This is a genomic window from Streptococcus sp. Marseille-Q8145, assembly GCF_965112035.1.
Window position 1 is genome coordinate 230,685 of the sequence record NZ_CBCOPQ010000003.1, and the last position, 115,343, is coordinate 346,027.

106 protein-coding genes, 2 tRNA genes and 3 pseudogenes (2 of these 111 cut by a window edge) are annotated in these 115,343 nt (G+C 41.7%); 95 read left to right on the plus strand and 16 right to left on the minus strand.

From position 1 onward, the window contains the following. The 6 genes from pheT to ACWPVL_RS07465 all read left to right on the plus strand — a co-directional run. Positions 1-392, plus strand: partial view of a phenylalanine--tRNA ligase subunit beta gene (gene pheT, locus ACWPVL_RS07440; RefSeq protein ID WP_454387969.1) — the 3' end only. The gene continues 2,056 nt to the left of window position 1, outside the view; 392 of the gene's 2,448 nt are visible here — the last part of the coding sequence; its start codon lies off the left edge, out of view; its stop codon occupies positions 390-392. 113 nt (positions 393-505) lie between these two features. After that, a complete protein-coding gene (locus tag ACWPVL_RS07445; protein ID WP_414295580.1) occupies positions 506-1,228 on the plus strand; it encodes a hypothetical protein in 723 nt (240 codons plus the stop codon). Between the two features lie 26 nt (positions 1,229-1,254). Further along, positions 1,255-1,671, plus strand: coding sequence for a YbgA family protein (locus ACWPVL_RS07450; protein ID WP_414295581.1), 417 nt, complete (start codon positions 1,255-1,257; stop codon positions 1,669-1,671). 160 nt (positions 1,672-1,831) lie between these two features. After that, a complete protein-coding gene (locus ACWPVL_RS07455; protein WP_454387971.1) occupies positions 1,832-2,263 on the plus strand; it encodes an SP_0198 family lipoprotein in 432 nt (143 codons plus the stop codon). A gap of 255 nt (positions 2,264-2,518) precedes the next feature. Further along, positions 2,519-3,580, plus strand: a complete 1,062-nt coding sequence (locus ACWPVL_RS07460) for an ABC transporter permease (protein ID WP_454387973.1) — start codon at positions 2,519-2,521, stop codon at positions 3,578-3,580. Next, positions 3,581-4,246, plus strand: coding sequence for an ABC transporter ATP-binding protein (locus ACWPVL_RS07465; RefSeq protein ID WP_454387975.1), 666 nt, complete (start codon positions 3,581-3,583; stop codon positions 4,244-4,246). It begins immediately after the preceding gene. A 289-nt stretch (positions 4,247-4,535) separates the two neighbouring features. On the opposite strand, the gene mnmE is transcribed toward ACWPVL_RS07465, so the two are convergent. Both mnmE and ACWPVL_RS07475 read right to left on the minus strand, forming a co-directional pair. Next, positions 4,536-5,909 carry a tRNA uridine-5-carboxymethylaminomethyl(34) synthesis GTPase MnmE gene (gene mnmE, locus ACWPVL_RS07470; RefSeq protein ID WP_454387977.1) on the minus strand — a complete coding sequence of 458 codons (1,374 nt, stop codon included), beginning with the start codon at positions 5,907-5,909 and terminating at the stop codon, positions 4,536-4,538. Between the two features lie 230 nt (positions 5,910-6,139). Next, entirely contained in the window at positions 6,140-6,757 is a 618-nt protein-coding gene (locus ACWPVL_RS07475; protein ID WP_454387979.1) for a CD20-like domain-containing protein, read from the minus strand. 226 nt (positions 6,758-6,983) lie between these two features. On the opposite strand from ACWPVL_RS07475, the gene rpiA reads away from it, so the two are divergent. The 8 genes and pseudogenes from rpiA to cas6 all read left to right on the plus strand — a co-directional run bounded on the left by rpiA (position 6,984) and on the right by cas6 (position 14,911). Beyond that, a complete protein-coding gene (gene rpiA, locus ACWPVL_RS07480; RefSeq protein ID WP_454387981.1) occupies positions 6,984-7,661 on the plus strand; it encodes a ribose-5-phosphate isomerase RpiA in 678 nt (225 codons plus the stop codon). 13 nt (positions 7,662-7,674) lie between these two features. Beyond that, complete coding sequence (locus ACWPVL_RS07485) at positions 7,675-8,886, plus strand: phosphopentomutase (RefSeq protein ID WP_149555725.1); 1,212 nt, start codon at positions 7,675-7,677, stop codon at positions 8,884-8,886. A gap of 26 nt (positions 8,887-8,912) precedes the next feature. Continuing rightward, complete coding sequence (locus ACWPVL_RS07490) at positions 8,913-9,725, plus strand: purine-nucleoside phosphorylase (RefSeq protein ID WP_454387983.1); 813 nt, start codon at positions 8,913-8,915, stop codon at positions 9,723-9,725. 224 nt (positions 9,726-9,949) lie between these two features. Continuing rightward, on the plus strand, positions 9,950-10,657 hold the full coding sequence (deoD, locus tag ACWPVL_RS07495) for a purine-nucleoside phosphorylase (RefSeq protein WP_454387985.1): 708 nt from the start codon (positions 9,950-9,952) through the stop codon (positions 10,655-10,657). Between the two features lie 2 nt (positions 10,658-10,659). Next, entirely contained in the window at positions 10,660-11,436 is a 777-nt protein-coding gene (locus tag ACWPVL_RS07500; protein WP_454387987.1) for a hypothetical protein, read from the plus strand. Beyond that, positions 11,429-12,160 (plus strand): NAD-dependent protein deacylase, encoded by a 732-nt coding sequence (locus tag ACWPVL_RS07505; RefSeq protein ID WP_454387989.1) that lies wholly within the window; start codon positions 11,429-11,431, stop codon positions 12,158-12,160. Before ACWPVL_RS07500 ends, ACWPVL_RS07505 begins: the two co-directional genes overlap by 8 nt. Positions 12,161-12,196: 36 nt before the next feature. Beyond that, positions 12,197-12,481: pseudogene (gene cas2 / locus ACWPVL_RS07510) on the plus strand (CRISPR-associated endonuclease Cas2); the annotation flags it as partial. Positions 12,482-14,176: 1,695 nt separating this feature from the next. Further along, a complete protein-coding gene (gene cas6, locus ACWPVL_RS07515; RefSeq protein WP_454387991.1) occupies positions 14,177-14,911 on the plus strand; it encodes a CRISPR-associated endoribonuclease Cas6 in 735 nt (244 codons plus the stop codon). Positions 14,912-15,020: 109 nt separating this feature from the next. Here the strand turns inward: cas6 and ACWPVL_RS07520 are convergent, their stop codons facing one another. Then, complete coding sequence (locus ACWPVL_RS07520) at positions 15,021-15,929, minus strand: LysR family transcriptional regulator (RefSeq protein ID WP_005589634.1); 909 nt, start codon at positions 15,927-15,929, stop codon at positions 15,021-15,023. Positions 15,930-16,039: 110 nt separating this feature from the next. Here ACWPVL_RS07520 and ACWPVL_RS07525 point away from each other — a divergent pair, with 110 nt between their 5' ends. The 12 genes from ACWPVL_RS07525 to nt5e all read left to right on the plus strand — a co-directional run bounded on the left by ACWPVL_RS07525 (position 16,040) and on the right by nt5e (position 29,065). Further along, the gene (locus tag ACWPVL_RS07525; protein ID WP_454387993.1) at positions 16,040-16,855 is read left to right on the plus strand and encodes a hypothetical protein; all 816 of its coding nucleotides are present in this window, start codon (positions 16,040-16,042) and stop codon (positions 16,853-16,855) included. A gap of 145 nt (positions 16,856-17,000) precedes the next feature. Continuing rightward, complete coding sequence (locus tag ACWPVL_RS07530; RefSeq protein ID WP_454387995.1) at positions 17,001-17,846, plus strand: hypothetical protein; 846 nt, start codon at positions 17,001-17,003, stop codon at positions 17,844-17,846. Positions 17,847-17,873: 27 nt separating this feature from the next. Continuing rightward, the gene (locus ACWPVL_RS07535; protein ID WP_454387997.1) at positions 17,874-18,845 is read left to right on the plus strand and encodes a hypothetical protein; all 972 of its coding nucleotides are present in this window, start codon (positions 17,874-17,876) and stop codon (positions 18,843-18,845) included. A 213-nt stretch (positions 18,846-19,058) separates the two neighbouring features. Further along, positions 19,059-19,865, plus strand: a complete 807-nt coding sequence (locus tag ACWPVL_RS07540) for a dihydroorotate dehydrogenase electron transfer subunit (protein ID WP_454387999.1) — start codon at positions 19,059-19,061, stop codon at positions 19,863-19,865. 12 nt (positions 19,866-19,877) lie between these two features. Beyond that, positions 19,878-20,816, plus strand: coding sequence for a dihydroorotate dehydrogenase (locus ACWPVL_RS07545; RefSeq protein WP_454388001.1), 939 nt, complete (start codon positions 19,878-19,880; stop codon positions 20,814-20,816). A 203-nt stretch (positions 20,817-21,019) separates the two neighbouring features. Continuing rightward, positions 21,020-21,712 (plus strand): orotidine-5'-phosphate decarboxylase, encoded by a 693-nt coding sequence (pyrF, locus tag ACWPVL_RS07550; protein WP_015604612.1) that lies wholly within the window; start codon positions 21,020-21,022, stop codon positions 21,710-21,712. A gap of 68 nt (positions 21,713-21,780) precedes the next feature. Then, positions 21,781-22,410: an orotate phosphoribosyltransferase gene (gene pyrE / locus ACWPVL_RS07555; protein WP_454388003.1), complete on the plus strand. Its 630-nt coding sequence runs from the start codon at positions 21,781-21,783 to the stop codon at positions 22,408-22,410. Between the two features lie 112 nt (positions 22,411-22,522). Next, positions 22,523-24,049, plus strand: a complete 1,527-nt coding sequence (locus ACWPVL_RS07560) for a glycosyltransferase family 39 protein (protein ID WP_454388005.1) — start codon at positions 22,523-22,525, stop codon at positions 24,047-24,049. Positions 24,050-24,106: 57 nt separating this feature from the next. Next, positions 24,107-24,760 (plus strand): uracil-DNA glycosylase, encoded by a 654-nt coding sequence (locus ACWPVL_RS07565; RefSeq protein WP_454388007.1) that lies wholly within the window; start codon positions 24,107-24,109, stop codon positions 24,758-24,760. A gap of 8 nt (positions 24,761-24,768) precedes the next feature. After that, the gene (locus ACWPVL_RS07570; protein ID WP_005589656.1) at positions 24,769-25,233 is read left to right on the plus strand and encodes an NUDIX hydrolase; all 465 of its coding nucleotides are present in this window, start codon (positions 24,769-24,771) and stop codon (positions 25,231-25,233) included. A gap of 12 nt (positions 25,234-25,245) precedes the next feature. Further along, the gene (locus tag ACWPVL_RS07575; RefSeq protein WP_454388009.1) at positions 25,246-26,514 is read left to right on the plus strand and encodes a dihydroorotase; all 1,269 of its coding nucleotides are present in this window, start codon (positions 25,246-25,248) and stop codon (positions 26,512-26,514) included. Between the two features lie 292 nt (positions 26,515-26,806). Continuing rightward, positions 26,807-29,065 carry a cell surface ecto-5'-nucleotidase Nt5e gene (gene nt5e / locus ACWPVL_RS07580; protein WP_454388011.1) on the plus strand — a complete coding sequence of 753 codons (2,259 nt, stop codon included), beginning with the start codon at positions 26,807-26,809 and terminating at the stop codon, positions 29,063-29,065. Positions 29,066-29,245: 180 nt separating this feature from the next. Here nt5e and plsY read toward each other — a convergent pair whose 3' ends face one another. Continuing rightward, positions 29,246-29,890, minus strand: coding sequence for a glycerol-3-phosphate 1-O-acyltransferase PlsY (gene plsY / locus ACWPVL_RS07585; RefSeq protein WP_454388013.1), 645 nt, complete (start codon positions 29,888-29,890; stop codon positions 29,246-29,248). Between the two features lie 382 nt (positions 29,891-30,272). Here plsY and parE point away from each other — a divergent pair, with 382 nt between their 5' ends. The 60 genes and pseudogenes from parE to ACWPVL_RS07885 all read left to right on the plus strand — a co-directional run bounded on the left by parE (position 30,273) and on the right by ACWPVL_RS07885 (position 93,915). Further along, on the plus strand, positions 30,273-32,216 hold the full coding sequence (gene parE / locus ACWPVL_RS07590) for a DNA topoisomerase IV subunit B (RefSeq protein WP_454388015.1): 1,944 nt from the start codon (positions 30,273-30,275) through the stop codon (positions 32,214-32,216). Between the two features lie 293 nt (positions 32,217-32,509). Next, a complete protein-coding gene (locus tag ACWPVL_RS07595) occupies positions 32,510-33,322 on the plus strand; it encodes an aminoglycoside 6-adenylyltransferase (protein ID WP_454388017.1) in 813 nt (270 codons plus the stop codon). 785 nt (positions 33,323-34,107) lie between these two features. Further along, positions 34,108-36,558, plus strand: a complete 2,451-nt coding sequence (parC, locus tag ACWPVL_RS07600) for a DNA topoisomerase IV subunit A (protein ID WP_454388019.1) — start codon at positions 34,108-34,110, stop codon at positions 36,556-36,558. A gap of 62 nt (positions 36,559-36,620) precedes the next feature. Continuing rightward, positions 36,621-37,724 carry a branched-chain amino acid aminotransferase gene (locus ACWPVL_RS07605; protein ID WP_454388021.1) on the plus strand — a complete coding sequence of 368 codons (1,104 nt, stop codon included), beginning with the start codon at positions 36,621-36,623 and terminating at the stop codon, positions 37,722-37,724. A 93-nt stretch (positions 37,725-37,817) separates the two neighbouring features. Next, positions 37,818-38,048 (plus strand): DUF2969 domain-containing protein, encoded by a 231-nt coding sequence (locus ACWPVL_RS07610; RefSeq protein ID WP_125371053.1) that lies wholly within the window; start codon positions 37,818-37,820, stop codon positions 38,046-38,048. 50 nt (positions 38,049-38,098) lie between these two features. Then, a tRNA-Tyr gene (locus tag ACWPVL_RS07615) sits at positions 38,099-38,179 on the plus strand. 9 nt (positions 38,180-38,188) lie between these two features. After that, positions 38,189-38,260 (plus strand) — tRNA-Gln (locus ACWPVL_RS07620). A gap of 162 nt (positions 38,261-38,422) precedes the next feature. Then, the gene (rpsA, locus tag ACWPVL_RS07625; RefSeq protein ID WP_454388023.1) at positions 38,423-39,625 is read left to right on the plus strand and encodes a 30S ribosomal protein S1; all 1,203 of its coding nucleotides are present in this window, start codon (positions 38,423-38,425) and stop codon (positions 39,623-39,625) included. Between the two features lie 151 nt (positions 39,626-39,776). Continuing rightward, the gene (locus ACWPVL_RS07630) at positions 39,777-40,514 is read left to right on the plus strand and encodes a matrixin family metalloprotease (protein WP_454388025.1); all 738 of its coding nucleotides are present in this window, start codon (positions 39,777-39,779) and stop codon (positions 40,512-40,514) included. A 4-nt stretch (positions 40,515-40,518) separates the two neighbouring features. Further along, the gene (locus ACWPVL_RS07635) at positions 40,519-40,884 is read left to right on the plus strand and encodes a hypothetical protein (RefSeq protein ID WP_454388027.1); all 366 of its coding nucleotides are present in this window, start codon (positions 40,519-40,521) and stop codon (positions 40,882-40,884) included. A gap of 345 nt (positions 40,885-41,229) precedes the next feature. Continuing rightward, positions 41,230-41,598 carry a hypothetical protein gene (locus ACWPVL_RS07640; protein WP_454388029.1) on the plus strand — a complete coding sequence of 123 codons (369 nt, stop codon included), beginning with the start codon at positions 41,230-41,232 and terminating at the stop codon, positions 41,596-41,598. Positions 41,599-41,611: 13 nt separating this feature from the next. Next, entirely contained in the window at positions 41,612-42,073 is a 462-nt protein-coding gene (locus tag ACWPVL_RS07645; RefSeq protein ID WP_454388031.1) for a hypothetical protein, read from the plus strand. A gap of 1 nt (position 42,074) precedes the next feature. Next, on the plus strand, positions 42,075-42,740 hold the full coding sequence (locus ACWPVL_RS07650) for a DUF2786 domain-containing protein (RefSeq protein ID WP_454388033.1): 666 nt from the start codon (positions 42,075-42,077) through the stop codon (positions 42,738-42,740). Between the two features lie 38 nt (positions 42,741-42,778). Then, positions 42,779-42,961 (plus strand): hypothetical protein, encoded by a 183-nt coding sequence (locus ACWPVL_RS07655; protein ID WP_454388035.1) that lies wholly within the window; start codon positions 42,779-42,781, stop codon positions 42,959-42,961. Then, a pseudogene (locus ACWPVL_RS07660) lies at positions 42,961-44,086 on the plus strand (replication initiator protein A). Before ACWPVL_RS07655 ends, ACWPVL_RS07660 begins: the two are co-directional and overlap by 1 nt. Before the next feature lie 407 nt (positions 44,087-44,493). Further along, positions 44,494-44,661 carry a hypothetical protein gene (locus ACWPVL_RS07665; protein WP_303408354.1) on the plus strand — a complete coding sequence of 56 codons (168 nt, stop codon included), beginning with the start codon at positions 44,494-44,496 and terminating at the stop codon, positions 44,659-44,661. A 122-nt stretch (positions 44,662-44,783) separates the two neighbouring features. After that, on the plus strand, positions 44,784-44,918 hold the full coding sequence (locus ACWPVL_RS07670; RefSeq protein ID WP_020901883.1) for a hypothetical protein: 135 nt from the start codon (positions 44,784-44,786) through the stop codon (positions 44,916-44,918). Positions 44,919-44,920: 2 nt separating this feature from the next. Beyond that, positions 44,921-45,136, plus strand: coding sequence for a helix-turn-helix transcriptional regulator (locus ACWPVL_RS07675; RefSeq protein WP_454388037.1), 216 nt, complete (start codon positions 44,921-44,923; stop codon positions 45,134-45,136). Positions 45,137-45,425: 289 nt separating this feature from the next. Further along, positions 45,426-45,734, plus strand: coding sequence for a hypothetical protein (locus ACWPVL_RS07680; RefSeq protein ID WP_454388039.1), 309 nt, complete (start codon positions 45,426-45,428; stop codon positions 45,732-45,734). A 14-nt stretch (positions 45,735-45,748) separates the two neighbouring features. Next, positions 45,749-46,555 (plus strand): LPXTG cell wall anchor domain-containing protein, encoded by an 807-nt coding sequence (locus ACWPVL_RS07685; RefSeq protein ID WP_454388041.1) that lies wholly within the window; start codon positions 45,749-45,751, stop codon positions 46,553-46,555. A 70-nt stretch (positions 46,556-46,625) separates the two neighbouring features. Continuing rightward, entirely contained in the window at positions 46,626-49,211 is a 2,586-nt protein-coding gene (locus ACWPVL_RS07690; RefSeq protein WP_454388043.1) for an LPXTG cell wall anchor domain-containing protein, read from the plus strand. A gap of 54 nt (positions 49,212-49,265) precedes the next feature. Next, entirely contained in the window at positions 49,266-49,766 is a 501-nt protein-coding gene (locus ACWPVL_RS07695) for a hypothetical protein (protein WP_454388045.1), read from the plus strand. Between the two features lie 73 nt (positions 49,767-49,839). Beyond that, positions 49,840-50,064, plus strand: a complete 225-nt coding sequence (locus ACWPVL_RS07700; RefSeq protein ID WP_061909479.1) for a hypothetical protein — start codon at positions 49,840-49,842, stop codon at positions 50,062-50,064. Positions 50,065-50,091: 27 nt separating this feature from the next. Next, positions 50,092-50,841: a hypothetical protein gene (locus tag ACWPVL_RS07705; protein ID WP_454388047.1), complete on the plus strand. Its 750-nt coding sequence runs from the start codon at positions 50,092-50,094 to the stop codon at positions 50,839-50,841. A gap of 41 nt (positions 50,842-50,882) precedes the next feature. Continuing rightward, entirely contained in the window at positions 50,883-51,974 is a 1,092-nt protein-coding gene (locus ACWPVL_RS07710; protein WP_061909477.1) for a hypothetical protein, read from the plus strand. 57 nt (positions 51,975-52,031) lie between these two features. Next, the gene (locus ACWPVL_RS07715; RefSeq protein ID WP_061909476.1) at positions 52,032-52,265 is read left to right on the plus strand and encodes a hypothetical protein; all 234 of its coding nucleotides are present in this window, start codon (positions 52,032-52,034) and stop codon (positions 52,263-52,265) included. Then, entirely contained in the window at positions 52,262-52,609 is a 348-nt protein-coding gene (locus tag ACWPVL_RS07720; protein WP_454388049.1) for a PrgI family protein, read from the plus strand. Before ACWPVL_RS07715 ends, ACWPVL_RS07720 begins: the two co-directional genes overlap by 4 nt. Next, on the plus strand, positions 52,569-54,923 hold the full coding sequence (locus tag ACWPVL_RS07725; RefSeq protein ID WP_454388051.1) for a VirB4-like conjugal transfer ATPase, CD1110 family: 2,355 nt from the start codon (positions 52,569-52,571) through the stop codon (positions 54,921-54,923). Before ACWPVL_RS07720 ends, ACWPVL_RS07725 begins: the two co-directional genes overlap by 41 nt. Before the next feature lie 25 nt (positions 54,924-54,948). Beyond that, complete coding sequence (locus ACWPVL_RS07730) at positions 54,949-57,585, plus strand: phage tail tip lysozyme (protein WP_454388053.1); 2,637 nt, start codon at positions 54,949-54,951, stop codon at positions 57,583-57,585. Between the two features lie 19 nt (positions 57,586-57,604). Next, the gene (locus ACWPVL_RS07735; protein ID WP_454388055.1) at positions 57,605-58,249 is read left to right on the plus strand and encodes a hypothetical protein; all 645 of its coding nucleotides are present in this window, start codon (positions 57,605-57,607) and stop codon (positions 58,247-58,249) included. Continuing rightward, positions 58,246-58,518 (plus strand): type III restriction endonuclease, encoded by a 273-nt coding sequence (locus ACWPVL_RS07740; protein ID WP_454388057.1) that lies wholly within the window; start codon positions 58,246-58,248, stop codon positions 58,516-58,518. The genes ACWPVL_RS07735 and ACWPVL_RS07740 overlap by 4 nt, the downstream gene beginning before the upstream one ends. Further along, entirely contained in the window at positions 58,472-59,311 is an 840-nt protein-coding gene (locus ACWPVL_RS07745; protein WP_454388059.1) for a hypothetical protein, read from the plus strand. Before ACWPVL_RS07740 ends, ACWPVL_RS07745 begins: the two co-directional genes overlap by 47 nt. 12 nt (positions 59,312-59,323) lie before the next feature. After that, the gene (locus ACWPVL_RS07750; protein ID WP_454388061.1) at positions 59,324-59,842 is read left to right on the plus strand and encodes a hypothetical protein; all 519 of its coding nucleotides are present in this window, start codon (positions 59,324-59,326) and stop codon (positions 59,840-59,842) included. Beyond that, positions 59,839-61,638: a VirD4-like conjugal transfer protein, CD1115 family gene (locus tag ACWPVL_RS07755; RefSeq protein ID WP_454388063.1), complete on the plus strand. Its 1,800-nt coding sequence runs from the start codon at positions 59,839-59,841 to the stop codon at positions 61,636-61,638. Before ACWPVL_RS07750 ends, ACWPVL_RS07755 begins: the two co-directional genes overlap by 4 nt. Positions 61,639-61,658: 20 nt before the next feature. Further along, positions 61,659-61,922 carry a hypothetical protein gene (locus tag ACWPVL_RS07760; RefSeq protein ID WP_454388065.1) on the plus strand — a complete coding sequence of 88 codons (264 nt, stop codon included), beginning with the start codon at positions 61,659-61,661 and terminating at the stop codon, positions 61,920-61,922. Beyond that, complete coding sequence (locus ACWPVL_RS07765) at positions 61,913-66,481, plus strand: PBECR4 domain-containing protein (protein ID WP_454388067.1); 4,569 nt, start codon at positions 61,913-61,915, stop codon at positions 66,479-66,481. The genes ACWPVL_RS07760 and ACWPVL_RS07765 overlap by 10 nt, the downstream gene beginning before the upstream one ends. A 70-nt stretch (positions 66,482-66,551) precedes the next feature. Continuing rightward, positions 66,552-66,995, plus strand: coding sequence for a hypothetical protein (locus tag ACWPVL_RS07770; protein WP_454388069.1), 444 nt, complete (start codon positions 66,552-66,554; stop codon positions 66,993-66,995). 224 nt (positions 66,996-67,219) lie between these two features. Beyond that, entirely contained in the window at positions 67,220-67,612 is a 393-nt protein-coding gene (locus ACWPVL_RS07775) for a plasmid mobilization protein (RefSeq protein WP_454388071.1), read from the plus strand. Continuing rightward, positions 67,606-69,240 (plus strand): relaxase/mobilization nuclease domain-containing protein, encoded by a 1,635-nt coding sequence (locus ACWPVL_RS07780; protein WP_454388073.1) that lies wholly within the window; start codon positions 67,606-67,608, stop codon positions 69,238-69,240. Before ACWPVL_RS07775 ends, ACWPVL_RS07780 begins: the two co-directional genes overlap by 7 nt. A gap of 49 nt (positions 69,241-69,289) precedes the next feature. After that, complete coding sequence (locus ACWPVL_RS07785) at positions 69,290-70,588, plus strand: ISLre2 family transposase (protein ID WP_454388075.1); 1,299 nt, start codon at positions 69,290-69,292, stop codon at positions 70,586-70,588. A 529-nt stretch (positions 70,589-71,117) separates the two neighbouring features. Then, entirely contained in the window at positions 71,118-71,951 is an 834-nt protein-coding gene (locus ACWPVL_RS07790) for a PRD domain-containing protein (protein ID WP_454388077.1), read from the plus strand. 24 nt (positions 71,952-71,975) lie between these two features. After that, positions 71,976-72,293 carry a PTS lactose transporter subunit IIA gene (gene lacF, locus ACWPVL_RS07795; protein WP_125371058.1) on the plus strand — a complete coding sequence of 106 codons (318 nt, stop codon included), beginning with the start codon at positions 71,976-71,978 and terminating at the stop codon, positions 72,291-72,293. Continuing rightward, on the plus strand, positions 72,293-73,999 hold the full coding sequence (locus tag ACWPVL_RS07800; RefSeq protein ID WP_454388079.1) for a lactose-specific PTS transporter subunit EIIC: 1,707 nt from the start codon (positions 72,293-72,295) through the stop codon (positions 73,997-73,999). Before lacF ends, ACWPVL_RS07800 begins: the two co-directional genes overlap by 1 nt. Positions 74,000-74,097: 98 nt before the next feature. Further along, the gene (gene lacG, locus ACWPVL_RS07805; RefSeq protein WP_454388081.1) at positions 74,098-75,504 is read left to right on the plus strand and encodes a 6-phospho-beta-galactosidase; all 1,407 of its coding nucleotides are present in this window, start codon (positions 74,098-74,100) and stop codon (positions 75,502-75,504) included. Positions 75,505-75,741: 237 nt separating this feature from the next. Then, the gene (locus tag ACWPVL_RS07810) at positions 75,742-77,637 is read left to right on the plus strand and encodes an ABC-F family ATP-binding cassette domain-containing protein (protein ID WP_454388214.1); all 1,896 of its coding nucleotides are present in this window, start codon (positions 75,742-75,744) and stop codon (positions 77,635-77,637) included. Positions 77,638-77,773: 136 nt separating this feature from the next. Beyond that, a pseudogene (locus ACWPVL_RS07815) lies at positions 77,774-78,330 on the plus strand (hypothetical protein). Positions 78,331-78,414: 84 nt separating this feature from the next. After that, the gene (locus ACWPVL_RS07820; RefSeq protein ID WP_454388083.1) at positions 78,415-79,035 is read left to right on the plus strand and encodes a hypothetical protein; all 621 of its coding nucleotides are present in this window, start codon (positions 78,415-78,417) and stop codon (positions 79,033-79,035) included. 233 nt (positions 79,036-79,268) lie between these two features. Then, positions 79,269-79,940: a hypothetical protein gene (locus ACWPVL_RS07825; protein WP_454388085.1), complete on the plus strand. Its 672-nt coding sequence runs from the start codon at positions 79,269-79,271 to the stop codon at positions 79,938-79,940. 178 nt (positions 79,941-80,118) lie between these two features. Next, entirely contained in the window at positions 80,119-81,024 is a 906-nt protein-coding gene (locus ACWPVL_RS07830; protein ID WP_454388216.1) for a beta-carotene 15,15'-monooxygenase, read from the plus strand. Positions 81,025-81,093: 69 nt separating this feature from the next. Then, a complete protein-coding gene (locus ACWPVL_RS07835; RefSeq protein ID WP_454388087.1) occupies positions 81,094-81,801 on the plus strand; it encodes a hypothetical protein in 708 nt (235 codons plus the stop codon). Positions 81,802-81,900: 99 nt separating this feature from the next. Further along, complete coding sequence (locus ACWPVL_RS07840) at positions 81,901-82,560, plus strand: hypothetical protein (RefSeq protein WP_454388089.1); 660 nt, start codon at positions 81,901-81,903, stop codon at positions 82,558-82,560. Positions 82,561-82,703: 143 nt separating this feature from the next. Beyond that, positions 82,704-83,615: a hypothetical protein gene (locus tag ACWPVL_RS07845; protein ID WP_454388091.1), complete on the plus strand. Its 912-nt coding sequence runs from the start codon at positions 82,704-82,706 to the stop codon at positions 83,613-83,615. Next, positions 83,608-84,516 carry a hypothetical protein gene (locus tag ACWPVL_RS07850; RefSeq protein WP_454388093.1) on the plus strand — a complete coding sequence of 303 codons (909 nt, stop codon included), beginning with the start codon at positions 83,608-83,610 and terminating at the stop codon, positions 84,514-84,516. Before ACWPVL_RS07845 ends, ACWPVL_RS07850 begins: the two co-directional genes overlap by 8 nt. Continuing rightward, positions 84,509-85,396, plus strand: a complete 888-nt coding sequence (locus ACWPVL_RS07855; protein ID WP_454388095.1) for a hypothetical protein — start codon at positions 84,509-84,511, stop codon at positions 85,394-85,396. Before ACWPVL_RS07850 ends, ACWPVL_RS07855 begins: the two co-directional genes overlap by 8 nt. 200 nt (positions 85,397-85,596) lie before the next feature. Then, positions 85,597-86,460, plus strand: coding sequence for an Rgg family transcriptional regulator (locus ACWPVL_RS07860; RefSeq protein ID WP_454388097.1), 864 nt, complete (start codon positions 85,597-85,599; stop codon positions 86,458-86,460). Between the two features lie 78 nt (positions 86,461-86,538). After that, on the plus strand, positions 86,539-87,720 hold the full coding sequence (locus tag ACWPVL_RS07865) for an MFS transporter (RefSeq protein WP_454388099.1): 1,182 nt from the start codon (positions 86,539-86,541) through the stop codon (positions 87,718-87,720). A 251-nt stretch (positions 87,721-87,971) separates the two neighbouring features. After that, positions 87,972-88,376 carry a PaaI family thioesterase gene (locus tag ACWPVL_RS07870; protein WP_285875081.1) on the plus strand — a complete coding sequence of 135 codons (405 nt, stop codon included), beginning with the start codon at positions 87,972-87,974 and terminating at the stop codon, positions 88,374-88,376. Then, on the plus strand, positions 88,357-89,118 hold the full coding sequence (locus ACWPVL_RS07875) for an HAD family hydrolase (RefSeq protein ID WP_454388102.1): 762 nt from the start codon (positions 88,357-88,359) through the stop codon (positions 89,116-89,118). The genes ACWPVL_RS07870 and ACWPVL_RS07875 overlap by 20 nt, the downstream gene beginning before the upstream one ends. Before the next feature lie 158 nt (positions 89,119-89,276). Then, positions 89,277-90,035, plus strand: coding sequence for a triose-phosphate isomerase (gene tpiA / locus ACWPVL_RS07880; RefSeq protein ID WP_454388104.1), 759 nt, complete (start codon positions 89,277-89,279; stop codon positions 90,033-90,035). Positions 90,036-90,099: 64 nt separating this feature from the next. Further along, positions 90,100-93,915 carry a GBS Bsp-like repeat-containing protein gene (locus tag ACWPVL_RS07885; protein ID WP_454388106.1) on the plus strand — a complete coding sequence of 1,272 codons (3,816 nt, stop codon included), beginning with the start codon at positions 90,100-90,102 and terminating at the stop codon, positions 93,913-93,915. Between the two features lie 61 nt (positions 93,916-93,976). Here ACWPVL_RS07885 and ACWPVL_RS07890 read toward each other — a convergent pair whose 3' ends face one another. The 6 genes from ACWPVL_RS07890 to ACWPVL_RS07915 all read right to left on the minus strand — a co-directional run bounded on the left by ACWPVL_RS07890 (position 93,977) and on the right by ACWPVL_RS07915 (position 99,800). Beyond that, positions 93,977-95,680, minus strand: a complete 1,704-nt coding sequence (locus ACWPVL_RS07890; protein WP_454388108.1) for a DUF4368 domain-containing protein — start codon at positions 95,678-95,680, stop codon at positions 93,977-93,979. A 212-nt stretch (positions 95,681-95,892) separates the two neighbouring features. Continuing rightward, positions 95,893-96,690, minus strand: coding sequence for a replication-relaxation family protein (locus ACWPVL_RS07895; RefSeq protein ID WP_454388110.1), 798 nt, complete (start codon positions 96,688-96,690; stop codon positions 95,893-95,895). Positions 96,691-96,782: 92 nt separating this feature from the next. Continuing rightward, positions 96,783-99,002 carry a type IV secretory system conjugative DNA transfer family protein gene (locus ACWPVL_RS07900; RefSeq protein ID WP_454388112.1) on the minus strand — a complete coding sequence of 740 codons (2,220 nt, stop codon included), beginning with the start codon at positions 99,000-99,002 and terminating at the stop codon, positions 96,783-96,785. 2 nt (positions 99,003-99,004) lie between these two features. Further along, a complete protein-coding gene (locus tag ACWPVL_RS07905) occupies positions 99,005-99,172 on the minus strand; it encodes a hypothetical protein (RefSeq protein WP_454388114.1) in 168 nt (55 codons plus the stop codon). Between the two features lie 157 nt (positions 99,173-99,329). Then, a complete protein-coding gene (locus ACWPVL_RS07910; RefSeq protein ID WP_454388116.1) occupies positions 99,330-99,530 on the minus strand; it encodes a hypothetical protein in 201 nt (66 codons plus the stop codon). Between the two features lie 9 nt (positions 99,531-99,539). Beyond that, positions 99,540-99,800: a hypothetical protein gene (locus ACWPVL_RS07915; protein ID WP_454388118.1), complete on the minus strand. Its 261-nt coding sequence runs from the start codon at positions 99,798-99,800 to the stop codon at positions 99,540-99,542. Positions 99,801-99,928: 128 nt separating this feature from the next. Here ACWPVL_RS07915 and ACWPVL_RS07920 point away from each other — a divergent pair, with 128 nt between their 5' ends. Further along, on the plus strand, positions 99,929-101,014 hold the full coding sequence (locus ACWPVL_RS07920) for a hypothetical protein (protein ID WP_454388120.1): 1,086 nt from the start codon (positions 99,929-99,931) through the stop codon (positions 101,012-101,014). A 242-nt stretch (positions 101,015-101,256) separates the two neighbouring features. Here ACWPVL_RS07920 and ACWPVL_RS07925 read toward each other — a convergent pair whose 3' ends face one another. Continuing rightward, complete coding sequence (locus tag ACWPVL_RS07925) at positions 101,257-101,700, minus strand: hypothetical protein (protein ID WP_454388122.1); 444 nt, start codon at positions 101,698-101,700, stop codon at positions 101,257-101,259. Between the two features lie 472 nt (positions 101,701-102,172). Between ACWPVL_RS07925 and ACWPVL_RS07930 the strand changes: the two genes are divergently transcribed. From ACWPVL_RS07930 to ACWPVL_RS07940, 3 genes are all read left to right on the plus strand, one after another. Beyond that, positions 102,173-102,817, plus strand: coding sequence for a recombinase family protein (locus ACWPVL_RS07930; RefSeq protein WP_454388124.1), 645 nt, complete (start codon positions 102,173-102,175; stop codon positions 102,815-102,817). A 312-nt stretch (positions 102,818-103,129) separates the two neighbouring features. Further along, positions 103,130-103,531 (plus strand): hypothetical protein, encoded by a 402-nt coding sequence (locus ACWPVL_RS07935; RefSeq protein ID WP_454388126.1) that lies wholly within the window; start codon positions 103,130-103,132, stop codon positions 103,529-103,531. Positions 103,532-103,557: 26 nt separating this feature from the next. Next, entirely contained in the window at positions 103,558-103,728 is a 171-nt protein-coding gene (locus ACWPVL_RS07940) for a hypothetical protein (RefSeq protein WP_454388128.1), read from the plus strand. A gap of 181 nt (positions 103,729-103,909) precedes the next feature. Here ACWPVL_RS07940 and ACWPVL_RS07945 read toward each other — a convergent pair whose 3' ends face one another. The 4 genes from ACWPVL_RS07945 to ACWPVL_RS07960 are packed head-to-tail and all read right to left on the minus strand — an operon-like array spanning position 103,910 to position 108,486. After that, positions 103,910-105,145 carry an aminoacyltransferase gene (locus ACWPVL_RS07945; RefSeq protein WP_454388130.1) on the minus strand — a complete coding sequence of 412 codons (1,236 nt, stop codon included), beginning with the start codon at positions 105,143-105,145 and terminating at the stop codon, positions 103,910-103,912. Between the two features lie 14 nt (positions 105,146-105,159). Further along, entirely contained in the window at positions 105,160-106,374 is a 1,215-nt protein-coding gene (locus ACWPVL_RS07950) for an aminoacyltransferase (RefSeq protein ID WP_454388132.1), read from the minus strand. Then, positions 106,374-107,183, minus strand: a complete 810-nt coding sequence (yidA, locus tag ACWPVL_RS07955) for a sugar-phosphatase (RefSeq protein WP_148876334.1) — start codon at positions 107,181-107,183, stop codon at positions 106,374-106,376. Before yidA ends, ACWPVL_RS07950 begins: the two co-directional genes overlap by 1 nt. Before the next feature lies 1 nt (position 107,184). Next, complete coding sequence (locus tag ACWPVL_RS07960; protein ID WP_454388135.1) at positions 107,185-108,486, minus strand: HD domain-containing protein; 1,302 nt, start codon at positions 108,484-108,486, stop codon at positions 107,185-107,187. 117 nt (positions 108,487-108,603) lie between these two features. Here ACWPVL_RS07960 and ACWPVL_RS07965 point away from each other — a divergent pair, with 117 nt between their 5' ends. The 3 genes from ACWPVL_RS07965 to ACWPVL_RS07975 all read left to right on the plus strand — a co-directional run bounded on the left by ACWPVL_RS07965 (position 108,604) and on the right by ACWPVL_RS07975 (position 112,776). Further along, the gene (locus tag ACWPVL_RS07965) at positions 108,604-109,008 is read left to right on the plus strand and encodes a DUF1934 domain-containing protein (RefSeq protein ID WP_454388137.1); all 405 of its coding nucleotides are present in this window, start codon (positions 108,604-108,606) and stop codon (positions 109,006-109,008) included. A gap of 191 nt (positions 109,009-109,199) precedes the next feature. After that, positions 109,200-111,896 carry a cation-translocating P-type ATPase gene (locus ACWPVL_RS07970; RefSeq protein WP_454388139.1) on the plus strand — a complete coding sequence of 899 codons (2,697 nt, stop codon included), beginning with the start codon at positions 109,200-109,202 and terminating at the stop codon, positions 111,894-111,896. Between the two features lie 88 nt (positions 111,897-111,984). Beyond that, positions 111,985-112,776 (plus strand): DUF2785 domain-containing protein, encoded by a 792-nt coding sequence (locus ACWPVL_RS07975; protein WP_454388141.1) that lies wholly within the window; start codon positions 111,985-111,987, stop codon positions 112,774-112,776. Here the strand turns inward: ACWPVL_RS07975 and ACWPVL_RS07980 are convergent. Then, on the minus strand, positions 112,770-113,630 hold the full coding sequence (locus tag ACWPVL_RS07980; RefSeq protein WP_454388143.1) for a metallophosphoesterase: 861 nt from the start codon (positions 113,628-113,630) through the stop codon (positions 112,770-112,772). The two genes, ACWPVL_RS07975 and ACWPVL_RS07980, sit on opposite strands and share 7 nt — an antisense overlap. 280 nt (positions 113,631-113,910) lie before the next feature. Between ACWPVL_RS07980 and prfB the strand changes: the two genes are divergently transcribed. Together prfB and ftsE are read left to right on the plus strand one after the other, a co-directional pair. Then, positions 113,911-115,006, plus strand: a protein-coding gene (gene prfB / locus ACWPVL_RS07985) for a peptide chain release factor 2 (RefSeq protein WP_454388145.1) whose coding sequence is annotated in 2 segments (ribosomal slippage) — positions 113,911-113,982 and positions 113,984-115,006 — 1,095 coding nt in all. Because the reading frame shifts where the segments join, the coding sequence is not laid out codon by codon here. A gap of 54 nt (positions 115,007-115,060) precedes the next feature. Next, a protein-coding gene (gene ftsE, locus ACWPVL_RS07990; RefSeq protein WP_125371075.1) for a cell division ATP-binding protein FtsE crosses the window boundary here: on the plus strand, positions 115,061-115,343 show its 5' end (the start). Its footprint extends 410 nt past the window's final position; 283 of the gene's 693 nt are visible here — the first part of the coding sequence; its start codon is at positions 115,061-115,063; the stop codon falls past the right edge of the window.

The following is a 115,343-nucleotide window of genomic DNA, read 5'->3' on the forward strand; positions in this document are numbered from 1 at the left end:
ATCCAGTGACAGCTAAGGCTTATGACATCCCAGAAACCTATGTGGCAGAGCTCAATCTGACAGCTATTGAGGCGAGTCTTGAGCCAGAACAGCCTTTTGTAGAAATCACCAAATTCCCAGCTGTTACTCGCGATGTGGCCTTGTTGCTCAAAGCAGAAATCAGCCACAGACAGGTGGTTGAAGCGATTCAAGCTGCCGGAGTGAAACGTTTGACGGATATCAAGCTCTTCGATATCTACTCTGGTGAAAAATTAGGTGTTGGCCTCAAATCTATGGCCTACACTCTGACTTTCCAAAATCCAGAAGACAGCCTAACCGATGATGAAGTCGCTAAATACATGGAAAAAATCCAAAAATCCTTGGAAGAAAATGTTGGAGCAGAAGTGCGCTAGTATATACAAAGAGAAGCAGTCCTTTGGGCTGCTTTTGACTATAAAAGAGCTTTATAAAAGTCTTGATTTATGGTATTCTAGTCCCATAAAGATTTTACAGAAAGAATATTTTAATGGAATATAAAAGAAGTTATGCAGCTGAAATTGTAGCTATTATTATTGTTATTATTGGAGCCTTCATATTCATTGGGGCAATGCAATCACCAAATAGTAGTGGTGGGAACCACAGCGATCGCTTAGAACAGCTAGAGTCTGAACGAAAAGATGCAAAGTTGAATGAAAGCCCGATGACTATTGAAAAAGCCAAAACCTTGGTTAATTCGGATTTTGCACCTGAGAATGAAACACCAGAAGAAGAGCAAAAAAGACTGCAAGCTTTTGTAGAGACCTATAATAAACAATTAGAGTCCGAACAGGCTTCTATCCGAAGAGAAAAGGAATCTGAGCAAGAAATTCTCAATCAAAATAATGAATATGTGGGTCCAATTCTAATTGGTGCAGGTATTATAGTTACTATTTTAGGTGTTTCGGCTTATAAGAAAGCTCATGAGCCTGCAGCTTTTGCTATTTCTGATAATAAGATTGATGTTAAACCCTCTGTTTTCCAAGATATAAATCACATTAATTTAACAAATATTAAGCAAATCGAGTATGAAATTAGACGTGCTTATTCTAAAAATTCGAGATCAACTTATCGCATACTTTATTTTAAAGACGAAGAAGGAAAAACACTGGAAGAGATTGACTTGAATGATCTTGTTGATGCTGATTTCAATACTATTTATAAAGAAATCAGTAAGCGAGCTCCACATATTGAATGGATTTTTCCGGAATAAAAGGAAAGATTGTAGGAAAAGTAATTATGGAAAATGTAAGCCAAATATCCCAATGTCAGACTCTTTGGGCTAGAAATAAATATCTGGTTCTCAGTCATTCCAGTAAGATTTATCTGGAAATCCGCCAATATCTAAAAAGCGACTCAGTGGAAGCAGCACATGTCCAAGATTTAATTGATCAGGCGATAGCCCTACCAGAAAACCGAGGTCAGGTCTATAATGCTTTTCAGCATGTTTGGGGCTATTTTAAGAAAAAAGCTAGCCCAGCTGAAAAAGAAAATTTTATGCTGCTTTTAGAGCGATACCAAGTAGGTCAGGTGAAGCAGGAGATTTTGGTAGAAGCTGTGAAAGATTTGCTTAGAAAGTACCCCAATCCCTATCTGCAACAGTCGACCTTGATATTTGGGGATGATGCAGAAGGCTCGTCCATCAAGGATGACTAACTTTGATCCTCTAGAAGAAGCAAGAAATTCTACATCTCCAGTCAAGTTAGGCTGGAGAATTTTCTATTTTTAGATAAAAAAATGCTATACGATTGACAAACAAAACAGACAATTGTAGAATATAATTATAAACTACAAATGTAGAAAAGGAGAAAGCAATATGACTGTTTCAAAAAAGTCCTTTATCGGTATTCTATCTCTGACAGTAGCAGTTTCACTGGCTGCTTGCTCAAGCAATGCTAATCAGGGAGGAAATGCTAACTCATCACAGAATACCCAAAGCCAAACATCACAGCCTGCGCAAGAACAGACTTCTTCATCCAATGCAGGCCAGACCAGCAATCTAAACGGACGCTACCAAGCAAGCGACCATGATGGTGACCAGCATGTCCTAGAAATCAATGGTTCGACTGGTACTTGGACTGAGACCGAGGTCGATGGCAGTAAGGAAATCAAACAGGTACAAGTAGATGCAGCGAAGCAGAGACTAATTGTCGGTGACGATGTCAAAAGCTATCGTCAAAATGGCAACCAGCTGATTGTGAACGAATTGGATGATGATCCAGACACTCTGATCTTTACTAAGCAGTGAAGCGTTTCTCAATCTGCTCAGAAAAAGAGTGTGCGAAGCGTAAAGAAAAAGAAACAAGAACGGTTTCAGTATATGAACTGAAGCCCTTGTTTCTTTTTTATTTTATGAATTTCTTTCAAGGAATGTTTCTTACTTAGGGAATCGCTATACGACTTAGTGATTTTCGTGTGAATCTGGTTACCATTAGTCTCATATGTTTTTCTAGCTTGCTTCTTTATGATATAATGATCTTTAATAACTCAAAGGAGGACAGCTTTGTTTTTAGCTTTTAAAGAGATTGTCTACAGTCGCGGACGCTATCGTTTAGTGGTTGCTGTGGTCTTTCTCATTACCTATATGGTTTTCTTTTTGTCTAGTCTTTCTGTCGGTTTGGCTAGGCTCAATCGCTTGGCTCTGGACCAATGGCAGGCTGATTCAATTGTCTTGTCGGAGTACGCCAATAAGAATCTAATAGCTTCGACTCTAAAGGAAGAGGAGTATAGTAGCCTGCTTCAAGGGGACTCAATTGCGGCTTTGGGACAGACGGCAGCAGTGGCCAATTATGAAGATGGGACTGATAAACTCAATGCTCAGGTTTTTGGTCTCTCTTGGGATAGTTTTCTAGCGCCTGACATTATTGAGGGACGTCCTGCTGAGAATGCTTATGAAGTTATTGCGGATAAACGCCTCCAGCAAAAAGGTGTCAAACTAGGCGACCAGCTTCAGCTCAATGGCAGTGAGCGCCTCTATCAGGTTGTTGGCTTCACAGAAGATAATAGCTTCTTTACGCAACCTGTAATTTTTATGGATCTAGATGATTTCAGGGAATTAAAGTACGGCTCTAGTCAGGTTAAGAATATCAGCGCACTTGTGGTCAAAGATAGTCAAAAGATTGAAGAAACTGGGCTTAGTCAGCTTTCTATGAGTGATTTTATAGAAAATATCCCTGGTTATCAGCCTCAGGTACTGACTTTTTCCTTTATGATTGGGGCCATGGTTCTGATTACTTTTTTAGTATTGGGAATTTTCATGTACATCATTACTATTCAGAAGACTCAACTTTACGGTATTATGCGGGCCCAAGGGATTGCCAGCGGGAAGATTATTGCTTCTATTTTCTGGCAGATTTTCATCCTATCCACTCTGGGAATCAGCTTAGCTGTCTTGGCTCTTTTGGGAACCCAGCTAGTCTTGCCAGCCTCTATGCCGTTTTACAGTGATTGGCGAGCTTATGCTGGATTGATTGTCCTGATTGTTTTCATGTCGCTGGCCGGCGGGCTCTTGTCCATTCACCGGGTTCTGAAAATTGACCCTATCACAGCGATCGGAGGTGAGTAAATGCCAATCATAGAACTAAAAGGGGTTACAAAAGAATATGGTCAGGGACATACGCTGGTTCAAGCCCTGAAACCAACTGATTTCCAACTGGAAGCGGGGCAGTTTGTAGCTATTATTGGGCCGTCAGGATCAGGGAAAACAACTTTTCTGACCTTGCTAGGGCATTTACAAACTCCTTCAAAAGGACAGATTCTCCTGCATGGGAAAGATACTTCCCAGCTCAAGGAAAAGGAACGGGCTGCTCTACGCTTCAATGATTTTGGCTTTATTTTGCAGGCTTCCAATCTCATTCCTTTTTTGAAAATCGAAGACCAGTTTCAGCTGATTGACCGCTTATCTAAAAAGGAAAGTACGGATCTAGACAGTCTGATTGAGTTGCTGGATCTACAAGGAACACTCAAGCAGTATCCCAAAGAATTGTCCGGTGGGGAACGGCAGCGAGCTGCTATCGCCAGAGCGCTTTACAATAGCCCAGATATTATCTTGGCTGATGAGCCGACAGCTAGTCTGGATACGGAGCGGGCGAAGCGCGTGGTCCATCTGCTCAAAGAAGTGACTCAAAAATTCAACAAGAGCGTAGTCATGATTACCCATGATACCCGTCTGCTGGACGAGGTTGACAAGGTTTATGAGATGCAAGACGGAGTGCTGACTCAAGTCCGATAAAGATGTAGCCAAAAAAATAGTTTGGGACAAGGAGAATGCCGCAATTCATGATCAGGCAAAGCATCAGCTTGATTGAACAGACAAACAAACACGGTTCCATGTTCAGGAACCGTGTTTCGTTTTCTTCATTTTCTGGTGATTTTCAGGATTTATTTTGGTAGTACGGGCTTTGTGGAGGAGGACCTCCAACCAGCTGCGTTTTTGGATGCGCTCTCTGACTTGCCCATTCTTTCGACTTTCTAGGTATTCGCCTAGATTTTTTGCTTTGATAAACTCTGTGATTCCCATATTATTTTCCTAGGCAGAATTGGCTGAAGAGTTGAGTGATGAGTTCGTCTGGTGCGGCGTCACCAGTGATTTCTCCTAGGATTTCCCAAGTGCGGGTCAGATCGACTTGGAGAAGATCCACTGGCATGCCTAGTTCCAGTCCCTGATTGACGGCTTGCAGGCTTTCGACAGCCTTTTCGATGAGAGAGATGTGGCGGGTATTGGACAGGTAGGTGGCGTCTTGTTCGACAATGCCAGCATTTTCAAAGAAGAGCTGATTGATACGATCCTCGATTTTATCAATATTTTGGTTGTGGAGGACGGAAATCTTGATAGCATCTGCTGGTAGCTGGTCTAGTTCAATCTTCTCTTCAAGGTCAGTCTTGTTCAGCAGGACGATGCGATTGCTGTCTTGACTGATTTCAAGCAACTGGCGGTCTTGCTCGGTCAGAGGCTCGCTGGCGTTTAAAACTAATAGAACCAAGTCAGCTTCCTGCAGGGCTTTTTTAGAGCGCTCAACGCCAATCTGCTCCACAAGATCATCCGTTTCCCGAATGCCTGCGGTGTCAATAAGCTTGAGAGGGACGCCGTTGATATTGACGTACTCCTCGATCACATCACGAGTCGTCCCCTCGATATCGGTCACAATGGCCTTGTCCTCACGCAGAAGATTGTTGAGGAGGCTGGATTTACCAACATTAGGTCGACCGATGATAGCAGTAGAAATACCTTCGCGCAGAATCTTGCCTCGTCGTGCAGTTTTGAGAAGATGGGTCAGAAGTTGCTCAAATTCTAGCGTTTTTCCACGAATGATTTCCGTCGTTGCTTCCTCAACATCGTCGTACTCAGGATAGTCGATGTTGACCTCGACCTGAGCCAGTGTGTTGAGGATTTCCTGACGGGTGCTGTTGATAAGGTCGGAAAGAGAGCCATCCAACTGCTTGACAGCATTGTTCATGGCTTTATCGGTCTTGGCGCGGATGATGTCCATGACAGCCTCAGCCTGAGTCAAGTCCACGCGCCCATTGAGAAAGGCCCGCTTGGTAAATTCGCCAGGATCTGCCATTCTAGCTCCTTCGCGGATAGCAAGCTGTAGGATTTCATTGGTCACCGCAATCCCACCGTGGGTGTTGATCTCGATGATATCCTCACGGGTGAAAGTCTTGGGAGAGCGCATAGCGCCGACCATGACCTCATCCAGAATCTCCTGATTTTGAGGGTCGATGATATGACCGTAGTTGAGTGTGTGGCTGGCCACTTTGCTTAAATCCTTGCCTTTAAAGATTTTTTGTGCAATAGCAAAGCTGTCCGTCCCGCTTAGTCTGACGATACCGATGGCTCCTTCCCCAAGAGGGGTCGAAATGGCAGCGATGGTATCAAATTCTCGTGTTATCATATATATCCTTCCTGGAAATCTATTTTGCAAGTATCTGCCCAAAATTCACCCAAAAAGTTTTTGAGACTTTTGCATCATTTTGTCCTTGTTTTGCATTAATTAATAGGTATAGTGAGAAAGTGGTAGTTAAATCCTTGTGCCTTAGTAAAATGCGATCGATGTCTAGAGCTTCTTCCTTGATTTTACCAATATTCATAAAAGAAAAACAGCTGTTGGGTAGGAAATTTATTTTACTCTAAACCTGTTCCTATCTTGCTAGTCAGTAGGAAAGAACCATCTTCATTTTTTGAAAAAGTTAGGATGACGGCTTGATATTTGCTTCCTCCTGGTAAGTAGGTGATGGTTTTTAATTCAGAGCCGCTGACAGTGGAAGTGGTTTCGTCAGTTGGTTTGCCGTGGTCGCGAATGACGTCGTCGTATTTTGTTCCGCCTGCACCTCTTTTCAAAATATCACCCTCTTTGAGTGCATCAAATTCTGCTTTTGTCCATGTAAACTTCGCGCTTTCTTCTTTTTCCTTTTCTTCTTCTCTTTCTGACGAATCAATATAGGAACGATAAGAGCTCGAAAGAGTATCAAATCTTTTTCCCATTTCATTGAACATACGGGAATAGAATGATAGAGTGACCAGTGCGATGATTAAGGAAAAAAAGGAAATGACAGAGCCGATTATAGCCAAAGTTTTCGGTTTCTTTTGGTTAATAATGAGGCCGATAATAGCCAGGATAAGAGCAATAGTGCCGATAAAAAAAGATAGATAATTGATGATTGGTATCCAGGAGCCAAGTAAAGCGATTGCTCCAAAGACAATGGCTAAAATACCTAAAACTTTATTTTCTTGCTGCATCATAACAACCTCCTCAGATTTTCTATGGTTTACTACTTGAAATATGTATTTCTTTTAGTAATTTGCCTATCTTCATTGTAGCGTAAAATAGAACTAGGAGCAAGATTTTAAGGAGATTTTCGTGAAATGGAGCACTGTTAAAATGCGATAAACCGTTTAAAGAGCTGAAAACACTTTCAAATTTCAAAGAATTGTGATATACTAAACATAGTTGATTTGAGGAGGTGCTATGGAAACTCTAAAGAAACTAGCAGGCATCAAGGCTGCTGAATTTGTCGAAGACGGGATGGTGGTCGGTCTGGGAACAGGTTCGACTGCTTACTATTTTGTCGAGGAAATTGGTCGACGTATCAAAGAGGAAGGCTTGCAGATTACTGCAGTCACTACCTCTAGCGTGACTAGCAAGCAAGCAGAAGGCTTGGGCATTCCGCTGAAATCCATCGATGAAGTGGATCAGGTCGATGTGACCGTTGATGGAGCTGATGAAGTGGATCCTCAGTTCAACGGCATCAAAGGCGGAGGCGGAGCCCTGTTGATGGAGAAAGTTGTCGCGACACCTTCCAAGGACTACATCTGGGTGGTCGATGAAAGCAAATTGGTCCAAAAGCTAGGTGCTTTCAAGCTGCCAGTCGAAGTAGTGCAATATGGTGCAGAGCAAGTTTTCCGTCGCTTTGTAGAGGCAGGCTACAAGCCAAGTTTCCGTGAAAAAAATGGCCAACGTTTTATCACGGATATGCAGAACTTCATTATTGATCTAGATTTGGGTGTAATCGAAAATCCAGTCGAATTTGGCCGAGAATTAGATCATATTGTGGGCGTTGTTGAGCACGGACTTTTCACCAAAATGGTCAACAAGGTGATCGTCGCTGGTCAAGGTGGCGTAAACATTTTAGAAGCAAATAACTAGAAAAGAGGTTTTCATGTCAAAATTTAATCGTATTCACTTAGTCGTTATGGACTCAGTCGGCATTGGGGCAGCACCAGATGCTAACAATTTTGTTAATGCAGGGGTGCCAGATGGAGCTTCCGATACGCTGGGACATATTTCTAAAGCAGTCGGTCTAGATGTGCCAAATATGGCTAAGCTAGGTCTGGGAAATATCGAGCGTGAGCAAGCCTTGAAAACTGTACCAGCTGAGGAAAATCCAAGTGGTTACTATACTAAATTAGAAGAAGTTTCTTTAGGAAAAGACACGATGACAGGACACTGGGAAATCATGGGCCTGAACATTACCGAACCTTTTGATACTTTCTGGAATGGCTTCCCAGAGGAAATCTTGACTAAAATTGAAGAATTTTCTGGACGTAAAGTTATTCGTGAGGCTAACAAACCTTATTCTGGCACGGCAGTTATTGATGACTTTGGCCCTCGTCAGATGGAAACAGGCGAGCTGATTATCTACACCTCAGCTGACCCAGTATTGCAAATTGCGGCACACGAAGAAGTGATTCCTTTGGACGAGCTCTATCGGATTTGTGAATACGCTCGCTCAATTACCTTGGAACGACCTGCGCTTCTGGGACGGATCATCGCTCGCCCTTATGTGGGTGAGCCAGGTAACTTCACTCGTACAGCCAATCGCCATGACTATGCAGTTTCTCCATTTGAGCCAACTGTTTTGGACAAGCTCAATGAAGCTGGTATTGATACTTATTCAGTTGGTAAGATTAACGATATTTTCAACGGTGCTGGGATCAACCACGACATGGGGCATAACCAGTCTAATAATCATGGCGTAGACAATTTGGTTAAGGCTATCCAGTCTGAGGACTTCAAGTATGGCTTCTCATTTACCAACTTGGTAGACTTCGATGCTCTTTATGGTCACCGTCGTGATCCGCATGGCTATCGTGATTGTCTGCAGGAGTTTGACGCTCGCTTGCCGGAAATCATTGAAAACATGCGGGAAGATGACTTACTCATGATTACTGCTGACCACGGTAATGACCCGACCTATGCTGGAACAGACCACACTCGTGAGTACATTCCGCTCTTGGTTTTTGGTAAATCACTCAAGGGGAATGGACACTTGCCTGTCGGACACTTTGCGGACATTTCAGCAACCATCGCTGACAACTTCGGTGTGGACAAGGCTATGATCGGTGAAAGCTTCTTGGACAAATTGGTATAAGCATAAGAGAGTGAGGAAAATATTTAATGACAACATTATCTGAGAAAATCAAAGCAACGGCAGCCTTTCTGAAAGAAAAAGGCATGGCAGAACCTGATTTTGGGCTGATTTTGGGCTCTGGTTTGGGAGAATTGGCTTCTGAAATCGAAAATGCCGTTAGTCTTGACTATGCGGATATTCCAAACTGGGGTCGCTCAACTGTCGTTGGCCACGCTGGAAAATTAGTCTATGGAGACTTGGCAGGACGTAAAGTCTTGGCGCTGCAAGGCCGTTTCCATTTCTATGAAGGAAATCCTTTAGAAATCGTTACTTTCCCAGTGCGTGTGATGAAAGCTCTTGGTGCGACAGGTGTTATTGTTACCAATGCTGCCGGAGGTATCGGTTATGGTCCTGGTACGCTTATGGCGATTACTGACCACATCAATATGACGGGTCAAAATCCTTTGATTGGTGAAAACTTGGATGAATTTGGTCCACGTTTCCCTGACATGTCTAAATCTTATACACCAGAATACCGTGCAACTGCTCATCAAGTCGCTGATAAGCTTGGCATTAAGCTGGATGAGGGTGTCTATATCGGTGTCACCGGTCCAACTTACGAAACGCCAGCAGAAATCCGTGCTTATAAGACGCTCGGAGCAGATGCAGTTGGCATGTCTACTGTTCCCGAAGTGATCGTGGCTGCCCACTCAGGATTGAAAGTCCTCGGTATTTCATGCATTACCAATCATGCTGCTGGATTCCAAGAAGAGCTTAATCACGAGGAAGTGGTTGAAGTGACAGAGCGTGTCAAAGGTGATTTCAAACGATTACTTAAAGCCATTCTTGCTGAATTGTAAGAAAATAAAATATTAAACGAAGGAAAGGTAGAGCGAGGCGTTCAGATGTGAACACAAGCGGAAAACTATCTTTCAAATAAACACAGAAAGGAAGGGCGTCTGAGTTTGAATTGAACTCGGGCTAGAGGCGGTGCAAAAAAGATAAATCTACCTAGATGCAGTCGCATCTTCGTTCGATTTCCTATTTTTGCCTTGCCTCTTTTAAGCCCTTAGTATCTTATATTATGTCTATCCATATTGCTGCTAAGCAGGGTGAAATTGCTGATAAAATTCTCTTGCCGGGTGATCCGCTTCGTGCTAAGTTTATTGCGGAAAATTTTCTAGAAGATGCCGTTTGCTTTAACGAAGTGCGGAACATGTTTGGCTACACTGGTATTTACAAGGGTCAGCGGGTTTCTGTCATGGGAACTGGGATGGGAATGCCGTCTATTTCCATCTATGCGCGTGAGTTGATTGTTGACTACGGTGTGAAAAAGCTGATTCGTGTGGGAACGGCTGGTTCGCTCAATGCAGATGTTCACGTTCGTGAATTGGTTTTAGCTCAAGCGGCTGCGACCAACTCAAACATTATCCGCAATGACTGGCCTCAGTATGATTTTCCGCAGATTGCCAGCTTTGACTTGCTGGACAAGGCTTATCATATCGCTAAAGATCTGGGTATGACGACCCATGTCGGAAATGTTTTGTCGTCAGATGTTTTCTATTCGAACTATTTTGAGAAAAATATCGAGCTGGGCAAATGGGGCGTAAAAGCTGTTGAAATGGAAGCGGCAGCCCTTTACTATCTGGCTGCTCAGCACCAGGTAGATGCTCTGGCTATCATGACCATTTCTGATAGTTTGGTCAATCCTGACGAAGATACGACAGCAGAGGAACGCCAAAATACCTTCACCGATATGATGAAGGTTGGTTTGGAAACCTTGATTGATTAAGCATGAATCTAGATTTAAAAGAGGAAATTCTCTTTGCGATTTCCCGTTATGACTATGCTTATGCCTATAAACTGGCGCAGCAGTTGATGGGAAATTCCTCGATTGTAACCAGCCTATTGGCTATTCTGGCAGAGCGAAGAGAGCTCAATATTCTGCCAGCCATGGATGAAGAGTTGAAGACTGCCTTGCAGACGCAAAGCGGTTTTCAGCTTTTTTGTCATACCGATTTGGCTGACGAGCAGCTGGCCAACTATCTCTATGATTTAGAAGCCAAGCTGCGCAATGAGCAGATTATTGACTTCGTTCGGGCGGTCAGCCCAGCGATTTATCGGATTTTCATGCGCTTGATCAAGCTGGAAATCCCTGATATTGAGCACTTTATCCATAATTCTCGTGAAGCCAGCTATGACCGCTGGAAGTTTGAACGGATGCGGGAGTCGGATTATGCTGCCTTACAGGTCTTTCATGCGGAAAGCACGGTCAATTCATCCAGTCTGACAGAGTTGATTTTGCATTTGGATCTGCCAGAGTCTGTTAAGGAAGAGGTCAGGCAGCTGCGAGAATTGGAGAAGTCAGTCCGAAATCCGCTGGCTCATCTGATTAAGCCCTTTGATGAGGCAGAATTATATCGGACAACTGGTTTTTCCTCCCAGCATTTTATGGAGATTTTGGTGGACTTGGCACGATTTACAGGGATTGTCTACGATCGGGAACATTTTTATTTTGATGAGGCAAACCGCTTGGTTAGAGCTTTATTGACAGGAGAGGAAAATGGATAAAATACAGCAGTTGCAAGACATGATTGACCAAAGTCAGAATATCGTCTTTTTCGGTGGGGCAGGCGTCTCGACCGAGTCTAATATCCCTGACTTTCGCAGTTCGGATGGGATTTATAGTGTCAAGTTGGGTCGGCATTTTACGGCAGAGCAGCTGGTTTCACATACTATGTTTGAGCGCTATCCGCAGGAGTTTTTTGACTTTTACAAGAAGTATCTGCTTTATCCGGATGCTAAGCCCAATGCGGCTCATGTCTACTTGGCGGATTTGGAGAAAGCAGGCAAGCTCAAGGCTGTGGTGACGCAAAATATTGATAGCCTGCACGAAATGGCTGGCTCAAAAAATGTCCTCAAGCTGCACGGCAGTGCGGATAGAAATTTTTGTTTAGGCTGTCAGCGCTTTTATGATTTGGAGGCTTTTCTTGCTCTGCCTGGAACGGTGCCTTACTGTTCTGACTGCGGTGGCGTGATTAAGCCTGATGTGACCCTCTATGAAGAGCCCTTGGATATGGAGACCTTCCAGCAAGCCGCGCAGGCCATTCATCAAGCCGACCTGCTGATCATCGGGGGCACCTCCTTGGTGGTCTATCCCGCAGCCAGTCTCATCCAGTACTTTGCTGGCAAGCATCTGGTCGTTATCAATAAGACCAGCATTCCACAGGATAAGCAAGCTGACCTCGTCATCGAAGGCAAGATTGGGGAAGTGTTTACGCAGTTGAGGCAGTAAAACTAAAAACATTTTTTGCTAGGAATGTTTGGTTAGAAAACAAAATTTTGTCTAGTCATTTATGATATCGTGAGCCATAAGCGGCGCTTGAAGCTGGCAAAGCTTTTGGAAGGCTATGGCGTGAGGGTTCAGCGCTCCTGCTTTGAGCTGGCCCTTGAGAAGCTGGACTTTGACTGTCTGGTGAGAGAGCTGAGAGCTTTTTATCAGGCAGAAGAAGGGGACAATATCATTATCTATCTGGGGCATAAGGAAGAGGAGGCTGGGACAAAAGTCCTAGCCTCTCAATTGTCTTTGGATTGTCGAGCAAGACGCAGTGGTTGAGTGGGCTCTACTAGGCTGATTTCATCAGCTTTTACAGCCCTATTCAACTGTGCGGAGGTGGGACGACGAAATCGAATTCTAACGAATTACCGATTTCTGTTCCACTCTCTATGATGGCGCGGAGTTGCTTGAGGATATTTTGTTCTTTTAAGCTGTTATTTCTGAGCGAGACGTGGTATAATGGAGTTAGGTTTTAGCTAGTTTCTAAGAGGTACAAGATGTTGTGGGGCTCTTCTGAGGCTTTATACAAGATATGCGGTTAGAACCCTCCATATCCTCGCGAGGGGACGGAAACAAAGAGGCGACACCCGTTGAGAGGGCGATGGCTGCGTTAGAACCCTCCATATCCTCGCGAGGGGACGGAAACTTAGTGTCATTACCAGCATAATATCATACTTGCTTTCGTTAGAACCCTCCATATCCTCGCGAGGGGACGGAAACATATTAACCAGCTCTTCAAAAAAATCACTAGCAGCTAGTTAGATCCCCACTAGCAGCTAGTTAGATCCCCCCTAATCCTCGAGAGGGGACGGAAACTCATTAGTCAGAGCCATGCGAGAGACCTTGTCTGTTAGCCCCCCCAATCCTCGAGAGGGTACGGAAACTTGAAAATATAAGTACTTATTAGCCTCAGTGCGTTAGTTAGAACCCCCACAATCCTCGAGAGGGTACGGAAACCATTGCGTTCCATAGTGTTAAAAAGTTCTACAATCGTTAGCCCCCCATAATCCTCGCGAGGGGACGGAAACATACCAATTTCGTATGCTTCGTATGTTTGTTTTGGTTAGAACCTCCCCAATCCTCGAGAGGGTACGGAAACTCATCTCTGGCCAACAGTTCTTTTTGCTGCGGAGTCAGTTAGAACCCCCTAATCCTCGCGAGGGGACGGAAACTTATCATCGATATCCGCAGTCATTGTCTTAACGACCGGTTAGACCCCCCTAAACCTCGAGAGGGTACGGAAACTGAGGATCGTCTTCTCGGTTAGCTGATCTAGCTTTCGGTTAGAATCCCCTAATCCTCGAGAGGGTACGGAAACGCCATGCCAGCATCTTTAATAAAATCAATCATTGTTAGAACCCTCCATATCCTCGAGAGGGTACGGAAACTTACTCTCCTAAATAATCAGCAAGTGCTTTTTTCGTTAGAACCCTCCATATCCTCGCGAGGGGACGGAAACTTTTCTTCTTCTGAAAGACTAGCCCAAGCTTCTTTAGGTTAGCCCCCCCAAATCCTCGAGAGGGTACGGAAACTCATAGGTTACAGCAGGATAGCAATTCTTTTTCAGGTGAGACCCACACTAATCCTCGCAAGGGTACGGAAACGCACAAGCCCAGTGCGCAAGCAAAGCGCTATCCATCGTTGGAACCCCCATATCCTCGCGAGGGGACGGAAACTTACGACCATTTACACCATAATCAACATACAACAATGGTTAGACCCCCCAAAATCCTCGAGAGGGGACAGAGTGGACGGGGGCTTTTTTACTTTTCCTCAGCTTCTTGCTTTGCCAAGAAAGAAGGATCTTGACTGTTAAATATCGTTTTTTCAAATGCTTCAAAAAACATTGACAACGCTTTCATAACTTGATATAATAAGCTGAGTAAATAATAATCGTTCTAAAGGGCGCCATGAAATCGGTGAAAGATTCTTTTGCCTTTTTCGGGCGCTTTTGCAGTATAGAGAGGAGACCGTGTGAAGAAAGTAGAGTTACATTTATCAAAGACAAGACTAAAAGATGAAGAATTGATCAGTAAGCTTCAGGGCTTTTTGATGGCAAGCATTTCGCCAGACTTTGCGACCTTTCTCCATGAGCAGGAGACCAATCCCTACTCGATGAATCTGAGTTCCACGCGCGATGAGTCGGTGTGGGTTGTCAATTTGCTTTCAGAAGAGGCGGAACGGCAAATGCTAGCTCCTTTATTAAACTTGGAAACCATTAAGCTAGAGAGCTATGCTGAGGAAATCCTTGTCAAAAAGGTGGAAATCCACTCCCTATCCCAGAAGGCTTTGCTGGATATTTACCAAGATGATGATGCTTCCCACCTGATACGGGTGCATTTTTATACGCCAACGACCTTTAAGCGACAGGGGCAGTTTGTGCTATTTCCAGACACGCGTCTGATCTTTCAAAGTTTGATGCAAAAATACAGTCGACTGGTGGAAGGAAGAGCGGAAATCGAAGAGGAGACCCTACAGTTTTTAGCAGACCATAGCCAAATCACCAGCTATCATCTAAAAAGTCATTATTTTCCAATTCATGGACGAAAATACCCCGCCTTTGAAGGCAGGGTGACGATTCAGATAAAGGGAGCATCCACACTAAAAGCTTATGCGCAGATGCTCCTAAAATTCGGTGAGTATGCCGGAGTCGGCACAAAGTGTAGCCTAGGAATGGGAGGGATGAGAATTGAAGAAAGAAAAGGTTGAGTGACTATCAACCTTTCCTCATCTGATAGACCTGAAGGGAAACCAAGTTTCAAAAATAGAAAAAACACCTAGATCCTGCAGTAAGCTGCCTGCTTCTAGGTGTTTTACTTTATTTATCAAACTGTACTTCCTCGATCAGATACTCGATAAAGCGCTCGCCCATCTTGGACAGGCTAGCCTTTTCGTGCTGGATATAGACCAGCTCGATTGGGTCATCGATATCCAGAGGGATGGAGACGATATTGTCGCCATTGAGGTTGCTGTTGAGAATACCGGTTGCAATCGTGTAGCCATCCAGACCGATCAAAAGGTTAAAGAGGGTCGCGCGGTCGCTGACTACGATAGATTTTTTATGGTGCTCCTGAGAGAGAATTTCCTCAGAAAAGTAGAAGGAGTTGTGAGTACCTTGGTCATAGCTGAGATAGGGGAAATCCTCCAAGTCCGACAGTTGCACCAGCTTTTTCTTGGCCAGCGGGTTGGACTTGCTGACAAAGATATGGGGCTGTGCTGTGAAGAGATGAGTCGCAATCAGATGGCTATCATCCAGCATTTTAGAGAGGACATCACGGTTGTAGCTGTTGAGGAAGAGGACACCGATCTCGCTGCGGAAGTTCTTCACGTCATCAATGATTTCCCAAGTCCGAGTTTCCCGCAGAAAGAGCTCGTATTTCTCCATGTCGCTTTTTTTGAGCAATGAAACAAAGGCATTGACTACAAAGGCATAGTGCTGGGCAGAGACGCTAAAAAGCTCGCGGTGGGCGACAGGATTTTTGTATCGCTCTTCTAAAAGCTGAGTCTGCTCCACCACTTGGCGGGCATAGGAAAGAAACTCCATGCCGTCCTTGGTCAAGGTAATTCCTTTGGGATTGCGAATGAAAATCTCGATGCCCATTTCATTTTCCAAATCCCGCACAGCGTTGGACAAGCTAGGCTGGGTGATAAAAAGTTGCTTGGCAGCCTCGTTCATGCTACCTGTCTCGACGATTTTGATAATGTAGTGTAATTGTTGAATTCTCATAGGTCTATTTTATCACAAACTGGGGATTTTTTCCTGATAAATCAGAAGTTTAGAGAATGTTTGCCTGCTAAAGTTTCCTATGCTAAAATGAAGGAAATAAGGAGGGCGATATGGCCAAAGATGATGACTATAAAAATCGTTTGGTAGGACTACCCATTACTATTTTTATAGTATTTCTGACAATTTGCTTAATGATTCCACTTGGAAAGGTGATGATCATGTGGGGGCTTAAATCTGCTTATGAGGGACTTGGGCGAAGCAGCATGTCTTCATCTGTTCGTCAAAAGTCATCAGAGGAGCTTCTGTTAGAAGAGAAAGTTTTAGAGAGAGGAAACCATCGTTTTACATGGACAACTGATGACATCGTTAATCTGCAAATTAAGGATACCGCTGCTGGTCAAAACGGAGCTTCTCTGGATCAAATCCTTGAAAAGCATGGCAAGGCTTCAAGCTTTTTTTATACTGAGAGCAATGGGAATATTGAATTAGACTATACAAGTGAGATTATTCAAGGCCGTCATAGTCATCTAAGTTTAACATTTGAAAAAGATGGAGCAGGATATCATCTAATTAGAAAGAGCGCGAATATTCTTGATGAGGCTTATCCAACTTTGCCTCAGGGAAATAGTCCCCATCTCTGGACAAAGGATGAGATTGCTGGTTTACAAGTTCGTGACGAGAGCACAGGCAATCCTGGCATGTCCTACGAAGAAATCATTCAATTATTTGGTCTACCTAGAGAATCAGAAGTTTTTATTTCGCACTTGGATGCGGCTGATAGGCAGCATATTGGCTTGGAACTCCAATACTTAACTTCAGATGAAAGATATAATAATGAATGGGTTCATTTAATCTTTCATCGTCAAGAAGATGGCGTCTTTCGGTTGACGACAGTTACTAGTCATATCGATAGAAGAGAAAGATAGGGAGATTGATGGTCTCCTTAGGTGGCCAAAGTAAGCAGAAAAGACGGGGAATTTGGACTTTCTTCTGAATAAACAGACTGAAGTACATTTTGCAATCTCGATCTATTCGTGATATGATGAGTTTTTAGACTGATAAGGAGTTGTTATGAAGAGACGAGAAGATTCGTTTGAAGATCTTGCTTTCGAGCTAGAAAAGCAAACCTATAAATCCAAGTTTTTGCCATTGATGGTAGTAGCTATTGTTGTATTTTCTATCATTGGAACAGTTTTTTTAACACTTTCTCTATCAGGAAAAAGCAAAGCCAAGCAGACGCCAACTCCGTCTAGCCAGATTAGTTCATCAACAAATAGTTTGGAAGATGAGAAAGCTGAAGCAGAACAATTCGCTAAAAGTCTTATCGTTTCTCCAGAAAAAAGCGGTCCCTTTCTTTGGACAGTTGAAAAGGCAGTCGCGCTTCCCATAAACAAATACAAGGGCGGAGCCGTCTTGGAAGATGTTTTACAGGAATTTGGGAAACCAGTTCAAGGTGGGGCCTGGATTGATTTTTTGCCAAATCATAAAGTTCAAAAACATATTCGCCTTATCTGGGAATCGAAAGATGGTAGTATGGGCTATGTATCTTTAACCTTTGCTGAATTTGATGGTGTCTATAAGCTCATTTCAAAATACCATTTTAGCCTTTCAAGTGATAAAATTCAGGTGGATAACAATCCTAAAAGATCCTTTTTATGGACGCAAGCATACATCGATAGTCTTGTTATTGGTGCTAGAGAAGGAACAGCTAAAGGTACACCATATGATGAGATTGTTTTAAAAGTCGGCTTACCTCTATATCAGACGATTTCTGGAGACGACAATCAACTGAAGATGCGGGTTGATTATGTTAATCCAGATTCTTGGCAAAATCCAGAACAATTGAAAAGAGTTCATTTAGAATTCTACAAGCAAGGAGATGGAAGATGGCGTTTAGTGTCTAAAGAAAGTGAGTAAACTAAATCGATAAGAAAGAGGAGGAAAATGAGGAGAAGTAGCAAGAAAAAACGTGATCTTCATTCGTTTAGAGAGATCAAAAGAGACCTTTATCGTCAACAAAAGCTAAAACGAGAAGAGCTCAGAATGATGACGATGAAGGAGGAGAAAAAAAGAATTAGCTTGGCTTTTACCCTTCTTTGTTTGGCAATCTCTTTTGCTTTGTTCTTTGGCTTCTATTATTTATCGCAACAGGTTCCTAACAAAGCCGAACTGAAGTACAAATATGACGATAAATCCTCGTCAGTTAGTGGAGACAGCTCGGCTAGTCAGCAAAATGATGATGAATCAAAATTGACCCAAGAACAAAAGGAACTGAAAAAGAAAATTGTTGAGGAAGATGAAGAGAAATTTGCTTTTAATTGGACATTGGATAATTTTGTAGAGCTCAAGGTGGAAAATGGGGGGACTAATAGTCCAACTTTAGAAGAAGTTATTGCGAAATATGGTAAGGGTTCAGATGTGAGTTTTGCTAAAAAAGAAGTGACACTGACTTATAAGACAAGAATTATAGATGTTCCGAGATATGGCGCGTCGGGACATCCTCAGGAAATCAGTTTGAGCTTTTATGACCCTGATTCAAATGGGAAGACCTACTATTTGATAAATAAAAGTGCAGTATATTTAGATGACAGTAGATATCTTCCAGCGACAAAAGATAAATTTGTCTTTAAGTGGAAATCAGAAGATATGGATACATTAAAAATAGGTGATTGGCGGTATGGCAAAGGCGGGATGACTTATCAAGAGGTTGTTGAGCGTTTTGGATTGCCTTCACATACAAATATTTCGGGAAGTGATACAGATTATAGTCCGTTAACATTGCAAGTGAATTATATTAATATTCGTCGTTCAAATACAGAACGGAAAAGTGACAGGGTGTCCTTGAATTTTAGAAGACAGGAGGATGGCAGTTTTTGTTTGGCAGATGTAACAAGCGAATTTGACAAGAGCTGGTAAGACTGTAATTCCTTGGAGAAAATTTGAAAGTTCTAATGTTTTTTCTATCTTGACAATCCTTATCGCTAACGATATAATGTTTACAATTTAACCTTTAATCAAGTCCAGTGAGGCTGCAAGGTAGGAAAAACGGTATAAGAGGCAATTTGACTGCCTTGTTTTTTGCGAAACCTTGCTGCGGCGAGGTTTTTTCTTGTAGAAAGTGAGGTTGTCATGGTTAGTGACAGTTGTAAAAAGAGATTTGGCAAGATTATGCTGGAGCAAATGGAGCTCTTGGAGCAGGTAGAAATTGCGCCTCAGATTTTTTCGATGCGCCTGAGAGGAAAGATGGTGAGCCAGATGCAGGTTGGGCAATTCCTGCATATCCGAGTACCAGATGATAGCAAGTTGCTGCGGCGTCCGATTTCCATATCGGAGATTGATCGGGAGAAAAATATCTGCCGGATTATTTATCGGGTCGAAGGTGGTGGGACGGCCCTATTCTCTCAGCTTACTGTTGGTAGTTACCTCGATGTCATGGGGCCTCAGGGAAATGGTTTTGATTTGTCTCCAGTAGAAAAGGGTGACAAGGTCTTGATCATTGGTGGTGGTATCGGTGTGCCTCCTCTCTTACAAACGGCCAAAGAACTGCATGCTAAGGGGGCCCAGGTTACAGCAGTATTAGGCTTTGCCAATCAATCTGCTGTTATTTTGGAAAAAGAATTTCGTGAGTGCAGTCAGTTGTTTATCACTACAGATGATGGGACTTATGGTCAAAAAGGCTATGTATCAACCATTGTCGATGAGCTGACAGAAGAGTTTGCCGCGGTCTATTCTTGTGGGGCGCCCGGTATGCTCCAGTATGTGGATCGGAAATTTCACGATCATCCCCATGCCTATCTATCGATGGAGTCTCGCATGGCTTGTGGCATGGGCGCCTGCTATGCCTGCGTCGTTCATGTAGCAGGTCAGGATGAGGCGGTCAATAAGCGAGTTTGCGAAGACGGTCCAGTTTTTGAGACTGGGACTATCGTGCTTTAGGAGGATAAGGAAATGACTGAAAATCGTTTGAAAATTTCTCTGCCAGGCTTAGAGCTGAGAAATCCAATCATTCCAGCTTCAGGTTGTTTTGGCTTCGGTCAAGAGTATGCCAAATACTATGACTTGGATCTACTGGGCTCTATCATGATCAAGGCGACGACGCAAGATCCTCGCTTTGGCAATCCAACGCCCCGTGTGGCCGAAACGCCGGCTGGCATGCTCAATGCTATCGGCCTCCAAAATCCAGGGGTCGATGCCGTTTTGGCTGAAAAACTTCCTTGGCTGGCTCAGCACTATCCAGACTTGCCGATTATTGCCAATGTGGCTGGTTTTTCCAACGAAGAATATGCTTATGTATCTGGAAAAATCTCTCAAGCTCCCAATGTCAAGGCCATTGAGCTCAATATTTCCTGCCCCAATGTGGATCATGGCAATGCGGGTCTTCTAATCGGACAAGTCCCTGAGCTAGCCTATGAAGCAGTAAAAGCAGCAGTTGCTGCCTCTCAAGTTCCAGTCTATGTCAAATTGACCCCCAGCGTAGCAGATATTACCCAAGTGGCCAAGGCGGCAGAAGATGCGGGCGCGAGCGGCCTGACCATGATCAATACCTTGGTGGGAATGCGTTTCGACTTGAAAATGAAGCGGGCGATCATTGCCAATGGAACAGGAGGCATGTCTGGTCCAGCTGTCTTTCCTGTGGCCCTCAAGCTGATTCGTCAGGTCGCGCAATTCACCAAACTGCCAATCATTGGCATGGGGGGAGTTGACTCAGCAGAGGCGGCGCTGGAGATGTTTATCGCTGGTGCATCGGCCATCGGCGTCGGAACAGCGAATTTTACCGACCCGTATGCCTGCCCTAACATTATAGAAAACTTGCCGCAAGTCATGGATAAATACGGCATTGAAAGCTTAGAAAGCTTGAGAAAAGAAGTCAGAGAAAATTTACTTTAAGCTTGATTTTCTCTTGACAAACTTCCCAGTAAATTATAGAATGTTTAAGACAAAACTTTTAAAGAAGTCCAGAGAGGCTCTAAGGCGCATACGTTTAAAATGGCAGATTTTGCCACATTTTCGTGTAACCTTGCTCTCGGGCAAGGTTTTTTCTATGATTGTAATCATCTTTATAGTAAGTACAAAGCAAGGAGAAGAACCGTATGCGTGAAGAACGTCCTATTATTGCCCTAGACTTTCCATCTTTTGATGATGTCAAAAACTTTCTGGAGCATTTTCCTGAAGATGAAAAGCTGTACGTCAAAATCGGCATGGAATTCTTTTATGCCATTGGTCCAGAAATTGTGCATTATCTGAAAGGCTTGGGACATAGTATTTTCCTCGATTTGAAATTGCACGACATTCCTAATACCGTGCGTTCAGCTATGTCTGTTTTGGGAACATTTGGCATTGATATGGTGACAGTTCATGCGGCTGGTGGCGTTGAGATGATGAGGGAGGCAAAAAAAGTTCTCGGTGACAATGCGAAGCTAGTAGCGGTGACCCAGTTGACTTCGACCAGTGAAGAAGACATGCGCGACTGCCAAAATATCCAAACAACCGTGCAAGAATCCGTTGTCAATTATGCCCGCAAGGCCAAGGAAGCTGGGCTGGATGGAGTTGTTTGTTCAGCCTTGGAAGTTGAGCTGATCAAGGAAGCTACGGCGGACGATTTTCTTTGCGTGACGCCGGGTATTCGGCCAGCAGGTGCTGAAATTGGTGACCAAAAGCGGGTCATGACGCCACAGGAAGCCCACCAGATTGGCAGCAATTATATTGTGGTTGGTCGTCCGATCATTCAGGCTGAAAATCCTTGGGATGCCTATCACGAGATTAAGAAACAGTGGAACAGCTAAGTAAGGATTTCAAATGAAACCGTCAAACAAAACTAATAGCTTAAAAACAGATTTATAAGGAGTAAAAAATGACTTTAGCCAACGATATTGCACGCGACTTGTTGAAAATCAAAGCGGTTTACTTGAAACCAGAGGAGCCTTTCACTTGGGCTTCTGGGATTAAATCACCGATTTACACAGATAACCGAGTGACTTTGGCCTACCCAGAAACTCGGACCTTGATCGAAAATGGCTTTGTTGAAAAAATCCGTGCTGAATTTCCAGATGTGGAAGTGATTGCGGGCACGGCAACAGCGGGCATTCCTCACGGAGCTATCATTGCCGACAAGATGAATCTGCCTTTTGCATATATCCGCAGCAAACCAAAAGATCACGGAGCGGGCAATCAGATTGAAGGCCGAGTGGCTACTGGTCAAAAGATGGTTGTGATTGAAGATTTGATTTCCACTGGCGGCTCTGTTTTGGATGCTATTGCGGCAGCCAAGCGTGAAGGAGCAGATGTGATCGGTGCTGCAGCTATCTTCACCTACGAATTGCCAAAGGCGGACAAGAACTTTGCGGATGCAGGCGTGAAGTTGGTGACCTTGTCAAACTACACAGAGCTTATCCACTTGGCTGAGCAAGAAGGCTACATCAATGCAGAAGGATTGACTTTGCTGAAGAAGTTTAAAGACGATCAAGAAAACTGGCAAAATTAAGAAGGTACGAGGAGGCGGAACTAGCATGTTCCTGTCTCCTTTTTAGGATTTACTTAGCCTCTGCTCACTTTTTAAAATAGCAAAAAGTGCCTGATTTTGTTATAATAAAGCCATGTCTAAGATTTATCATATCACTTTTTTGATTCTACAAAAAATCATGCTGGTATTGAGTCTTCATTGGCTGTTTACAGCTATTTTTCATGTGTCGCAGTTGAGTAGCTTGGCTTTGATTTTGTTTGGAGTCTTGGCGATCTTAGCGGATCGTTATCGGTTTCAGCTTAAAAAGTCTTATCATTTTCTGATGAGGCACAAGCTTGCCATTGCTTTAGCAGCTCTCCTTTTTCAGCTCATCATGCTCTTATCGGCTGAGCTTTTGATTCGACGGGATGCAGCGGTGGTTTTCACAGGGGCTTTCAAGTACCTGAAAGAGTCCTCTATTTCCAGCTACCTGACGCGCAATCCTAATAATCTGCCCCTCTTTCTCTATGAGCGTTTCTTCTTTAATCTCTTTGGTGAAGCAGCTCTCTGGATTATGCAGGGACTCAATCTTTTTTACGTCAATATTGCGTCTTGGATCCTCTACAAAGGCTGTCAGCGATACTTTTCGCAGGCTACAGCCGATGCGGTTTTTAGCCTTTATATGGCCTTGGTCGGATTTTCGCCTTACTACATGTCCATGTACACAGACATTCCTCCCTTGCCTTTGATTAGTCTACAGATTTTTCTGGCTCTCAGTCTGTTGGAAAATAAGGGGAATAGTCGCCAAATCATTGCTAGAAGCCTTTTATTAGGAATTCTAACCAGTCTTGCCTTTTTGATTCGTCCGACAGTGATGATTCTGTTGATTGCTGTTTTTGGAGTTTTGTTTTTGAGACAAAACTGGAACAAGTTTTTCTTGACTGCTGCGGTCTTTGCTCTAAGCTTTTCAGCAGGCTACCTTCCACTTCATTATAGTCTGGCTCACCAGACAGAAGTGCCGATCATCCAAGGCGAAGGGCTGGCCAAAGGGCCATTGCTTTTCATCAATCTGGGCCTAACCAATATCGGTCACGATCAGGAAGACATGAAGGAAGGGCTCTTGCAATACGTGGAACCTGGTAAGCGGTCTGACTACAATAATGGCATGTTTGCCAGGGAAAATGTCATCAGAGAAATCAAGCGCCGTCTGAAAGAATACACTCCGCTGACCTTTCTACAACACCTGTATTATAAACACTCTTTGACAGTTGCTGAAGGAAACTTGGGTTGGCTCTATCGCAGTGTTGAAAATGAAAAGACACCTTATATTTCACCACTTTATGAGTTCACAAAAGACAATGCATTCGCCCAGTTTATCCGTGACTTTTTCCTTAATTCTGATAAGGATAGTTTTCGATTCTATTCGCTGATCAAGCAGGTAGTTTGGATTGTCATGGCTTTGGGGCTGGTCTTTGCCCTTTGGAAATACCGACCAAATGATTCCTTGAATTTCTTAAGCTTGGCAGTCTTTGGCGGTCTACTCTTTCTGCAGATTTTCGAAGGAGGCAAGACGCGATATCTGATTCAGTTTTTGCCACAGATTTTGATTCTGTCAGCTGTGGGATTGACTCAATATCCGCTCGACTTGACTCGCATGAAATTTTGGGAAAAGAAGGTCTAACTAGACTTGTCAGCTTAGTTGCCCGTAAGTATGGAATGTAAAAAAAAGGAGACAGATATGCAGCATTCAGCTTGGCACGCTTTGATTAAGGAGCAGCTGCCAGAAGGTTATTTTGCAAAAATCAATCATTTTTTGGACGAAGTGTATGCTTCGGGGATCATTTATCCACCTCGGGAAAAGGTGTTTAATGCGATTCAGACGACAGATTTAGCGGATGTTAAGGTGGTTATTTTGGGGCAGGATCCCTACCATGGACCGAGACAGGCACAGGGATTGAGTTTTTCTGTACCAGATGACATTCCAGCTCCGCCTTCTTTGCAGAATATTCTCAAAGAACTGGCTGATGATATCGGCGTGAAAGAGTCGCACGATTTGACGTCTTGGGCTGAGCAAGGTGTTCTCTTGCTCAATGCTGGTCTGACAGTGCCTGCTGGCCAGGCCAATGCCCATGCCGGCTTAATCTGGGAGCCTTTTACAGATGCGATTATCAAGGTCGTCAATGCAAAGTCGGATCCAGTTGTCTTTATACTCTGGGGATCTTACGCCCGCAAGAAAAAAGCCTTAATTAGAAATTCCCAACATTTGATTATCGAGTCAGCTCACCCAAGTCCGCTGTCTGCCTACCGTGGCTTCTTTGGCAGCAAACCTTTTTCTCGTACCAATGATTTTTTAGTGGCTAAGGGCTTGGAGCCAATCGATTGGTTAGCATAGGAGGTAGTATGGTTCAGTTAGCAACGATTTGTTATATTGATAATGGGCGTGAGTTTCTCATGCTGCACCGCAACAAAAAGCCCAATGATGTTCATGCTGGGAAGTGGATTGGTGTCGGTGGTAAGTTAGAGCGAGGAGAAACCCCGCAGGAATGCGCGGCACGAGAGATTCTAGAGGAAACAGGACTAAAGGCCAAGCCGGTCCTAAAAGGTATTATTACTTTTCCAGAATTCACTCCCGACTTGGACTGGTACACCTATGTCTTTAAGGTGACTGAGTTTGAAGGAGAGTTGATTGATTGCAATGAAGGGACGCTGGAATGGGTGCCTTACGATCAGGTTTTATCTAAACCAACTTGGGAAGGGGATCATACCTTTGTTGAGTGGCTACTGGAGGATAAGCCCTTCTTTTCAGCTAAATTTGTTTATGATGGTGATAAACTGCTCGACACGCAGGTCGATTTTTACGAATAAAGGAGATAGAAGATGCTACTAATCAAGAATGGCCGTGTAATGGATCCTAAGTCTGGTCTGGATCAAGTGTGCGATGTGCTGGTGGAGGGCAAGAAAATTGTCAAAATTGGCCAAAATCTGGAAGCGGCCGATGCCCAAGTCCTAGATGCTAGTGGTTTGGTCGTTGCCCCCGGTCTGGTCGACATTCACGTTCACTTCCGGGAGCCGGGCCAGACTCATAAAGAAGACATTCACACGGGAGCCTTGGCAGCAGCAGCGGGCGGCTTCACAACGGTTGTTATGATGGCCAATACCAATCCGACCATCTCTACGGTTGAAACCCTGCAGGAAGTGCTGGAGTCAGCCAGTCGTGAAAATATCCATATCAAGTCGGTTGCAACAATTACAGAGAATTTTGATGGACAGCATCTGACAGATTTTCAAGGTCTCTTGGCAGCCGGTGCAGTAGGTTTTTCTGATGATGGTATTCCGCTGACCAATGCTGGCATTGTCCGCCAAGCCCTGATCGAAGCACGTAAAAACGATACTTTTATCAGCTTGCACGAGGAAGATCCCAATCTCAACGGCATACTCGGTTTCAATGAGCATATCGCCAAAGAGCATTTTCATATCTGCGGCGCGACAGGTGTGGCAGAATACAGTATGATTGCCCGCGATATCATGATTGCTTATGATGCCAAGGCTCATGTGCATATCCAGCATTTGTCCAAGGCAGAAAGTGTTAAGGTTGTCGAGTTTGCTCAGAAGCTAGGTGCTCAAGTCACCGCTGAAGCAGCACCTCAGCACTTCTCTAAGACAGAAGCATTGCTATTGACCAAGGGCAGCAATGCTAAGATGAATCCGCCTCTGCGCTTAGAATCGGACCGTCTGGCCGTTATCGAAGGGCTGAAATCTGGTGTCATTTCTGTCATTGCGACGGACCATGCACCTCACCATGCCGACGAGAAAAATGTGGCGGATATTACCAAGGCGCCGTCTGGTATGACTGGTCTTGAGACCTCGCTTTCTCTGGGGCTGACCTACTTGGTTGAGGCTGGTCATCTGAGCTTGATGGAACTTTTGGAGAAAATGACAGTCAATCCAGCTAGTCTCTATGATTTTAATGCTGGTTTTCTAGCCGAAGAAGGCCCAGCTGACATCACTATTTTTGATCCTAAAGCTGACCGTCTGGTCTCCGATCATTTTGCCTCCAAGGCAGTCAATTCACCTTTTGTTGGCGAAGAGCTGAAAGGCCAAGTCAAATATACCATCTGCGATGGAGAAATTGTCTTCCAAGCATAAGCAGACATTCATATAAAATCAGAGAGTGGGACAGAAATTGGTAATTCGTTAGAATTCGATTTCGTCGTCCCACCTTCGCACAGTTGAGTAGGGCTGTAAAAGCTGATGAAATCAGCGTAGTAGAGCCCACTCAACCACTGCGTCTTGCTCGACAATCCAAAGACAATTGAGAGGCTAGGACTTTTGTCCCAGCCTCTTTTTTATCAGAAGTAAGATTAACCTGAAATAGCATTCCCTTTTTACAATAAAAACAGTATAATAGTAGAAAAAACATAGACTGGAGCTTTTATTTATGAAAAAGAAGCATCTTATTTTACCTGTTTTGTCCACGGTTCTGTTGGCACCTGCCTTTTTGGACCATCAAGTTGCTGCGGATGAGGTTCAGCCAGCAACTGCTGTAGCAAATGTGAGTGACTCAGCTCCAAAACCAGCTGACACGGATTTGGCACAAGCAGGTGGAGTTTCTGCCGATGAAGCTAGCGTAAATGCGGCCATCGCAGCTAATGCTCAAGATGTATCAGGAGCGTCTGACGCAAGCTTGCCTGAAGCTACCATTCTTCATACAAACGATGTGCACGGTCGTATCGTCGAAGAAAAAGGTGTTATCGGAGATGCCAAACTTGCAACGGTTATCAAGGAAGAACGTGCGAAAAATCCTCAAACACTGGTTGTAGATGCAGGAGATGCTTTTCAAGGTCTGCCAATTTCTAACAGCTCCAAAGGGGAAGAACGCGCGAAGATCCTCAATGAAATCGGCTATGATGCTATGGCGGTCGGAAACCATGAATTTGACTTTGGCTTGGATGAGGCTAAAAAATACAAAGAAATCCTCAATTTCCCACTTCTCAGTGCTAATACCTATGCTAACAATGCCCGTGTGTTCCAAGCATCAACTATTGTGGACAAGGATAAGAATGTAGAAGGTGATGAATTTGTCGTGATCGGGGTGACCACTCCTGAGACAGCTACAAAAACGCACCCGAAAAATATTCAAGGTGTGACTTTTGCGGATCCAATCACAGAGGTTAATCGGGTGATTGACGAAGTTGAAGCACGTGCAGCAGCTGAAGGTAAGACTTACAAAAACTATGTCGTTCTGGCTCACTTGGGTGTGGATACTACGACACCAGTTGAATGGCGCGGTTCTACCTTGGCTGAAGCCCTTTCTAAAAATGCTAAGCTAAAGGGCAAGCGTGTTACAGTGATTGACGGCCATTCTCACACAGTAGAGTCCACTACTTACGGTGAAAATGTGACCTATAACCAGACTGGTAGCTATTTGCACAATATCGGTAAAGTTACTTTCAAGGCCAACCAACTTCTGGGCAATCCTCAGCAAATTCCAGCTGCAACAGCTAAAAAAGCTAGTCCAGATCCAGTTGTAGCAGAAATGGTCAAGAAGATCAAGGAAAAATACGATGCAGAAAATGCCAAGGTAATCGTGGCCAATAGCCCTGTTGAGCTTAACGGTGACCGTGAAAATGTCCGCGTTCGAGAAACCAATCTGGGGAATGTGGTAGCCGATGCCCTTTACAAATACGGCCAAACAGGCTTTGCCAACAAAACAGACTTGGCTGTGACCAACGGTGGCGGCCTACGGGAAACCATTGCCAAAGACAAGCCAATCACAAAGGGAAGTGTCATCGCTGTATTGCCTTTTGGAAATACCATTTCTCAAATTAAGGTAACAGGTCAGAATATCGCAGATATGTTTGCCAAATCTTTAGGCTCAATCCTGCAAGAAAAAGATGGAAAACCTGTCTTGGATGAAAACGGCCAACCATTGCTAGAGCCAAGCGGCGGTTTCTTGCAAGTTTCTGGTGCTAAAGTTTACTATGACACAACTCTGCCAGCAGAGAAACGGATCCTTCGCATTGAAATCAAAAACAAAGAAACAGGTGCTTATGAAGCTCTTGACTTGGCTAAGACCTATTACCTGACAACCAATGACTTCCTAGCAGCTGGTGGTGATGGTTATACCATGCTGGGTGGTGCGCGTGAGGAAGGTCCATCTATGGACGTGGCCTTTGCAGAATATCTGGAAAGTGCAGATTTGACAGCCTATGCAGCAATCAATCCAAATTCTCGCACGATTTCTATATCTGCTAGCAAGGATACAGATGGAGATGGTTACACAGATATCGAGGAAATCCAGCAGGGTACTGATCCAAAAGATGCTGCTTCTAAGCCTGGACAAAGCAATCCAGCAAACCCAACCAATTCGACTAACCCAGCAAATCCTACCACCCCAACTAATCCAACAGTTCCAACAACACCAAGCAATCCAGTAGTTCCTAGCCAACCTAATCATCCAGTTGTGCCAGAGACAAAACCACAAGAACAACCTTCTGTTGAGAAGCCAAATACAGCTCAGCCGGCAGCAAATAAGGCAACTTATCAAGCTCCAGCACAGGTTCTTCCGACAGAAGTAGCAAGCAAACAAGGAACTCTTCCGAAAACAGGAAGCAAGAATCCTATCCTTCTTTCTCTCTTCGGACTGGTTCTGGGAACCCTAGGCGTAACAGGCCTGAAAAAAACTCAAAAAGATTAAAAAAAATGAGGCTGGGACAAAAGTCCTAGCCTCTCAATTGTCTTTGGATTGTCGAGCAAGACGCAGTGGTTGAGTGGGCTCTACTAGGCTGATTTTATCAGCTTTTTCAGCCCTACTCAACTGTGCGGAGGTGGGACGACAAAATCGAATTCTAACGAATGACCGATTTCTGTCCCACTCTCATTTTTTTGGATTTTGTTTGGTTAGGTTAATGCCCCAAGGGATTAAGTTTTCAGTTTTATTTCGAATCCGCTGGATATTGTCCCGATGACGAAGGATGATAATAGCTGCTAAGAGAATGATAATCAGGGTAAAAAGGAAATCATAGCTAGGTAAAAGAAAGCCTAAAGCAGGGAAAATTAGGGCGGACAGGATGGCCACGATTGCAGAAACCACGCTGGCTAGAGAAATCATACTTCCCAGATAGAGAGTCGTCACAAAGACAACTATCAGGTAGACAAAGAAAGCGGGTGAGAAGCCTAGAACAGCTCCAGCACTGGTCGCAACAGCTTTGCCTCCCTTAAATCCTGCAAAGATTGGATAGGTATGACCAATCACAGCCAAGAGGCCAAAAATCAGTGGTGAAATCCCTTCAATATGCAGGAAAAGCGGCAGCAGGGTTGCCAGTGTCCCTTTGAAAAAGTCAATGACAAAAGTGGCGCTGCCGGCCGTCTTTCCCAAGATTCGGAAAGTATTGGTCGTGCCAGTATTGCCACTGCCGTATTCTCGGAGGTTCTTTTTAAAGAAAATCTGTCCAATCCACAAACCTGTTGGAATGGAGCCCAGTAAATATGCTAGTAATAATCCAAGTATCGTGTTCATCATGATTTTATTATACCATGATTTGGAACTTGGACAAAGAACTATGATAAGAATATTTTTAGAGAATTGTCTAGTCTGACGCTTGTGGCTAGCTTGCCTTTCTCCAAAATCATTTGAAATCCAGATTCTATCGAGGCTGGGACAAAGGTCCTAGCCTCTCAATTGTCTTTGGATTGTCGAGCAAGACGCAGTGGTTGAGTGGGCTCTACTACGCTGATTTCATCAGCTTTTACAGTCCTACTCAACTGTGCGGAGGTGGGACGACGCAATCGAATTCTAACGAATGACCGATTTCTGTCTCACTCTCATTTTTTAGAAAAAACTTTGCAAAATTTACCAAAAAACTGTAAGATAATGAGGATGACTATCATGCAGGAGGTTCCTTGTGGCAAAAAAGGAAATCAATATTAACAATTATAATGACGATGCCATTCAGGTATTAGAAGGGTTGGATGCGGTCCGTAAACGTCCAGGGATGTATATCGGATCGACCGACGGAGCGGGACTCCACCATCTGGTCTGGGAGATTGTGGACAATGCTGTTGATGAAGCCCTGTCAGGCTTCGGTGACCGAATCGAGGTCACGATAAACAAGGACGGCAGTTTGACTGTCGCAGACCACGGACGCGGGATGCCGACTGGGATGCACGCTATGGGCATTCCCACGGTTGAGGTCATCTTCACCGTTCTTCACGCTGGTGGTAAGTTCGGTCAAGGGGGATATAAGACCTCGGGCGGTCTCCACGGTGTAGGGTCCTCTGTTGTCAATGCCCTATCTAGCTGGCTGGAAGTGGAAATCACACGCGATGGGACTGTCTACAAGCAGCGCTTTGAAAATGGCGGAAAACCAGTCACTACGCTCAAGAAAATCGGCACTACACTCAAGTCCAAGTCTGGGACCAAAGTGACCTTCATGCCGGACGATGCGATTTTTTCAACGACGGACTTTAAGTACAACACCATTGCGGAGCGGCTTAAGGAATCTGCCTTCCTGCTCAAGAATGTCCGTCTGTCGCTGACTGATGCGCGGACTGGCGAAGAAGTAGAGTTCCACTATGAGAACGGGGTTGAAGACTTTGTCAGCTATCTCAATGAAGACAAGGAAACCCTGACTCCTGTCCTCTATTTCGAGGGCGAGGAGAGTGGCTTCCAAGTTCAGGTGGCCCTCCAGTACAACGACGGCTACTCAGACAATATCCTGTCCTTTGTCAATAATGTCCGCACCAAGGATGGTGGGACCCACGAGACGGGGCTCAAGACCGCTATTACCAAGGCTATGAACGACTATGCCAGAAAGACAGGCCTGCTCAAGGAAAAGGACAAGAATCTGGAAGGCTCGGACTATCGCGAAGGGTTGGCAGCAGTTCTGTCCATCCTCGTACCAGAAGAACACCTCCAGTTTGAAGGCCAGACCAAGGATAAGCTGGGCAGCCCTTTGGCTCGTCCTGCCGTGGACTCTATCGTCTCTGACAAGCTGACTTTCTTCCTCTTGGAAAATGGCGAGCTGGCGTCCAACCTCATCCGCAAGGCTATCAAGGCTAGAGATGCCAGAGAAGCAGCCCGCAAGGCGCGTGACGAAAGCCGCAATGGCAAGAAAAATAAAAAAGACAAGGGCTCGCTCTCTGGTAAGCTAACCCCAGCCCAGTCCAAGAACCCAGCCAAGAACGAACTCTATCTGGTCGAGGGAGACTCTGCCGGTGGCTCTGCCAAGCAAGGCCGTGACCGTAAGTTCCAAGCCATCCTGCCCCTACGCGGTAAGGTTATCAATACTGCCAAGGCTAAGATGGCCGACATTCTCAAGAACGAAGAAATCAACACCATGATCTACACGATTGGAGCGGGTGTTGGGTCAGACTTTACCCTTGAGGATGCCAACTATGACAAGATCATCATCATGACCGATGCGGACACCGATGGTGCCCATATTCAGACCTTGCTGCTGACCTTTTTCTATCGCTATATGCGCCCGCTGGTCGAGGCTGGTCGCGTTTATATCGCCCTGCCGCCTCTCTACAAGATGTCCAAGGGCAAGGGCAAGAGCGAAGTTGTCGAGTATGCCTGGACCGATGGTGAGCTGGACGACCTGCGTCGCAAGTTTGGCAAGGGTGCCATGCTTCAGCGCTACAAGGGGCTCGGTGAAATGAACGCCGATCAGCTCTGGGAGACCACCATGAATCCCGAAACCCGCACCCTCATCCGTGTTACCATCGAAGACCTGGCCCGCGCCGAACGCCGCGTCAACGTCCTCATGGGCGACAAGGTCGAACCACGCCGCAAGTGGATTGAGGATAATGTCAAGTTTACGCTTGAGGAGAGTGGAGTGTTTTGATACCTAGTTATTGAGATTTGCTAGATTATAAGCCTATCAGATTTGGAAAGGGTAGAAAATGATGATCAGACCTGCAAATATGAAAGATTGTCCAGTTATTTACGCCCTTTATCAAAGTGAAAAATTGTTTTCTTTTACATCCTTACTCAATCTCCCTTCGCAAAAAAGTCATGCAGAAGCTAGGCATGGAATTTGTCAAAGAATTTGATAATGAAAAAGTTCTAGCTGACAGTCCCCTTTGTAGACATGTCCTCTACAGAATCAAGAGTTTCAACTAAAAGGCAGGTATTCCCATGAGAACTGAAACCGAAATGTTTGATGTGATTTTGCAAACCGCAAAAGTGCTACAGGTTGACGCTGTCGCTATGTCCGGTTCGCGAACAAATCCAAATGCTCCCAAGGACGAGTTCCAAGACTATGATGTAGTCTACATTGTGGAGGATTTGGATGGCCTGTTGGCTGACCTTGCTTGGTTGGAAGAATTTGGCAAGCGCATCATCGAGCAGCATAATATACTAGACCATCGCCACCTCTATCTCATGCTCTTTGAAGATGGCAATCGGATCGATTTGACCCTCTGCCCCAAAGAGCACATCAAAGAGTGGGTAGATAGCGAAGCGGATTTCACGGTGCTGGATGACCCGCAGGGGCTCTTTGCCCCTTATGCACCGACCCCCAAGCGCTATTGGACGGCACCAGCCAGTGCGATTGACTTTGACAAATCCTGCAATGAATTCTGGTGGGTCTCAGCTTATGTAGTTAAGGGCATTTGTCGCAAGCAACTCATCTATGCGACGGATCATCTCTATGGCATCTGCCAGCAGGAATTGCTCAAGCTGTTAGCTTGGCAAGTAGCAGTAGATAAGGGAACGGTCGATGTTGGTAAGAACTACAAATACCTCTTTCAGTATTTTCCTTCTGAGAAAGAAAAGGAATTTACAGCCTTGCTTGACTTTTCTGACCAGAAAAAAATTACTAAGTCTCTCTTTGCTACCATGGACTTTTTCCACAAAGAAGCCCAAGCCTTCTCTCTCAAAACCGGCTTCCACTATGACAAAGAAACTGCAGAGAAGATGATGGAGTATGCTGAGGAGAGGTTGAAATAGTTTCAGATACACTTACAAGATGAACAAATGCTTTAGTTTATAATAGCTATTGAGGTGAAATAGTATGTTGGATTTTATGTTTGGAATATTTTCTATGTTATTCCCATTTCTTCAGATTGTGTCCATAATCTTATCAATATATATTGCCTTACAAAATAACAAACTTGGCAAAAGATTTTATGGTTTATTTTTTCCTGTAATTATCACTATATGGAATATTTGGTTATTTTCCATAGATCGGACAGATATGTTTGATGATGCTTTAAGGTTTTATTTTTTTCTAATTGATTTTGGTTTACCTATGCTTATTTCTTCCACGCTTTATCACTCAATACGCATATATTATTTATACAAATCAATCAAGTGGCGAGTCTTCCCTATAAGTATCTGTTATTTATTCGGTTTAATTTTTCATTATCTTAATACAATGCATTGGGAGGAGCTATTTCGAGGGCAAAAGTTTGTATTTGATATCTTGCTGATATCGACTGCTATAATTTCTTATTTACCTTGTCTATATTTGTACATGCTTCAAAGAAGAAAGAACAATCCATAGGGAATAGTTGCTTTTGGTTAATCTAAATAAGTGTTTGTAAATGACTTAAATAGTATCTAAAAATATTTTTCTTAAGTACCAATTTTAATATAAAAATCTACTCTACATTCTTTGAAAGGAGTTGAACAAGCCCTAAATACTGTGTGAAAAAGATACATTCTCTTGTGAGCATTGCTCACTGCAAGAATTTCCTATTTTCACTTTGTATTTTACGGGCTCTGTATCCTATATGAGTAACATTCAAAACATGTCCCTTGAGGACATCATGGGAGAACGCTTTGGTCGCTACTCCAAATACATCATTCAAGAGCGGGCTCTGCCAGACATTCGAGATGGCTTGAAGCCTGTTCAGCGCCGTATTCTTTATTCCATGAATAAGGACGGCAACACCTTTGACAAGGGCTACCGCAAGTCAGCCAAGTCAGTCGGGAACATCATGGGTAATTTCCACCCTCATGGTGACAGCTCCATCTATGATGCCATGGTCCGCATGTCTCAGGACTGGAAAAACCGCGAGATTCTCGTCGAGATGCACGGGAACAATGGTTCCATGGACGGTGATCCACCGGCGGCTATGCGTTATACTGAGGCGCGGCTGTCTGAGATGGCTGGCTATCTTTTGCAGGATATCGAGAAAGATACTGTTCCTTTTGCTTGGAACTTTGACGATACCGAGAAGGAGCCGACTGTTTTGCCGGCAGCCTTTCCTAACCTCTTGGTCAATGGAGCAACTGGGATTTCCGCTGGTTATGCGACTGATATTCCGCCTCATAATCTAGCCGAAGTCATTGATGCGGTTATTTATATGATTGACCATCCGTCTGCCAAGGTGGACAAACTCATGGAGTTTCTGCCTGGCCCAGATTTTCCGACAGGAGCTATTGTTCAAGGCCGTGACGAGATCAAGAAAGCCTATGAGACTGGCAAAGGTCGCGTCGTGGTGCGCTCCAGAACGGAGATTGAAAAACTAAAGGGCGGAAAAGAGCAAATCGTTATCACTGAGATTCCTTACGAGATTAATAAGGCGGTCTTGGTCAAGAAGATTGACGATGTGCGGGTCAACAACAAGGTTGCTGGCATTGCGGAGGTGCGGGATGAGTCTGACCGGGACGGTCTTCGCATTGCCATCGAGCTCAAGAAAGACGCCAATACCGAGCTGATTCTCAACTACCTTTTCAAGTACACTGATTTGCAAGTCAATTACAACTTCAACATGGTGGCGATTGACAATTTCACGCCACGTTTGGTGGGGATTGTACCAATCCTGACAAGTTATATTGCCCACCGCAAGGAGATTATTCTGGCTCGCAGCCGTTTTGACAAGGCTAAGGCTGAGAAACGACTGCATATCGTGGAAGGACTGATTCGGGTGCTTTCCATCTTGGACGAGGTGATTGCCCTGATTCGTGCTTCTGAAAACAAAGCAGACGCCAAGGAAAATCTTAAAGTTAGCTATGATTTCACTGAGGAGCAAGCTGAGGCTATCGTCACTCTCCAACTCTACCGTTTGACCAATACAGACGTTGTGGTTTTGGAAGAGGAAGAAGCAGAGCTGCGCGAGAAGATTGCCATGCTGGCTGCCATTATCGGTGATGAGCGCACCATGTATAATCTTATGAAGCGAGAGCTCCGCGATGTCAAGAAGAAGTTTGGCAATCCGCGCCTCAGTGAGCTGCAGGATACGGCAAATGCCATTGAGATTGATATAGCTAGTCTCATTGTGGAGGAAGAGACCTATGTCAGCGTGACTCGTGCTGGTTATATCAAGCGGACCAGTCCGCGTTCTTTCTCTGCTTCAACCCTAGAGGAGATGGGCAAGCGTGACGATGACCGACTGATTTTTGTTAGCCAGGCCAAGACGACCCAGCACTTGCTGATCTTTACAAGTCTTGGAAATGTTATTTACCGGCCTGTTCATGAGCTGTCAGACATCCGCTGGAAAGAAATCGGAGAACACCTTAGCCAGACCATCAGCAACTTTGATACCAAAGAAGAGGTTATCTATGCAGAGTTGCTGGATAACTTTGAGGAGGGGACCTACTTTGCAGCGACCAAGCTGGGCCAAATCAAGCGTGTAGAGCGCAAGGAGTTCAGTCCTTGGCGGACCTACAAGTCCAAGTCGCTTAAGTTTGCCAAGCTGAAAAATGAAGACGACCAGGTCATTGCTCTGGCGCCGATTAAGCTGGATGATGTTATGCTCGTGACTAGGAATGGCTACGCCCTTCGATTCAATATTGAGGAAGTTCCTGTAATCGGAGCTAAGGCGGCTGGGGTTAAAGCCATCAACCTCAAGAAAGACGATGTCCTAGCGGCAGCCTTTATCGCCAACACAGACTCGCTTTACATCCTGACTCAGCGCGGTTCGCTCAAGCGTATGGCAGTCGCAGATATTCCTGTTACCAGTCGGGCAAATCGCGGTCTTCAAGTTCTGAGAGAGCTTAAGACCAAGCCACATCGTGTCTTCATAGCTGGTCCAGTCTATGACGAAGCAGTGGACTTTGACCTCTTTACAACAGAAGCTGAAGCCAGTGAAGAGCAGATTTTGCAAGTCCTTTCTAATAAGGGAACGGTCTATGAAATCAATCTGGCCGATCTTAGCCTGTCTGAGCGAACCAGTAATGGCAGCTTCATCTCTGATACTATTTCAGACGAAGAAGTCTTCTCAGCTTATATCAAGTAATCAACAAGCCAGTTCACACGAACTGGTTTTTTAAAAAATAAATTTTCAGAAAATTGAAAATAATGATTGAATTTTTCAGAAAAAGGTGTACAATAGGGAGTATCTATAAATTGAAAGATAAGGAAAAGAGGAAAAAGACTATGACAGTGAATCTTGATTGGGAAAATCTTGGCTTTTCATATATGAAATTGCCCTATCGCTATATCGCTTATTATCGGAATGGCCAGTGGGAGGAAGGACAGCTGACAGAAGATGCGACCCTGCATATTTCTGAGTCTTCACCAAGCCTTCACTATGGTCAGCAGGCTTTCGAAGGTCTAAAGGCTTATCGTACCAAGGACGGCAGTGTTCAGCTTTTCCGTCCAGATGAGAATGCTAAGCGCCTGCAACGCACATGCGATCGTCTATTGATGCCACAAGTTTCAACTGAAATGTTTGTGGAAGCGTGTAAGGCTGTTGTCCGCGCCAATGAAGACTATGTACCGCCATATGGAACAGGGGGAACTCTTTACCTTCGTCCCCTTTTGATTGGTATCGGAGATATCATCGGTGTAAAACCAGCAGAGGAGTATATTTTTACGATTTTTGCTATGCCAGTTGGAAACTACTTCAAGGGTGGTTTGGTTCCAACCAACTTCTTGATCCAAGACGAATATGACCGTGCAGCTCCACATGGTACAGGTGCGGCCAAGGTGGGTGGTAACTACGCAGCTAGTCTTCTACCAGGTAAGATAGCTAAGTCTCGCAACTTCTCTGACGTTATCTACCTAGATCCGTCAACTCATACCAAGATTGAAGAAGTCGGATCAGCCAACTTCTTTGGAATTACAGCAAATAATGAATTTGTGACTCCGCTTAGCCCGTCCATTCTGCCGTCCATTACCAAATATTCTTTGCTTTACTTGGCAGAACACCGCTTGGGCTTGACGCCAATTGAAGGTGATGTTCCGATTGACAACTTAGATCGCTTTGTCGAAGCAGGAGCTTGTGGTACGGCAGCAGTTATCTCACCAATTGGAGGTATCCAGCATGGCGATGATTTCCATGTATTCTATAGCGAGACAGAAGTTGGGCCAGTGACTCGCAGACTCTACGATGAGCTGACTGGTATCCAATTTGGTGATGTGGAAGCCCCAGAAGGTTGGATTGTAAAAGTAGATGAATAACTTAAAGAGCCTTTTGAGGCTCTTTTTATTGAGGAAATCACTTGCCAGCTTTACTATTTTTGTGTAAAATAGAGACTTGAAAGAGGTAAAAGAATGAGTAAAAAAGATAAAAAAATTGAGATTCAGATTGCGGATAGTAAGGTGACACTTGGCGCTGATCAATTTGATGGCTACACCCTTTCTATTGGGAAAAAAGTCATTGGCGAGATTGCCGAGTTTGACGGTCAATTTGCTATTGTCAAGAATGGAAATGTTGAAAGTTTATATAAAAAGCTTGAAAAAGCGGTGGAAACTTTGATTGAAACCTACAATTTAGGAAAATAAGGGCTTGCGCTTTTATTAGATTAATGATATAATTGATATCGTTGATTGTCGGAGAGATAGCGAAGAGGCTAAACGCGGCGGACTGTAAATCCGCTCCTTCGGGTTCGGGGGTTCGAATCCCTCTCTCTCCATTTCATCATTGGGGTATAGCCAAGCGGTAAGGCAAGGGACTTTGACTCCCTCATGCGTTGGTTCGAATCCAGCTACCCCAGTTCTTAGGTAATATATCAGATAAAGGATAAAATATCGTCGGATATTTTATTTCTTTATAGGGTGGAAAACGGTAAAGATAAATCAATGTCGTTTGCGGGTGCTTAGGAAAATAATTATAAGTATGTCAAGTAGTACACTTGATTGTTGGAGGATTTTTTTAGATGAATGAATTTGAAGATTTGCTAAACAGTGTTAGCCAAGTCGAGCCAGGTGATGTCGTTACTGCTGAAGTATTGACAGTGGATGCTAACCAAGCTAATGTTGCCATTGCTGGTACTGGTGTTGAAGGGGTTTTGACTCTGCGTGAGTTGACAAATGATCGTGATGCTGACATCAATGACTTTGTGAAACCAGGTGACACACTTGAATTGCTTGTTCTTCGTCAAGTAGTAGGTAAAGATACAGACACAGTTACTTACCTAGTATCTAAAAAACGTTTAGAAGCTCGCAAAGCATGGGACAAATTGGTTGGTCGTGAAGAAGAAGTTGTTACTGTTAAGGGCACTCGTGCTGTTAAAGGTGGACTTTCTGTTGAGTTTGAAGGACTTCGTGGATTTATTCCAGCTTCAATGCTCGATGCTCGTTTCGTTCGCAACACTGAACGTTTTGTAGGCCAAGAATTTGATGCTAAGATCAAAGAAGTAGATCCAAAAGAAAACCGCTTCATCCTTTCACGTCGTGAAGTTGTAGAAGCAGAAGCTGCAGCAGCGCGTGCAGAAGTATTTGGTAAATTAAATGTTGGTGATGTTGTGACGGGTAAAGTTGCGCGCATCACAAGCTTCGGTGCTTTCATTGACCTTGGTGGTGTTGATGGTTTGGTTCACTTGACTGAACTTTCTCACGAACGCAACGTTTCACCAAAATCTGTTGTTTCAGTTGGTGAAGAAATCGAAGTGAAAGTTCTTGATTTGAACGAAGAAGAAGGCCGCGTGTCACTTTCACTTAAAGCTACAACTCCTGGACCATGGGACGGTGTTGAACAAAAACTTGCTGCTGGCGATGTAGTTGAAGGTACAGTAAAACGTTTAACTGACTTCGGTGCTTTCGTTGAAGTATTGCCAGGTATCGACGGACTTGTTCACATCTCACAAATTTCACACAAACGTGTTGAAAATCCAAAAGATGCTCTTAAAGTTGGTCAAGAAGTAACTGTTAAAGTTCTTGAAGTGAATGCAGCTGCTGAGCGTGTATCACTTTCTATCAAGGCTCTCGAAGAGCGTCCAGCTCAAGAAGAAGGTCAAAAAGAAGAAAAACGTCAATCTCGTCCGCGTCGTCCGCGTCGTCAAGAAAAACGTGACTTCGAGCTTCCAGAAACTCAAACTGGTTTCTCAATGGCTGATCTTTTCGGTGACATCGAATTGTAATTTACTTAAGAAGAGGCTGAGTTTCTCAGCTTCTTTTTTGGTCTTTTCAAGTGGGAGTTTGCATTCGAGTCATTTATTACGATACTTGCTCTTTATGCACATTCAGTTTTATTTAAGCGAAAGATGCTAGACTAAATCTCTCGTGCATTCTATGAGAAAGGAGGCTGCCGTGAAGTTTATTTTCAATTCTATTAGATTCATAGTTCGCTTGGTTTGGCGGCTCATCTGGGGGCTTATTTGGTCTGTGGCACTCAGTTTCCTTGTTCTTGTAGGTGTTTTTTATTTTACTACTTCGACAGAGACGGGGGCAGAGGGATTATCGCAGGCTCTTCGAACTACTGTTACTCGAGTGGATCAATTCTTAACGCATCAAGGACTTTCCACTGGCCTTCAGACTAGTGAGGGAATGCAGTCCCATCAGCTGACAGATGAGCATACAGGGACGGGAGCTCGTTGGGCGCAAGCTAGTGCTACTGTGTATATCGATACCGCTAATGAAACTTTTCGTTCAGCCTATCAGGAGGCCATTAATTCCTGGAACCAGACAGGAGCTTTCACCTTTCAAATAATTAGTGACAAAGACAAGGCGGATATTGTTGCGACGGAGATGAATGACGGCAATGTCAGTGCAGCTGGTGAGGCAGAGTCGCAAACCAATCTCCTCACCAAACGATTTACCCATATGACTGTTCGTCTTAATAGTTACTACTTGCTGGACAGACGCTATGGTTATTCTCATGAGCGGATTGTCAATACAGCAGAGCACGAATTGGGCCATGCTATCGGATTAGACCATAATGAAGAGGAATCAGTGATGCAGTCGGCAGGCTCATTTTATAGTATTCAGCCGATAGATATCCAGGCTGTAAAAGACTTGTATCAATCATAAAGGTATGCTAAAATCGATTTTTAATATTATTAGACGCCTCCCAGAGCAAGTTTTCCTTTTTCTTTTTAACTCAGGCATTTTTGCTTGGCTGTGGAAAAGCGGCAGCGATATTGCTAACCAGCTAGGCATGACTGCAGCTTGGGAAAGTCATGTTCCAGCCCCGATTCAGGCCTTCTTTGGCGAGAATGTTGAGACAGTTCAAGGATTTTTCCAGCATTCAGCCATTATGTGGCTGATTGGTTCCATGATTATTCTATGGATTGTTCGTTTTGTCAAAGGGATGATAAAACTAAGTCTTTTTGTTTTGATTATTTTGCTGGGTATTTACTTGGTTATGCAAAATCAAGAAGTTATAGCTAGTTTTCTGTAAACTGCAAGCAATTTATAGAAGAAAAAACTTTTGACATGAAGAGACTTACTCGAGAGGGAGTAAGTCTTTCATAGCGAGTTCAGCGCATGCTTTCCAAGAAGTTTGTAGAAGGTCTTGTACTCTCTGATATTTCCTTATACATATTTTTAAGCAAAAAATTTCGTGTGGACAAGCTTACAACAGTACTAAATCCTTACTAAAAAAGTGAGATTCTAAAAAATATTTAAAAAAAGCAAACTAAGTGTCTAGAGTTTTGGGAAAGTAAAAAATTAAATATCATATAACTTGAGAGAGTGAGAAAATCGCTCTCTTTTTTCGTTGCAAAAATTAAAGAAAGGAGAAAAAATGTCAGATAATATTGAAATTGTTATGGATATTGATACGTTAGAAATTTTTGATGTTATAGATCTTGATAAGTGCGAAGATATAGTAGATTGTATCCCTGAAGAAAATTCTGATGTGAACGTATCTCCATACGATAACCTTGATAGAGTTTGGCTTGGAAATAGCTATTATTATAAACCTTCTAGTGTTATCTGGGAGGTTACGAAAGATGATGTCATCCATCAACTAAAGCCTAGAAATAAACATGGCACTTATCCGCACTCCAGAACAGCAAGAGATAGAACTTGGGGTCAATCTAGTCAATTGACTCAGGATGAAGCCTTGTGGTTGACTCTAGAGTTTAATCCTGAATTGATGAGTTATGTGTAGGAAGGGACAAGAAATGGAAACTGGTATTTGTAGGAGGTGTGGTTGTACTTGGACTACGCCATGCCTTGATGATATTTGTGGTACTTGCTGGTGGATGGATAAAAATAGGACACTGTGTAGTCATTGTTTTTATGGATTTAATGATGAACCTTATCAGACGAAAGTTTACTATAGACCAGGTCATGACTTTCTTGAAAGAGATACAGAATTTGCTTGGGAGACATTGGCAAATCTAAAAAGCCACTGGGTCTATGATATAGAACATGATGTGTTGTGTGTAGTTGGTTTAGGCGATCACATTGGAGCAGTTCGATTCATTGCAAGAAAATTTTATGGACTTGATCGTATTTATCGTGATGAAATCCCTAAATGGCAAGAGATTATTGCTAATAACATGATTTTTCACAATGCTGCGGTGAATGAATCGGGCCATTACGCCAGCTGCCTGCCTAGAAAGTATAGGTCTGAGGATTGATATGGATAATAAAATTATTGATAAAATACAAAATCTTTTAGAGTTATCTTATGATGCCCCAAATGATGAGGAAGGGCAGACTGCTCTTCTTATGGCTCAAAAGCTAATGGTCAAGCACAATCTATCTATGAGAGACCTTGCAGCTGCTAAACCTCAAAATAATATAGGTGAGACATTAGGTACATGGGAATATAGGCTTCCTTGGTGGCAAGAGAAATTAGCGTCTATTTTAGGGCCAAATTTCAGGTGTCGAACGATTTGGGAGCGGAAACGAAAAGAGGGGATCACTCAGATAACCTTCTTCGGTTATCATTCTGATGCTGAACTTTGTAGTAAGGTGTATGAAGGGGCAATCTTATATTTAAAGTATAGATTAAACCGGCTTCGTCCTACCATTCCTAGAGCGCATTGGACAAATTATAAAAAGTCTTATTTGCTTGGATTTTTAAAAGGTCTTGACCAACGTTTCAAAGAGCAATCTCAATCATCGGAAGAGTTTTCCTTGATGGTACAGGTTCCAGCAGAAGTCTTGGAAGAGCAACGTCGTCGAATGGGAAATTTAGAAAGTAAAACCATTAACGTCAAAGTTGATGTTGATTATGAGGCCTATATTGTTGGTCTTGAACACGCAAAAGAAACAAGGTTATTATTGGAAGAATTACTCTAATTATAAAGCAGCTTCCCCTCATAAAGAAAGGATTACATATGAAACAACACCAAACCAATGCCTCAAGATTGACTAGAGACATAATGATTTTTGATTTGATGAATACAATGGGATGGACTAGAAGCCGTGCTATTGCAGCTATTGAAGAGTTAGAACAAACTCATCTTGTCTATTTTCCTGAAGCTGGTGGCTTGAGATTACAAGTTGTAGGAGGCTACTAATGGCAGATATCACGATTGACCAACTAGCCACTCTAACTTTTTATCAAATTCCAGAAATCTTTTTCACCCGTATTCAACACAATGAGAACGGCTATGTCAAATTGACTAGTTCTTACACGGGTCTTTCATCTGATGCTAAGTTAGCTTATGGCGCTCTTTATAATCGCTGTAAATTAAGTATCAGTTCATTCCAGAAGGGAAATAGAGATTACGTTGATGAAAATGGAGCGGTCTTTCTAATTTTTACAGTTTCTGACCTGATGCTGCTATTGGATAAGGGAAAGATGAAGGTTACTAAAATCAAGAAAGAACTACAAGAACATGGTCTCTTACGAGAAGTTAGGCAGGGACTCAATAAGCCGAATAGACTTTATCTTCAGCTAGTCGATGCTAATTTAGAAATAGTGGAGCACTATTCATCTGATGGTGAGTTACTGAAGAGGGTTAATGCTTTTGGTAAAGTTCTCTATGAAAAAGTACCCCCAAAGCCTTGATAATAGCGAAAGTATCAAAAACGGACGTCCGCAAAATGGACTTCAAAACGTCCATAAAACGGACGGAATAAATACAGAGAGGAGTCAGACAGAGTCCTCATACGATACTAATCGATACGAGGGCGAGTCATCTTTATCTGGTTTATCAATTTCTGAAGCATTTAAAATGGGGCAACATGGTTTTCTTTCTCCTCAACTAGTTCAGAAACTCAGTTTGTTTGGAAAAGATGCAAAAATTCTTGAAAATAAAATCTATCAATCGAAACGCCAAGTTGAGAAAAATTACAACAACCTCTTAGCTGATCAGGAAATTTGTGGAGAGGTTTGGCTACAGGATCTTGAGCGTGAGCTTGATAAATTGATTTTCAAAATCAAAACAGGAGAGGCTGAAGGCAAACCAATCTAGAATGTCCTAGCCTACTTCTACAAAATGATGATGCGTTTTTGGAAAATGGCTCTACTTATCGAAAAAGAACAGGGCTTTATAAAGGTATCAGGACTAAGTGAGTATGCTAGAAAATTCCCTGGTGAGTGTCCTAGTCTGATTGCATACTATTATCCAGATAAACTTTCGGAGACGAAACTCAATAGCTATTTATCAGAGTTGTCTAAGGGAGTTGAAACATGTTAAAAGATGAATTTAGACCAATTGATGGTAAAGTGCTAACGATAGGTCGTAGCCCGAAGGAGAAAATCTACATGGTTCCTAAAGATGTTTTTGATTTACCGAAAAAATCGTAAGGGGCATTTGATATGAAAAGCAGGAACATACTGGAAAGAGACAATGTAAAAAACGCTGCTGAAGAGGAGAAGGCAAGAAAAGATAAAAATCAAGAGAGGTTCGAGCGCTTTGATTGCTTTATTCTAACTTTTCTATTCTTGTTGCTGTTATTTGTAATTTTGGAAAAATTATTAAGCCGATAGTTAGCTTTAGTTATCGACCTCAGCAAGTCGTTAAACTGCCTCTTAGCTGATCAGGAAATTTATGGAGACGAAACTCAATAGCTATTTATCAGAATTGTCTAAGGGAGTTGAAACATGTTAAAAGATGAATTTAGACCAATTGATGGCAAAGTGCTAACGATAGGTCGTAGCCCGAAGGAGAAAATCTACATGATTCCTAAAGCTGTTTTTGATTTACCGAAAAAAGAAAGAGCTGAGAAACTCAGCCAAATTTTCTCATCATGGCAACAGAAAGAGAGTTGATTTTATGGGATTGTTTAATCATCAAGAGAGAATTAAGCGACTCCACCGTTTTCTATCAATCCTCGATGGGTGAAGAAGATAACCTATCGGATAAAATAAGGAACAATATCAGGAGGATAGTAATGTTTAAACTAGTTACAATGGCTTTATTATTGATCTTAGCTTATGGAATAGGGCTTGTCATGCTGGAGCTGAAGAATGCTCCTCTGATGGATGATGAAATATTATCAAGTCCAAATAATGAAGGAGACAAGTAGATGTGAGGAAACAAACACAAAATCGTATCAGAGAATTACGAAAAAAAGCCAGGTTGTCACAACAAACCTTGGCTGATCAGATAGGGGTGTTTCGCAACACCATATCGAACTGGGAGACAGGATATAGTCAGATAAGTCTGGAGAATGCTAAAAATGTGGCAGAATATTTCGGGGTAACCATTGACTACCTGTTAGGATCAGAAGCGGACAAAACGTAGTCCAGTTAAATCCATTTTGACCGAGAAGTCATTAAACTACAGACCTTTGAAAACTGAATACAAGGCTTGCCCTGATACAGCGTGGCTATGGATAAAAAAGAAACGGGGGCGAGCAGCAAACTAGAAAATGATATCTAGTCCAGCCACTGAACGAAAAAGCATGATAAAGATCATAAGCTGAAGGAGTAAGGGTTCCTAGACTATAAACCCAGCGCATGAAATACCGATGTAAAAATACGTTTTTACACAGCACGGCGTTATTTCGCCTTTCAACTTCAAGGAGAAATCTATGATAGATGAAACAACTGTCCGCTTAAGGGACTTAAAAAACTTAGGAAAACAAGGAGGTGCGACAGCTCGCTTAGAGGACGGAACAGACCTTATCCTGAAGCCAGACTATGCAGTCAAACAGGCTAGAGGATACGTAGACGGTGTTCTAAGGGATGTTGAATTTCATTTGCCTTATAATAAGGTTTATGATCAAATTCGCACTATCAAAAAAGGAAGCCACTTAGTGGCTAGGAAAGTCAGAAGTCCATCGGGAGTGGAACTTCGTTTGACAGGAAAAGGCTATCTGCCTAAGAATACTAAAAATTAGAAAGGGAAATCAAAATGAACAAGAACCAAGTATTAGCTGCACTAGTACTTTCAACTCTCGCACTTTCACAAGCTGGCTTTGTATCGGCAGACGAACTTGCACCAATTGATTCTTCAGCACCAACGACAGAAATCGTTTCTCCAACTAAGCCAACTACAACACAGACTGAAGGAACTGCAGATCAAACAACGGCTCCTTCAGTTACTCCAGTTGATCCAACAGCTCCCTCAGACAAGGATAACGCAGGAAGTCTTGACGGAGTGCCAGCTGATAAACCAGCACCTTCAGATAAGGCGCAAGACAAGGATAATGCAGGAAGCCTAGATGGTGTTCCAACACCATCAGATAAACCACAAGACAAAGACAACGCAGGAAGTCTTGACGGAGTGCCAGCTGATAAACCAGCGCCTTCAGATAAGGCGCAAGCTAAAGATAACGCAGGAAGCCTAGATGGTGTTCCAGATGAACAGCCAAAAACGACTGATCAAGCGAACCAACAAGGGAAGTCACAAGTTGATACAACTTCCAGTGTTACTGGTCAAGTCGTTCAAAATGTTTCGTCAGAAGCACCCATTCAAACCAACACAGGCGTTAAAATTGTCAGTACTGAAAATGGTCTAGTGAAGCTAAGTGACGGTTCTTTAGTCACTCCTGAAGCTGTAGGGGCTGTTACCAATGCAGACAAAACGATTTCAGTCACAAAGGCAGACGGTAAAAAAGCCACCTTGCCACATACTGGGGAAGCGCAGTCTCTCTTGTCATTCCTTGGTGCAGCACTATTAACTGTTGCAGGATACGTTTTCCGTAAAAAACAAGCTTAATCAAAAAAAAAGAAAAACTACTGATGACCGAAACGTCATTAAACTAGATAAAAAAATGAAGGAGATTCACATGAATCAAGAAACAAAACAAATTTTCTCAATCCGTAAATTCAAAACAGGAACATACTCAGCCCTATTGGCTAAATATGGTATTGCTCTAGCAGCTGCTACAGTTTTGATGGGGGCAGCCACTGTTTCAGCTGATGAGACAACCGCTACTCCAGTACAACCAGCTACAGAACTGGTTGCGCCGGCAGCCCCTAAAGTCGCTACTCCTGAAAACACACCAGTTCAAGTACAATCAGAAGTGAAAAGTGACATTCCAACAGCTGTTCCAGCTAATGCCACACAAGAGCAAGCAGTAAAAGCGGTAGATGGTGCACAAGCAACTTTAAAAGATAGTGTTTCTTCTGCTAAAGAGGCGGGGGTTGCTGTTAAAGAAGGTGATACAAAAGAAGTCGTTATCAATGACGGAAACGCTTCTGAAAAAACTTCTGAGGTTCTAACTGACCTGAATAAACAGGATCAGGCAGTAAAAGAAGCACAAGCTAAACAAGAGGCGAATCAAAAAGCCTATGAGGAAACAAGCGCAAACCGTGAAAAAGCTGTCAAAGATGGACAATCTAGCCTATCTGCTTCAACCAAAGAAGTGGACCAACTCATGGAACAAGCCAAAAAAGCAGGCTTACTGGTAACAGAAACCACTACGGACAAAACCCCCAACTACAAAGAGACGAAAGGTTTAACAGGTGATGCCCTTCGTAAAGCAATGGCTGAGAACCTTGACCTCTACCGTGAAGCCGTTGAACTCGGCTTGACGATTCAGACTAAGTCAGTGGATGACTTGAAGAAATCCATTGCGCTTTATAAAACTAATCGAAAAGCTTATGAGGAAACAAGCGCAAATCGTGAAAAAGCTGTCAAAGATGGACAATCTAGCCTATCTGCTTCAACCAAAGAAGTGGACCAACTCATGGAACAAGCCAAGAAAGCAGGCTTACTGGTAACAGGAACCACTACGGACAAAACCCCCAACTACAAAGAGACGAAAGGTCTAACAGGTGATGCTCTTCGTAAAGCGATGGCTGAAAATGTAACCTTGTACAAAGAAGCTATTGAAGCAGGTATCGCTCTTCAAAATAAATCAGTTGAAGACTTGAAACGTGATTTAGCTCTTTATCAGGCGAATCAAAAAGCTTACACTCAAGCCAATACAGAACACAAAGATGCCAAATCGGCAGGAGTGGCTGATTTAGAATTGGCTAACGGTCGTCAAAATCAAGTTGTAGATTTGGCTAAAAAGAATGGTGTTGCTATTGCGACAAAAACTGAAACCACAAGTCCTACCTATGCGCCAGTGGCAGGATTGGAAGGCGATGCCCTTGTAAAAGCGATTAAAGAAAATATTGCAAAATATAAAAAAGTAGTTGCGGATGCAGTTGGTAAAGAAGATAAGTCTACTAATGATGCCAAAGCAAAATTGGAAGCATACTTGAAGGAACTTGCAGATTATCAAGCAGGCAAAGGAACACAATCAGGGATCAAATGGGCTGGAAATACGACAGTTGAAGCTGGTACAGCTCAAAAAATGACAGGAAATGAACCAGCGGTATCTTGGGGAAATCTTAAGACAGCAGCGGCGGATGCCATTCAGTCATTAGACCGTAACCAAAATACGGATGCTAACTTTGATAATCTTTTCAAAATCAATGGTTCAGGTACTGTTATTATCAAAAACACCACTAATGGTGATGTAACACTCAAAATTTCTAACATCAATGCATGGACAGCGGAAAATACTTATCTAGCTGTTTGGGGAGCTAAAGACGGTGGTATTGCTTGGGGTGTCTTTGCGACAACACACGGTACAGTATCTGCTGGTGCTGGTGAAGGCGCAACTGGTGGAAACATCGGCGCAACTGGTGCTATCCTTGCAGCTGTTAAGTCGTATGATTATGAAGTGTCAACTAGTAAAGAAGTGTCAACGGTTACCTTTAATGATATTGATAATAATCAAACCGTTAGTATGAATGGTCTTGACGGTTCAAAATTAGTTAAGGGACGTAATATCCAACAAGCAGGCAACAGCTATTCAGCTGGCGCTGGAGATGTCTCTCAAGCCTCAGGTGGGGTCATTGATTCAAATGGTGTACAGTTCAACTTTGATACGGCTCGAAAAGTGACCTTCAGCGGTAGTCATTATTTACCAGGTTACATCAATACATCCATTGTAGCAGGTATCTTTGGTGTGGCATCTGAAGTTCCAAAAGAACCAAAGAAACCAAGTTTGGAAGTTACTAAAACAGATGTGGCAGTTCCTGAAGCACCTCAAGCACCAAAACCAATCACTGTAGCGGTGAAGAAAGCAACCGTTGGAGCTCCTAGAGCAGGTGAAAAACCAGTTCCACCTACTGTAGCGGTTGAAAAAGTCACAGTGGCAGCTCCTGATGCCCCAGAAGCTCCTAAACCTGTGGAAGTTGACGTACACTATTACAAGATGACGACAACACCAACGCCAGTAACACCAACTACACCAGTTAAACCAGCAAGCATGCTTCCTTCAACAGGTGAAGCTGGTAGTAGCTTAGCGGTTCTAGGTAGCTTCATTCTTGCAGGGCTTGGTCTTGCAGGAGTTCGCAAACGCAAAGAAGACTAGTTTTCCCTTCGGCTTTATGGTATAATGAAGCCATAAAAAAGAGGGGGAAGAGAGATGAGAAAGGACACGAAAATGGATGCACATGTGACTAGAAGTGGATACAGATACTATACCCCAACTAAAACAAAATCAGAAGTCACCAAACCTGAAGAAGAGAAGAAGTGGAAAAAAGGCCTGCGTTGGCTAGGGAAAGCCATCTGGTCAGGAGTAAAGAACCTACCGAGTGTAATTGTGAGAGCTGCTGTTTTGATGGTTGCGACTCCACTCATGTTCCTCCTCTTTATCTTTAATCTGATTAAGAGCTTGATTGCGACAGCAATTGGATGGTTTGTGTTTAAGACTGTATCTTTCTTCGCTATAGGTTTTGGATTACAGGGATATGTTTTCCTAACTAGGCAGAATATTCCTGCTCCAGAATGGTTTAATAACCTGATGACAGATTTTGTTTTCCCTCACGGGGTTCCAATCTATTACTGGTGGGAAACGACCATCATCGTTGTCTTGGCTGTGATTACAGCCCTCTCTCTAACCTTTCGTCCAGAGGATGAAAAATAGTATTAAATAAACAAAGTAGGTACTAGGAATCTTTCTTAGTACCTTTTTTTATAAAAGAAAGTGAGAAAAAAGAATGGATGCAGTTGTAGATTTTATTAACAAAATTGGAAATATCGGTGGGATTATCGGTATTGGATGGGCCGCTTGGGGAGCCTGGGACTTAGCTGTCGGAATCAAACGTGAATTGGATGATAAGAAAGATAAAGGAATTCAAAGTTTGATCCTAGGAGCTCTTCTTGGTGCCGTCCTAAAAGCCCTCTTTACCGCTTTGGCAACAGGTCTTCAATCTCTTAGCTAGTATGAGGAAGAAAAAGGAGGTGGTTTTATGAACCAATCCACACTTGATCAACTAACCATGAGTCTGCAAGACTATAATGCGACAGCCTATGAATTGATGGAAACTGTTTCGGGTTCAATGGAGAAGGTAGCGCTTTTGCTTCTTCTCCTTTTTATGGGGATCAACCTCATGAACTGGCACCAGCATCTTAAAAGCAACGGAGGCGAGTTGTCTTTTCAGCTTTGGATTGAAGAAATCCTCAAGTATGCCATTGCTCTCTTTTTTATCCTCTATGTGGATGCGATTTTTGATGCCTTGTCTTGGTTGTTCAATGTCATTATCAAATCTATTGCTAGTTTGGGAATTAAAGAGATAAAAAATGATGCTGAGTTCAGTTGGACAAATTTGAACTGGATGGCTAAGTCAATGCTACAGTTTATTTATAATGTTGTCGATTTCGTTGGTCAGATCTCGACTAAGTTGTTGATTTTGTTACGATCATTTACGCTTTACACGTATAAGGGAATCGCTAAAATTATTGTCGCTTGTTACATGGTGGATAGCTTACGCCCGATCTGCCTCGGTTTCTTTAAGCTCTATGTTGCTGCTGTCCTTCAGGGATTAATTTTAGTGGTTATTATCATGCTTTATCCAGCCATTGTAACTAACGACCTGTTGACGGTTGATAAGACTGGAGCTTGGACAAGTGCCTTAGTTGCCATCGCAAAGGGAATTATTTACATCATAATGCTATTTGGCAGTCAACGCATGGCCAAGAATATCATGCAGGTGAACTAGGATATGGTATAATGAAGAGAGAATGCTGAAGGAGGGATGGTATGGCTGTTTCAAAGTTTTATGCAGTATGGCGGAAAGAATCCGGAGAAGAAGAGATTGTGAATGCTTTTCAAGCACTCGCTCTAAAGGGGCGAGCACAAATTATCACGACACCAAAAGAACAGGCGACTCTTTTTGATTTGGAAACGGGTCTCAAGGTTAATCCAAGAAGTAGCCAGAAAAAAGATGGTCGCTATGTAGGTCAACCATACTTTAGTTACTATCCAGGTGAAGAAAGTCCGCTAAAAGGAACGGAAGGCAGTTTTGAGTATTCGTCAGAACTTAATGCCTTTATCGAGGCTTTCAAATCAATCAAAAAGTTTCAGATTGGCTATGGCGAGCGTACCGCCTTTATTTTTCCTAAAGCCATCTATCCCATGAAGCGAGTGGTTTTTGAAGATGAGGACTTTGTCATTTTAAAGTTATGGATTGAGATTGATGAGACCTATCCCTATTCAGAATACTACCGCTTAAATGGTCAGTTAGGCATTGAATTTTACAAAACAAAGCGTCCAGAGCCTGTGAAACGGATCAAACTAGCCCAAAGAGGAGTGCCTTTGCTGGAGGCAAAAGCCCAATTTCCTGAGTCCACTAAGATTTATGTTCCTGAAGAATTTGTCTCATCCGAACAAATCAGAGGTATTGCGGAGAGAGTTCGGGAGGTTTACCAGGAGAGAAATTATAAGCTTTACGGAACCTTTGATAAATACCACCTAGAAGCTTTTGTCTTTTTAGATGACAATGAAAGGAAGTACCACACATTGAAAACGTATGAAGAACAATGCCAGGAACTTGAGGCAGAGATTAAGCGGTTGGAAGCTTGCTTCAGTCAAAAAGACGCTAGGGTTAATCAACTGCGAGAAGAAATCAAGCAAGCAGAAATCCGATTACGCCACTACTGCGAAAAGGAAGAATATTACAAAAAGTTGGAGAAGGATAATGAACTCCTGAAGCAAGAAAAGGCACAGCTCCGAACAGAACGTCAACAGCTAACAGAACAGTCGCGACATTTACGTGAAGAAAGAGATGCTGCTCAAGAAGAGACCAAGTCCTTGCGTAGTCGCTCTTTCTGGCAACGGCTTTTCAATAAATAGTAACCTAATCAAACAGTTCTAAATCAAGGACTGTTTTTTTGATGGAAAGGATAAAACATGAATTTAGAAGAACTCAAGACAAGACGAGATGAACTCATTGAAGATAATGAGTGGATGGATAATTTGATTAAGGAAAAAGAGGAAGAGTTGTGGGAATTAAAAGTAAGAGGTATTGCAGCTTCAGAGTTGGCTCGCTCCGCCATGCAGTCTGCTCTACGGTCAGCTGGTATTGTTGACACCTTCTATGGTCCATACCATCCTAGTAAAGATGAACAGGGAGAGAAGGCATGACACGTTTAGGCAGTGAATTTTTAAAGGCTTTAGATAGCTACGAAAGGCCAGTTTTAGGGTATATGACACTGAGACAGTTAGTGCTACTATTTGGTATCGCATTGACAGTAGTTGTCACTACCATCCTCTATTGGCTGAAGGCACCCGATACTATTCTTTATGGCGTTGATATTTTGTTATTAGCGCCTTTTGTTATTTTCGGGTGTTATTTCGATGAGAAAATTAAAGATAATATCCGTTTCTTGTTAACCAAGCAGGAACGATCTTATCAGACAGATTATAACAGAAAGGAATACACAAGAAATGAATTTATTCGGCCGAAAGAAAACCCCGAAACTCTCTAAGGAGGAACGGGAACGAGCCAAACGTTTGAGACGTACCATGACGGCCTCTACACAGAACAGCCTTAATTATCAATGGCTGACACCTGATGGACTTATGAAAATTACAAATGATCAATTTTCAAAGACCTATCGCCTAGGTGATACAAGCTATATTACTGCAACAGATGATGAGCGAATTGATATCATTGAGACAAATGCTGATATTTTTAACTCGCTGGATATTGATAATGATATGCAGCTATTGATCCTGAATCGTAGGGTAGAAAGCAATAGCTTATCTTCTATCCGCTATGGTTTGGTTGGAGATGGATATGACGATTATCGTAAAGAATACAATGCGATGATCAATGATCGGTTCTCTCAGGAACAAAATACCTTCAAGGTAGAAAAATATCTTACGATTACAACCCAAACAGACCAGGATCATCAAGCTAGAAGAATCCTCGATGATACAGCCAGCGTTATTGAAAGTCAGTACAGTGGCTTAGGAATCTCCTTTAAGGAGTTAGAGGGATTAGATCGTCTTCTTATCTTCCGAAAACTCTTGAGACGAGAAGGTTTTATTGATTTTAACTATGAAGACATCGCTATTTCTGGATTATCCACCAGGGACTTTGTAGCTCCGAACTATCTGAGGTTTGAAAAAGATCACATGAAAATTGATGATTGTTTCGCAAGGGTGATGTATGTTAGACAATATCCTACCTTCTTGAATGACAAACTGATTAAGAATATCCTGGATACAGGAATTGAACTGGCTATCAGTCTGCATGCGAAGCCCTATGATACTGCAGATGCCCTGAAGAAAATCAAGACAGTTAAGTCAAGTGTACGTAGGGAAATGATCAAAAGTCAGAAGGCTGCAGCAAAAGAAGGTTATGGAAGTGACCTTGCTGTTGGTGGGAAGGCTGTGGAGACATCTCGTGAAACAGAGAAATGGACTGAAGAACTCCAGGACAATGACCAAAAAATGTTTTCAGGTGTGATGACGATTTTCTTCATGGCTGACAGTCTGGAGGAGTTGAATATCTACACTGAGCAGGTTCAACGATCTGTCCGTAAGAATACGGTAGAACTGGATAAGTGTTACTTGTACCAGGAAGAATCCTTGAATACGATTCTACCGATTGGAATTCCATTTATCAACGTAAAGCGCCGTTTTATGAGAGATATGACTACCAGTAACTTGGCCACACAAGTCCCATTTACCAACGTAGATCTTCGATCTAACAGTCCACGTGCAATTTATTATGGCCAGAATCAGCTATCTAAGAACGCTATCACAGTTGACCGCAAGAAAGACTTGAACACAGGTTCAGGTTGTATCTTTGGGACTTCAGGATCAGGAAAGTCTGTTCTTGCTAAAGGTGGAGAGATAATTCCTACAACTCTACGTTACCCTGAAGATAATATTATTATCGTCGATGCTGAAGATGAGTACACTGGTATTGGCCGAGAATTGGGTGCAGAAATTATCACAATCGCTCCTGGAACGCAACATCACTTTAACTTGTTGGATCTTCCTGATAAGGATAAACTGCAGGCAGAAGATAGTGACCCGATTGGCCAAAAATCAAACCTCTTATCAACCTTGTTTGAAAATATATTCTCTGAGGTATCAGACGATGAATTTGCGATGATTGACCGTGTAACGAGAAAGACCTATGAGGAATTTGAAAAACCAACATTTAAGGATTGGCAATCAGTTTTAGAACGACAACCTGAAGATGTGGCCAAGGAGTTGGCGCTGAAGGCTGAACCTTATACGGTTGGATCAAATGATATTTTCGCACATCCTACAAATGTCAATATGAATAGTCGCTTTATTATCTTCAATCTCAAGCAGTTGAGTGGTAAATTGAAGCCATTTGCCCTCCTGGTGATTCAGGACTTCATCTGGAATCAGGTAGTCAATAATCAAGGAAAAGCTATTACATGGTTGTACTTTGATGAGTTGCAGCTATACTTCAAAAATAAACTGCAAGCAACCTTCTTTACAGAGCTATACTCACGTATTCGTAAGTACGGGGCTATTCCAACAGGGATTACCCAGAACCCAGAGACTGTTTTATCTACAGAGGAAGGTAGAAAGCTAGTCGCAAACTGTGAGTTTCTAGCCCTCCTGAAGCTGAAGCGGACAGACCTAGAAGCCCTGGAGCAGGTAATTCCTCTTACACCTTCACTGGAGCGATTTGTTTTGCGACCAAAAGCAAAAGGTACTGGTTTGATCGTGGCTGGAGATACGATTGTTCCATTTGAAAATCCTATCCCTAAAGATACCAAACTGTATCAATTGGTAGCGACAGATAGTTAAAAAATAGAAAGAGAGGTGATTTCTTTTGTTTGAAAGTGATCCCAAACAATTAAACCAGGAGCGTAAGAGGAGAATCAAAGAAGGATCATCCCTCAATAATAAAAAAGCTCCTAAAGAAGCACGTTTAGACTCAAAAGTTGCATTTAAAGAAGCTAAGAAGAATTATCGCTTAGCGAACAAAGATTATAAATTACACAAAGGACCTCAAGCAACAGCTAGAGGTCTTTTCTTTAAGCAACAACGTGATCGAGCAAAGTTGGAAAAACAAATTGCCACAACGCTCTATAAACGAGCTAAAAAGGTTGATGACAGTTATATCCCTAACCGCCTGAAGAAACGTGCAAAACAAAGTGCCCGAATGAAAGTGAGACACGACGTTGAGAAGACAGTCAGAGATAATGAGATTCTTGGAGACTGGATTCAGGCTAGGCAAAACATTCGTCAATTTAAGTACCAGGTAAACACCTCTAAAAGAGCGTTAAATGCTGTAGGAAAGTTATCCAAGTATTCAATCAAGCACAGCTATGGACAGCTCAATAGAAGCTATAATTTCATCAGAGGGCGAGGGTATACTCGAACACCAAAAGAGTTCTCCTGGGAAGGAAAACTCAGCAAAAAGATGAAACAGGCTAGAAAACGTCTAGCTCGTTCAAAATTTGGGAAGGTATCAAGAGGGACAGGAAAGGTTTCGAAGGTTGCGACAAAGCCCCTGCGTTCCATCCTATCCAATCCATTAGCAGTTAAATCCTATTTCTTGATGTTCCTCATCTTTGCTGTTTTAGGGATATTTATGGGCATATTTGGAGGCGGTGGTCCTGTCCAACAAAATGAATTTGACCTGAATAAGTCCTGGCTTCAGATCAGTAAACGAGATCGAGAGAAGTCCAATGATAAGGTAGACTATTGGACAAACATCGATGATATGATCTTTTTCATGAACTATCGCTACGGCAGTGAGTGGAAACCAGAAAGTAATTGGAATGAGGGAACTGGTGGAGAATGGGCTGGGACATTAGGTTTCAATCACTATTCGGATGCCTTGAATGATCTTTGGAATCATTTGAATGATGATCCTCATAATTTGAAAAAGATGGCTGATTTATATGGCTCCTCGTCAGACCTCAAGTGGGCTAAGTTGAGTGATAGCGAGTTAGAAGAGTATAAAGAGCTAGAGGAGTTGACTAAAGAGGTTGGTCGATACCCTTCTTATCAAGAATTAGCTAACCCCTTTTACCAGGAGGATGACCCTTCTTATCAAGCTCCTCTAGTTATCCTGAAGCGGTTTGGTTATACCTCTAAGAGTGAAATCTATGAGAAAACACAACTAAAAGCTTCAACAGGGCAAGCTATAAGAGCTCCTCTTGAGGGTAAAGTCAGTGTGACAGATGATACGACTGTATCAATCAAAACAGGTAAAGCCATCTTTACTTATGAAGATGTAGGAAATATCCGTGTTTCTGATGGTGATCAGGTTAAAGCTGGAGACGAGGTTGGGAAGGTAACGTCAAATGGTTACCAGGTCATTCAGTATCAAAAATTGGAGGAAAAAGAGTCAAAGGATAAGAAAGAAAAGTGGACATCAGTCAATCCAGGATTTTACTTTCAATCTGTCACCTACAATCAGACAACCTCAGTCATTACTACACTTGATGGTGATTTAGGACAAAAATCACGAGCGATAAGAGACTACTTGAAGCAAAAGGTACCAAGGCTAACAGATAATGGTTTGGCAGCCATGCTTGGGAACTTTGCAACTGAAAGTAATATCAATCCTAAACGTGCTGAAGGAGATTATCTTAGCCCGCCAGTAGGGGCTGATTCTTCCTCCTGGGATGATGAGTCTTGGTTGGCTATAGGAGGACCTGCCATTTATGATGGAAGATATCCAAATATTCTTCATCGAGGTTTAGGATTAGGTCAGTGGACAGATACAGCAGATGGTTCCACTAGACACACTCTATTATTGAATTACGCTAAAAGCAAGGATAAAAAGTGGTATGATCTGGAACTGCAGCTGGAGTTTATGTTGGAGGGAGATAGTCCCTATTATGTCACTGAATTGACATCAATTCTGACTAGCACAGAAGACGTAGCAACACTTACAGAGCGTTTTTTGGTCAACTGGGAAGGAAATTCTGGAGACAAGGTCCTAGAGCGCCAAAACAAGGCTAAACAAATCCATGCATTTCTTACACAACAAGTTCGAGGAGGTGGAGCGTTAGCGTCTTCCTGGAATTTCCCTGCAGAGTATCAGTCGAAAGTGGATCACCCCCCTACACAGGCTTCTATGACTACACAACAAGGAAGTGGCTACCCAGTTGGTCAATGTACTTGGTATGCCTATAACCGTTTAGTTGAACTAGGAACGATTACGGACTTATCAGGAACTTATGGTTACCTTGGCAATGGTCAGGATTGGGTAACAAACCTAGTCGCAAAAGGATGGCGATATAGTACGTCTCCAACGAAAGGAGCCGTTGTATCAGTTCTAGGTGGATTTGGTGGGACACCAGGGGGATACGGGCATGTTGCGATTGTGGAAGCTGTGAACCCAGACGGTTCATTCCTAGTTTCGGAATGTAATATCCAAGGTGTACAGGATAAGGTCCATTTTCGTGTTCTCTATCCAGCTTACTACTATACATTTGCGACACCGAATTAAAAAAGAAAGAAGGTAAATCATGAAAATGATAGATATGGAGAAATTGAAACTCCTTAAAATAGGAGGGATCCTTATAGGAGTTGTGTTAGTTCTAGGACTCGTATTCTGGATTGGAGCAGCAACCTCAGCGCAAAATAAAGCTAAACAGGAAGCTGAAACTACGCAACAAGAAACCAAAGCAGAGGGAAGCGAACTAACGCAAGAATATGTAAAGGAATTTTTGACGGCTTACTTCAATAAGCAGGATCTTGGAGAAAATAGAAATCGCTATTTGCCCTATATGACAGAAGCTGCTTACAATCAGGAAGTGAACTCTGAAGAAGAACCAACGGTACAAACCTATAAGGGCTATGTAGTGGATACACAGATGAAGTCTTCTACCATCTACATCGATCAAGAAAATAATGTTGTCCTAGCTCAAGTGAGATACACTCAGACACAGTTACAGAAGAAGTATGATTATACTAACGCCCAAACAAACGTAGGATCTTCAAGAACCATACGGATTCGCTTCAGCAAGCAAGATGGGAAATACCTGGTAAATCATATTGACCCCATTTTGATTGTGGACAGCTTGAACGCCAGCGAAAAGGCGAGTATTCCATCATTAAACAAACCAATCACTAACCAAACACAAAGTACAGAAGGGAAAAAGGAACAATGACAAAATTAGAAACTTTGGAAAAACAAAAACAGAAAGCGGAAGACCGCTTAGCTGACTATATGACCAAGGCCAAGAGGGAAGAAGAGAAGCTGCAGCAGCTAGAAACTCAAATCATTCTGGCCAAGCATGAGGAACGATCAAACTACTTGGCCAAACATAATTTAACCTGGGCTGATATTGAAACAGCTCTTGCTGAAGGAAAATTGAAAGGAGCTGAAAAAGATGTACCGTTTAACCAATCTGACACAAAACATGACCACAACGTATAAAAATCGGGACCTTGTGTATCAAGCGCTGGAGCGAGAAAATGCTAAGGTTAAACACCAGGAGGCAGAGGCCGTTTTATTGGTAGAGGAACTGGATAAAAAGAATGTAGTGGTGTACCAAGAAGAAATCTATTTGCCGTTTGAAGGGATCGCAGATAGCCTCTTCCTGAAACCTGGTATGTTGAATAACAAGGAGGCTACAGTAAAAGAATCAAAAACCTCACTCTTTAAGCGCCAGGCTAAAACAAAACGTGGAGCACAGATTCCTGAAGGAAAAGTAGAAGTTCCTTCCTTGAAACATGAAACTCCCAAACCTCCAACCTCTTCTAAACGCTCTTTTTGGGTGTATTTAGGAAGAGTTCTGGTGTTGTTTGGTCTAGTAGGAAGTCTGACACTTGCTGGTTTATCATTTACGCTAGTTTACCATCAAGAAAAGCAACTCTCGGCCGTATCCAAGGAACTTTCAAATCTAAAAACCATTCATTCAAAAACAGGGGAACTAGATGCCTTTTCACGTTACTTTTTGCCAGCCCTTTACTCTGATAAAGGGAAAATGGCTGATTTCGTAGCTCCTCAATTAACGATAGATAGACAAGCAGGCCAACTGCAGTCTGTGATTTTGGAATCTAGCTTGATTGTTGATGAAGCAACTTATCAGCTAACCTATGTAGTGGCCGTGAAAGACGGTGAGAACAGAAGTCAGAAACGCTTGGTAGTTACTGTGAAGGAAGAACCTTCAGCGCCTTACGGATTCCAGGTTATTGCTAAGCCAGAACTATCCAATTATCCAAAATAAAGGAGGTCTTACATGGATCAAGAAAAAGTCAGTCATTCTCTGGCTTTAAAAGGAAAAGTTACCCTGGAGATGACGATACAAGCTCTGTATGCCCTCGCAAAAGCCCATTATGACAAGAAACAACATAAGGAGGCAAATCGAACTTTTGAAGGGGAGACACGTTTTAATGACTTTATGGCCACAAAATCAAAAAAAGATGTCGAGAAGTTATTAAATAGTGAAGTTCACTTAGCTAAGTTGAAGCATTACCTGGAAGAGTATAAGGTAGGTTTTACCTATCATCAAAAAGATGATACAACCTATCTCTTCTTTGAAACAAAAAATCGTCCCCTGGTAGAAAAGGCTCTCAAAGATATGTTGGCAGACATCACGAAAAACCCAGAAAAATTGGAAGAATTTGCGAAAAAGGTGCTGAAGAAACCACATGAAATGACTCCTGAAGATAAAATCAATTACTATAATACAAATAAGGTCTATAAAGGAATGATGCCAGTTGTTACGAAGGAGATTGGGAAGGAGAAGACACGATGATTAGAAAACCTATATGGCCCTACCTGGTGGTGGGGCTATTTTCATTTGTTATTTTCCAGTCCTTTTACCATTACTACCAACTTTCGACTGCAGCAGTACCTTTCATGGGAATGTTGCGACTTCGTTGGTTGCTAGAACACTGGGAACGCTTCTCTTTTGGTATTTTCTTTGATTCAGGAGCCTTATATGCAGGGTTGATTGGATTTGGTCTCCCAATGCTTGTCTATGCTTCTATGGATAAGAATTTATATCGTCAGGGAGAAGAACAAGGTAGTGCTCGTTTTGCGACTTTGAAGGAAATGAGACGTTTTGAAGATGTTGATTTTGAGAAGAATATGATTTTTTCAAAACAGGTCAAAATGGGGTTATTTAACTTTCGCTTAGCTTACAATGTGCAACTCAACAAAAATGTGATTGTTATCGGTCTTCCAGGAGACGGTAAAACCTTTACGTTTGTATTGCCAAATTTAATGCAGATGAACTCAAATTTTGTGGTGACGGATCCCAAAGGAAATCTGGTACACGAAGTTGGGAAGATGCTTGAGAAGGCAGGCTATGCTGTTAAAATTTTTGATTTGATTCGTCTCAAGAATTCAGATCGGTTTAACCCTTTTCATTACATGAAGTCTGAGCTAGATATTGATCGTATCTCTGAAGCGATTACTGAGGGAACGAAGAAGAGTGAATATACTGGAGAAGACTTCTGGGTTCAAGCAGAGTTAATGCTGCAACGTGCATTGATTGGTTATCTCTATTTTGACTCGAAGGATCCTGAAACTGGAGTCCAGTTATATATGCCAAACTTGGGTCACGTTGCGGATCTATTAAGAAATATATATCGAGAGGATCCAGATGTCCCAAGTCCTGTTGAGCAGATGTTTGAAGAATTGAACGAACACCAGCCTAACAACTATGCTTATAAGCAGTGGAAACTATTCCAAAACTTTAAAGGCGAAACAAGAAATAGCGTGGTTGCCATTTTGTCTTCTCGCTATTCTATTTTTGACCATGAAGATGTACGAAACTTGATCAGTGAAGATACCATGGAAATGGATACCTGGAATACGAAAAAGACAGCTGTTTTTATTGCTATTCCTGAAACCAATAACGCCTTTAATTTTCTTTCTTCAATCTTGTTTGCGATTGGTTTTGAGGTTCTCACACATAAGGCTGATGATATCTTGCAAGGTAAAGTACCTGGCTACAGTAGAAAAAATCTTCGCCACATTCAGTTTATCTTCGATGAGTTTGCGCAAATTGGCCGTATTCCAAACTTCGCCCAGGTTCTATCTTCGATTCGTAGTCGTGAGATGTCTATTAAGATTATCATTCAAGCTGTCAATCAGCTAGAATCACTTTATAAAAGTGATTGGAAGACGATCTTTAATAACTGTGCCACTCACCTATTTTTAGGAACCAATGACAAGGATACGATGGAATACTATTCTACAAGGTCAGGTAAGCAGACTATACGCACTCGATCCACTTCAAAATCGCATAGTTATCGGAACGGATCCTCAAGTGAAAATAAACAAATTCAAGGCCGCCCCCTTCTAACTCCAGATGAAGTCGCAAGAATTGGGGTTGAAGAAGGATTGGTCTTTATTTCTAAACAAAATGTCTTCAGAGATAAAAAAGCAAGTGTCTATGATCATCCTCGAAAAGATGAGATTGCAAGTTCTCCTGAAGATAAAGAAAACTGGTACGAATATACTCGAAAAGGGACAGATATCGATGGCTTGATTTTATATGCCAACGATTTGACTCCGCAACTAAAAGAGTTATTTGTGGCCTAACATATAGAAAGGAAAATAGGATGGAAACACCAAAAATACAATTAGGATACCTGGAGAGTATCTCACAAGTTTTAGCACTAAAGCCAGAAAATTTAGCTACAGAACGTTATGCTATTTGGCAACTACTTAAACAGGCAGATGAGGAGACTTTTTATCAATTAGCTCCTCATCTTTTTGTGACAACGAATCAGGAAGATCCATTAGTTGTTAGTGAACTAGATGCAACTCCTGAAGGTTATCTTTTATTCAAGGAATTGGTCGAGGAGGAAACAGGATGGTTTTAACAAAAGCACAGGCAAAATCGCTGGATATTTTAGAAGTAGCTCGTAGCCTAGGAATGGAAATGAAGCGAAAGTCACATCGAGAGTATTATTGGGCTGAACATGACTCATTTAAGATCGATACGGTCAAGAATACCTGGCATTGGTATTCTCAAGACCTCTTTGGTGATACCATCAATCTCGTGCAACAAATGCAAAATGTCAGCTATAAAGATGCTATGGTATTCTTAGAGACAGGTTCCTTTCCTGAAGCAAAACCAGTAGAGGAAGAGCGAAAACCTTTCAACTATACACTAGCGCCTTACGAACAACCATTTGTGGAGGCGAGAGCCTATCTCAAGGAGATTAGAGATCTCTCTGATGATACAATCGACTTCTTCCTTGAGAAGGGAGTATTAGCCCAAGCTAAACGTAAGGATAAAGATGGTGTTATAGAAGATGTCTTAGTTTTTAAATACTTAGACAGAAATCAGCAACTGGTAGGTGCGAGCCTTCAGGGACTTGTTCCTGATCAAGAACGTCATCTAGGTAAGGGCTACTTGAAACAAATCATGTATCAATCAGAGGCTATCAGTGGCTTAAACGTTTCTATAGGCTCTCCTGAGCGTTTAATTGTGACAGAGGCACCAATTGACCTTATGAGCTATTATGAGCTTCATAAGGGCGAATTAAACGATGTTCGACTGGTTGCGATGGAAGGATTGAAAGAGGGAGTATTATCCCACTATGTTCTTGAAATTTTACAGGATCTAGGGGCGATTGCGATGGATGAAAGGGATTATACCAAGTCTAGCGAACTAACACGTACCTCGAGATTCTTATCTGTTGCAGCAGAAACCTCTACACTTTTCCAAGATCACAAATACGATGATCTCATCACGCTGGCAGTTGATCACGATAAAGCAGGTACAGACTTTATTACCAAACTACGGGAGAAGAAAATCCCAGTTATCGATGCAAGACCTCCTAAAGGGAATGGTCAAGACAAGATGGATTGGAATGAGTATTTACAAACGTCAAAAGCGGCCGAAAAACAAATGGCAGAAGAAAATAGTCATAAGGAGTTTCAGGCTCCTTTTTTTAGTACAGAAATATTAGATAAATATGTTGAGGAAGTTGCTCAACATTATACAGAGGATATTGAAACAGCAGAGTACCTCTTTCCAGATGGTCGCCTCGTTAGTTCTTGGGACTATGGAATGAGAGGAGATGACCATAGAGCCATTCGGAACTACTTCGATGTAATGGGGCGACCAGAGTTAGATATTTTGAATGACCATCCAAAGGGGTTCTGGAATTTGGTTCATAATGGTATAGGAGCCGTTCGTCTCGTACCAGAGACCCAGACGGCTTTACTCTTAGAAGGTCAAGTGCTAACCACTATCCAGAAAGAAATACTTCAAAGCAGTTCATTAAAGACAGAGGTATATCAAGAAGGTCAAGCGATTACCGCAACTTATCTGAAAAGACTTGGAGTTTCGTCAGAAGAAAAGGACATTGATGAAGCTAGTCAAAAATCTCTGGAACCTTTTTCAGATACACAAAAAGAACATATTCGTGAGTTTTTCAAAACAAGAATTTCAGATGTTAAGACTGACTATATCTATTTGCCTAATGGTCAAGAAGATATAGCTTACTATCTAGACGGGTATTTATTTGCGAATCACTATGCGGAATTGGATATGCTATCCCCATCAAAGCAAGTAGATGCCTTAATGAACCGACTAGTTTCTGAGGATGGACAAAAAGTTGATCATGTGGCTTTAGGATTTGATATTGAGCGGATTGACCAAAAATTTCTTGAAGAAAATCTTGGATATAATCCAGATACTCCTATTGAGGACTATCGTTATTCAGAAAAAAATATTGATCGTGTGGCAGAAAAAGAGGAGCAAGAGTTCCGAACAAAATTTGATAGACGCTCATTTGCGGAGACGATAGGTCTCATGCAAAAATACAGTCCTGAAGAGGTCTTAAATGAATCCAATAGCTATCACGATGACGTACGTTATCAATCGTTGCTCATTGACCTTGGGAAAGTTAATACGGATCCGATGTATCGCTTCATTGAACACTATATAAACCGTGATATTGACAGAGAAGCCTTGAGTCAATTTTCTGTTCAGGATTTTATTACCATCGCTCAAGAAAAAGGTCTACTGAACGAAGAGCCTTCAGTCAAACCGTGGAAAGCCATCACAGTTACTCAGCCAGTTAACAGTTATACTGTTTTTACTGATAAACTCTCAAAAGAGTTTGACAATGTTTCAGATCTATACCAATTTGTAAATAAAAAACTGAAGCGTTCGCAACGTCGAGAACTGTCTTCTCTGTTGTCCGAATCTGGCCGAGGAACACCGTTAGATACCCTGATGGCAATTGATTCTGTAGCAAATGTAGAAGTGAATGGGCAGAGTATCCTAAGCCTTTTTCCTAATGATATTAACGAAGAAGCCACAGAAATTTACCTTAGATCATCTGCCGAAATTGAAGAAACAACTAATGTCGCTCAAGCTGAAAAAGAAAAAGCTCCTGACCGAAGTCAAGAGCCATCTAGCAATGCGGGCGATTCACATCGCAATCCCGATTCTTTAGGAGACTTGTCTCCAGGGGCAGCATCGAAGCCCGTTGTGGACGAACCACAACCTGATTTTCCTGTCATTGCTCACTTAAATTTTACCACTAAAGAGGAGAGAATGTCAACCATAAAGCCAGGTTATCATGTCATTACCAATGGAGAATTGAATAGGCTGAATAAATTTGCGCCGGGCTTACAAGCAACTGCTCAATGGTATTTAAAAGAGTTGTCAGGAAGTACCATATCATATTTGTATAAAGACGGAGAGACGTTAGGTAAATTGAGTGTCCAGTTTTCTGATGAGAACTTTGCGCATTTAACTGGTATCTCTCCAAAAGGTATTGAGATGAGACAAGTGGTTTATGATTTTGCACAGGGAGTTGGTGACTATGGCAATATTCAAGTTTCCCATGCTATCAAGGATAAATCAATGGTTCTTCCGCTATTACCAGACATCCTATCGTCTCAATCCTTTGTGTTTAATGATTTATCGGAAGTTGAAAAATTCAATCGTATTGATTTATCTCAGGCTATTAAAACAAATGATGAGGATTTATTACTTGCCATTAGAGATGTTGATGGAGTCGGTATCCCCGCTTCAGTGATGCGAATGAAGGAAAAATTATCCGAAAGCCTCAAGGGGAAAGAAAACATTGTTCTTGCAGTTTATCGTCAGCGTGATGGGAAACTTGACCAAATGTCTATCAATGAAGAGTATGTGAAAGATGGAGGAAAACGTTTTGAAGACATTCTAAAAAATGATGAGTTTAGTCGTTATCAGGAAGACCTTTACAAAGAGGAAACGGAGCAACTTTCTTTTAAACGGGATTCAGATGGTGATGGTATTTCAGATGAGGAGGATCTAAAACAAGGAACGAATCCTTATGATTTTAGATCAACGCCCACCTCTAAACCAGCAGAAGAAAATGAGCTTGAACCTGAAGAAATGCAACTTTCTGCTGGAAGTGTGGCTGTCGCAGACTTGATTAAAAATAAAGATATTGCAGGCCTTAATCAACACCTCAAGGAAGGGATTAAAGCTTATCTAAATTCGGATCATTATAAAGAATTTCTCACCAAGATGAGTCAGTTTAATCAATACTCCAGTCGAAACTTACGTTTGATTTTAGCACAGAAACCAGATGTCTCTTACCTTGCTCCTTATAATACGTGGAGAAAATTTGAACGTCATGTCAAACGAGGGGAAAAGGCATTGAGTGTCATTATTCCAGTAACCTATGTAAAGAAAGATCAACAGGGACAACCCATCTTAGATAAGAATGGCAAACCTGAAACAGGAATGACTTTCCGCCTAAAACCAACAACCTTTGATGTTTCTCAAACAGAAGGAAAAGAGATGCCAAAGGCTGCCGAAGTGAAAGAACAGTTAACGGATTTAGATTATGCCAATCTCTATCGTGCTCTTATGAGTATTGCTAAAACTAATGATGTGTCTGTACGGTTTGAAGAGATGGCAGGAGAAACAAAAGGTTATTACAGCCCAGCCGAACATCAAATTGTTTTACGCAGTCATGATATGAATAAGTCACAACTTATTAAGACCTTCATCCATGAAATAGCTCATTCAGAATTACATCATTCTAATAATCCACAAAGAGAACAACTGACCAGAAGCAACGCTGAACTGCAAGCAGAAAGTGTCGCTTATGTCGTTGCTTCTTACTACGGTATTGATACGTCTGATTATTCCTTCGACTACCTAGCGGGTTGGTCAAAGGATAAAGAGACCTTAGCTGACTTGGAAGCACAATTGGATATTGTCCAACAAGAGGCCAAAAGTTTAATGGTTCGGATGGATCAAGAATTAGAACAGCTGCGACTAATCCAACAACGACAAAGTAAGCAGCACTTTGAACAAAAACTTCAAAAATTTAAAGACCAAAGTAAGCAGGCTGCAGAAGAGCATAAGCAAGAAATGAACCAGGAAGCCCAGTCAAAAAAAGAAGAGGGGCTCTCGAAATGACCGAACGAGATTCAAACAAATCCCCTAAGGTCAAACTAAAAACAACCCTACCACAAGGAGGACAACAATCATGAATACAACACAAGAAAATCAATTCATTCTTCTTCTATCCGACTACGTTCCTATTATGGATGGAGATATCATCAAAGGAATTTCTCCTGAAGCAAATGAACTGACTCGTCAAAAACTGATAGAGAACTTGAATGAAGAATTAGAAAACTTTTCAGAAATGGAACCTTTGCTTTTAGAATGGTATGAGAAAAATGTCAGCCTGCTAGAAACGATTTCTGATCAAGAATTTCAATCAGCTCTTGCTGAAAAAATTATGATAACGGAAGTTCAAATAGGACATTCACTCTTTGAGCCGCTCACCCCTGCACAGCTAGATAAACTTGCAGAAAAATTCTCTATTCATCGGAAAGACCTTCAAGGAGCAGATGAAAAAGCAGTAGAATTTGAAACTCAATCTCAGTCTATTTTAAAGAATTTTTTCAAGGGCTTTCGCCAGAAATAAACGCTTGATTAAAAAGTGCTCGCTCTTAAAGTGAGAGGGATAAGGGGCTTGGGGATTTCCCCAAAACTGAAAAAGTCAAGAAGGAAAACTGCAAAGTTGACCTTCTTTGACCTTTTTTAATATCGCAAATGGATATCCATTTGCTAAGCTTGCCACAAGGAAGTCAGGGGCGGATGTCTGCCCAGAAAATGGCAGAGATTCTGAAAGAAAGAGGATAAAGAATAATGCAGAAACGAGAAAATAGGAAACGCTATATACAAAAATTGATACGACTAACACCAGAGGAAGATCGTCAAGTTAAAACGGCGATGGCCCAAATGGGAGTTCCATCTTTTCAATACTATGCGAAGAATCAACTGGTACAAGGAAAGGTGGTGCAAATTGATTTTTCTGAATTGAAAGACCTTCGAGTTGCCATCAATCGAGTAGGTACGAACATCAACCAAATTGCCAAACATGCTAACGAAAATCAAGAGGTCACGTCGGAGGAAGTGGCACAAGTCATTGACTATCTCTCTGAGTTGAAAGAGATGGTAGCTGTCAAACTTTCTAGTGCGGAGAAGAAAAGTTTACAGGAACGAAAAGTGAAAACAATAAGGACGTATGACGAATGGTAGTAATCAAAACACCCAAACAAATTAAAACTCCTTCCAATTTAAAAATAGCTGTACGATATATTCTGAATGAAGCGAAGACTCTTGTATCAGGAACTGCAGAAAGCGATTTTGATTTTCCTCTTGTCTATCATGATGGTGAATTTCAAATGAAGCTAGTATCTGGTAATGGGATTTCAGATTATAGCGTAGCAGATGAAGAAATGGTCATGACAAAATTGACTGCAGCCTTTAAAAAAGGAGATGATGACTTGAAAGAATTATCTTCAGGAAAACAAGTATTGGCTCATCACATTATCCAGTCTTTTTCTCCAGATGATAACTTGACCCCTGAGCAAGTTCATGAAATTGGCCGTCAAACGATGTTAGAATTGACAGGTGGAAATTATGAGTTTGTGATTGCAACACACACGGATAAAGATCATCTTCATAATCACATCATACTCAATACCACCAATACCTCAACGCTCAAGAAATTTCGTTGGGAAAAGAAAACCCTGAAAAATTTGAGAGCCATTTCGGACAAACATGCGGCGCGGTATGGCGCTAAAATTATTGAGCCTACTATGAAAAATTCTTATACAAAGTATTCTGCTTGGCGGAGACAAAATAATTATCGGTTTGAAATCAAGGAACGTCTGGATTTTCTTCTGAAGCACTCTCTTTCGTTGGAAGATTTTAAATATAAAGCAGCTGCGCTTGATCTTCAGGTTGATTTCTCTGGTAAATTTGTTAAGTATAAATTACTTGATCAGCCTCAACAAAGAAATGTCCGAGATGATACATTATCGAAGAAAGGACTCTATTCTCTTGAAAAAATAAAAGAGAGAATTTCTAAGAATCAGTTAGTTTTTGATGTGGAGGAATTGAAAGAACAATATCAAGAATCAAAAGAAAAAACGGCAAATGATTTTGAATTGAAATTGGAAGTGGAATCCTGGCAGGTCGAGCAAGAAAGCAAGCAAGGCATTTACGTGCAGATGGATATGGGAGCTTTAAATAGTGGTACAATTTTAATACCTTCTCATAAAGTTGATAAAAATGAGTATGGAAATTATACCATCTATATCAAAGAGAAAGACTATTTTTATTTTCTCAATCCTGATCAATCTCAAAAAAATAGGTACATGATGGGCTTGACTGTCGCAAGGCAATTGGCCAAACAAAATGGAGAAACACTTGTAACTAAAAACGCTCAAATTTCCTCTATGCGTGAACTGATTAAGGAATATAATTTCTTAGTCGAGCACGGCGTGACAGATGGAACACAATTTCAACATTTGGAGAAGCGCTTTAATGAAAAGATAGAGGCTACCCAGGAGGAATTAAGACAGCTAGATGCTCGTCTTGGACGTTATCATAAAATTGAAGGAGCACTTTTAGCCATCCAGCAATCTCCAGAAAATAGTCTTGCGGCGGTACAACTATTGGATGATTTAGGAGTTCCAAAAGATGTGGGGCTGGAAGATGTCAGTCAACTGATCAAACAATTCCAAATTGAAAAAGGAGCCTTACAAGAGTTCTTTGACGATACTCTAAAACATTACACAGATTATAGAGATATTAAGGAGCACGTGCGTAGTCGTGAAGAGAAAGTTGACCGACGATTTGAGGATGAAAAAGTCTTGTAGAAGTTTCTGATGTTTTCAATCTAGTCATGATTTCAGTACAATAGAAAGTATGTTTAGATTTGATGAAAAAGAATTTGTCGTAGAACTAGATCGCAAACGTGAGCAGCAATTCTTGAAGCGAGTAAGAGATTATGACGAGCAGATAGCTCCCTACATGAGACTGAAGGGGTATAAACGGATAGACAGTACAGAGAGGACAGTTGTCTTTACATTTGGAGAGATGACCTTTTCTAGGAGTCGCTGGCGAAAGGGAAAGAGAAGCTGTTATCCCGTAGATGAGTGGCTAGGTCTAGAAAAGTATATGCGTTATTCTCCTGAGTTGATTTTTCACATGGCAAAACACGCTTCCGTTTTATCCTACCGTGAAGTTTGTCGAACCGTTAAGATGGCTTATCGCCTGGAGATAACAAAGGATGCTGTGTTGAAGTCTGTAAAAATGGCAGGCAGACTCTTTTCAGAGAGGGAACGCTATCGGCTTTTTAGAGGTGATGAGCAACCGAAAAAAATCCAGGCAGATAAAATCTACCTGGAGGGAGATGGTGTGCTCGTCAAGACAACATCAAGCAATGATGAACGACACAATACAGACTTAGCCCATTTTCTGATTCATACGGGAGCGAAGAAGATTGGAAATAATCGGTATGTACTCGAGAATAAGCATGAAATTATCCATACAAGCCATGAGCAAGCAAAGGAAGAATTGATAGACTATCTCTACAATCATTTTGAAATATCTGATCGAACTCTTCTTATCACTAACTCGGACAATGGTAAAGGATATACTCGAAGAGTATTTCAAGAAATCAAGAAAGCTCTACGGATTAAACGTCATGAGCATTTCTGGGATGCTTATCATGTCAATGAAGAATTAAAAAGATACCTGAAGCCGTACCCCTCTACACTACTTGATCTGGCTTTTAAGGCTATCCAGACACATCAGAGAAGCCTTCTTCAGACCGTACTAGATACAGTAGAGTCTCTTATAGAAAGTCAGGAGGCTTTTGATAGCTTTTACAATTTCCGTAAAAAATTATTGAGAAATTTTGGGGATACCAGACCACCGAAACTTAGAGGGTTGTCCTCTCATGGTATTGGGGTAATGGAGAGTCAACACAGAAAGGTCACCTACCGCATGAAACATCGAGGGATGTATTGGTCTATTGAAGGAGCTTGTACTATGGCTAGGATGATACTCCTTGAACGAATTGGTCAGCTATATGAACTGTTTTTCGGGGATTGGCGGAATGAGTATGAGGAGTATAGGGCGAGTCGTTTAGGAGCAGGATTTCTTGTTGACCACCGTCCCCATGGAGCCGTCATACGAAAACGAGGACGTAAGCGAAAGTAAGGAAAAGGTAAAGAAAAGCCTCTAAAAAATGCAATTTTAGAGGTCTTTTTGCCATGCTTTTTAGACAAAACAGTTGCTTTTTTGCCTAATATGTGTTACAATAATAGAGTAAATAAAAAACGAAAAAGGTGTAGAAGCAGCAACTCCTACACCACCGATTAAGACAAAACAACACTTTGCTTAATCAGTCAAACAATATTGTAGCATAAATAGTGCAATATAGTCAAGGGCTGGGGTAAAGTGAGGAACTTTTTCCAGTTTTTTTGTCTGAAAAATCTCGCTTTCTTATTGAGTTATAAGGATATTTGATTGTTCCCAAAAATTTAGACACAAACAAAAGCAAAAGAGAGGGTTTACATTCACATTTTGATGTGCTATAATGAGACTATAAATTGAATAGGGTGAGCGTTACTAAGTTGGATTAGGCGTGACCGCAAATGAATTGGAAGAGGCAAGTGCTCTTGTGTTTTTCCGTTTGTTTGCGGTCATTTTTATTTCACGAAGGCTCAAGAATGATAAGGAGGGAACTATGTATCGAATGATACTTCCTATGAACAACAATGTTGCTCTAGCAAAACATGAAAATGGTGAAGAGGTTGTTCTGATTGGTAGTGGGATAGCATTCAATAAGAAAAAGGGCGATCCTGTTCTGGAAAGTAAGATTGAGAAAGTCTTTCGTCTGAGAACGGAAGAATCCAAGGAAAACTTTGTGGCCTTGCTCAAAGATGTGCCACTGGATTTTATCACAGTGACTTACGATGTGATTGACACGCTTTCTAAGAAATACCATTACCCAGTCCAGGAGTATATCTATGTCACGCTGACAGACCATATCTACTGTTCTTATCAAGCGCTCCAGCAGGGACGGTACAAGAGTAGTGATCTGCCAGATGCTTCAGATAAATATCCCACTCCTTATCAAATTGCTCAAGAAGCAGTAGCTATTTATCGGGAACGACTCTTAGAAGCATTTCCAGACGATGAAATAAACAGAATCGCCTATCACTTTATCAATGCAGAAGGGGTCTCCAGTCCAGCAGGGCAAGGTCATTTAGATCAGCGGAAGGAAATTCTAGCGGCTGTAGAAGAAGAGCTGAGAAAGCAGGGAATTAAAAGAACATCGGAGAATAGCAACTTCTATGACCGATTTATGATTCATCTCAATTACTTCTTAGATTACTTAGACAGAAGCCGAGATGATAATGTTTCACTGTTAGAAATGGAAAGTCAGATTAAACTGACCTATCCCAAAGCTTATCAAATCGGAAGTAGTCTTTATGAGATTATTGCCCAGAAAACTGGAATAGACTTGTATCATAGTGAGCGAGTTTATCTGGTCTTACATATTCAACGATTATTATAAGGAACATTAAAAGGAGGATCTATCATGAATAGAGAAGAAGTAACATTACTTGGTTTTGAAATCGTAGCCTACGCAGGTGACGCCCGCTCCAAGTTGCTGGAAGCACTAAATGCAGCTCAGGCTGGAGAATTTGACCGCGCAGAAAGTTTGGTGGAAGAAGCCAATGCTTGTATTGTCGAAGCGCACCATGCTCAGACCAGCCTTTTGACCAAAGAAGCTGCTGGTGAGGACTTGGCCTATAGCGTGACCATGATGCACGGCCAAGACCACCTGATGACAACCTTGTTGCTTAAGGATTTGATGAAACACATGATTGAACTATATAAAAGAGGAGTAAAATAATGAACAAACTCATCGGACTTATTGAGAAAGGGAAGCCTTTCTTTGAGAAGATTTCTCGGAATATCTATCTCCGTGCTATTCGGGATGGCTTTATCGCTGGTATGCCAGTCATCCTTTTCTCATCTATCTTTATCTTGATTGCCTATGTGCCAAATGCTTGGGGTTTCCACTGGTCTAAGGATATTGAAACTTTCTTAATGACCCCTTATAGCTATTCGATGGGGATTCTGGCTTTCTTTGTGGGTGGGACCACTGCAAAGGCTTTGACAGACTCTGTCAATCGCAGCCTGCCTGCGACAAATCAGATTAACTTCTTGTCTACTATGCTGGCTTCCATGGTTGGCTTCCTCCTCATGGCCGCTGAGCCTGCTAAGGATGGTGGTTTTCTGACAGCCTTTATGGGAACAAAAGGTCTTTTGACAGCTTTCATCGCAGCCTTTGTGACGGTTAATGTCTACAAGGTTTGTGTAAAAAATAATGTCACCATCCGCATGCCAGAAGAAGTTCCACCAAATATTTCCCAAGTATTTAAAGACTTGATTCCATTTACTGTTTCAGTCGTTCTGCTCTACGGTTTGGAACTGCTTGTTAAAGCAAGTCTGGGAGTAACCGTTGCTGAATCCATAGGAACGCTTCTTGCTCCTCTCTTCTCAGCGGCAGATGGCTATCTGGGAATCACGCTTATCTTTGGTGCTTACGCTTTCTTCTGGTTCGTGGGAATTCATGGTCCGTCTATTGTTGAGCCTGCCATTGCTGCCATTACTTATGCCAATATCGATGCCAACTTGGCCTTGCTTCAAGCTGGTCAACATGCGGATAAGGTCATCACTTCTGGTACTCAAATGTTCATCGTTACTATGGGTGGTACTGGTGCGACCTTGATTGTTCCTTTCCTCTTCATGTGGATCTGTAAGTCTGAGCGTAACCGTGCGATTGGACGAGCATCTGTTGTCCCAACTTTCTTTGGTGTTAATGAACCTATTCTCTTTGGTGCACCAATCGTACTCAATCCGATTTTCTTTATTCCATTTATCTTTGCGCCTATCGCAAACGTATGGATTTTCAAATTCTTTGTTGATACCTTAAACATGAACTCCTTCTCAGCCAACCTTCCTTGGGTAACACCTGGACCTCTGGGAATTGTGCTGGGTACCAACTTCCAGCTTCTGTCCTTTGTTCTTGCAGCTCTTCTTGTCGTAGTGGATGTGATTATTTACTATCCATTTGTCAAGGTTTATGATGAACAAATCTTAGAAGAAGAACGTTCTGGCAAATCTAATGATGCTCTTAAAGAAAAAGTAGCAGCTAACTTTAATACTGCTAAAGCGGACGCTATCCTTGAAAAAGCAGGTGTGGATGAAGAAGCTCCAGCGCAAAACAATATTAGCGAAGAAACCAATGTTCTGGTGCTCTGTGCAGGCGGTGGGACTAGCGGATTGCTGGCTAACGCTTTGAATAAAGCAGCAGCTGAATACAATGTTCCTGTCAAAGCAGCAGCGGGTGGCTACGGTGCTCACCGTGAAATGCTGCCTGAGTTTGACCTGGTTATCCTGGCTCCTCAAGTTGCCTCCAACTTTGAAGATATGAAGGCCGAAACTGATAAATTGGGTATCAAACTGGCTAAGACAGAAGGTGCCCAATACATCAAACTAACCCGTGATGGTAAAGGAGCTCTGGCCTTCGTTCAGGAGCAATTCAACAACTAATTTGTTAGTTCATTTGAGGTGAAGCAAAGTTCAATTCCCCTGTTACTTACCTATTTACTCACTTGTTTCACCTCAAATGCTATTGAAAGGAAAATAAGATGACAAAAAGCTTACCTAAAGATTTTATTTTCGGTGGTGCAACAGCGGCCTATCAAGCTGAGGGAGCAACCCACACAGATGGAAAAGGACCTGTTGCCTGGGATAAGTACCTAGAGGATAACTACTGGTACACGGCAGAACCTGCCAGCGACTTTTACCATAAGTACCCTGTGGATTTGAAATTGGCTGAAGAGTATGGCGTCAATGGGATTCGGATTTCAATTGCTTGGTCACGGATTTTCCCGACAGGCTATGGCGAGGTCAATCCAAAAGGTGTGGAATTTTACCATAATCTTTTCGCAGAATGCCACAAACGCCATGTAGAACCTTTTGTGACCCTTCACCACTTTGATACGCCAGAGGCTCTTCATTCAAATGGCGATTTCCTCAATCGGGAAAATATTGAGCACTTTGTGGACTATGCGGCTTTCTGTTTTGAAGAATTCCCAGAAGTTCGCTATTGGACGACTTTCAATGAAATTGGCCCCATTGGTGATGGCCAGTACTTAGTTGGAAAATTCCCGCCGGGTATCCAGTATGACTTGGCCAAGGTTTTCCAATCCCATCACAACATGATGGTCTCTCATGCCCGTGCTGTTAAGCTTTATAAGGATAAGGGCTACAAGGGTGAAATCGGTGTCGTTCATGCCCTTCCGACAAAATACCCTTACAATCCGGAAAATCCAGCAGATGTCAGAGCAGCAGAGTTGGAAGATATTATTCATAACAAATTTATCCTAGATGCGACTTATCTGGGGCACTATTCAGATGTAACTCTGGCAGGAGTGAATCATATCCTTAAGGTCAATGGTGGTCAGCTGGATCTACGAGATGAAGACTTTGCGGCTTTAGAAGCAGCTAAAGACCTCAATGACTTCCTTGGCATCAACTACTATATGAGTGACTGGATGCGTGACTTTGACGGTGAAACAGAAATTATCCATAACGGAAAAGGCGAAAAGGGAAGTTCCAAGTACCAGATTAAGGGTGTAGGGCGCAGAGAATCTCCAACCCATATACCAAAAACTGATTGGGATTGGATTATCTATCCGCAAGGTCTCTATGACCAAATCATGCGGATTAAAAAAGATTATCCCAACTACAAGAAGATTTATATCACAGAAAATGGTCTGGGTTATAAAGATGAATTTGTGGACAATACGGTTTACGACGATGCTCGTATTGACTATGTCAAGCAGCATTTGGAAGTTTTATCCGATGCGATTGCGGATGGGGCTAATGTCAAGGGCTACTTTATCTGGTCTTTGATGGATGTCTTTTCTTGGTCTAACGGTTATGAAAAACGCTACGGCTTATTCTACGTAGACTTCGAAACGCAGGAGCGCTATCCTAAGAAATCCGCTCACTGGTATAAGAAACTAGCTGAAACACAAATGATTGAATAGAAAGTAAAGCCGTTAGAGTTGAACTCTTTCGGCTTTTTTGGGTATGCTAATCCATAGAAGTCTGATTTGATGGTAGGCGGAGCTTGGTGCTCAATCACTGAGCTGGACTTGCTGGTCTGAATGCTTGCGGAAAAATTTAAAATTTTTCTTTGAATTGGCTTGAGAGACAGACAGTTAGGATTGCATTTTTTATGACAGCCAATGGCTCTGTACTTGGAAATCTGCTATAATGGTCTTATGATTATTTTACAAGCAAACAAGATTGAACGCTCTTTTGCAGGGGAGCTACTTTTTGACAATATTAACCTGCAGGTGGATGAGAGTGACCGGATTGCCCTCGTCGGTAAAAATGGAGCTGGGAAGTCAACCCTACTCAAGATTTTGGTGGGCGAGGAAGAGCCTACTTCTGGTCAGATCAATAAAAAACGAGACCTTTCCCTGTCCTATCTGGCTCAGGATAGCCGCTTTGAGTCGGAGAATACTATCTACGACGAGATGCTGCTGGTCTTTGATAGTCTGCGTCAGCATGAGAAGCGCTTGCGGCAGATGGAGCTGCAAATGGGAGAATTGTCAGGGGAAGAGCTGACTGCTCTCATGACCCAGTACGACCAGCTGTCAGAGGACTTTCGCCAGAAAGGTGGTTTTACCTACGAGGCTGATATTCGAGCTATTTTGAATGGCTTCAAATTTGACCAGTCCATGTGGCAGATGAAGATTTCTGAGCTTTCAGGCGGGCAGAATACCCGTCTGGCTCTGGCTAGGATGCTTTTGGAAAAGCCAGAACTGCTGGTCTTGGACGAGCCGACCAACCATTTGGATATAGAGACCATTGCCTGGCTAGAGACTTACTTAGTCAACTACAGCGGTGCCCTGATTATCGTCAGCCACGACCGCTATTTCCTAGACAAGGTTGCGACTATCACGCTGGATTTGACCAAGCATTCTTTGGATTGCTATGTGGGCAATTACTCTAGCTTTGTGGTCCAAAAGGAGCAGAAGCTGGCCACCGAAGCCAAGAACTACGAAAAGCAGCAGAAAGAAATCGCAGCCTTGGAGGACTTTGTCAACCGCAACCTGGTCCGGGCCTCTACGACCAAGCGGGCTCAGTCCCGCCGTAAGCAGCTGGAAAAGATGGCGCGTTTGGACAGGCCGGAGACTAACAGTCGCTCGGCTAATATGACCTTCAAATCCGATAAGGTTTCGGGAAATGTTGTGCTGACCTTGGAAGATGCGGCTATTGGCTACGGCGAGGAAGTCCTGTCGGAGCCGATTAACCTTGACATTCGCAAGTTTAATGCGGTAGCTATTGTCGGACCAAATGGGATTGGAAAGACGACCTTGATTAAATCACTAATCGGGCAAGTGCCCTTCATCAGAGGCAAGGAGCAGCTGGGGGCTAATGTAGAAGTGGGCTACTATGACCAAACTCAGAGTAAACTGACTGCCAGCAATACAGTTCTCGATGAGCTATGGAATGACTTCAAGCTGACGCCAGAGGTCGAGATTCGCAATCGCTTAGGCGCTTTCCTCTTCTCGGGAGACGATGTCAAGAAATCTGTCAGTATGCTATCGGGTGGAGAGCGGGCGCGGCTACTCTTAGCCAAGTTGTCAATGGAAAACAACAACTTCCTCATCCTAGACGAGCCGACCAACCACCTGGACATTGACAGCAAGGAAGTGCTGGAAAATGCTCTGATTGACTTTGACGGCACCTTGCTCTTTGTCAGCCATGACCGTTACTTTATCAATCGCGTGGCCACCCAGATTATCGAGCTCTCTGAAACAGGCTCTACCCTTTATCTGGGTGATTATGACTACTATCTGGAGAAAAAGGCAGAGCAGGAAGCCTTGCGTGAGGAGATGGAGCAGGTTGATTCTGACAAGCCTGTCCCTGCCAATGACTATCAGCTTCAAAAGGAAAACCAGAAAGAACAGCGCCGGCTGGCCCGCCGCTTAGAGCAATTGGAAGCGCAAATCGAGGACTTGGACAGCCAGATCAGTCAGCTTCAGGAAGCCATGCAGGCAACCAACGACGCCAGTGAACTCATGGAGAGCCAGCAGCAAATCGACCAGCTGACCGCCGCCCAAGAAGAAGCCCTGCTAGAATGGGAAGAATTAGCGGAGAAGGTGTAGGAGTATGCTGTTTCTGTGAGAAATGAGCTTCTTAGAGCTTACAGGAAAAATTAAATTGATATTCAATGTGGTTCAGTTATCGTATTACTAAAGATTTTGATGACTGAATCGTTTTATTTAAGAAAAATAGGAGAAAATGATGGATTTTGTAATAATTTTTATTGTCTTAATGCTAGCAATTTTTGCTTTCGTAGGTTGGATAGTTTATTGGGCGATTAGTCATTCCGCTAAAAAGAATAAAGTATGCCAAGCCTTCGCTTCCGAGCACGGCTATCAATTTGACAAAGCACAAGGTAATGACTATTACAGAGATTATTCCAAGCAAAAAAAAGTAATGATCTCACACTAAAGCTTTTCCAGAATCCGTATCTAGAAAAATACGCTCATTTTAGTCATTATCCATTTGGTCGAGGAAATATGGTAAAAGTTGCTTATGTAATTTCAGGTAATTACAATGGTTCTCAATTTCGGGCTTTCACCTATCATTTTGAGGGGAATTCAATTGAGAATTCTGGTCCAGGTGGTGTTTTCAGCATTGTTATGATTCAGTGCCCTGATGCACCAAAAGTTCAGCTTTCAGAGCAAATGTTTTATGAAAATGGAATGCTCTGTGAATACCTTCGAGAAAATTTGAATGTAGAAACGATTCATGAGAGAATTGAGAAATTGGCTTATATTGCAAGTACAAAATAAGTTTGGGAATAAAAAATAAGAATTTTTCTACAATACAGATGTATGCTGACAGAACTAGAATAAGAATTAGAAATGAGGAGAGATATGTTTTTTAGAAGACGTCGTTTTTATTTGAATCAATATTATGACAAAGCCATTTATTATGATCGTAAGACCCATGAAGTTTTAGAAGCTCCAAAGAGTAAACTATTAGATACGGAGAAATCGAGCAGGATGAATCGGCATATTCCTCTATTAGTTGTTTTCTTTATGTTTAGCGGTGGCGGACTTACTTCCTTCTTTAGTCTATTTTTACAAGGAACTTATAGTATGACTGCTTTTTGGAGTGTTATTCTTATCTGGATAGCAGAGTTTGCTTTTATCACTATCCTCGTAGAACGAGCCTTGTATAGAAATGTCAATAAAGCTCAAGTGACTACCCAAACGGTTTGTCTGACTACTATGATTTATCCCGATGACGAAAATCAAGACGAAGAGGAAAAGACGGAAAAAAAGGATTTAGCAAAGGTGCTTTTTTATATTTTAATGCACTCTTATTTACGGCTCCTGCAGTTGGTTTCTACTATGTCTATGATTTTATTTCCCGCTTTAAAGACTTGTTGGGGCAACCGATTGGAGGATAGATTTTTAAGATTATATTTGCAGGTCTTTTGTTGGGAGTTGCTTTTGTTGGGTTCAATCAAAATAATTTCGTTAGAATCTTGAAATCGTCACAAAGGTTTGAGGAGGGGAGAATTAGTGTGATATGTAGAGCCGACGCCAATCCAGATGTCTATCTAGAAGTGAGCGTTGGAGCAGATGGAGCTATTTTGACAAAAGAGCTACATGATTATAAAGCTGGTGCTTAGCTGATTTGAAATTGAATAACAGTCAGTGAAGCAGTAGAGATTATAAAGTTTAGTAACAGAACTTCAATAAGTAATTAGAAAGAGGTTAGAATGTTTTTTCTTAGACGTCGTCGAGTGTTTATAGGCGAATGTGATGGTCAGGCGGTCTATTATGACCAGCAGACTGGGGAGGCTTTGGCCGCTCCAAAGAGTATCCTGCTCAATACGGAAGGTGCTTATAAGACCAATGCTTACATTCCTGAAATGGTTATTTTTCTGATGGCAGGTGGGTCAGGGGTTTTTGGATTCTTTTCAGCTATGTCCATTGGTGTCTATAACTGGACCAGTTTGACCTATATCCTACTATTTTGGTTGGCTGAGTTTCTGTTAATGGTCGCTATTCTTGAGCGAGGACTTTATAAAAATGTTCGCAAGGCTGTTCCGACAACAGAGAAGGTGTTTTACTATGCAGTGTCACATAATTTGATGGTAAGGGATGAACATTTTGACCCAGCTAAGGCATCTGCCACAGTCTACCGAATTTTTAGATACATAATAATTGCTGTTGATATCTATTTAGTATATGTTTTTTTTAACTATACTCAAAAGTTTGGTCAGCCTATTGAGACTAATGATAATTTTTGGATGGCTGGATTTATGTTCTATACACCCTTTTTGTTTTATAACCAAAATAACCCGGTTCGTTTTGTGAAGATTATGAAGCTATACAGTCAAGGGAAAATCTTGTTTAAGAAAGAAACAGAGAGCGAAACTTATAACTAGGTATTAGGTAAAACAGTCGAATCGCAGAAAGCAGGTGCTATATCTTTAACGGAGCGAGGAGTGGTTGTTGCGACAGTTGCTGTTTTGTGACACAATTTGTTTCCTATCCTAAAATGGAAGATTCCCAAGAATATGAGGCTTTCTGACAGATGAAATTTGGAGATTAAAAATGGAAAAAATGGGAAAAATAAGTATTTTCGGTGCAGACTTTGAACGAAGTAAGAAAATCGTAACGAATGGAAAGTTTGCCTTAACAGCCGGTATGCCAAATCCTATTCATATGGGGATCATCAATCGCCTCTTTACAGTTATTATTGCTGGATTTTTCTTTTTTGGGATTCTAACTTATGGTGTTTTAATGGGGATGCCTGAGTTGATAGGTGCAGATAGTGATATTCATTATATTTCGGTTGAGGCAGGAATGTTAATTCATAACATAAGTTCCTTTTTAAAGCCCTTCAATCTTAGTATTTATTTACTATTTCTTGTGGGGATGATTCCTGTTTTTTGGCCCAAAAAACGCTTGACCAGCCAGCTTTGGACCTACTTTCCTTTCTATTTCACCATGTCCATTTGCGCCTTCATATCAGGACTGTACTTTGCCAGTGCAGTGGCCTATGATGCTTATACATGGCTGGGCTTCTGGCTTGAGCTTGGGGTAGGCATAGCCCTCTTTTTCTGGATTATCCTCAATAGCATTCAGAATCTCAAGCGCAGACTAAATGATCAAGAGGAAAAGTCAATCCTTAAGCAGCTAGTCAGAATTCTCGCTGGAATCACGGCAATTCTCTTTCCAGTGTCGCTGGTCTATCATCTGCTATATCAAGTCCCTCTTCAGTGGTATTTCTACATTTTAGGCTTGTTTTTGCCAGTTTGGTTTGTCATTGGAGCTCATTTTATCGCCTTTATGATCAATGTCCATATCTTTCAAGCCTACTATATCCACAAATACCCAGAAGAGTATAAGGCTTATTTAAAGATATCGGACCGAGAATGGTACAGCAAACGATATTATAAAAAGCTGGTTAAAAGTGGCCAGCTACAAGAAGAAACAACACAAGAGAATGGAGAAGAAAATGAGTAAAAAATTATTGCCTTTAGGCAGTATTGTAAGTAAAGAGCCAGATCAAGATATTAAGTCTAGAAAGTAAATATGGAGCTATCCATTATGAAAAAAATAAGATTATTATTTGCTGTGGATAATGGTATGGGCACTAATTTAAAAGGAACAGGCTTAGCTGCAGAGTATTATCCTTTTTCAAGAAATATTGTCTGGAGAAAGCTCGATAAGGAAAGTATACGGAATCACCAAAAGAGAGCCAAGAAAATTAGCAGATTAACTTGGATGTCTTCGCCGCTTTTGATTGTACCGATTATGGCTTTTATCGCTGGTTATTCTGATAATTACATTGTTCCTCAAAAAGAGTTTGGCCTTTTTAGTTTTCTGTTACCGATACTTTTAGGAGTTTGGTTTTTTATACTTTTTGAATTATGGATGGTTTCAATTAGAAATACTTATCCTTTGATTGAAGCTCCTAGTAGTACTGTTCAGAAAGAATATTTTAAAGTTATACACGATATCACTTTAAAGCATAATGATGTTTTGAAACAGATAAAAACACCCTATCTTGCAAATATTTTAGTAGTCTCGTTTATTGTTTTTGCAGTCATTCCTTTTGTTTACTGGTTTTATTTTATGCCGAGTACAATCATAGAGTTTATGGTGAAATTAGTTGTGCTTGCTATATTACTTTCTTTGATTCCAAATATTATATGGAATGGAGTCTTTAAGACTGTTATAAATAATAAAATTATAAATGAATTAAATGATGAATTAGAAAATGAAAATAGGAAATTATGACCCCATGTTATCAATTCGTTCGATTATCATAAACCAGTTTAGAACTATATCAACCTGACTTGTTTTAATTGTTGGTATATAGAGAGGAAAGAAAAAAGGATGTTTTTTAGGAAAGTTATTTATATAGGGGAAAGTGATGGTCAGGCTATTTATGTAAATGTAGAAAAGCCAAGAGACCCCTTAGCAGCTCCTAAAAGTAAACTATTGAATACAGAGGCATCGCGTGGCAATCGAAAACAAATCATTTTAATTACATCATTTCTGATTGCTTTTAGTGGTGCGATGCAGCTTTTTCCTGAGACACGATTATTTGGTGGTGTCTATGGCTATGGTACTTTGGTTTATTTTCTAATTGTTTGGTTTCTGGAAGGTACTCTTTTGTTGGTGATAGTAGAGCGAGCCCTTTATAAAAATGTTAAGTTGGCACAGCCAACCAGTAAAGAAAATTTTAGACGGGCAGTTGATACTAATCTTATTTGGGGTAATTTTGGCGATAAGAAGGTTACTCTTGGCAAGAAGATATTCGCTTGGATTTTCACAGTATTTATGGCTTTAATGGGACTGATTGGTCCAATTTTAGTCATATCTATTCTAGTTTTTAATATGATAGGGACACCTATCGGCAGTGAGATTATCACTTTAAGCTTTATGGGTATTTTACCAGCTGTAGCAGTTCTGTTATTATGGCAAAACAATATGGTTCGATGGTTTATGGCTGTTGAAAGATATAGAAAGAATAGATACAATAAAATTTCATAATAGAAAATATGAGTTTTGAAAAGTTTTGCTGTTATGAATTCCAAAGTGAAGGATTATTTGAACTCTTATGAAGGTGGTGGTCGTTATGGCAGCAATTTCTAGACATCTAGAATAGAAAATGTATTAGCATTGAGGGTAAAAGCATGAAGAAAAAATCTATTTTTAAGGCAAGTTTTGAAGAGAGTTTGAATTTACAGGACGATCCCATTTCAGGAGAATTTTCCAATAAAAATTTAGCATCTGCTCAAGAAAAAGAGAAATACAGAGGTACTCCAAAATCGTATGTATGGTTGACTGTTTTAACAATTGTTTTCATAATCGGTCCTAATTGGCTTATAACAGCCTTAACTAATTACCTTTATCATTATTCTGAGGATTCTCCTATATTGCCACCGGTTCATAATTTCTTGCCCAACTGGCTATTTATTATTTTCTTACTCTTGTGGCTTTTACTGATTTTTTGGGGGAAACGCTTTTCTCAGCAATTTATCCTTATATATAGGGGACAATTTCATATGTTTGTCACATTCCTAATTTGGTTGATTATCGAAATGAATCTATTTTTACTGACATTTTTGTATAGTACGATAAAAGCGACCGGAGCAATTCTTTTTTTTGTTTTGTTTGGGCTTATGTGCTGCATTATCGTCCGAAGCAGGCGAACTTCGTTACTGTCAATGCTATATGGCAAACAAGAAGACGAACAAGACTGGCTGGGGAGACTGTTTCATAAAGTGGCTGCATTTATCTTCAAATATGGTTTTGGAATTATTGTAGTTTTACTCATTTTTAGGTTGATTTTTCCCCATGCGGTAGGGCTTATGTTGGATACCCTAGGTGTTTTGTTTATTTGGTTTGTAGGTGACTTGTTATTTGTCCTGCTAGAAAGTTTTCTGATATTTCCATTTATGCTTCAAGGATATTACAAATGGAAATATTCCGAAGAATATCGAGAATGGGAAGGTAAGTCCGTAGAGGAATGGTATGGGAAGAGGTACTTGAAAAAGCACCCTGAACTATTACAAAAGAAGATTGGAAATCAAAGTTATGACTAAAAAATCTATTTTTAAGGCTAGTTTTGAAGAGAGTTTGAATCTGGAAGATGATGGGTTTTTACAGTATCAGAAAAAAGATTATTATAATAAACTTGGGAAAGCTTTTAAGAAGGGGAAACCCTCCTTTTGGTTTAGCGTTCAAACCCTAATTTTTAGTTTATTGTTTCCGATAGGTGTAAATTTCATGTTATTTGTTTTTGCGATGTCCTTACATGATTCTGATCCTAAGGATTTAAGATTGCCTATTTCTCAACATCCTATACTAACAGTTGAAGTCTATTTAATTTGTTTATTAATTTGGCTGTTAATGGTATTAATGGGCAAATTCTTTAAACGGACTTATATTCTTCCTTATCGTTATCGCTTTCATATCATAACTTTTATGATATGGTTTATGTTAGAATTTAATTTGCTGGCAATCACTATATCTTTACCGGTATTATCAATATGGGGTATCTTGGCACTTTTTGGGTTTCTAGTATTGTTGACTTATTTAATGTTAAGCAGTGAAATTAGAAGTTTAAAAAAACGAATTTACGGGAATATTCAATCTCTTACTCTGCAGGATAAAATTGCCAATATGATATCTGTTTATGGAATGGGAATTTTGGGAATTGGTGTTATTATTAATTTTATTTTGAAAAGTTTTTCTATAAAATTTTCAACTTCTATAGAAGGCATGGGGCTTTTCTTGACATGGATTATTTTGAATATCGTCCTAATTGCCATACTCATTTTTATGGAATTTCCTTTCTTTTTAGAAGCATTCTACAAATGGAAATATCCAGAAGAATACCGAGAATGGGAAGGCAAGTCCGTAGAGGAATGGTATGGGAAGAGGTACTTGAAAAAGCACCCTGAACTACTACAAAAGAAGATTGGTAATCAAACTTATGGATAAAAAATCTATTTTTAAGGCTAGTTTTGAAGAGAGTTTGAATCTGGAAGATGATGGGTTTTTACAGTATCAGAAAAAAGATGTCTATAGCAAATTAGAAAAGTATTATAAAAAAGGCTACCCTTCTATAGGATTAAAAATTCAGAGTGTTATTCTGGCATTGATATTTCCAATAAGTTTAAATTTCATGCTTTTAGTAATTTCTATTTATCTACATGATTCCAACCCAAAAGATTTAGCTGTTTCTATATCTAAAACTCCCTTATTGTCAGCTGAAATATATGTTTTATTCCTGTTTGTATGGTTACTCGTTGTCTTAGTTGGAAAGTTCATTAAAAGAAATTATTTATTACCCTATCGTTATCATTTTCATGTAATCACATTTTTAATTTGGCTTAGTTTTGAATTTAACCTGCTAGCTATTGATATGTCATTACCAACTTTATCTGTTTGGATGATCGCTGCAATTTTTGTCTTTATTTTTATATTAGCCTATTTTATGTTTAGCCTTGAAATTGAAAGTCTCAAAAAACTGATGTATGGTAATGGAAGTGGGTCTTCTCTTCACAATAAAATTGCCAATAAGATAGCGATTTATGGAATGAGTTTTTTTGGAATTGGAGTAATTATAAACTTTATTGTAAAGAGTTTTTCCATGAAATTTTCAACTTCGTTGGAAGGCTTAGGTCTTTTTATAACATGGATTATCCTAAATATTGCTGTGATTGCTATGCTAATCTACATCGAATTTCCTAGTTATTTACAAGCTTTCTACAAATGGAAATACTCCGAAGAATACCGTGAGTGGGAAGGCAAGTCTGTAGAGGAATGGTATGGAAAAAAATATTTAAAAAAACACAAGGATTTATTAAAAAACAGATGAAAAGAACGATTGGTATAGGTAATAGAGATAAGTAGACAGGATTTTTAGCAGAATTTGCCTTTTCCGATTTTCAGCCGATAAGATTTTGACGAAAAGAGCCTCGTATGAAAATAAAATCCGAACAAGGGGCAGTGAAGGTAGTTTTGAAAGAGCGACTAGGGAAGCGAAACAGCAATTAAAGGAATTGAAGTGGTAAACAAATGGAAGATTTAGGCAAAGTTTTTCGTGATTTTCGTTTAAATGGGCATTATTCTTTGAAGGAAGCGGCTGGTCAGGTTTGCTCAACCTCTCAGCTGTCTCGTTTTGAGTTGGGTGAGTCGGACATGACTCTCTCGAAATTTTTAGATCTCTTGGATAATATTCATGTGACCCTTGAAAATTTTATGGACAAGGCAAGGAATTTCCAGCATCATGAGCATGTGGCCATGATGAGTCAGATTATCCCTCTTTACTACTCAAATGACATCAAGGGATTTCAAGACTTGCAAGTGGAGCAGTTGGAAAAGGCCAAGGCCAGCAGTGCGCCTCTTTACTATGAGCTGAATTGGATTTTGATGCAGGGCTTGATTTGTCAGCGAGACAGTCAGTTTCGCATGAGGCAAGAGGATTTAGATAAGGTGGCTGATTATCTCTTCCAAGTGGAAGAATGGACTATGTATGAGCTGATTCTCTTTGGCAATCTCTATAGCTTCTATGATGTGGACTACGTCTACCGTCTGGGCAAGGAAGTCATGGAGCGAGAGGACTACTACAAAGAAATCGGTCGCCATAAGAAATTGGTCTTGATTTTAGCCCTCAATTGTTACCAGCATTGTTTGGAAAGTCGTTCTTTTGATAAGGCTAGTTATTTTGAGGCTCACGTGGAGAAAATCATTGGCAAGGGCATCAAACTCTATGAACGCAATGTGTTCCTCTATCTCAAGGGTTTTGCGGCTTATCAGAAGGGAGAGAAGAAGCAGGGAATCAAGCAAATGCAGGAAGCCATGCACATCTTTGAAGTGCTGAATTTACCTGAGCAAGTCGCCTATTATCAAGAGCATTTCGATAAGTTTGTAAAAGTATAATTTCCCAAATATGGGAAAAATAAAGAACCTCTCTCTATTCCTGATACAATAGTTTCAGAAATGGAGGGAGGTATTTTTATGAATCGACAGGCAGCACAGTTGATTACACGGGCTGCTATTAATAAAATTGGAAATATGCTCTATGACTATGGGAACAGCATCTGGCTTGCTTCTTTGGGAGCTCTGGGACAGACGGTCTTGGGCATTTATCAGATATCGGAGCTAATCACTTCTATCTTATTTAATCCTTTGGGTGGGGCCATTACGGACCGCTTTTCCAGGCGTAAGGTTTTGATGGTAACAGATTTGATTTGTGCTGGACTTTGTCTGCTGATTTCCTTTATCTCAAATGACCAGCTCATGATTGGAGCGCTGATTTTTGCTAATGTGGTTCAGGCCATAGCCTTTGCCTTTTCTCGGCCAGCTAATAAGTCCTACATCACTGAAATTGTGGACAAGGAAGACATTGTGGCTTACAATTCTCATCTGGAGCTGGCCTTGCAGGTTATCAGTGTCTCAGCTCCAGTTCTGTCTTTTATCGTGATGCAGTATGCAAATTTGCGCGTGACACTTCAGCTGGATGCTCTTAGCTTCTTTCTAGCTTTTGCCTTGGTTTACTTTCTACCTAATCATGAGCCAAGCAAGCAGAAGTCTCCCATCAATCTTGGCAATATCCTGAGAGATATCAAGGAAGGTTTAGTTTATATCCGTCAGCAAAAAGAAATCTTTTTTCTGCTCTTGGTAGCTTCTGCAGTTAACTTTTTCTTTGCGGCTTTTAATTATCTATTGCCTTTTACTAATCAGCTCTACGGCAAGACCGGCTCTTATGCAACTATTTTGAGTTTGGGAGCTGTAGGCTCAATCGTTGGAGCTATTCTAGCTAGCAAGGTTAAGGCCAGTATGGGAAATCTACTCGTCGCTCTGCTATTGACTGGTGTTGGAGTCCTGGTCATGGGCATCTCTGCCTTGCTATCGGTTCATCCATATTTTTCTTATTCTGGTAATCTTATCTGCGAGCTCTTTATGACTGTTTTCAATATTCATTTCTTCAGTCAGGTTCAGACCAAGGTGGAGCAACAGTACCTAGGCCGTGTTTTCTCAACTATTTACACGCTGGCAATTCTTTTCATGCCTCCTGCGACTTTTCTAATGACGCTGCTACCGAGTGTCCGCACCCTTTCCTTTCTTCTGATTGGTCTAGGGGTGATAGGATTGGCTTTGATTTCCTACCTTTATCAAAAGAGAATACAAAAAGACTAGGCTGGATTTCCAACCTAGTTTAATGTTTTGTCTTGCAAATCTTCAGCTGAGAATTTTTAAATTCATTACTAGCCTAATTTGGCTTAGAACTTTATTTCCAAGCTACTAGTCCAATCGGCTGATAGATCAGGAGTACTGGGGATTTGAATAGCTGGTAGAAAAAATTTTTCCATTGGAATGTGCATATAATCATTGTTCCTTGCTAGTAAAAGTAGTATGATGAAGTATAAGCAAAATTAATGGAGTGAGGAATGAAAGATTTTCATTTTGATGCGATTTCAGCATTTGAAAACTATAAAATTGAGGAGGCCAAAGATGGCCATGTTTTAGTAACCACAGAGGTCGTCCCCTCTTCTCTAAACTATTATGGCAATGCACATGGAGGCTACTTGTTCACTTTGTGCGATCAGATTAGTGGTTTGGTTGTCATTTCACAAGGAGCTGACGCCGTGACCCTACAATCCTCCATCAACTATCTCAAAGCGGCTAAGCTTGGCGATATCCTAAGTATCACGGGGAAATGTGTCCATGCTGGCCGAACGACTAGAGTGGTAGATGTGGATATTACCAATCAAGACGGTAGAAATGTATGTAAGGCGACCTTTACCATGTTTGTCACTGGCGAAAGGGGAGAAAATGCACAAGTTAGAATATAAACATTATCTTTTTGACTTTTACGGAACACTAGTAGATATCCGGACTGATGAAGATGATCCGACTTTATGGTTGCATCTTTCCCGCATCTATGCAGCATATGGAGCAGATTATCAGCCAGAAGACTTGAAAAAGAAATATGGACAATTGGTAGTAAAGCAAGAAAGCAAGATAGCGCAAGAGAAAAGCGTGGCCTATCCCGAGGTTGATTTGGTGGCGGTTTTCATCCAGCTCTTGCAGGAAGCTCCATCTAAGCATGAAACCCAGACTCCGCTTCCAGATGTGCAGGCTTGGGGAGAGCAGTTGGCTGTGACTTTTCGGAGTTTGTCTCGTCGTCAGCTCCATGCCTATCCGAATACCCTGAAAGTTTTAAAGGCCATTAAGGACCAGGGAGGCGATATTATATTGCTATCCAATGCTCAAAAGGCTTTTACAATGCCAGAAATTGAATTGACGGGTTGTGCTCCCTATCTGGATAAAATTTACATTTCTTCTGATTATCAGATCAAAAAACCACAAGCAGAATGGTTAGAACTCGTACTGGAGGAGAATCGGTTCAATCCAGAAGATACGGTGATGGTTGGCAATGATTTTTCTACAGATATGGCTATTGCTCAAGCTGTTGGAATTGATAGCGTTTTGCTGAACACCTTTCCATACTCAGCTGCAGAGATAAATAAGCTTAATAAAATGCAGGCCAGAGTCATTACGGATATAGAAGAACTGCTGGAAAATAGGAAGTAAAAGATGTTACAAGGTCTTTGAATGATTTATTCACAGCCAAAACTGTGGATAACTCGTAGAAACATTACGATTTGATGAAAAATTGTGGATAACCTTTATTAATTTGCTTACTTATGATATAATAGCCCATATAAATAAAAATAGAAGAGGTATGTGAAATGTCACGTAAACCATTTATCGCTGGTAACTGGAAAATGAACAAAAATCCAGAAGAAGCAAAAGCATTTGTTGAAGCAGTTGCATCAAAACTTCCTTCATCAGACCTTGTTGAAGCAGGTATCGCAGCTCCTGCAGTTGATTTGACAACTGTTCTTGCTGCTGCAAAAGGTTCAAACCTTATAGTTGCTGCTCAAAACTGCTACTTTGAAAATGCAGGTGCTTTCACTGGTGAAACAAGCCCACAAGTTTTGAAAGAAATCGGTACTGACTACGTTGTTATCGGTCACTCAGAACGCCGTGACTACTTCCATGAAACTGACGAAGATATCAACAAAAAAGCAAAAGCAATTTTTGCAAATGGTATGCTTCCAATCATCTGTTGTGGTGAAAGCCTTGAAACTTACGAAGCTGGTAAAGCTGCTGAATTCGTAGGCGCTCAAGTATCTGCTGCTCTTGCTGGATTGACAGCTGAACAAGTTGCTGCAACTGTTATCGCTTATGAGCCAATCTGGGCTATCGGTACTGGTAAATCAGCTTCACAAGACGATGCACAAAAAATGTGTAAAGTTGTTCGTGACGTTGTAGCAGCTGACTTTGGTCAAGAAGTTGCTGATAAAGTTCGCGTTCAATACGGTGGTTCAGTTAAACCTGAAAACGTTGCTTCATACATGGCTTGCCCAGATGTGGATGGTGCCCTTGTTGGTGGAGCGTCACTTGAAGCTGAAAGCTTCCTAGCTCTTCTTGATTTTGTGAAATAAGAATAACAATAAATGGCTTGTTGCCCTAAAGGTGGCAAGCTTTTTGAAAGTTTGGAGAAAAAAGGTGAAATCAAAGGAACTTATCTATTTAGCCAGTACAGCTATATTGCTAGCAGCAACGGCTAACGTAGTACAGGCAGAAGAAAGTGCGCCGACAACCACAGACCCTGAAGTAGCTAAGGCAGAACTTCAAGTAGAAAAGGATCATCAACCTCAGCAGGTAGCCTTACCAGAAGCGGTATCCACAGATCGTCAAGTCAAACAAGAAAGCTCGGCCGAAAAATCTGAAGCTAGTCCAGTATACAAGGCACCAGAAAATCTGGCACCTGCTGCTAGCTTGGTCAAGGAGAATGTACCAGAAAATAAAGCGAGTGAACAAGCAAAGGAAGCTGCTTCTGAAGCGATTCAGAAGCCAGTAAAGGCTGAGCAGACTTCCCCAGCGATCAGCGCCAGTCCTACATCCAAAAAAGGCAGCACTTCTTTTTATAATGCGGCTTCTTCAGCAGGACAAACAGCGCGTGGGAATTCACAAGCAGAAATCAAGGGCTCTACCTTTGTGGATGTGAGTAGCCATAACGGCCATATCAGCGTAGAAGATTATCGCCAATTAGCATCCAAAGGTGTCGGTGGTGTCGTTGTTAAGCTGACAGAAGGAACCCACTATACTAATCCTTTTGCTGAGTCTCAGGTTCGAAATGCGCAAGCAGCTGGTTTGCAAGTATCAACCTATGCCTTCTCGCATTATACAAATGATGCAGAAGCCAGAGCAGAGGCCCGTTACTATGCTGCTTTTGCTAATAAACTGTCCTTGCCTAAAAATACAGTCATGGTCAATGACATGGAAGATCCTAAAATGCAATCGGGGATCAACCAGCATACTCAGGCTTGGGCAGATGAAATGCGCAAGCAGGGATATGCAAATCTGATGTATTACACAAGTGCTAGCTGGGTTGACCAGAACAACCTACGCCACAAAGGTTCAATCAATACATCTCTCTTTGGCCTTGATAATTTTTGGATTGCTCAGTATCCAGCACCGAAGCTGAGTGTAAATGATGCTAAAAACTTGAAGTACAATAGCAGAGCAGGAGCTTGGCAATTTACTTCTCAAGCGCAGCTGCTTTCTGGTAAGCATGTTTTTGACCAAAGTATTGACTATTCTGGAAGATTTACAGCTAGAGCTACTTTGGTTAAACAACCGCTGACAGGTAAGATTAGTATTCAAAATAATAATCCAAAAACTGGCACATTTGATGTTGTTGTTTCCGAAGTTTCCGCACCACATGGAGTTCAGGAAGTTAAACTTCCGACTTGGTCCAGTGAGCGTGGACAAGATGATATTGTTTGGTACACTGCAACGAAGCAAGCTAACGGGACTTATAAGCTGACAGTAAATGCTGCCAACCACAAAGGCTCTACGGGCGAATACAATGTTCATTTGTATTACGTTCAAGGTGACGGCAAGTTAGTCGGCGTTGGTGGTACAACGACTAAGGTTTCAGTTGCGAAACCAGAAGGCAAGCTGACTATTGCCAACAACAATCCCAAGACGGGTACATTCGATGTGATCGTGTCCGAGGTTTCTAGCCCGCAAGGCCTTCGTGAAGTCTTGCTTCCGACTTGGTCAAATGAGAATGGTCAGGATGACATCATCTGGCACAAGGCACAAAGACAGTCAGACGGTACATATAAATTCACCGTTCGTGCTAGCGAACACAAGAATTCCGTTGGTGACTACAGTGTCCATTTGTACTATGTTCAAAATGACGGCAAGATGGTCGGCGTCGGTGGTACGACGACTAAGGTATCCGTTGCGAAACCAGAAGGCAAGCTGACTATTACCAACAACAATCCTAAGACTGGTACATTCGACGTGATCGTGTCCGAAGTTTCTAGTCCGCAAGGCCTTCGTGAAGTCTTGCTTCCGACTTGGTCAAATGAAAATGGTCAGGATGACATCATCTGGCACAAGGCACAGAAACAGTCAGACGGTACATATAAATTCACCGTCCGTTCTAGCGAGCACAAGAATTCTGTAGGTGACTACAGTGTCCACTTGTACTATATCCAAAATGATGGCAAGTTGGTCGGCGTTGGTGGTACAACGACTAAGGTCTCAGTTGCTAAGCCAGAGGGCAAGCTGACTATTGCCAACAACAATCCCAAGACCGGTACATTCGATGTGATCGTATCCGAGGTTTCCAGCCCGCAAGGTGTTCGTGAAGTCTTGCTTCCGACTTGGTCCAATGATCAAGGTCAGGATGATATCATCTGGCACAAGGCACAGAAACAGTCAGATGGTACTTATAAATTCACCGTCCGTTCTAGCGAGCATAAGAATTCCGTTGGTGACTACAGTGTCCACTTGTACTATATCCAAAACGACGGCAAGTTGGTCGGCGTCGGTGGTACGACGACTAAGGTTTCAGTTGCTAAGCCAGAAGGCAAGCTGACTATTGCCAACAATAATCCCAAGACCGGTACATTCGATGTAATTGTTTCTGAGGTTTCTAGCCCGCAAGGTGTTCGTGAAGTCTTGCTTCCAACTTGGTCACATGAGCAAGGTCAGGATGACATCATTTGGCATAAGGCACAGAAACAGTCAGACGGTACATATAAATTCACTGTTCGTGCTAGCGAACACAAAAATTCTGTCGGCGACTACAGTGTCCACTTGTACTATATTCAAAATGACGGTAAGTTGGTTGGCGTTGGTGGTACAACGACTAAGGTTAGTCTTGCTTCCGTTGCTAAACCAGAAGGCAAGCTGACTATTGCCAACAACGATCCAAAGACCGGTACATTCGATGTGATCGTATCCGAGGTTTCTAGCCCACAAGGCGTTCGTGAAGTCTTACTTCCCACTTGGTCAAATGATCAAGGTCAAGACGACATCATCTGGCACAAGGCGCAAAGACAGTCAGACGGTACATATAAATTCACCGTCCGTGCTAGCGAACATAAGAACTCTGTTGGCGACTACAGTGTCCACTTGTACTATATCCAAAACGACGGCAAGATGGTTGGTGTCGGTGGCACAACGACTAAGGTTTCCGTTGCGGCAGGGGAGAAGCCACAGGGAAAAATCAGTATCCAAAATAAAAACAATGAAACTGGTGAATTTGATATCGTCGTTTCTGGTGTTGTAGCTCCAGAAGGTGTCAAAACTGTCTATTTGCCAACTTGGTCCAGTCAAAATGGACAAGATGATATTCAATGGTATACGGCGGAACGCCAAGCTGATGGTACTTATCGCAAGCATGTTTATGCAAGAGACCATAAAAATAGCCAAGGCGAGTACAATGTTCACCTATATTACTTGAACAATCGCAATCAGCTGCAAGGAGCTGGTGGAGAGAAAACTACGGTTTCTATTAAACATCCTCAATCGCCTAGCAGTCAGCGTGATCGTGTTCTTGCAGCAGCAGCAGCGATGGTTGGCGTCAAGGGAGGCAGTGCTGAGCACCACCGTCTGGTCAATGACTATAATAGCGTTAGACCGCTGCCAGTTGGCTACGCTGTAAAAAACACAGATGACTGGTGCGACATTTTCACGACAGTTATTTTCCAAAGAGAAGGCTTGAGCGATCTTATTGGTCGTGAATGCGGTGTTGAGCGCCATATTCATATCTTTAAACGTCTAGGTATCTGGAATGAAGATGGTAATTCTACACCTAAAGCGGGCGATATCATCACCTTTAACTGGGATAAAGATACCCAGCAAAACGATGGCTGGGCTGATCATATCGGTATTGTCGAAAAAGTCGAAAATGGCATTATTCACACAATTGAAGGTAACAGTAACGACGAAGTTAAACGTAATACTTACCGTATTGGTCATGGAAATATCCGTGGTTTCGCGTCACCTCGTTATAGATAAACACAAAAAAACCAAGGGAAGTCTGACCTGACACATAGCAGTTTAGTTATTTGGGTTAATATTAGCGAGCCAATTCGTTTGGCTCGCTTTTTTCGTTGTTTAGTTTTCCGATGAAATTATAATAAATGTCAACTTGAATAATACGATTGCGCTTCGTGCCAGTTGGTTTATGAATCACAATCTTATCAATCAGCTCATTCACTATTTCAACGGTTAGTTCTGGTAGCTCTGTATATTTGGAAATTCTCGCCATAAACTTGGAAATATCAAGGCTGTCTTCTTGTTGTTTGGCGAGTTTTTCGGTTAAGTCAGAAATGGAAGCTTGGAGCTGGTGCTGTTCTTCTTCATAGCTCTGGCTTAACTTCACAAAGCGCTCATCTGAAATTTTGCCAAGTAGATTATCTTCGTAAAGTTTTTGGATGATGGTATCAATCTCTTTAGCGCGGTGCTCATCCTTTTGAAGTTGCTGGCGCTGGCGTTTGTTATCTTTGCTGAATTGCGCTTGGCTTTGTTGTTCTAGCTTCTTCAAAAATGCTTCTTGGTCGAAGTGGACTTCCTGAATGGTTTGGCGGAGCTTGCCACTTACAATCTCAATCAGGGCGGATTTTTGAATGTAGTGTGGATTTTCGCAACCATCAATCGGCTTGCGATATCCAGAACACTTGTAGTGGTCATGATTAAGTCCGTTTTTCTCTTGTGGGCAAAAATAATGTTTTCGCCCACAAGTTCCACAAAAAACTAATCCAGCAAACAAATTTTCGTGACCAGCCCGATTTTTATACCGTTGATTAGACCGCTTATGACTTCGCATTTTTTGAACAATATCGAAAGTCTCTTGGTCGATTATCGCTTCATGTGTATTCTTGAAAACCAACCAATCCTCCTTTGAGTTATCCACCTTACGCTTGTCTTTATAAGATTTTGTCCGTGTTCGAAGATTGACAGTATGCCCGAGATATTCTTCACGCCCTAAGATAGCTCTTAGGGTTTCTCGCGTCCAAAAATAAGGCAAGCTCTCAACATTTGAGCTGGCGGAAATGGGTTTTAAACCTATTTCGATTCGGTGGCGGTCTGGTTTAAAAATTTTGTCACTTTCTAACCCTTTTGAAATCTCTGAGAGACTTTTTCCGCTTTTCGCTTCCTGAAAAATCCGCTTCACAACTTCACTGGCAACTGGGTCAATAATCCAGCTTTTAGGGTTGTTTGAATCTTTGAGGTAGCCATAAGGTGGATTTACTGTGACACGCTCGCCAGCTTTTGCTTTAGCTTGCACCACCGCCCGAATCTTCTTGCTAGTATCCGCCGCATACATTTCGTCCATTAGACTCTTAATTGGCAAGAAAATAGAATTAGTTTCATTAGGCTTATTCGAATCTACGCCATCATTTAAGGCGATGAAGCGGACGTCAAAACTAGGAAAAGTGATTTCCGTTAGTTGACCAACCTTGATATAAGAGCGACCCAAACGACTTAAATCCTTTACAAGAAAGTTCGAAACTTGCCGATTTTCCACCAACCGCAAAGCTTCTGAAATAGCTGGACGGTCAAAATTGGTGCCACTAAAGCCATCATCGATAAACAAAATAGGATTAGGGAGATTTTCTCGCATCACTACATCAAGCAGAATTTTCTTCTGATTGATAATTGAGTTACTATCTCCGTCCAGCCCGTCGTCTTGACTTAGACGACAATAAACTACCGTTATATCTGAAAGTTTCGAAGTATCTACTTGTCTATAATCTGAAATTGTCAAAGTTCTGTTCATGTGTTTTTCTCCTTTTGGAGTTCACACACCTTATACTTCTATTATACCATTTTTACTACTGTTAAAGTAGTGATTTATCGCTTAAAATCAACCTTTCTAGGACATTTTCAAGATGGCGATTTCCAGTAAAACGGTGACGGATTAAGTAAGTCGTTCGACCAATTCGACAAATTTCATCGGCGGTGCATGAGGGCTGGTTTGAATCTCGGTATTTATTCTTTTGATTCATTAGCTATTCCTCCCTTGATATAATCTGGGTATTCTTCAAGTGTTATTACAGTGAACAGTTCCCAAAAGTTATATAGTTCTTTTTGAATCGCTTTCGAAATCGTCAGCTTTCGCTTGTCATCTGGCACAACCCACAAAACATAGGGAAAAACTTCCTTTTGGCGCTGTTCAATACCTGAGCGATAATATTCAATATATTTTTTACAAGTGTTCACAATTCTAGATAAGCTTTCGGTGCTTCGGTCTATTTCTAAAAAGTAATGATCTTCATATTCGTAGCTAACTAGCTCTAAATAAGCATCGGGCTTTAAAGTTCTGCCTATACCAGAAAGTTTTTGGTAGCTGCGCCAAGAGTTCGGCTCGAAAGAAAAGTTTTCTAAAGATAGATTTTTTGAATTTCGAACAGCTTCCAGTGTCTCAACAAAAACTTCCGTAATCGCTAAAGTATGTTCAACGTGGTGCTGAGTTGGCTCATATTGATTTTTATAGCGTAAGGCGATACTGTCATCTTGGTTTTTAAGGAATTTTAGTCCCTGAAAAGTAATTTGCCAAACATAAGAAGCCGAACCGCGGCGTGCGCCACCAACTCGCCGTTTCAAGTGTGAAATTAGGCCAGCTTGTTTAAGACTTTGCGCGGTAAAATTAGCCCGACGAATGGCGGTTTCAAATCGAGCGCTATCCGTAAAAAAGAGTCTAGCTAGTTGGTTGGTAGTGGCGTATCTAGCCTGATTTAAAAAGCAAAGAATCTGTGTATCTTCATTAGTTAAATGATTCCATTTCATCTGTTTTGTTCTCCATTAAAATTTAAAGGTGTGCTCCCGTAAAATGTGCATAGTTACGGAGTAAGTCGTGTGAGTAAAAATTCTGAAAACCTTTATTTATCAGGGGTGGAAGAATTTTCTTCATCAACACGATTCGAAGAGCGATTGGAACGCTTTCTGCGTCCTAAATCTGTTAGCTGTTGTGGCGAATTGTTGTCTTTCGAAACAGTTTTTTCAAAAGTATAGTTTTCGAATTGACTTTCAATTTCTGAAATATCTTGTCCGTATCGGCTCAAGCTATTCAAAAATGGCATGCGACTATCTCTAATTTTTGGTTTAGGTAGGTAGGTCTTACCAATGAGCCAGCGATAGGTATTTGGTGAGATTTCTGTTCTGATATATGCCCAAAATGGTGGTAAGCTGTAAAAATCTTCTTTATCAATCTCCAGAGTATATTTTGCCATTTCGCGAGCTTCATCAAGATTTAAGCCAAAAACAATTTTATTCGCAACATTAGATTCAATTCCAGCTTTTAACTGGGGTGACATCTGTGCAAGATGCTGGAAGCCGATATTCCATCCAACATTAAACTGACGAGATTGCGAAAGCGCTTCATCTAAGTTAGCGTTAGGGATTCCTAAGAAACTCGGTGTTTCATCAATATAGATAAAGACCGATTGGCGTTTACTTGGCTCAACCGAAGACTGGCGCAAAATTAACATCCAGAGCATTGAAGTGATGAGGCTACCAATGAGTTTCGCAGATTCTGAACCGATTACCGATTTATTTAGTGGAATCAATACGATTTTTCGGCTTTTGAAGATTTCTGCAAGGCTGAAAATTGGATTAGTTTGTCCCAGCATTGCCCGAAGTTGAGGGCGAAGCAAAAACTGGCGGAATTTATTCAAAATGGGGGTTAACATCTGATGGCGTTGAGCTTCACTAAGCAGTTCAAACCAGTTCCAGAAACTTTCCAGTCCGATTGGGTCTTTTAACTCTCTTAATAGTTTATTTCGAAAGGACTGATTAGTAAGTAAGCTCGGCAACATCACTAAAGAAGTATTTGGAATGCGCGCCAAAGTTAAAAAACTGTGTGACAAAATATCCAGTGAGTAAATTCCAAAATGTTCAGGATAAAGCCCTTTAAATAGCTCCAACAGATAGTCTGCGATAACTTCGGGTTCAATACCATACTTGGTGAGTTCAAAAGGATTGATGCCAACAACTCGTTTGGCGGTTGGTGAAATGACTACTGTATCTTCATCGTGTTCAGCTGATGTGCGCTCTAAAAGTTCATGAGTAAGTTGACCTTTGGCGTCTATTACAACCATGCTGTGACTTTTCGACTGTATATCTGATAAAATCAAGTGGCTCATAGTGGTAGTTTTGCCGCAACCAGTTGAGCCGAGAAAAACGGTGTGCTTTTTGCCAGCTTGAGCTGAAATTTGAATTGGTCTTGGTTGACTTTCAACCGTTTGCGCCAGACTTCGCTGAATCTTCCGATTAATATTGTAGCCTAAAGGTGGCACTACTAATTTAGGGTGAACATTTGGCACACCTGAAATATTTTCTTCCCCAATAGGTAAAAGCATGAAACAAGCTAAGTCTGAGACGGATAAACTATATGGGAAAGACCAAGAGGCTTGTGCTTGATTAAGTTTTTGGATAGCTAATGGTTTTAATTTAATGGTTGCATTTGATTCCATCATGCGAAAACTACTAAGTAGGCTGCCAAGAAATTCCTTTGTTCGCAAAATACTGCGAGATTGAACACCAAGGCGAATTTCACACCTAAAAGTAGATTGGTTTAGTTTTTGTTTCATTAGCTTTTTGGAGTTTTCAGAAAGCTCAGGAACATTATTTGTAATCACTTGATACCATTTAGCGGATAAATTAGGCAAATCTTTTGGTTGCGGGCGAGGCGGTGAGCCTGCACCAATGACCAACTGAACAACTACTGTTTCATCTGGCTGAAGTATTTTTGAAATTGCAAGGCTTGAACGTATCATATTTTCTGCAGAGTCTGTTTTTAAAGCATAGTGAGATTCTTTGATACTCACTAACCGTGCAACTGAAAGCTTTTCACGCTTTGTAGCTCTTGAAAACTGAATAGCTCGGTGTGATTGAATTAGTTGGCTGATATGCCGCTTGTCCTGTTCTTCTGTTCCTAGAAGATAGCGCACGCGATTCTTAGATAATCGGATTTCAAAGATAACTGCTTTGCGCCGACTTAGCCCGACCAGTTGACCCAACATAGATTTCACATCATCTATCTCAAACGGGCGCATCCAGTTGAATTCGCTCCAAGATAGTGCTTCGAGTTTTCTTTTCATTCCTACCTCCAATCTTTAGATTTAATAATCCGAAAGGTAAACCAGCCAATGAAGATGAGGATAGCCCCTAAAAATAAGACTTGCCAAACTTCCATTAGAAGTTTAACCGCCCAATTGACTAGCCAAGCGCAAGCAACAAATCCAAGAATGTATGCCATTAGTTTTCTCATAGCCGGTCTCCTTTCTGCCTTTATTTATACAAGAAAATTGGTAAAAAGTTAAATTTCGCTTACCTCAGTTTTTGAAGCGATTGGAATGATTTTTAAGCAATGAAACAGTAGTATATTTCAACATATTTTTCCCTTTTGTCTAGTCCAATCAAGGCTTTTATTTTCTTTCGAATTTTCTCAATTCAGATTTTGCAACCAAGAAAAGTTCATTAATTTCTTGCCGTTTTTCCAAAAATTCCGCCAGGGCGATTTCTTCTTCGCTATAGTGCTTTTTATCTGCTTGTTTTGGTTTTTCGAACCAATCCCAAAGAAATATGGCAACAACGATAATTATAAAAGCTATAAAGTAGTCCATCATAAAGCTACCTCATTTCATCTTTTCAGTGGCGTAATAAGTAAACGCTTTTAGAATATAATCTGTATATGCTTTAGCTTCTGGTGTATTTTTGAGTATTTCAGACTGAGTAAGCACCAAATTGCCCACTTTATATAAAATATCGCTGGCGAGAAGCTCCAAAACTTGATTATCTGCCATCGCTTCACTCAGTGTTTTAGCCACTTCTAACTGATAGGGGCTAACAAGCTGAGAAAGGTCTACTTTGGGGGCTGACTTTTGAATGTGATTCATGAGATTTCTCCTTTGATTTTGGTATAATTGTTTTAAGTTAGCTAACTTATGGCTTTATTATAGAAAAGTCCAAGCGTGATTTGTTGCCAATAATTGTGCTAAAATCTTGCCAGTTTCGGAGGTGCTTGATGTTTGATATTCCTAGTCTATTTTCTATTGTTTTAAAACACGCCAATAAAACGACTTGGTCTGATAGAAAGAAAGTAAGCGTGGGCTTGTCGCTCGTCTTACACGAAGACTCTTTGGCTTATCTGGCAGACACAAGTTTCAATAAATTGTTTACAGGGCAAAATAAAGGACGAACCCTTTACGGGATCGTCCAAGATGAGATAACAGAAAAAGGCTTTTCCAGCTACATCTTTCAAGCTGAGAAGCGATTAAGCGACACCAACTATAAAGAAAATAAGTTCTTGTTGGCTGATGTTTTAGAGGATTTTTTTGAACTAATAGAAGAATCGCAAAATCTGCCAAAGTCTGTTTTGTTAGGCTTGCAGCAGTCTTACAAGCTCAATCACCAAGACCGACCTTATCTTTTTCTAACTGAGTGTTTATTTTATGCTTTAGCTTGCCAGCACAACAAACAGCAACAGTATATTGAGCCAGACTTTAGCCAAGAAACAGAAGTTGTCTCAAAACCATTAGAAGAGCTCGTAGCACGAGCTAACGGTTATTCGAAGCGCATTACTCAAGACTTAAACCGTTTTTCAGAAGAAGAACTTCAACTGTTCAGAAAAATAGCACCATTTACTTTTTATGACAATTCTTTTGATGAACTATCGGGTGAGTATGTCGAAGACCACCAGCTGATTTCGCACGAAGATTTCTTTGAGCTGTATGAAACTTTTGAGGTCAAGGCGGTGGAGATTTCGAAACTGCTGGAGGCGGGTTTGCTTTTGGGTGGTGGACGGCACGAGATTTTAGTGCAGCAAGGCGAACTGGCGGGATTTCAAACTGATGAGAGAGTGCTGGTTTTTACCACTAAAGCCGAAGACTACGTTTTTAACTACCACGCCTTCCACCTAACCCAAACGGCGAAAACTTTGTTGGAATTATTGGAGATTGGATACAACCCAGAATTTTTGGTAAAGTTGGGTCAACATTTTCGAAAGGAATTATCGGAAACGCCTGTGCAGGTCGGCCTATATGATGTGGAGGCGATTGACGAGCTGGAGAGTTTGAAGGAGTTGGGGGAGGTGAAAAATCTGTTAAAATAAAGAAAATTCAGAAAATTGTTGACAAAATAGAACTTTTGGTGTATAATGTAAAAGTTATTCAGTAGAAGACAACAAAAAACTACAAGTATAACTCAAGGTGATGAGATAGGGACTTGCAGTTTTATGTAAATATTTTGTTATTCTATTGTTTAGGTTCTTTTCTATTTAGCACCATTCTGAGTGGTGCTTTTTATTTTTCGCTTTTGTTATACTACCTATTTTTTCTCTAAGAAATATTCTGCTTAATGTTGAATGCGATTAAGGTATTCTGCATAAGTCATTTTAACTTGTTGCTTTTCTCCTGTGCAAACATCAATAACGGTAACATTAACAATGTCTCGAGGATTTGGCTCTTTAGGTGATGAGTATTGATTTTGGTTAGTTTGTATTGCTTTTATATTTTCAATCTCATGCTTTGTCTCAGATAAATCTTTTGAAATATTGTTACTTAAATCATTATTATCTTGTGTAATACTTTTAAGTTCTTCAATCGCTTTATCTGGATTTCCTGCAAGAGTATCTCCAAATTCTTTGACTTCTTTGGGAAAGATTGCTATTCTATACGCTTCTAACTTATTTATACTATCATGAATAACATTTGGAGCATTAACTAAATTAAAAGGTAAACAAATTAGATTAAGACCAGTATAAACATAGGCAAAAATTTTTTTATTATCTTTTGGCATATTTGATTCCTCCATAAATTATTGTGAAATAAATTGTGGCGAAATTGGAAAATAGTCAAACAAGAACCCTGAAATAGAATAATTTTTATTTACAGTAATATTATACAAAGAAGCAGGAGATTTTTCAAAAGATTTCTTATTTTACTATTTATCGAGGTGTAATCTATAGTAAAATATTTCTCTGGGTCAACATTAACAGGAGGATTTTTAGTCTTTGAAAGAGCAAGCACTTTTAGTTATTATATAAAGTAATGGGAAGAACAATTTGAAGTATTTGACTTGGTTAATAATGGCGTAACAACAAATGAATACGTTTTTATTGACCGTCTCTCGCACATTACAGAACAAAGGAACTGACTAAAATGGCATTCTACCCATTACCCCCCCAAGCCCACCCTCGTGGGTCTTTTTCATTTCGTTAATTTTCTCTAAAATATAACTACCTGCTACAATAGTAAAGAAAGGAGAAATTTTGACAAATCATCACAAGAACAAATTAGAAAATATCAAAACAATAACTATCGGCTACGCTCGTGTCAGTTCAACAGATAATCGGCAAGAGTTGGGGTTGGAAGTTCAAAAAGAAGCTCTCAACTTTTGCGACAAGCTCTATATAGAAAAAGATTCTGGTGGCAATCAAGAACGCCCACAGCTTGATAAGGCGTTAAAATTAGCCAAAAATTATGCTAAACAAGGTGTTAAAACAAATTTTGTCGTATATAAATTGGATAGACTTACAAGAAAGATGCTTCACTTATCCGCTATTATTGAAGATTTAACCAAACATGGTATTCATCTTCAATCAATTCATGAAAATATTGAAACAGATTCCTTAACTGGAAAGTTCTTTTGTTTGATGTTGGGCTATGTGGCAGAATGGGAGCTTCAGGCGATTTCTGAGCGTACTAAAGACGGACTCCGTAAAGCGAAAGAAAAAGGTGTGAAACTTGGCAATAAGGGAATAGCGAAAGATAAAGAAAAACAAATTATTACACAATACCAGCAAAAAGAAATGTCCGTTCGAAATATTGCGAATCAGCTGAATATTTCCACCGCAACCATATATAATGTGCTAAAGCGAAATAACATTCAAATAAATAGGAAAAATCACCTATAATTGATTGACAAATCCTTAGAAAAATAGTAAATTAAACCTATCAACAGTTTTAGCAAACGGTCGTTTGTTAAAACAATCAAAGTTATCAATAAAATATTTTAAAATGCTGATTTAATAAGGTTTTAGTTACCTTGTTGAATTGGCATTTTTATTTTTTCATTGTTTTAGTTGACGACCGTTCACTAAAACAAGCTCACCCCCTATTGTAGCAGGGATTTTTTGAGTGAAAATAAAAAAGGAGGTATTTCGTATTAAAATAAATACGATTTTTAATGTGCTACAAATACTTAGAGGTTTTATTAAGGAGAAAATATGGCTTTTTTCATATTGGTAATTGCAATTGCTGGTGGAATTTTCTGGTTTAATAGAAAATCTGCCATCGATAATTATACTAAAAAACAAGAATTAGCGATGAAAATTCTTGAGAAATCGAAAAGAATTCGCTTAGAAGTAATGGCTGATATTAACGAACTGGGTGGACGAATGGCTTCGGCAGACCGTGAACAATACATAAGTCTGACTCAAGAAAGAGAATCACTTCAAGAAACTTTAGAGACGATTGAAGCAGGGATTCGAGGTATGGAATCAATTTTGCAATGGAGAGTTGATTCTTCAGCTGGAAGACTGGAAATCGAGAAGGAACTGTCGAACCTACGACGGTATTCTGGACTTACATTAGAAGAATTAGCACGAGATTGTGGTATTGTGCCATAAAATATTCAAATAGAAAGAGGTCTAAAATGAATACTCGTTTAAATCAAAAAGTTGTTCGTGGTGAATTGGTTGAGGTTATTGAAAGCTCAGGTGGTTTTCTTGGCGGAATTGAATATCAATTAGTCGTTGGCGGGGAGATTAAAGAACAATCCAAAGACCTAAGCTATATTCTTAGTGCCTTTGATAAATATTGGTAATTTATTAGGCAGGGTGTCGATGAAAAGAAAGTTATTTCTCTCATTTATAATTATTTATATTTAATGAATAATAGAAAAAAGACGGCTCATTTTTTGAACCGTCTTTTAATTTAATCATAAGATGTGTGAACTCAGATTACTTTTAGACTGCTGAGAGTCAAACTGCCTAAACCTTGGTTTTTTAACGTCTTAGAATTTTCTTTATAAGCTGAAGCAGCTTAAACTTGAGAGGGTTAGGATAATAACGGAAAGTTCCCATTTTTCGAACGATGAAGCCGTTGAAGTTCTGTTTGAAGCGCAGAACACCGTCAGAACCATCAAAAATTCCCATAATGCCGAGGAAATTATAAAATGGAGTGCCTCTCTTGATGCTTTCGGTCATAACGTATTCCTGCAGCAGCGCAGGGGCGTAGAATTTATTAAACTCAGGATAGGAGCCACTGAAAAGATAGGTCGCTTCCTGAGGGGTGTAGATAAAGAGACTGGCAGCCAGGACTTGGTCTTGGTCGCCGTACTTGTCGATTAGCTCTTGAGCCTCTACTTTGCGGGTTTCAAAGCTGTCAAACTGACTAGAAAGCTCTCGCAGCTGATTTTGCTTCTTTTCAGATTGAGGAGTCTTTTCCAAGTCCTCCTGCAGTTTTTGAATTTTCTGGCCCAGTTTCTCTTGGTCTTTTTGTAAGTTCTGAAGATAGTCCTTGAAGTTAAGGCTGGCTGTCATAAAGTCTGCCTGCTGTCCAAAGCTATCATAAAAATCTTGATAGTAGTCTAGTGGCTTGTCATTATATTCCCGCCGGTCAGAAGTGGCAGCTGTGATGTCTTTGAAAACGCTGAGTTGGTCACGTTCCAGCCTTTTTAGCTTGATACCAAAGGTATTCGCCTTTTTGACGGTCGCCTTGCCATTTTTACTGAAGGATTTGAGCAAGTCTTTCTCCGTCAGACCAGTTAAGTCTTTGACATAATGCCAATCAGGCTCCCCGCCTGGATAGCCTGTCTGTAGGCCATCAAAGGCAAAGCCTAAGTCAGTCAGTTGCTGGATAAGCTCGACTTTTTCTTCAGATGTGGGCTGGCCATTGCTGTCAAAGGTCTGATAAGTCTCGTAGGGCTTGATGATGAGCTCTAGGGCGCCTTCTTTTTTAGCGTAAGCCTGCAAAGCTTGGTAGAAAGGAGTCAGGTATTGGGCATCAGTAGAGACAGGGCCGCAGTTGATTTCCATATGAAGGCCGCCAGTCATAGGCATACTATAGAGGACAGCTGACACCACGACCTGTCCCTGCGGGTCAGTGTAGCCAACATACTGGGTACTGAAGCCACGCTTGCTCAGCAGCTCTGCCATTTCCACGGTCTGCATAAAGGAGCGTTGGGAGCTAGCTGAGGCATGCTGGATAAATTCTTCTTGGCTGAGAAGTTTAAAGGTCATAGGCTTCCTTTCTTTTAATGCTTGCTGCGCAGTTTCTTTCTGATAGTGTAGGCCAGATTGGAGAGGTGGTAAAGAGGATTGGTTGGCAGGTTAAACTCACCAGCGAATTCCTCAATAGTCGGATTGAACTTGGATTTAAAGCTGTAGAGACCGCCCTTGAGATCGTTTTCGATTCCGCCCATATTTTGCCAATCAGCTCCGCGCTCAAAAGCATGTTTGGCCGTTTCGTACCAAGTGATAATGGCTGGCTGGTAACGGCGGTACTCCTCGTCCATTCCGGCATAGATATTTTCAGAGGTCTTGCCGTATTCTAAGACCAAGGTGCCAGACAGGGGAACAACAGCAGCCCCTTGGCTGATTTTGGCCTGTAAAAAGTCAATCTCTTCTTGGAGGCGTTTTTGTTCTTGCTGGTTATTCTCAATCTTGCCGGGCTTGGTTTTCTCGGTAAATTTCTCTGCTTCTTGGAGTGTCTTGGTCAGCTGAGTCTGCAAGTCTTCCAAGCGTGCCTTTAGATCAATGCTGGATAAGGTGATGTAGGAGTGCTCAGGATAAGTATCTAAAAGTTTTTGGTAATAGTCTTTGCCACGCAGGTGGATGTTTTTTCTGTTTTCCGTCTTCTTCATCAGGGCTGAAAAGTCATCCAGTAATTCTGCTCCGCCAAATTGGATTTGAATACCTTTGTTACGGGCAGTGCGAATAGCTTGGCGAGTACTCTTAGAAAGCAGATCCTCGCTGAAATCTTCTTTATGGATATTGGCCTGCAAGCGAGGTTGGATGGTTTCATCTAGAGACTCCGTCCGTCCGACCCAGACAGCTCCTGCTTCCTGCAGCTCTTGAATTAGTTCAACTGTCTCTGTTTTGTCTTGCAGTTCAGCGCCCATCTTGCTTTCTGCCAGAAAGAGGCTAGGGTCAAACTTGACAAAGAGCGCTTTTTTTTCCTTGGCAAATTTCTTGAGCGAGGCCAAAACAAAGATCAGCAGCTCTTTGTCACTATAGTCCATGATGGGACCGCGCGGGATATAAAGCATGGTCATCCCCAAGGGCAGTGGTTTGATCAAGACACTGGCTGCAGCAACCAAGTGGTCGTCTTTATAGAAGCCCAAGCGCTCATTAGCCCAGTTATCCTTAATCTGAGCCCAGGCAGAACTCTGCAGAAGATTGGCCTGTGGATGAGACGTGACAAAATCGTCGTGTTCCTGAGCTGAAATTCCAATTTTGTAACTAAACATTATTTTAAAACCCACTCTCTAATAGCGTGTGCTACGCCGGATTCTTCGTTCGACTTGGTGATGTATTTGGCGATTTTCTTGAGTTCTTCTCTGCCGTTTTCCATGACAACAGGAGATCCGACTGCTTCCAGCATGGCACGGTCATTTTCTTCATCACCAATAGCCATGGTCTGCTCCTTGCTCAAGCCAAGTTTTTCAGCTAGATGGAGGATAGCAGCTCCTTTATTGACAGTTTTTTTGACAATTTCTAGATAGAAAGGAGCTGACTTGACCAGTGTATATTTTTCGGCTAATTCCGGAGGCAGTTTAGCAATGGCCGCATCCAAAATTTCCGGCTCATCAATATACATGCACTTGACGATTTCTTTATTGGCCATTTCTTCAGGTGTGCGGTAAAAGATTGGCATGCTGACCAGATTGGACTCATAAACAGTGTACTTGCCGATGTTGCGATTAGCTGTATAAATTCCGTCCTTAGTGATGGCATGCATGTGAACGCCTAATTTTCGCCCGAGCAGTTCGATATCCAGATAGTCGTCATAGGTCAGTGTTTCCTTGATTAATTCTTGACCTGTAACAGTATCCTGTACCAGTCCGCCGTTGAAGGTAACGACATAGTTGTCTGGCTGATTAAGCTCTAGCTCCTCGAGAAGCTTTTGAACACCCGCAATAGGACGGCCGGTTGCAATGACGATTTTGACACCAGCAGCCTTGGCATCCTGAACAGCGCTGAAGACTTCAGGAGTGATTTCTTTTTGGTTGTTTAAAAGGGTACCGTCAATGTCAACGGCAACTAATTTGATAGACATATTATTCTCCGTAGGTAAATTGGTCGTTTTTGATATAGTGCATAAAGGTATGGTTTTTCTCGCTGAAAAGCCCAGTCTCCGCCAGCATTTCTTTGGGAAAGTAAAAGCGGTTATCTCCCTGTCTGGTCCCAGCTAGGGACTGGACGATAGGAGATAGGCTGGATAGTTCTGCCAAACCACCATCTTTTTGTAGGATTTCAATCTGAGTCCGAGGTTTTTCAACATCAGGCCGATAAAAATCATAGGGCAAGTCAAAATTGCGATGGATAGCAGTATAGTAATCAGGATCAAAGCCAACTTGTCCAACAAGGTCTCGCATGATATCCAAATGTACTTCGTTTTCCTCAGAGAAGACGATGGACTTAAAGACCTTGCGGTTGATAAAACGCTGAGCTAAGTCAGATAAAATCTTGTCCGGACTCGTCATCCAAACTTGGAAATAGGTATTCATAACACCATCATCCAAGGCTAGATAATCCTGCAGGGTCACTCTGTTTTCAAAGAATGGAATGAGGTTGGGTGATGACAAGGCAAAATAATCCTTCTGAGTTGGATAGAGAAATTTAGCCCGCTTGAGCAGATTTTGCAGCAGAACTTCCATAGCTCGGCTAGCCGGGTGGAAATAGACCTGCATGTACATCTGGTAGCGGCTGACTACGTAGTCTTCTACCGCATGCATGCCATTGCGCTTGAAGGCGATGCCGTTTTCTACAGGACAAATCACTCGTAAAATTCTAGTCAAGTCAAATTGTCCATAGGAAGCGCCAGTAAAAAAGGAATCGCGTAAGAGATAGTCCATCCGATCTACATCAATCTGACTGGAAATCAGCTGAACCACCTGTTTGTTAGGATAGCTATGATTGATGACGCTGGCTACTTTTTCTGGAAAGTCAGGCGAAACCTGCACCAGTGCCTGATGAATCTCAGTCTCTGGACTGGTGATGATTTGCCGCGTAATATCTTCGTGATTAGTATCAAAGAGGCGCTCAAAAGTGTGTGAATAAGCTCCGTGTCCCAAGTCATGCAGAAGAGCGGCCGTCATGGCTAGCAGGCTCTCATGACTGTCCCAGACATTGCTGTATTTTTCATTGAAAATCTCGGTGATGCGTCGGGCAATCTCATAAGCTCCCAGACAATGCGAAAAACGGCTGTGCTCCCCGCCGTGGAAAGTATAGCCGGAAGTACCCAACTGTTTGATGCGGCGCAGCCGTTGAAATTCTTTGGTATTGATTAAATCATAAATGACCTGATGATCCACATGAACATAATTATGGACTGGGTCTCGAAATACTTTTTCAACCATAGTCCTATTATATCATAAATGCTCAGTGGGCGACATTCAAAGCCTGATGTAGAAAGGAAGAATTCTCAAGAAATTTTTGGTAAAATAGAAGAAAGAAACAAGGAATGTGAGAAAATCATGAAAATTAGAATGAGAAATCAAATCAAATTAGATGAGCAAATGGAGTTGATTGACCAGGTCTATGATGTAGAATGGACGCAAAAAGGGGGCTATCACTATTTGGTTTATCAAAGTGAGGAGCAGGAAAAGGTTGTTCTAAAATTTAATGAAGACAAGCTGACCATGACCCGCTTTTCTGAGCCGAAAACCATTCTTCATTTTATCAAGAATGGTCAGCATTTAGTATCTATCCCGACTCCGCTGGGGGCTCAACAGTTTGTGACATACACTCAGCACTATCACTTAGATGTAGAAAATCAGGCTTTGGAACTTCATTATGATTTGAAAAGGGCCGACGATGATCAGCTTTTTGCTTTCTATCAGATGAAAATCGAATGGACGGAAGAAAAGTTTGAAAAATAACAGCTCTGCCTTGAAAAATACAAAAATTTTGGTATAATAAATACACTCAAGGGAGTAGCTAACGGTTTTACCGTTACAAGGTCGTCAATACGAAAGAAATTTCCGGCCTTGTATGAAATAGCGAGACTTGTTAATAAACAGGTCTCTTTTTTGTTTATTTTGAAAGAGGCCCATCAAAAGGAGGAGACATTTTGTCAAAAGAACAAAAGCGCCAAGCTTTTTATACGCAAAGTCCTGAGGAAGTTTTGCAAGCAATGGAAGCTTCCGAACAAGGGTTGACCAGCAGCCAAGCCCAGCAACGTTTGGCGGACTACGGTCGCAATGAATTGGAAGAAGGAGAGAAAAAGACTCTCTTGATGAAATTCATCGAGCAGTTCAAGGATTTGATGATTATCATCTTGTTGGTAGCGGCGGTCTTGTCTGTCGTGACGTCAGGTGGTGAGGATATTGCGGATGCTGTGATTATATTAGCTGTTGTCATCATCAATGCTATCTTTGGTGTCTACCAAGAAGGTAAGGCTGAAGAAGCCATTGCGGCTCTCAAATCTATGTCCAGCCCAGCTGCGCGTGTCCTGCGTGATGGCCATGTCACAGAGGTTGATTCTAAGGATTTGGTGCCTGGCGATATCGTCAGACTGGAAGCCGGCGATGTTGTCCCAGCAGATATGCGACTTTTGGAAGCTAATTCCCTGAAAATTGAAGAAGCCGCTCTGACAGGTGAGTCTGTGCCAGTTGAGAAAGATTTGACTGTCGACGTAGCTGCAGATGCTGGTATTGGCGACCGGGTCAATATGGCCTTCCAAAACTCCAATGTCACTTACGGTCGAGGAGTAGGGGTTGTTGTCAATACAGGGATGTACACAGAAGTCGGTCACATCGCAGGTATGTTGCAAGATGCGGATGAAACGGACACACCGCTCAAACAAAACCTCAATAACTTGTCTAAGGTTCTGACATATGCGATCCTAGTGATTGCTGCGGTGACCTTTGTAGTCGGTGTTTTCATTCAAGGAAAAGATCCGCTTGGTGAATTGATGACATCTGTAGCCTTGGCCGTTGCAGCTATTCCAGAAGGTCTGCCAGCTATCGTTACCATCGTGTTGGCTTTGGGAACTCAGGTTCTGGCTAAGCGGAATTCAATTGTCCGTAAGCTTCCTGCTGTTGAGACTTTGGGATCAACTGAGATTATCGCTTCAGATAAGACCGGTACCCTGACCATGAATAAGATGACGGTCGAAAAAGTCTTTTACGACGGAGTCCTGAATGAAGCTGGCCAAGATATTGAACTTGGTTTGGAGTTGCCCCTCTTACGTTCAGTTGTCTTAGCCAATGATACCAAGATTGACCAAGAAGGCAAGTTGATCGGTGACCCAACGGAAACAGCCTTCATCCAGTATGCTTTGGACAAGGGTTATGATGTCAAAGGATTTTTAGAGAAATATCCTCGTGTGGCTGAGCTACCATTTGACTCAGACCGTAAGCTCATGTCTACCGTTCACCCATTGCCAGACGGGAAATTCCTCGTGGCAGTCAAGGGAGCTCCTGATCAACTCTTGAAACGTTGTGTTGCGCGTGATAAGGCTGGAGATATTGCAGCGATTGATGATGCTACTTCACAGCTGATCAAGTCTAATAACTCAGAAATGGCTCACCAAGCTCTGCGCGTGCTGGCTGGTGCCTACAAGATTATTGATGCAGTTCCGACTGACTTGACATCTGAAAATCTAGAAAATGATTTAATCTTTACTGGTTTAATCGGTATGATTGACCCTGAGCGTGCCGAAGCAGCAGAAGCGGTTCGCGTTGCTAAGGAAGCTGGTATCCGTCCGATTATGATTACCGGTGATCATCAAGATACAGCTGAAGCGATTGCTAAGCGCTTGGGTATCATCGAAGCAGGAGATACTGAAGACCATGTCCTGACAGGTGCTGAGCTCAACGAACTTTCTGATGCGGAATTCGAAAAGGTTGTTGGTCAATACTCTGTCTACGCCCGGGTTTCTCCTGAGCATAAGGTTCGTATCGTGAAAGCATGGCAAAACCAAGGTAAGGTCGTTGCCATGACAGGTGACGGTGTTAATGACGCGCCAGCTTTGAAGACAGCTGATATCGGTATCGGTATGGGAATTACAGGTACAGAAGTTTCTAAAGGAGCTTCAGATATCATTTTAGCGGATGACAATTTTGCGACAATAATCGTAGCTGTTGAAGAGGGAAGGAAAATATTTTCTAATATTCAAAAGACTATTCAATACCTACTTTCAGCTAATATAGCAGAAGTATTAACGATATTTTTTGCAACGTTATTTGGTTGGGATGTGTTGCAGCCAGTTCATCTGCTTTGGATTAACCTAGTAACGGATACTTTCCCAGCTATTGCTCTGGGGGTTGAACCTGCTGAGCCTGGTGTCATGACTCACAAGCCTCGTGGCCGTAAGTCTAGCTTCTTCTCTGGTGGTGTTATGAGTTCCATCATTTACCAAGGATTGCTGCAAGGTGCTCTCGTTCTGTCCGTCTATGGCTATGCTATTGCCAATCCTGTTCATATCGGTGATGTAAAAGCGATTCATGCGGATGCCCTTACCATGGCCTTTGCGACTCTGGGACTCATCCAGCTCTTCCATGCTTACAATGTAAAATCTGTTTACCAGTCTATCTTTACAGTTGGTCCATTCAAGTCTAAGACCTTCAACTGGTCTATTCTGGTTTCTTTCATCCTCTTGATTTCAACCATTGTGATTGATCCACTTGAAAAGATTTTCCATGTGACCAAGTTAGACGTGACTCAATGGGCTGTTGTCCTGATCGGCAGTTTCTCAATGATTATCATTGTTGAAATTGTTAAGTTCATCCAACGTAAATTGGGTATGGACAAAAATGCTATTTAACAGCAAAAAGTCATCTGCGGATGGCTTTTTTGCATACAAGGGGTTATAATCAAATTCAAAGAAAGCAACTCGAAAGGACGGTGAAAGTATGTATCAAAATTTACGAAAGAAGTTGGAAGAAGCTTCTCCTTTGTATTATGAGGAAGAAATCTTATGGTTGCTGGATCATATTGGTCATCCAGAAGCGACAATCCGTGATGAGTTAGCCTTTTCGTCCCTGGCAAGGGGACTTCAGGATGACTTGTTTTCAGCTGAACAGTTTCGTTTCTTGGCTCAAGAAGCAGTCAAAAGACAAGGACTTTTTTACAAGAGTGACGAAAATGGTCAAGCCACCTTAACACGTTCCTTCACGGCTTTGCTTTACGCTAATCTCTTAAACTGTGATGGTAATCCAAACTCTTTGTATTATCAGGCTTTATCAGTACAAGAAAGAACATATTTACTAGATAAGGGGCTAACCTATTTATCAGTCGAAAGAGACACAAGGGGTTACTCCAGGAAATACGGTTGGGTTCACGCCTTCGCTCATGGAGCAGACTTATTGACAGAAGTGGCTTGTCATCCGGACTTTCCCTCCAGTAGGATGCCAGAGGTTTTAGAGGTCATTCATCAAGTTTTTAAAAGAGTTCCAGTCCGTTTCAGAAATGATGAGGACTGGCGCTTAGCCCAGGTGTTCTATCAAGCTGTCTTAAAGAGAAAACTGTCGCAGCATGAACTTAGACTATGGCTTCAATCACAGAGTTTTCCATTAGAAAGTAACCAAGACTTCATTGCTTTTTCCAATTTTCGTTCCTGTTTATTAGAAGTCTATGTGCAGTTGGACAGCAAAAAACGGCTCTCAGATGAGCTGAGAGCCGCTATTCACCATTTTCATTACTGAACTTCAATCACCGTTAAAGCATCTCGCAGTTCGTCTGCCAGGTGTTTTTTCTTATAGTCTCGAAATTTGACTAAATCTTTAACAGCATTATAACGCTTGTGCAGGCGATACATCTGGGGAATTTGATACTGAGGAAAGTCATTAAAAAAGTTCCGAGTCAGTTTCCATTCGCGGATGTAGCCTAGAGGACGCATATGGTAGCGGACACCTTCGATAATACGGCTTTGGTGGCGGTGGTGGAGATGGCCGAAAACTACCTCTTTCACCTTGTATTTGACAAAGATCCGATGAAAAGCTTGGCTTCCTAGGAAGGCGTTGAAGCGCTGGAAGTAGGGATGGTCGTATAGAAAGTCTTGATGGGGAACAAAATGCAGAGCGACAATAATGGGACCATCTAAAGTCATCAGCAGTTTTTCCAACTCTTGCAGCGTCTGAGCTGTAATGCTAGGGTCGTCGAGTTGACGCTCCAATCTGCGGTCAAACCAGAAATTAGTCTTGGTTCTCAGATGTTCTTCCTTGCTTTTTTCTGGAACAAAGCTATAGTCGTACCAGCCAGAAAAGCTGACGAGCTTGGCTTGTCCGAACTGCTGGACCTGAAAATCATGGTTTGAAATTTCTTCTTCAGAAAGTCCCAGCATATCGTGGTTTCCCAGATTAAAAGAAATGGGAATCTCTTGCTTCAAAGTTTCAAGAAAGGGCAAACTGATCTTGGTTAGGTCGTTGGACAGATCCCCTGCAATGTGTAGGTGGTCAATCCCTTCCTCTTTTAAAAGATGGCGAAGAGTTTGCTGCTCAAAATCTCCAAACTGATTGGAGTCCAGATGGAGGTCGCTCATAAATCCGATTCTTGTCATGGTTTTAGTCTAGCATATTTTGTAAAACTTGGAAATGCTTAAGCGTCTTATGGAGAGACTTACCTCTATTCGAATACCTAATAGATTATTCGAACCTTGTAATCCGGGATACTTCTTCCAACCCCATGTCATTATATTACTTTTTTAACAATTCCGTAACAAGCAGCTCCCATTCTTGCCTATCCATTAAAAATTGTATAAAATGAAGGTGCTTCATTATCCGATTAGGCAAATGTCTGAAAATGTGTTATAATAAAACGATATATGAAAAGAGGTATTTATGGACATTTCAGAAATTCGTCAAAAGATTGACGCAAATCGTGAAAAATTAGCTTCTTTCAGGGGGTCTCTTTGACTTAGAAGGTCTGGAAGAAGAAATTGCCATCTTAGAAAATAAGATGACAGAACCTGACTTTTGGGACGACAACATTGCAGCCCAGAAGACATCTCAAGAGCTCAATGAACTCAAGCAAACCTATGAAAATTTCCATCAGATGACCGAGCTTTTTGATGAATCGGAAATCTTGCTTGATTTTCTAGCTGAGGACGACTCGGTTCAGGAAGAGCTGGAAGAAAAGTTGACCGAGCTTGAGAAAATGATGACCAGCTATGAGATGACTCTCTTGCTGTCAGAGCCTTATGATAATAACAACGCCATTCTTGAAATTCACCCAGGTTCTGGTGGAACAGAGGCTCAAGATTGGGGCGATATGCTGCTGCGGATGTACACGCGCTACGGCAATGCCAAGGGCTTCAAAGTAGAGGTCTTGGACTATCAAGCTGGAGATGAAGCAGGCATTAAGTCGGTGACCCTTTCATTTGAAGGACCGCACGCTTATGGTTTGCTCAAGTCAGAAATGGGAGTCCACCGTTTGGTTCGGATTTCGCCATTTGACTCGGCGAAACGCCGTCATACTTCCTTTACCTCAGTAGAGGTTATGCCACAGTTGGACGATACTATTGAGGTAGAGGTCCGTGATGATGACATCAAGATGGATACTTTCCGTTCAGGTGGAGCCGGCGGACAGAACGTCAATAAGGTATCAACTGGTGTGCGATTGACCCATATTCCGACAGGAATTGTCGTACAGTCTACCGTTGACCGAACCCAGTATGGAAACCGTGACCGAGCTATGAAAATGCTGCAGGCTAAGCTCTATCAGTTGGAGCAAGAGAAAAAAGCGGCAGAAGTCGATTCGCTTAAGGGAGATAAGAAAGAAATCTCTTGGGGCAGTCAGATTCGCTCTTACGTTTTTACTCCATACACAATGGTCAAAGACCATCGAACCAGCTATGAAGTAGCTCAGGTGGATAAGGTCATGGACGGAGATTTAGATGGCTTTATTGATGCCTATTTAAAATGGAGACTCAACTAAAAACAGAGTGAAATCACTAGATGAAAACTCTGATGAAAGGAATTGTACTAATTCATGTCAATGATTGAAATGAAAGACGTTGTTAAAAAGTATGACAACGGGACAACTGCTCTACGTGGTGTATCTATACGTATAGAACCAGGTGAATTTGCCTATATTGTAGGACCATCAGGAGCAGGTAAATCAACCTTTATTCGACTCCTCTATCGTGAAATTAAAATCGATAAAGGAAACCTTGCTGTAGCAGGTTTTAACTTGGGAAAAATCAAGAAACGGGATATTCCAATGCTACGCCGTAGAGTCGGTGTGGTTTTCCAAGACTATAAACTACTTCCTA

What these genes read in the sequence shown, in the direction of transcription:
- ACWPVL_RS07445 (WP_414295580.1), top strand. Translation starts at nt 506, where the DNA reads ATGGAATATAAAAGAAGTTATGCAGCTGAAATTGTAGCTATTATTATT.
- ACWPVL_RS07450 (WP_414295581.1), top strand. Translation starts at nt 1,255, where the DNA reads ATGGAAAATGTAAGCCAAATATCCCAATGTCAGACTCTTTGGGCTAGA.
- ACWPVL_RS07455 (WP_454387971.1), top strand. Translation starts at nt 1,832, where the DNA reads ATGACTGTTTCAAAAAAGTCCTTTATCGGTATTCTATCTCTGACAGTA.
- ACWPVL_RS07465 (WP_454387975.1), top strand. Translation starts at nt 3,581, where the DNA reads ATGCCAATCATAGAACTAAAAGGGGTTACAAAAGAATATGGTCAGGGA.
- mnmE (WP_454387977.1), bottom strand. Translation starts at nt 5,909, where the DNA reads ATGATAACACGAGAATTTGATACCATCGCTGCCATTTCGACCCCTCTT.
- ACWPVL_RS07475 (WP_454387979.1), bottom strand. Translation starts at nt 6,757, where the DNA reads ATGATGCAGCAAGAAAATAAAGTTTTAGGTATTTTAGCCATTGTCTTT.
- rpiA (WP_454387981.1), top strand. Translation starts at nt 6,984, where the DNA reads ATGGAAACTCTAAAGAAACTAGCAGGCATCAAGGCTGCTGAATTTGTC.
- ACWPVL_RS07485 (WP_149555725.1), top strand. Translation starts at nt 7,675, where the DNA reads ATGTCAAAATTTAATCGTATTCACTTAGTCGTTATGGACTCAGTCGGC.
- ACWPVL_RS07490 (WP_454387983.1), top strand. Translation starts at nt 8,913, where the DNA reads ATGACAACATTATCTGAGAAAATCAAAGCAACGGCAGCCTTTCTGAAA.
- deoD (WP_454387985.1), top strand. Translation starts at nt 9,950, where the DNA reads ATGTCTATCCATATTGCTGCTAAGCAGGGTGAAATTGCTGATAAAATT.
- ACWPVL_RS07500 (WP_454387987.1), top strand. Translation starts at nt 10,660, where the DNA reads ATGAATCTAGATTTAAAAGAGGAAATTCTCTTTGCGATTTCCCGTTAT.
- ACWPVL_RS07505 (WP_454387989.1), top strand. Translation starts at nt 11,429, where the DNA reads ATGGATAAAATACAGCAGTTGCAAGACATGATTGACCAAAGTCAGAAT.
- ACWPVL_RS07520 (WP_005589634.1), bottom strand. Translation starts at nt 15,929, where the DNA reads ATGAGAATTCAACAATTACACTACATTATCAAAATCGTCGAGACAGGT.
- ACWPVL_RS07525 (WP_454387993.1), top strand. Translation starts at nt 16,040, where the DNA reads ATGGCCAAAGATGATGACTATAAAAATCGTTTGGTAGGACTACCCATT.
- ACWPVL_RS07530 (WP_454387995.1), top strand. Translation starts at nt 17,001, where the DNA reads ATGAAGAGACGAGAAGATTCGTTTGAAGATCTTGCTTTCGAGCTAGAA.
- ACWPVL_RS07535 (WP_454387997.1), top strand. Translation starts at nt 17,874, where the DNA reads ATGAGGAGAAGTAGCAAGAAAAAACGTGATCTTCATTCGTTTAGAGAG.
- ACWPVL_RS07540 (WP_454387999.1), top strand. Translation starts at nt 19,059, where the DNA reads ATGGTTAGTGACAGTTGTAAAAAGAGATTTGGCAAGATTATGCTGGAG.
- ACWPVL_RS07545 (WP_454388001.1), top strand. Translation starts at nt 19,878, where the DNA reads ATGACTGAAAATCGTTTGAAAATTTCTCTGCCAGGCTTAGAGCTGAGA.
- pyrF (WP_015604612.1), top strand. Translation starts at nt 21,020, where the DNA reads ATGCGTGAAGAACGTCCTATTATTGCCCTAGACTTTCCATCTTTTGAT.
- pyrE (WP_454388003.1), top strand. Translation starts at nt 21,781, where the DNA reads ATGACTTTAGCCAACGATATTGCACGCGACTTGTTGAAAATCAAAGCG.
- ACWPVL_RS07560 (WP_454388005.1), top strand. Translation starts at nt 22,523, where the DNA reads ATGTCTAAGATTTATCATATCACTTTTTTGATTCTACAAAAAATCATG.
- ACWPVL_RS07565 (WP_454388007.1), top strand. Translation starts at nt 24,107, where the DNA reads ATGCAGCATTCAGCTTGGCACGCTTTGATTAAGGAGCAGCTGCCAGAA.
- ACWPVL_RS07570 (WP_005589656.1), top strand. Translation starts at nt 24,769, where the DNA reads ATGGTTCAGTTAGCAACGATTTGTTATATTGATAATGGGCGTGAGTTT.
- ACWPVL_RS07575 (WP_454388009.1), top strand. Translation starts at nt 25,246, where the DNA reads ATGCTACTAATCAAGAATGGCCGTGTAATGGATCCTAAGTCTGGTCTG.
- nt5e (WP_454388011.1), top strand. Translation starts at nt 26,807, where the DNA reads ATGAAAAAGAAGCATCTTATTTTACCTGTTTTGTCCACGGTTCTGTTG.
- plsY (WP_454388013.1), bottom strand. Translation starts at nt 29,890, where the DNA reads ATGATGAACACGATACTTGGATTATTACTAGCATATTTACTGGGCTCC.
- ACWPVL_RS07595 (WP_454388017.1), top strand. Translation starts at nt 32,510, where the DNA reads ATGAGAACTGAAACCGAAATGTTTGATGTGATTTTGCAAACCGCAAAA.
- parC (WP_454388019.1), top strand. Translation starts at nt 34,108, where the DNA reads ATGAGTAACATTCAAAACATGTCCCTTGAGGACATCATGGGAGAACGC.
- ACWPVL_RS07605 (WP_454388021.1), top strand. Translation starts at nt 36,621, where the DNA reads ATGATTGAATTTTTCAGAAAAAGGTGTACAATAGGGAGTATCTATAAA.
- ACWPVL_RS07610 (WP_125371053.1), top strand. Translation starts at nt 37,818, where the DNA reads ATGAGTAAAAAAGATAAAAAAATTGAGATTCAGATTGCGGATAGTAAG.
- rpsA (WP_454388023.1), top strand. Translation starts at nt 38,423, where the DNA reads ATGAATGAATTTGAAGATTTGCTAAACAGTGTTAGCCAAGTCGAGCCA.
- ACWPVL_RS07630 (WP_454388025.1), top strand. Translation starts at nt 39,777, where the DNA reads ATGAGAAAGGAGGCTGCCGTGAAGTTTATTTTCAATTCTATTAGATTC.
- ACWPVL_RS07635 (WP_454388027.1), top strand. Translation starts at nt 40,519, where the DNA reads ATGCTAAAATCGATTTTTAATATTATTAGACGCCTCCCAGAGCAAGTT.
- ACWPVL_RS07640 (WP_454388029.1), top strand. Translation starts at nt 41,230, where the DNA reads ATGTCAGATAATATTGAAATTGTTATGGATATTGATACGTTAGAAATT.
- ACWPVL_RS07645 (WP_454388031.1), top strand. Translation starts at nt 41,612, where the DNA reads ATGGAAACTGGTATTTGTAGGAGGTGTGGTTGTACTTGGACTACGCCA.
- ACWPVL_RS07650 (WP_454388033.1), top strand. Translation starts at nt 42,075, where the DNA reads ATGGATAATAAAATTATTGATAAAATACAAAATCTTTTAGAGTTATCT.
- ACWPVL_RS07655 (WP_454388035.1), top strand. Translation starts at nt 42,779, where the DNA reads ATGAAACAACACCAAACCAATGCCTCAAGATTGACTAGAGACATAATG.
- ACWPVL_RS07665 (WP_303408354.1), top strand. Translation starts at nt 44,494, where the DNA reads ATGTTAAAAGATGAATTTAGACCAATTGATGGCAAAGTGCTAACGATA.
- ACWPVL_RS07670 (WP_020901883.1), top strand. Translation starts at nt 44,784, where the DNA reads ATGTTTAAACTAGTTACAATGGCTTTATTATTGATCTTAGCTTATGGA.
- ACWPVL_RS07680 (WP_454388039.1), top strand. Translation starts at nt 45,426, where the DNA reads ATGATAGATGAAACAACTGTCCGCTTAAGGGACTTAAAAAACTTAGGA.
- ACWPVL_RS07685 (WP_454388041.1), top strand. Translation starts at nt 45,749, where the DNA reads ATGAACAAGAACCAAGTATTAGCTGCACTAGTACTTTCAACTCTCGCA.
- ACWPVL_RS07690 (WP_454388043.1), top strand. Translation starts at nt 46,626, where the DNA reads ATGAATCAAGAAACAAAACAAATTTTCTCAATCCGTAAATTCAAAACA.
- ACWPVL_RS07695 (WP_454388045.1), top strand. Translation starts at nt 49,266, where the DNA reads ATGAGAAAGGACACGAAAATGGATGCACATGTGACTAGAAGTGGATAC.
- ACWPVL_RS07700 (WP_061909479.1), top strand. Translation starts at nt 49,840, where the DNA reads ATGGATGCAGTTGTAGATTTTATTAACAAAATTGGAAATATCGGTGGG.
- ACWPVL_RS07705 (WP_454388047.1), top strand. Translation starts at nt 50,092, where the DNA reads ATGAACCAATCCACACTTGATCAACTAACCATGAGTCTGCAAGACTAT.
- ACWPVL_RS07710 (WP_061909477.1), top strand. Translation starts at nt 50,883, where the DNA reads ATGGCTGTTTCAAAGTTTTATGCAGTATGGCGGAAAGAATCCGGAGAA.
- ACWPVL_RS07715 (WP_061909476.1), top strand. Translation starts at nt 52,032, where the DNA reads ATGAATTTAGAAGAACTCAAGACAAGACGAGATGAACTCATTGAAGAT.
- ACWPVL_RS07720 (WP_454388049.1), top strand. Translation starts at nt 52,262, where the DNA reads ATGACACGTTTAGGCAGTGAATTTTTAAAGGCTTTAGATAGCTACGAA.
- ACWPVL_RS07725 (WP_454388051.1), top strand. Translation starts at nt 52,569, where the DNA reads ATGAATTTATTCGGCCGAAAGAAAACCCCGAAACTCTCTAAGGAGGAA.
- ACWPVL_RS07735 (WP_454388055.1), top strand. Translation starts at nt 57,605, where the DNA reads ATGAAAATGATAGATATGGAGAAATTGAAACTCCTTAAAATAGGAGGG.
- ACWPVL_RS07740 (WP_454388057.1), top strand. Translation starts at nt 58,246, where the DNA reads ATGACAAAATTAGAAACTTTGGAAAAACAAAAACAGAAAGCGGAAGAC.
- ACWPVL_RS07745 (WP_454388059.1), top strand. Translation starts at nt 58,472, where the DNA reads ATGTACCGTTTAACCAATCTGACACAAAACATGACCACAACGTATAAA.
- ACWPVL_RS07750 (WP_454388061.1), top strand. Translation starts at nt 59,324, where the DNA reads ATGGATCAAGAAAAAGTCAGTCATTCTCTGGCTTTAAAAGGAAAAGTT.
- ACWPVL_RS07755 (WP_454388063.1), top strand. Translation starts at nt 59,839, where the DNA reads ATGATTAGAAAACCTATATGGCCCTACCTGGTGGTGGGGCTATTTTCA.
- ACWPVL_RS07760 (WP_454388065.1), top strand. Translation starts at nt 61,659, where the DNA reads ATGGAAACACCAAAAATACAATTAGGATACCTGGAGAGTATCTCACAA.
- ACWPVL_RS07765 (WP_454388067.1), top strand. Translation starts at nt 61,913, where the DNA reads ATGGTTTTAACAAAAGCACAGGCAAAATCGCTGGATATTTTAGAAGTA.
- ACWPVL_RS07770 (WP_454388069.1), top strand. Translation starts at nt 66,552, where the DNA reads ATGAATACAACACAAGAAAATCAATTCATTCTTCTTCTATCCGACTAC.
- ACWPVL_RS07775 (WP_454388071.1), top strand. Translation starts at nt 67,220, where the DNA reads ATGCAGAAACGAGAAAATAGGAAACGCTATATACAAAAATTGATACGA.
- ACWPVL_RS07780 (WP_454388073.1), top strand. Translation starts at nt 67,606, where the DNA reads ATGGTAGTAATCAAAACACCCAAACAAATTAAAACTCCTTCCAATTTA.
- ACWPVL_RS07785 (WP_454388075.1), top strand. Translation starts at nt 69,290, where the DNA reads ATGTTTAGATTTGATGAAAAAGAATTTGTCGTAGAACTAGATCGCAAA.
- ACWPVL_RS07790 (WP_454388077.1), top strand. Translation starts at nt 71,118, where the DNA reads ATGTATCGAATGATACTTCCTATGAACAACAATGTTGCTCTAGCAAAA.
- lacF (WP_125371058.1), top strand. Translation starts at nt 71,976, where the DNA reads ATGAATAGAGAAGAAGTAACATTACTTGGTTTTGAAATCGTAGCCTAC.
- ACWPVL_RS07800 (WP_454388079.1), top strand. Translation starts at nt 72,293, where the DNA reads ATGAACAAACTCATCGGACTTATTGAGAAAGGGAAGCCTTTCTTTGAG.
- lacG (WP_454388081.1), top strand. Translation starts at nt 74,098, where the DNA reads ATGACAAAAAGCTTACCTAAAGATTTTATTTTCGGTGGTGCAACAGCG.
- ACWPVL_RS07810 (WP_454388214.1), top strand. Translation starts at nt 75,742, where the DNA reads ATGATTATTTTACAAGCAAACAAGATTGAACGCTCTTTTGCAGGGGAG.
- ACWPVL_RS07820 (WP_454388083.1), top strand. Translation starts at nt 78,415, where the DNA reads ATGTTTTTTAGAAGACGTCGTTTTTATTTGAATCAATATTATGACAAA.
- ACWPVL_RS07825 (WP_454388085.1), top strand. Translation starts at nt 79,269, where the DNA reads ATGTTTTTTCTTAGACGTCGTCGAGTGTTTATAGGCGAATGTGATGGT.
- ACWPVL_RS07830 (WP_454388216.1), top strand. Translation starts at nt 80,119, where the DNA reads ATGGGAAAAATAAGTATTTTCGGTGCAGACTTTGAACGAAGTAAGAAA.
- ACWPVL_RS07835 (WP_454388087.1), top strand. Translation starts at nt 81,094, where the DNA reads ATGGAGCTATCCATTATGAAAAAAATAAGATTATTATTTGCTGTGGAT.
- ACWPVL_RS07840 (WP_454388089.1), top strand. Translation starts at nt 81,901, where the DNA reads ATGTTTTTTAGGAAAGTTATTTATATAGGGGAAAGTGATGGTCAGGCT.
- ACWPVL_RS07845 (WP_454388091.1), top strand. Translation starts at nt 82,704, where the DNA reads ATGAAGAAAAAATCTATTTTTAAGGCAAGTTTTGAAGAGAGTTTGAAT.
- ACWPVL_RS07850 (WP_454388093.1), top strand. Translation starts at nt 83,608, where the DNA reads ATGACTAAAAAATCTATTTTTAAGGCTAGTTTTGAAGAGAGTTTGAAT.
- ACWPVL_RS07855 (WP_454388095.1), top strand. Translation starts at nt 84,509, where the DNA reads ATGGATAAAAAATCTATTTTTAAGGCTAGTTTTGAAGAGAGTTTGAAT.
- ACWPVL_RS07860 (WP_454388097.1), top strand. Translation starts at nt 85,597, where the DNA reads ATGGAAGATTTAGGCAAAGTTTTTCGTGATTTTCGTTTAAATGGGCAT.
- ACWPVL_RS07865 (WP_454388099.1), top strand. Translation starts at nt 86,539, where the DNA reads ATGAATCGACAGGCAGCACAGTTGATTACACGGGCTGCTATTAATAAA.
- ACWPVL_RS07870 (WP_285875081.1), top strand. Translation starts at nt 87,972, where the DNA reads ATGAAAGATTTTCATTTTGATGCGATTTCAGCATTTGAAAACTATAAA.
- ACWPVL_RS07875 (WP_454388102.1), top strand. Translation starts at nt 88,357, where the DNA reads ATGCACAAGTTAGAATATAAACATTATCTTTTTGACTTTTACGGAACA.
- tpiA (WP_454388104.1), top strand. Translation starts at nt 89,277, where the DNA reads ATGTCACGTAAACCATTTATCGCTGGTAACTGGAAAATGAACAAAAAT.
- ACWPVL_RS07890 (WP_454388108.1), bottom strand. Translation starts at nt 95,680, where the DNA reads ATGAACAGAACTTTGACAATTTCAGATTATAGACAAGTAGATACTTCG.
- ACWPVL_RS07895 (WP_454388110.1), bottom strand. Translation starts at nt 96,690, where the DNA reads ATGAAATGGAATCATTTAACTAATGAAGATACACAGATTCTTTGCTTT.
- ACWPVL_RS07900 (WP_454388112.1), bottom strand. Translation starts at nt 99,002, where the DNA reads ATGAAAAGAAAACTCGAAGCACTATCTTGGAGCGAATTCAACTGGATG.
- ACWPVL_RS07905 (WP_454388114.1), bottom strand. Translation starts at nt 99,172, where the DNA reads ATGAGAAAACTAATGGCATACATTCTTGGATTTGTTGCTTGCGCTTGG.
- ACWPVL_RS07910 (WP_454388116.1), bottom strand. Translation starts at nt 99,530, where the DNA reads ATGATGGACTACTTTATAGCTTTTATAATTATCGTTGTTGCCATATTT.
- ACWPVL_RS07915 (WP_454388118.1), bottom strand. Translation starts at nt 99,800, where the DNA reads ATGAATCACATTCAAAAGTCAGCCCCCAAAGTAGACCTTTCTCAGCTT.
- ACWPVL_RS07920 (WP_454388120.1), top strand. Translation starts at nt 99,929, where the DNA reads ATGTTTGATATTCCTAGTCTATTTTCTATTGTTTTAAAACACGCCAAT.
- ACWPVL_RS07925 (WP_454388122.1), bottom strand. Translation starts at nt 101,700, where the DNA reads ATGCCAAAAGATAATAAAAAAATTTTTGCCTATGTTTATACTGGTCTT.
- ACWPVL_RS07935 (WP_454388126.1), top strand. Translation starts at nt 103,130, where the DNA reads ATGGCTTTTTTCATATTGGTAATTGCAATTGCTGGTGGAATTTTCTGG.
- ACWPVL_RS07940 (WP_454388128.1), top strand. Translation starts at nt 103,558, where the DNA reads ATGAATACTCGTTTAAATCAAAAAGTTGTTCGTGGTGAATTGGTTGAG.
- ACWPVL_RS07945 (WP_454388130.1), bottom strand. Translation starts at nt 105,145, where the DNA reads ATGACCTTTAAACTTCTCAGCCAAGAAGAATTTATCCAGCATGCCTCA.
- ACWPVL_RS07950 (WP_454388132.1), bottom strand. Translation starts at nt 106,374, where the DNA reads ATGTTTAGTTACAAAATTGGAATTTCAGCTCAGGAACACGACGATTTT.
- yidA (WP_148876334.1), bottom strand. Translation starts at nt 107,183, where the DNA reads ATGTCTATCAAATTAGTTGCCGTTGACATTGACGGTACCCTTTTAAAC.
- ACWPVL_RS07960 (WP_454388135.1), bottom strand. Translation starts at nt 108,486, where the DNA reads ATGGTTGAAAAAGTATTTCGAGACCCAGTCCATAATTATGTTCATGTG.
- ACWPVL_RS07965 (WP_454388137.1), top strand. Translation starts at nt 108,604, where the DNA reads ATGAAAATTAGAATGAGAAATCAAATCAAATTAGATGAGCAAATGGAG.
- ACWPVL_RS07975 (WP_454388141.1), top strand. Translation starts at nt 111,985, where the DNA reads ATGTATCAAAATTTACGAAAGAAGTTGGAAGAAGCTTCTCCTTTGTAT.
- ACWPVL_RS07980 (WP_454388143.1), bottom strand. Translation starts at nt 113,630, where the DNA reads ATGACAAGAATCGGATTTATGAGCGACCTCCATCTGGACTCCAATCAG.